Origin of the sequence: Bogoriella caseilytica (assembly GCF_003752405.1) — a bacterium.
Lineage (GTDB): Bacteria > Actinomycetota > Actinomycetes > Actinomycetales > Actinomycetaceae > Allobogoriella > Allobogoriella caseilytica.
In genome coordinates this window covers 1768959-1883474 of the sequence record NZ_RKHK01000001.1, presented here as the reverse complement: position 1 = coordinate 1883474, position 114516 = coordinate 1768959, and the positions used below count along the sequence as shown (strand labels likewise).

Annotated in this window: 104 protein-coding genes and 2 tRNA genes (2 of these 106 running past the window's edge); 31 read left to right on the top strand and 75 right to left on the bottom strand. The window is 68.9% G+C overall.

Annotated elements, in window-relative coordinates:
- A protein-coding gene (locus tag EDD31_RS08390) for an SDR family NAD(P)-dependent oxidoreductase (protein WP_123303748.1) crosses the window boundary here: on the top strand, positions 1–684 show its 3' portion. The gene continues 63 nt to the left of window position 1, outside the view; 684 of the gene's 747 nt are visible here — the last part of the coding sequence; its start codon lies off the left edge, out of view; its stop codon occupies positions 682–684.
- A gap of 36 nt (positions 685–720) precedes the next feature.
- On the opposite strand, the gene EDD31_RS08385 is transcribed toward EDD31_RS08390, so the two are convergent.
- From EDD31_RS08385 to EDD31_RS08370, 4 genes are read right to left on the bottom strand one after another with little or no spacing between them, the layout of a single operon-like run.
- Positions 721–1704 (bottom strand): zinc-binding dehydrogenase, encoded by a 984-nt coding sequence (locus EDD31_RS08385; protein WP_123303747.1) that lies wholly within the window; start codon positions 1702–1704, stop codon positions 721–723.
- 33 nt (positions 1705–1737) lie between these two features.
- Entirely contained in the window at positions 1738–3399 is a 1662-nt protein-coding gene (locus EDD31_RS08380) for a thiamine pyrophosphate-binding protein (protein WP_123303746.1), read from the bottom strand.
- On the bottom strand, positions 3396–4721 hold the full coding sequence (gene gabT, locus EDD31_RS08375) for a 4-aminobutyrate--2-oxoglutarate transaminase (RefSeq protein ID WP_123303745.1): 1326 nt from the start codon (positions 4719–4721) through the stop codon (positions 3396–3398). The genes EDD31_RS08380 and gabT overlap by 4 nt, the downstream gene beginning before the upstream one ends.
- Positions 4721–6223: an aldehyde dehydrogenase family protein gene (locus EDD31_RS08370; protein ID WP_123303744.1), complete on the bottom strand. Its 1503-nt coding sequence runs from the start codon at positions 6221–6223 to the stop codon at positions 4721–4723. Before EDD31_RS08370 ends, gabT begins: the two co-directional genes overlap by 1 nt.
- 167 nt (positions 6224–6390) lie before the next feature.
- On the opposite strand from EDD31_RS08370, the gene EDD31_RS08365 reads away from it, so the two are divergent.
- Positions 6391–7881, top strand: coding sequence for a helix-turn-helix domain-containing protein (locus EDD31_RS08365; RefSeq protein ID WP_123303743.1), 1491 nt, complete (start codon positions 6391–6393; stop codon positions 7879–7881).
- A gap of 129 nt (positions 7882–8010) precedes the next feature.
- Here the strand turns inward: EDD31_RS08365 and EDD31_RS08360 are convergent, their stop codons facing one another.
- From EDD31_RS08360 to EDD31_RS08315, 9 genes are all read right to left on the bottom strand, one after another.
- Positions 8011–9006, bottom strand: coding sequence for a D-2-hydroxyacid dehydrogenase (locus EDD31_RS08360; protein WP_123303742.1), 996 nt, complete (start codon positions 9004–9006; stop codon positions 8011–8013).
- Positions 9003–9230 carry a tautomerase family protein gene (locus tag EDD31_RS14770; protein WP_170163247.1) on the bottom strand — a complete coding sequence of 76 codons (228 nt, stop codon included), beginning with the start codon at positions 9228–9230 and terminating at the stop codon, positions 9003–9005. Before EDD31_RS14770 ends, EDD31_RS08360 begins: the two co-directional genes overlap by 4 nt.
- Before the next feature lie 28 nt (positions 9231–9258).
- Positions 9259–10122: a tetratricopeptide repeat protein gene (locus tag EDD31_RS08350; protein WP_123303740.1), complete on the bottom strand. Its 864-nt coding sequence runs from the start codon at positions 10120–10122 to the stop codon at positions 9259–9261.
- Between the two features lie 68 nt (positions 10123–10190).
- Complete coding sequence (locus tag EDD31_RS08345; protein ID WP_123303739.1) at positions 10191–11705, bottom strand: ABC transporter substrate-binding protein; 1515 nt, start codon at positions 11703–11705, stop codon at positions 10191–10193.
- A 111-nt stretch (positions 11706–11816) separates the two neighbouring features.
- Positions 11817–13472 carry an ABC transporter substrate-binding protein gene (locus EDD31_RS08340; RefSeq protein ID WP_123303738.1) on the bottom strand — a complete coding sequence of 552 codons (1656 nt, stop codon included), beginning with the start codon at positions 13470–13472 and terminating at the stop codon, positions 11817–11819.
- Between the two features lie 171 nt (positions 13473–13643).
- On the bottom strand, positions 13644–14534 hold the full coding sequence (locus EDD31_RS14640; protein ID WP_148058909.1) for a tetratricopeptide repeat protein: 891 nt from the start codon (positions 14532–14534) through the stop codon (positions 13644–13646).
- Between the two features lie 16 nt (positions 14535–14550).
- Positions 14551–15630 (bottom strand): GntR family transcriptional regulator, encoded by a 1080-nt coding sequence (locus EDD31_RS08325; protein ID WP_170163246.1) that lies wholly within the window; start codon positions 15628–15630, stop codon positions 14551–14553.
- Between the two features lie 174 nt (positions 15631–15804).
- Entirely contained in the window at positions 15805–16812 is a 1008-nt protein-coding gene (locus EDD31_RS08320; RefSeq protein ID WP_123303734.1) for an oligopeptide/dipeptide ABC transporter ATP-binding protein, read from the bottom strand.
- A gap of 16 nt (positions 16813–16828) precedes the next feature.
- The gene (locus tag EDD31_RS08315) at positions 16829–17887 is read right to left on the bottom strand and encodes an ABC transporter ATP-binding protein (protein ID WP_245991071.1); all 1059 of its coding nucleotides are present in this window, start codon (positions 17885–17887) and stop codon (positions 16829–16831) included.
- Positions 17888–18036: 149 nt separating this feature from the next.
- Between EDD31_RS08315 and EDD31_RS08310 the strand changes: the two genes are divergently transcribed.
- The 5 genes from EDD31_RS08310 (at position 18037) to EDD31_RS08290 (ending at position 22738) form a co-directional block, all read left to right on the top strand.
- The gene (locus EDD31_RS08310) at positions 18037–18531 is read left to right on the top strand and encodes an Lrp/AsnC family transcriptional regulator (RefSeq protein ID WP_148058907.1); all 495 of its coding nucleotides are present in this window, start codon (positions 18037–18039) and stop codon (positions 18529–18531) included.
- Entirely contained in the window at positions 18528–19475 is a 948-nt protein-coding gene (locus EDD31_RS08305; RefSeq protein WP_123303731.1) for an ABC transporter permease, read from the top strand. Before EDD31_RS08310 ends, EDD31_RS08305 begins: the two co-directional genes overlap by 4 nt.
- Positions 19468–20379: an ABC transporter permease gene (locus tag EDD31_RS08300; RefSeq protein ID WP_211336089.1), complete on the top strand. Its 912-nt coding sequence runs from the start codon at positions 19468–19470 to the stop codon at positions 20377–20379. Before EDD31_RS08305 ends, EDD31_RS08300 begins: the two co-directional genes overlap by 8 nt.
- Positions 20380–20525: 146 nt before the next feature.
- The gene (locus EDD31_RS08295) at positions 20526–20897 is read left to right on the top strand and encodes a rhodanese-like domain-containing protein (RefSeq protein ID WP_123303729.1); all 372 of its coding nucleotides are present in this window, start codon (positions 20526–20528) and stop codon (positions 20895–20897) included.
- Positions 20894–22738 carry an FAD-dependent oxidoreductase gene (locus EDD31_RS08290; RefSeq protein ID WP_123303728.1) on the top strand — a complete coding sequence of 615 codons (1845 nt, stop codon included), beginning with the start codon at positions 20894–20896 and terminating at the stop codon, positions 22736–22738. The genes EDD31_RS08295 and EDD31_RS08290 overlap by 4 nt, the downstream gene beginning before the upstream one ends.
- On the opposite strand, the gene EDD31_RS08285 is transcribed toward EDD31_RS08290, so the two are convergent.
- Together EDD31_RS08285 and EDD31_RS08280 are read right to left on the bottom strand one after the other, a co-directional pair.
- Positions 22692–23993, bottom strand: a complete 1302-nt coding sequence (locus EDD31_RS08285) for an MFS transporter (protein WP_123303727.1) — start codon at positions 23991–23993, stop codon at positions 22692–22694. The genes EDD31_RS08290 and EDD31_RS08285 overlap by 47 nt on opposite strands.
- Positions 23974–24837 carry a helix-turn-helix domain-containing protein gene (locus EDD31_RS08280; protein ID WP_123303726.1) on the bottom strand — a complete coding sequence of 288 codons (864 nt, stop codon included), beginning with the start codon at positions 24835–24837 and terminating at the stop codon, positions 23974–23976. The genes EDD31_RS08285 and EDD31_RS08280 overlap by 20 nt, the downstream gene beginning before the upstream one ends.
- A gap of 92 nt (positions 24838–24929) precedes the next feature.
- Between EDD31_RS08280 and melA the strand changes: the two genes are divergently transcribed.
- From melA to EDD31_RS08255, 5 genes are all read left to right on the top strand, one after another.
- Positions 24930–26351 carry an alpha-galactosidase gene (melA, locus tag EDD31_RS08275; RefSeq protein ID WP_123303725.1) on the top strand — a complete coding sequence of 474 codons (1422 nt, stop codon included), beginning with the start codon at positions 24930–24932 and terminating at the stop codon, positions 26349–26351.
- A gap of 32 nt (positions 26352–26383) precedes the next feature.
- Positions 26384–27580, top strand: a complete 1197-nt coding sequence (locus tag EDD31_RS08270) for a Gfo/Idh/MocA family protein (RefSeq protein ID WP_123303724.1) — start codon at positions 26384–26386, stop codon at positions 27578–27580.
- A 67-nt stretch (positions 27581–27647) separates the two neighbouring features.
- Positions 27648–28571, top strand: a complete 924-nt coding sequence (locus EDD31_RS08265) for a carbohydrate ABC transporter permease (protein WP_123303723.1) — start codon at positions 27648–27650, stop codon at positions 28569–28571.
- Positions 28572–28581: 10 nt separating this feature from the next.
- The gene (locus EDD31_RS08260; RefSeq protein ID WP_123303722.1) at positions 28582–29547 is read left to right on the top strand and encodes a carbohydrate ABC transporter permease; all 966 of its coding nucleotides are present in this window, start codon (positions 28582–28584) and stop codon (positions 29545–29547) included.
- Between the two features lie 10 nt (positions 29548–29557).
- Positions 29558–30943 (top strand): ABC transporter substrate-binding protein, encoded by a 1386-nt coding sequence (locus tag EDD31_RS08255; RefSeq protein ID WP_245991066.1) that lies wholly within the window; start codon positions 29558–29560, stop codon positions 30941–30943.
- Between the two features lie 24 nt (positions 30944–30967).
- Here EDD31_RS08255 and EDD31_RS08250 read toward each other — a convergent pair whose 3' ends face one another.
- From EDD31_RS08250 to EDD31_RS08235, 4 genes are all read right to left on the bottom strand, one after another.
- A complete protein-coding gene (locus tag EDD31_RS08250; protein ID WP_483964264.1) occupies positions 30968–31681 on the bottom strand; it encodes an Abi family protein in 714 nt (237 codons plus the stop codon).
- Positions 31682–31789: 108 nt separating this feature from the next.
- Positions 31790–32788 (bottom strand): IS481 family transposase, encoded by a 999-nt coding sequence (locus EDD31_RS08245; RefSeq protein WP_123303721.1) that lies wholly within the window; start codon positions 32786–32788, stop codon positions 31790–31792.
- 114 nt (positions 32789–32902) lie between these two features.
- Entirely contained in the window at positions 32903–34078 is a 1176-nt protein-coding gene (locus EDD31_RS08240; RefSeq protein ID WP_148058906.1) for a C45 family autoproteolytic acyltransferase/hydrolase, read from the bottom strand.
- Positions 34079–34090: 12 nt separating this feature from the next.
- Positions 34091–35050, bottom strand: coding sequence for an NADP-dependent oxidoreductase (locus EDD31_RS08235; RefSeq protein ID WP_123303719.1), 960 nt, complete (start codon positions 35048–35050; stop codon positions 34091–34093).
- Between the two features lie 128 nt (positions 35051–35178).
- Here EDD31_RS08235 and EDD31_RS08230 point away from each other — a divergent pair, with 128 nt between their 5' ends.
- Positions 35179–35955 (top strand): enoyl-CoA hydratase-related protein, encoded by a 777-nt coding sequence (locus EDD31_RS08230; RefSeq protein ID WP_123303718.1) that lies wholly within the window; start codon positions 35179–35181, stop codon positions 35953–35955.
- 26 nt (positions 35956–35981) lie between these two features.
- Positions 35982–36779 (top strand): carbon-nitrogen hydrolase family protein, encoded by a 798-nt coding sequence (locus EDD31_RS08225; protein WP_123303717.1) that lies wholly within the window; start codon positions 35982–35984, stop codon positions 36777–36779.
- A 60-nt stretch (positions 36780–36839) separates the two neighbouring features.
- On the opposite strand, the gene EDD31_RS08220 is transcribed toward EDD31_RS08225, so the two are convergent.
- The 3 genes from EDD31_RS08220 to EDD31_RS08210 form a co-directional block, all read right to left on the bottom strand.
- On the bottom strand, positions 36840–38060 hold the full coding sequence (locus EDD31_RS08220) for an aminotransferase class I/II-fold pyridoxal phosphate-dependent enzyme (RefSeq protein WP_123303716.1): 1221 nt from the start codon (positions 38058–38060) through the stop codon (positions 36840–36842).
- 65 nt (positions 38061–38125) lie between these two features.
- Entirely contained in the window at positions 38126–39313 is a 1188-nt protein-coding gene (locus EDD31_RS08215; protein ID WP_123303715.1) for an acetyl-CoA C-acyltransferase, read from the bottom strand.
- Positions 39310–40167 (bottom strand): 3-hydroxyacyl-CoA dehydrogenase family protein, encoded by an 858-nt coding sequence (locus EDD31_RS08210; protein WP_123303714.1) that lies wholly within the window; start codon positions 40165–40167, stop codon positions 39310–39312. The genes EDD31_RS08215 and EDD31_RS08210 overlap by 4 nt, the downstream gene beginning before the upstream one ends.
- 161 nt (positions 40168–40328) lie before the next feature.
- Here EDD31_RS08210 and EDD31_RS08205 point away from each other — a divergent pair, with 161 nt between their 5' ends.
- From EDD31_RS08205 to EDD31_RS08195, 3 genes are read left to right on the top strand one after another with little or no spacing between them, the layout of a single operon-like run.
- Positions 40329–41513 (top strand): acyl-CoA dehydrogenase family protein, encoded by a 1185-nt coding sequence (locus EDD31_RS08205; RefSeq protein WP_245991062.1) that lies wholly within the window; start codon positions 40329–40331, stop codon positions 41511–41513.
- Complete coding sequence (locus tag EDD31_RS08200) at positions 41513–42700, top strand: CaiB/BaiF CoA transferase family protein (protein WP_123303712.1); 1188 nt, start codon at positions 41513–41515, stop codon at positions 42698–42700. Before EDD31_RS08205 ends, EDD31_RS08200 begins: the two co-directional genes overlap by 1 nt.
- Positions 42701–42709: 9 nt before the next feature.
- Complete coding sequence (locus EDD31_RS08195) at positions 42710–43693, top strand: DMT family transporter (protein ID WP_245991060.1); 984 nt, start codon at positions 42710–42712, stop codon at positions 43691–43693.
- A 36-nt stretch (positions 43694–43729) separates the two neighbouring features.
- Here the strand turns inward: EDD31_RS08195 and EDD31_RS08190 are convergent, their stop codons facing one another.
- The 5 genes from EDD31_RS08190 to EDD31_RS08170 are packed head-to-tail and all read right to left on the bottom strand — an operon-like array spanning position 43730 to position 50269.
- The gene (locus EDD31_RS08190) at positions 43730–44602 is read right to left on the bottom strand and encodes a LysR family transcriptional regulator (RefSeq protein ID WP_123303711.1); all 873 of its coding nucleotides are present in this window, start codon (positions 44600–44602) and stop codon (positions 43730–43732) included.
- A gap of 6 nt (positions 44603–44608) precedes the next feature.
- Positions 44609–46315, bottom strand: a complete 1707-nt coding sequence (locus tag EDD31_RS08185) for an FAD-binding oxidoreductase (protein WP_342768038.1) — start codon at positions 46313–46315, stop codon at positions 44609–44611.
- On the bottom strand, positions 46312–47124 hold the full coding sequence (locus EDD31_RS08180) for a lysophospholipid acyltransferase family protein (RefSeq protein WP_123303710.1): 813 nt from the start codon (positions 47122–47124) through the stop codon (positions 46312–46314). The genes EDD31_RS08185 and EDD31_RS08180 overlap by 4 nt, the downstream gene beginning before the upstream one ends.
- Positions 47121–48008 (bottom strand): SDR family NAD(P)-dependent oxidoreductase, encoded by an 888-nt coding sequence (locus EDD31_RS08175; RefSeq protein ID WP_245991057.1) that lies wholly within the window; start codon positions 48006–48008, stop codon positions 47121–47123. Before EDD31_RS08175 ends, EDD31_RS08180 begins: the two co-directional genes overlap by 4 nt.
- Positions 48008–50269, bottom strand: a complete 2262-nt coding sequence (locus EDD31_RS08170) for an HAD-IB family hydrolase (protein WP_123305330.1) — start codon at positions 50267–50269, stop codon at positions 48008–48010. Before EDD31_RS08170 ends, EDD31_RS08175 begins: the two co-directional genes overlap by 1 nt.
- Before the next feature lie 189 nt (positions 50270–50458).
- Here EDD31_RS08170 and EDD31_RS08165 point away from each other — a divergent pair, with 189 nt between their 5' ends.
- Entirely contained in the window at positions 50459–50749 is a 291-nt protein-coding gene (locus tag EDD31_RS08165) for a WXG100 family type VII secretion target (protein ID WP_123303709.1), read from the top strand.
- A 228-nt stretch (positions 50750–50977) separates the two neighbouring features.
- On the opposite strand, the gene groL is transcribed toward EDD31_RS08165, so the two are convergent.
- From groL to EDD31_RS08125, 8 genes are all read right to left on the bottom strand, one after another.
- On the bottom strand, positions 50978–52606 hold the full coding sequence (gene groL / locus EDD31_RS08160; RefSeq protein ID WP_123303708.1) for a chaperonin GroEL: 1629 nt from the start codon (positions 52604–52606) through the stop codon (positions 50978–50980).
- A 274-nt stretch (positions 52607–52880) separates the two neighbouring features.
- Positions 52881–54386, bottom strand: coding sequence for a phytoene desaturase family protein (locus EDD31_RS08155; RefSeq protein WP_123303707.1), 1506 nt, complete (start codon positions 54384–54386; stop codon positions 52881–52883).
- 97 nt (positions 54387–54483) lie between these two features.
- Positions 54484–55563 (bottom strand): HTTM domain-containing protein, encoded by a 1080-nt coding sequence (locus EDD31_RS08150; protein ID WP_123303706.1) that lies wholly within the window; start codon positions 55561–55563, stop codon positions 54484–54486.
- Positions 55560–56315 (bottom strand): DUF5819 family protein, encoded by a 756-nt coding sequence (locus tag EDD31_RS08145; protein WP_123303705.1) that lies wholly within the window; start codon positions 56313–56315, stop codon positions 55560–55562. Before EDD31_RS08145 ends, EDD31_RS08150 begins: the two co-directional genes overlap by 4 nt.
- A gap of 186 nt (positions 56316–56501) precedes the next feature.
- Positions 56502–60071 carry a choice-of-anchor G family protein gene (locus tag EDD31_RS14990; RefSeq protein WP_148058905.1) on the bottom strand — a complete coding sequence of 1190 codons (3570 nt, stop codon included), beginning with the start codon at positions 60069–60071 and terminating at the stop codon, positions 56502–56504.
- A 393-nt stretch (positions 60072–60464) separates the two neighbouring features.
- Complete coding sequence (locus EDD31_RS08135; RefSeq protein ID WP_123303704.1) at positions 60465–61157, bottom strand: LytR C-terminal domain-containing protein; 693 nt, start codon at positions 61155–61157, stop codon at positions 60465–60467.
- A 64-nt stretch (positions 61158–61221) separates the two neighbouring features.
- Positions 61222–61509, bottom strand: a complete 288-nt coding sequence (locus EDD31_RS08130; RefSeq protein WP_123303703.1) for a DUF3263 domain-containing protein — start codon at positions 61507–61509, stop codon at positions 61222–61224.
- A 63-nt stretch (positions 61510–61572) separates the two neighbouring features.
- On the bottom strand, positions 61573–62247 hold the full coding sequence (locus EDD31_RS08125) for a uracil-DNA glycosylase (RefSeq protein WP_211336087.1): 675 nt from the start codon (positions 62245–62247) through the stop codon (positions 61573–61575).
- 164 nt (positions 62248–62411) lie between these two features.
- On the opposite strand from EDD31_RS08125, the gene EDD31_RS08120 reads away from it, so the two are divergent.
- Together EDD31_RS08120 and EDD31_RS08115 are read left to right on the top strand one after the other, a co-directional pair.
- A complete protein-coding gene (locus EDD31_RS08120) occupies positions 62412–62651 on the top strand; it encodes a hypothetical protein (protein ID WP_123303702.1) in 240 nt (79 codons plus the stop codon).
- Positions 62652–62882: 231 nt separating this feature from the next.
- Positions 62883–63734 (top strand): hypothetical protein, encoded by an 852-nt coding sequence (locus tag EDD31_RS08115; RefSeq protein ID WP_123303701.1) that lies wholly within the window; start codon positions 62883–62885, stop codon positions 63732–63734.
- Here the strand turns inward: EDD31_RS08115 and EDD31_RS08110 are convergent.
- The 3 genes from EDD31_RS08110 to EDD31_RS08100 all read right to left on the bottom strand — a co-directional run bounded on the left by EDD31_RS08110 (position 63734) and on the right by EDD31_RS08100 (position 66657).
- Positions 63734–63806: transfer RNA gene (locus tag EDD31_RS08110), tRNA-Thr, on the bottom strand. The two genes, EDD31_RS08115 and EDD31_RS08110, sit on opposite strands and share 1 nt — an antisense overlap.
- Before the next feature lie 146 nt (positions 63807–63952).
- Entirely contained in the window at positions 63953–64801 is an 849-nt protein-coding gene (locus tag EDD31_RS08105; protein WP_170163245.1) for a DsbA family protein, read from the bottom strand.
- Positions 64798–66657 (bottom strand): serine/threonine-protein kinase, encoded by a 1860-nt coding sequence (locus EDD31_RS08100; protein WP_123303699.1) that lies wholly within the window; start codon positions 66655–66657, stop codon positions 64798–64800. Before EDD31_RS08100 ends, EDD31_RS08105 begins: the two co-directional genes overlap by 4 nt.
- A 149-nt stretch (positions 66658–66806) precedes the next feature.
- On the opposite strand from EDD31_RS08100, the gene EDD31_RS08095 reads away from it, so the two are divergent.
- The 3 genes from EDD31_RS08095 to EDD31_RS08085 all read left to right on the top strand — a co-directional run bounded on the left by EDD31_RS08095 (position 66807) and on the right by EDD31_RS08085 (position 70535).
- Complete coding sequence (locus EDD31_RS08095) at positions 66807–68321, top strand: alpha,alpha-trehalose-phosphate synthase (UDP-forming) (protein ID WP_123303698.1); 1515 nt, start codon at positions 66807–66809, stop codon at positions 68319–68321.
- Complete coding sequence (otsB, locus tag EDD31_RS08090; RefSeq protein WP_123303697.1) at positions 68318–69145, top strand: trehalose-phosphatase; 828 nt, start codon at positions 68318–68320, stop codon at positions 69143–69145. The genes EDD31_RS08095 and otsB overlap by 4 nt, the downstream gene beginning before the upstream one ends.
- A gap of 268 nt (positions 69146–69413) precedes the next feature.
- On the top strand, positions 69414–70535 hold the full coding sequence (locus tag EDD31_RS08085) for an ABC transporter ATP-binding protein (RefSeq protein WP_123303696.1): 1122 nt from the start codon (positions 69414–69416) through the stop codon (positions 70533–70535).
- A 76-nt stretch (positions 70536–70611) separates the two neighbouring features.
- On the opposite strand, the gene EDD31_RS08080 is transcribed toward EDD31_RS08085, so the two are convergent.
- A complete protein-coding gene (locus tag EDD31_RS08080) occupies positions 70612–70929 on the bottom strand; it encodes a DUF4333 domain-containing protein (RefSeq protein ID WP_148058903.1) in 318 nt (105 codons plus the stop codon).
- Positions 70930–71126: 197 nt separating this feature from the next.
- Here EDD31_RS08080 and EDD31_RS08075 point away from each other — a divergent pair, with 197 nt between their 5' ends.
- Genes EDD31_RS08075 through rlmB form a run of 3 tightly spaced genes read left to right on the top strand, consistent with a single transcriptional unit; the run spans position 71127 to position 74911 of the window.
- Positions 71127–72371 carry a DUF4032 domain-containing protein gene (locus EDD31_RS08075; protein WP_123303694.1) on the top strand — a complete coding sequence of 415 codons (1245 nt, stop codon included), beginning with the start codon at positions 71127–71129 and terminating at the stop codon, positions 72369–72371.
- A 22-nt stretch (positions 72372–72393) separates the two neighbouring features.
- On the top strand, positions 72394–73845 hold the full coding sequence (gene cysS / locus EDD31_RS08070) for a cysteine--tRNA ligase (protein WP_123303693.1): 1452 nt from the start codon (positions 72394–72396) through the stop codon (positions 73843–73845).
- A 19-nt stretch (positions 73846–73864) separates the two neighbouring features.
- A complete protein-coding gene (rlmB, locus tag EDD31_RS08065; protein ID WP_123303692.1) occupies positions 73865–74911 on the top strand; it encodes a 23S rRNA (guanosine(2251)-2'-O)-methyltransferase RlmB in 1047 nt (348 codons plus the stop codon).
- A gap of 46 nt (positions 74912–74957) precedes the next feature.
- On the opposite strand, the gene EDD31_RS08060 is transcribed toward rlmB, so the two are convergent.
- From EDD31_RS08060 to EDD31_RS08025, 8 genes are all read right to left on the bottom strand, one after another.
- Positions 74958–75851, bottom strand: a complete 894-nt coding sequence (locus EDD31_RS08060; RefSeq protein WP_245991055.1) for a type II secretion system F family protein — start codon at positions 75849–75851, stop codon at positions 74958–74960.
- Positions 75852–75882: 31 nt separating this feature from the next.
- Positions 75883–76815, bottom strand: coding sequence for a type II secretion system F family protein (locus tag EDD31_RS08055; protein WP_123303691.1), 933 nt, complete (start codon positions 76813–76815; stop codon positions 75883–75885).
- 5 nt (positions 76816–76820) lie between these two features.
- A complete protein-coding gene (locus EDD31_RS08050) occupies positions 76821–78371 on the bottom strand; it encodes a TadA family conjugal transfer-associated ATPase (protein WP_245991050.1) in 1551 nt (516 codons plus the stop codon).
- A complete protein-coding gene (locus EDD31_RS08045) occupies positions 78368–79591 on the bottom strand; it encodes a CpaE/TadZ family protein (protein ID WP_123303690.1) in 1224 nt (407 codons plus the stop codon). Before EDD31_RS08045 ends, EDD31_RS08050 begins: the two co-directional genes overlap by 4 nt.
- Entirely contained in the window at positions 79588–80322 is a 735-nt protein-coding gene (cpaB, locus tag EDD31_RS08040; protein WP_123303689.1) for a Flp pilus assembly protein CpaB, read from the bottom strand. The genes EDD31_RS08045 and cpaB overlap by 4 nt, the downstream gene beginning before the upstream one ends.
- 7 nt (positions 80323–80329) lie before the next feature.
- Positions 80330–81274, bottom strand: a complete 945-nt coding sequence (locus tag EDD31_RS08035; protein WP_123303688.1) for a pilus assembly protein TadG-related protein — start codon at positions 81272–81274, stop codon at positions 80330–80332.
- Entirely contained in the window at positions 81262–81654 is a 393-nt protein-coding gene (locus tag EDD31_RS08030) for a TadE/TadG family type IV pilus assembly protein (protein ID WP_123303687.1), read from the bottom strand. The genes EDD31_RS08035 and EDD31_RS08030 overlap by 13 nt, the downstream gene beginning before the upstream one ends.
- A gap of 104 nt (positions 81655–81758) precedes the next feature.
- The gene (locus EDD31_RS08025) at positions 81759–81980 is read right to left on the bottom strand and encodes a Flp family type IVb pilin (RefSeq protein WP_123303686.1); all 222 of its coding nucleotides are present in this window, start codon (positions 81978–81980) and stop codon (positions 81759–81761) included.
- 255 nt (positions 81981–82235) lie between these two features.
- On the opposite strand from EDD31_RS08025, the gene EDD31_RS08020 reads away from it, so the two are divergent.
- Positions 82236–82850: a TetR/AcrR family transcriptional regulator gene (locus tag EDD31_RS08020; protein WP_148058902.1), complete on the top strand. Its 615-nt coding sequence runs from the start codon at positions 82236–82238 to the stop codon at positions 82848–82850.
- On the opposite strand, the gene EDD31_RS08015 is transcribed toward EDD31_RS08020, so the two are convergent.
- The 5 genes from EDD31_RS08015 to EDD31_RS07995 all read right to left on the bottom strand — a co-directional run bounded on the left by EDD31_RS08015 (position 82819) and on the right by EDD31_RS07995 (position 87965).
- Complete coding sequence (locus EDD31_RS08015) at positions 82819–83919, bottom strand: MerR family transcriptional regulator (RefSeq protein ID WP_123303684.1); 1101 nt, start codon at positions 83917–83919, stop codon at positions 82819–82821. The genes EDD31_RS08020 and EDD31_RS08015 overlap by 32 nt on opposite strands.
- Before the next feature lie 47 nt (positions 83920–83966).
- Positions 83967–85244: an MFS transporter gene (locus tag EDD31_RS08010; protein ID WP_123303683.1), complete on the bottom strand. Its 1278-nt coding sequence runs from the start codon at positions 85242–85244 to the stop codon at positions 83967–83969.
- 87 nt (positions 85245–85331) lie between these two features.
- Positions 85332–86162: an ABC transporter permease gene (locus tag EDD31_RS08005; RefSeq protein ID WP_123303682.1), complete on the bottom strand. Its 831-nt coding sequence runs from the start codon at positions 86160–86162 to the stop codon at positions 85332–85334.
- Positions 86155–86967 carry an ABC transporter permease gene (locus EDD31_RS08000; protein ID WP_123303681.1) on the bottom strand — a complete coding sequence of 271 codons (813 nt, stop codon included), beginning with the start codon at positions 86965–86967 and terminating at the stop codon, positions 86155–86157. The genes EDD31_RS08005 and EDD31_RS08000 overlap by 8 nt, the downstream gene beginning before the upstream one ends.
- Positions 86968–86984: 17 nt before the next feature.
- The gene (locus EDD31_RS07995; RefSeq protein ID WP_170163243.1) at positions 86985–87965 is read right to left on the bottom strand and encodes an ABC transporter ATP-binding protein; all 981 of its coding nucleotides are present in this window, start codon (positions 87963–87965) and stop codon (positions 86985–86987) included.
- Between the two features lie 61 nt (positions 87966–88026).
- Between EDD31_RS07995 and EDD31_RS07990 the strand changes: the two genes are divergently transcribed.
- Positions 88027–89514, top strand: a complete 1488-nt coding sequence (locus EDD31_RS07990; RefSeq protein WP_170163242.1) for a helix-turn-helix domain-containing protein — start codon at positions 88027–88029, stop codon at positions 89512–89514.
- Positions 89515–89619: 105 nt separating this feature from the next.
- On the top strand, positions 89620–91029 hold the full coding sequence (locus EDD31_RS07985) for an MFS transporter (RefSeq protein WP_123303680.1): 1410 nt from the start codon (positions 89620–89622) through the stop codon (positions 91027–91029).
- A gap of 66 nt (positions 91030–91095) precedes the next feature.
- Here EDD31_RS07985 and ispF read toward each other — a convergent pair whose 3' ends face one another.
- Genes ispF through EDD31_RS07970 form a run of 3 tightly spaced genes read right to left on the bottom strand, consistent with a single transcriptional unit; the run spans position 91096 to position 92975 of the window.
- Positions 91096–91596: a 2-C-methyl-D-erythritol 2,4-cyclodiphosphate synthase gene (gene ispF / locus EDD31_RS07980; protein ID WP_123303679.1), complete on the bottom strand. Its 501-nt coding sequence runs from the start codon at positions 91594–91596 to the stop codon at positions 91096–91098.
- Positions 91596–92378: an IspD/TarI family cytidylyltransferase gene (locus EDD31_RS07975; protein ID WP_123303678.1), complete on the bottom strand. Its 783-nt coding sequence runs from the start codon at positions 92376–92378 to the stop codon at positions 91596–91598. The genes ispF and EDD31_RS07975 overlap by 1 nt, the downstream gene beginning before the upstream one ends.
- A 60-nt stretch (positions 92379–92438) precedes the next feature.
- Positions 92439–92975 (bottom strand): CarD family transcriptional regulator, encoded by a 537-nt coding sequence (locus tag EDD31_RS07970; RefSeq protein WP_123303677.1) that lies wholly within the window; start codon positions 92973–92975, stop codon positions 92439–92441.
- Between the two features lie 113 nt (positions 92976–93088).
- On the opposite strand from EDD31_RS07970, the gene EDD31_RS07965 reads away from it, so the two are divergent.
- Positions 93089–93592 carry a hypothetical protein gene (locus EDD31_RS07965; protein ID WP_123303676.1) on the top strand — a complete coding sequence of 168 codons (504 nt, stop codon included), beginning with the start codon at positions 93089–93091 and terminating at the stop codon, positions 93590–93592.
- A gap of 19 nt (positions 93593–93611) precedes the next feature.
- Here EDD31_RS07965 and EDD31_RS07960 read toward each other — a convergent pair whose 3' ends face one another.
- Together EDD31_RS07960 and EDD31_RS07955 are read right to left on the bottom strand one after the other, a co-directional pair.
- Complete coding sequence (locus EDD31_RS07960) at positions 93612–94304, bottom strand: response regulator transcription factor (RefSeq protein WP_123303675.1); 693 nt, start codon at positions 94302–94304, stop codon at positions 93612–93614.
- Complete coding sequence (locus EDD31_RS07955) at positions 94301–95536, bottom strand: sensor histidine kinase (protein WP_123303674.1); 1236 nt, start codon at positions 95534–95536, stop codon at positions 94301–94303. The genes EDD31_RS07960 and EDD31_RS07955 overlap by 4 nt, the downstream gene beginning before the upstream one ends.
- 199 nt (positions 95537–95735) lie before the next feature.
- Between EDD31_RS07955 and phoU the strand changes: the two genes are divergently transcribed.
- Positions 95736–96404 (top strand): phosphate signaling complex protein PhoU, encoded by a 669-nt coding sequence (gene phoU / locus EDD31_RS07950; RefSeq protein ID WP_123305316.1) that lies wholly within the window; start codon positions 95736–95738, stop codon positions 96402–96404.
- Between the two features lie 255 nt (positions 96405–96659).
- On the opposite strand, the gene EDD31_RS07945 is transcribed toward phoU, so the two are convergent.
- The 18 genes from EDD31_RS07945 to EDD31_RS07865 form a co-directional block, all read right to left on the bottom strand.
- On the bottom strand, positions 96660–97397 hold the full coding sequence (locus EDD31_RS07945; RefSeq protein WP_123303673.1) for a phosphoglyceromutase: 738 nt from the start codon (positions 97395–97397) through the stop codon (positions 96660–96662).
- 122 nt (positions 97398–97519) lie between these two features.
- Entirely contained in the window at positions 97520–97855 is a 336-nt protein-coding gene (locus EDD31_RS07940) for a histone-like nucleoid-structuring protein Lsr2 (RefSeq protein WP_123303672.1), read from the bottom strand.
- Positions 97856–97938: 83 nt separating this feature from the next.
- Entirely contained in the window at positions 97939–98109 is a 171-nt protein-coding gene (locus EDD31_RS14750; RefSeq protein WP_170163241.1) for a hypothetical protein, read from the bottom strand.
- A gap of 95 nt (positions 98110–98204) precedes the next feature.
- Positions 98205–98280, bottom strand: a tRNA-Thr gene (locus EDD31_RS07935).
- 108 nt (positions 98281–98388) lie between these two features.
- Positions 98389–100005 (bottom strand): alpha/beta hydrolase, encoded by a 1617-nt coding sequence (locus EDD31_RS07930; RefSeq protein WP_148058901.1) that lies wholly within the window; start codon positions 100003–100005, stop codon positions 98389–98391.
- Positions 100006–100010: 5 nt separating this feature from the next.
- A complete protein-coding gene (locus EDD31_RS07925) occupies positions 100011–101180 on the bottom strand; it encodes a DNA polymerase III subunit delta' (protein WP_123303670.1) in 1170 nt (389 codons plus the stop codon).
- Complete coding sequence (gene tmk / locus EDD31_RS07920; protein ID WP_123303669.1) at positions 101177–101857, bottom strand: dTMP kinase; 681 nt, start codon at positions 101855–101857, stop codon at positions 101177–101179. Before tmk ends, EDD31_RS07925 begins: the two co-directional genes overlap by 4 nt.
- 30 nt (positions 101858–101887) lie before the next feature.
- On the bottom strand, positions 101888–102910 hold the full coding sequence (locus EDD31_RS07915) for a Gfo/Idh/MocA family protein (protein ID WP_123303668.1): 1023 nt from the start codon (positions 102908–102910) through the stop codon (positions 101888–101890).
- Between the two features lie 35 nt (positions 102911–102945).
- Positions 102946–105777 (bottom strand): type I DNA topoisomerase, encoded by a 2832-nt coding sequence (topA, locus tag EDD31_RS07910; protein WP_211336086.1) that lies wholly within the window; start codon positions 105775–105777, stop codon positions 102946–102948.
- Positions 105778–105966: 189 nt separating this feature from the next.
- The gene (locus tag EDD31_RS07905) at positions 105967–106863 is read right to left on the bottom strand and encodes a phosphatase PAP2 family protein (protein WP_123303666.1); all 897 of its coding nucleotides are present in this window, start codon (positions 106861–106863) and stop codon (positions 105967–105969) included.
- A gap of 210 nt (positions 106864–107073) precedes the next feature.
- Positions 107074–107946: an SDR family oxidoreductase gene (locus EDD31_RS07900; protein WP_123303665.1), complete on the bottom strand. Its 873-nt coding sequence runs from the start codon at positions 107944–107946 to the stop codon at positions 107074–107076.
- A gap of 230 nt (positions 107947–108176) precedes the next feature.
- A complete protein-coding gene (locus EDD31_RS07895; protein ID WP_123303664.1) occupies positions 108177–109025 on the bottom strand; it encodes a serine hydrolase in 849 nt (282 codons plus the stop codon).
- A complete protein-coding gene (locus EDD31_RS07890) occupies positions 109022–109741 on the bottom strand; it encodes a type 1 glutamine amidotransferase (RefSeq protein ID WP_123303663.1) in 720 nt (239 codons plus the stop codon). Before EDD31_RS07890 ends, EDD31_RS07895 begins: the two co-directional genes overlap by 4 nt.
- A gap of 90 nt (positions 109742–109831) precedes the next feature.
- Positions 109832–110917 carry an ABC transporter ATP-binding protein gene (locus tag EDD31_RS07885; protein ID WP_123303662.1) on the bottom strand — a complete coding sequence of 362 codons (1086 nt, stop codon included), beginning with the start codon at positions 110915–110917 and terminating at the stop codon, positions 109832–109834.
- Entirely contained in the window at positions 110848–111867 is a 1020-nt protein-coding gene (locus EDD31_RS07880) for an ABC transporter ATP-binding protein (protein WP_123303661.1), read from the bottom strand. The genes EDD31_RS07885 and EDD31_RS07880 overlap by 70 nt, the downstream gene beginning before the upstream one ends.
- 5 nt (positions 111868–111872) lie before the next feature.
- Complete coding sequence (locus tag EDD31_RS07875; RefSeq protein ID WP_123303660.1) at positions 111873–112790, bottom strand: ABC transporter permease; 918 nt, start codon at positions 112788–112790, stop codon at positions 111873–111875.
- Positions 112787–113845, bottom strand: coding sequence for an ABC transporter permease (locus EDD31_RS07870; RefSeq protein ID WP_123303659.1), 1059 nt, complete (start codon positions 113843–113845; stop codon positions 112787–112789). Before EDD31_RS07870 ends, EDD31_RS07875 begins: the two co-directional genes overlap by 4 nt.
- 7 nt (positions 113846–113852) lie before the next feature.
- Positions 113853–114516 carry the 3' end of an ABC transporter substrate-binding protein gene (locus tag EDD31_RS07865; protein WP_123303658.1) on the bottom strand. 1184 nt of this gene lie beyond the right edge of the window, so 664 of the gene's 1848 nt are visible here — the last part of the coding sequence; its start codon lies beyond the right edge, outside the window — the gene reads right to left on this strand; it ends in the stop codon at positions 113853–113855.

Below are 114516 nucleotides of genomic sequence, written 5' to 3'. Positions count from 1 at the left end.
GCCGCCACCGCCCGCGCCCTGGCCGCCGCCGGATACGAGGTGGTGGTCGGTGCGCGGCGCGTCGAGCGCATCACCGCCCTGGCCGAGGAGATCGGTGGGCGCGGCTATGCCCTGGACGTGGCCGACGCCGAGTCCGTGGCCGCTTTCGTGGCGCAGATCGACCGCTGCGACGTGCTGGTCAACAACGCCGGTGGTGCGCTCGGCGCGCACTCGGTGGCCGAGGCCGACCTCGAGGCCTGGCGCAGCATGTACGAGGTCAACGTGCTGGGCCTGGTCGCCATGACCAAGGCGCTGCTGCCCGCGCTGCTCGACTCCGGGCTCGGGCACGTCATCAACATCGGTTCCGTGGCCGGCCGGGAGGTCTACGAGGGCGGTGGCGGTTACAACGCGGCCAAGCACGCCGTCTCCGCGCTCACCCGGGTCATGCGCCTGGAGCTGCTGGGCCAACCGGTGCGGATCACCCAGCTCGACCCGGGCATGGTCGAGACCGAGTTCGCCCTCACCCGCTTCGGGGGCGACGAGGAGAAGGCCGCCGCCGTCTACGAGGGCATGGAGCCCATGCAGGCCGCGGACATCGCCGAGGCTGTGGTGTGGGTGGTCTCCCGACCGCGCCGCGTCAATGTCGACTCGATGCTGATCATGGCCACCGACCAGTCCACCGCCAAGACGGTCCACCGGAGGTAGCAGGGCACCCCCCGCATAGGTCGGCGCTGGCCTCGCTCAGAAGTCGACGGCGATCTTGACCGCGCCGCGCCCGCCCTCACGTGCCATCTGCAGCGCCTCGGCGATCTCCTCCAGTGCCATGACCGGCCCCAAGCAGTGGTCCACCACGATGCGGCCGGCATGGATGTCGGCCACGGCGTCACGGAAGGCCACCAGGCCCGGTTCGGATTGCGCGCCGACCACCCACTGCAGGCGCAGCGCCTTGCGGAAAGCCTCGCGCATGGGCACGGGCGCATCGCCGAGGACCTCCGGGTAGCCGAAAAGCCCGACCGTGCCCCGGCGGGCACAGGCAAGGATCGCCTCGGCCCGGGTGGCGTCGTAGCCCGCAGCTTCCACCACGATCTCCGCCCCCGCGCCGTCGGTCGCCTCCAACACCGCCCCCACGAAGGATTCCTGGGGCACCTGGACGACCTGCGCCCCGAGGTTCCGCGCCACCGCGGCTCGCGCCGGTTCCTTCTCGGACACGATCACCTGCTCGAAACCGGCCCGCTGCGCCAGTTGCAGGAAGAACAGGCCTGCGGATCCGGCGCCGATGATGGCTGCCGTGGACCCGGGCGCCACCTCCCGGCCTTCCGGCCAGAAGGATCGCCAGGCGTAAAGCACGGTGCCGTACTGCTGCGCCATGAGCAGACGCTCGGGATCGCCGTCGGCGGGCAGCGGCACCACGAAATCCTCGCTGAGGAGCTGAAGCTCGGCGAAGCATGAGCCGGCCGTACCCGTGGGCACGGTCAGAACCAGCTGCCCCTCGGTGAACTTCTCGGACGTCGATTGCACGACGACGCCAACGCCTTCGTGGCCCGGATAGCCGGGCATGCCCAGGCGTGCCTCCACGTGGAAGCCGTCGAAGATCGCGTGGATATCCGAGCCGCAGATGGAGGCGCGATGCATCCGCATGACCACTTCTCCGGGCTCGGTGGCGACTGGATCGGGGAAGTCGCGGACCTCCACGAGGCCGGGTGAGATGAGGGTGGCGGCGCGCATGGGCTCCTCCAGGGGTCGGGATCCGCGTGCGGATCAGGCCAGGAGCGGCCAGGGCGTGGGGAAGGTCGGCACCGGCAGGTGAATGAGGCGCGGCTCCCGGGCGGCGATCCCCGCCGCGACCTGCTCCCCGAGCTCCTCGGGCGATGCGGCCCGGCTGGCCGCGATCCCGAAGGCCCCAGCCAGCGCCACGAAGTCGGGGTTACGCAGCTGCGAGCCGTATGCCCGACCCTCGAACTGCGCTTTCTGGTCCCGCTGCACGTTGCCGTAGGCGCCGTCGTCGGCCACGATCGCCACCACGGGAATGTCGTACTGCCGTGCGGTGGCGAGTTCGGCGAGGGTCCAGCCGAAACCGCCGTCGCCGTTGACTGAGACGACGGCGCGACCGGGTTGCCCCACCGCAGCTCCGAGTGCCGTGGCGTACCCGTAGCCGAGCGTGCCCTGGTAGCCGGGGGTGATGGTCCCCGAGCCGGTGAAGAAGTCGAAGCCGAGCTGAGCGGCGTAGGAAAGCTGGGTGTACTCCCCCACCACCACCGCGTCACGCGGGATGGCCTGCTGCAGCGCGCGCAGGTACTCCAGTTGTGGGGCGATTCCTGCTTCGATGCGGGACTGCGCCTCGGCCCGCCAGGTGGCGCAGCGTTGGACCAGCTCCTCGTGCGCACCGTCCTGCGGCCAGGACGGAGCCGCCGGTGCCGAGAAGCTCTCCAGCAGTGCCTCGGCGGCCACGGTGGCATCGGCCTTGATGGCCAGATCCGGCACTCGCGGCTCCCGGAAGGCGGCGGTCTCGGTATTGATGAGGGCCACGCGAGCCCCGTGCTCCGCTCCGCTGCCGCCGAAGGGGCCACTGCGGCCGATGAAACGGGTGCCGATCCCGATGAGTAGATCCGCCTGAGCGATCGCCATCTTGCCGGCCAGGGTGCCCAGCGCCAGCGGATGGTCAGCGGGCACTGAGCCCAGTCCATTGGCGGTGAGCGCGATGGGGGCGCCAATGCGGGTCGCGAGCCCGGCGATCGCTTCTCCGGCTCGCCCGTTGCGGCAGCCGCCACCGACGACGAGCACGGGGCGCTGCGCGGCGTCGATTTCGCTGCGCAGGGCCGCGAGTTCGCCCGGCAGGGGCGCTGGAGTGCGGCGCTCCGGCTGGTCGAGGACCGGCACGAGGCACACCTCCGCCTCCTGGGCCAGGATATCCGGCGGGATCTCCAGGGCCACCGGGCGCGGAGTCCCGGTGCTGAGCTGGACCATGGCCTCACGCACCAGGGCAGGGATCTCCTCGGCCGCGCGAGCAATGGCGTGCCACTTGGTCACGGTCTTGAGGGTGTCGCTCTGCCTATTGATCTCGTGCAGGGCGCCGTTGTCTCGCCCGATGGCGCTGGTGGCCAGCTGCCCGCAGATGGCCAGCACCGGGGAGCTGCAGGCATAGGCGGTGGACAGCGCCGCGAGAATGTTCAGCACGCCGGGCCCGGGCACCACCAGACACACCCCGGGCTTGCCCGAGGCGCGGGCGTAGCCGTCGGCCATATAGGCAGTGGCCTGCTCGTGGCGAGTGGTGATGAAGTCGATGCCGGGGGCGTGCGTGCCCAGACCATCGACGGCGTGGTAAATCTGCAGGCCTGGTATGCCGAAGACGGTGTCCACGCACTCGAGGGCGAGCTGGGCGGCGAGGGCCTGTCCGCCGGTCATGGTGCTGCGGGCGCTCATGCGCCGACCTTGCGCAGCGCGCCGGCGATAATGTCCAGCCCGGTGGCCAGCCCTTCGTCCGAGAGCGTCAGCGGTGGCAACAGGCGCAGCACGTTGCCGTAAGTGCCGCAGGTGAGCGCGATGAGCCCTTCGGCCCGGCAGGCCTCGAGCGCGGCCTTGGCGAGTTCGGGTGCCGGTTCCAGCGAGTTCTGGGCCTCGGGGCGCACGAACTCCACGGCCTGCATCGCGCCGCGGCCGCGCACCTCGGCCACGTGTGGCAGCTCCTGGGCCAGTGGGGCGAGCACCCGGGTGAACTCGGCGCCGATCGCAGCGGCGCGCTGCTCCAGGTTCTCGGCCCGCATGGCCTCGATGGTGGCAAGCGCCGCGGCGCAGGAAAGCGGGTTCCCGGCGAAGGTGCCGCCCAGACCGCCGGGGTGGACGGCGTCCATCAGCTCTGCGCGGCCAGTCACTGCGGCGAGCGGCATGCCAGAGGCGATGCCCTTGGCGGTGGTGATCAGGTCGGGCACCACGCCCTCGTGCTCGGAGGCGAACCAGGCACCAGTGCGGCAGAAGCCGGTCTGGATCTCGTCGGCCACCAGCACCGCGCCGGCCTCGTCGGCCAGGGCCCGCAGTCCGGCCAGATAGCCCGGCGCCGGCACGATGAAGCCACCCTCGCCCACGATCGGCTCGACCACGATCGCGGCCACGTTCTCGGCGCCGACCTGCGTCATCACCACGTCGCGGGCAGCCTGGAGCGCCTGATCGGCCGCCACCTCGGGCCCGCCGGGCCAGCGCAGCGGGTAGGCCATGGGAATGCGGTACACCTCGGGCGCGAAGGGCCCGAAGCTCTTCTTGTACGGCAGGTTCTTAGCCGTCATGGTCATGGTGAGGTTGGTGCGCCCGTGGAAGGCGTGGTCGGCCACCACCACGGCGTGCCGTCCGGTGGCGGCGCGCGCGATCTTGACCGCGTTCTCCACCGCCTCGGCGCCGGTGGAGAAGATCGCTGACTTCTTGGCGTGATCGCCCGGGGTGAGCTCGTTCAGCGCCTCGGCCACCGCGATATAGCTCTCGTAAGGGCTGAGCAGGAAGCAGGTGTGCAGCAGCTTCTGCGCCTGCGCGGTGATCGCCTCGGTCACCTCGGGGCGACCGTGCCCCAGGGAGGTCACGGCGATCCCGGAGCCGAAGTCCAGCCAGCGCTTGCCCTCGGTGTCCACCAAGTACTCAGCCTCGCCGTGGTCCATGTAGCGATCCATCACGGAGGCGAGACCAGTGGGCAGCGCGGTGCGGCGGCGCGCGTCGAGCTGCTCGGTGGTGGAGGCCGGGGCGATCGGTGTGGTGGTCATCAGTTCTCCGGGGTCAGGCGGCCGTCGATGCGGCGCGGAAGGTGCCAGGGGTTGCCGTCGTGCAGGGCCGGCGGCAGCACGGCGGGCGGCAGCGACTGGTAGGCCACGGGCCGCACGAAACGCCGCAGGGCGGCGGCGCCCACGGAACTCGCGGTGGGCACGGTGGTGGCGGGGAAGGGCCCGCCGTGGTGCTGGGCCCACCCGGTACTCACCCCGGAGGTCCAGGCATTCAGGCTGAGCCGGCCGACCATGGCCGACAGCGCCTTGACCAGGTCCGGCAGCACGGGCGAGTCCTCGGCCGCGAAGATCGAGGCGGTCAGCGCGCCCTGCAGGCCGGCGATGACATCGATGACGTCTTCGATGTCCTCGTACTCGCAGATCAGGCCCACCGGGCCGAAGCACTCGGCGAGCAGGCGGGAGCCGGGCTGGAGCTGCGCCAGGGAGACGGTCATCAGCGCCGGGTCCACCGACCAGCCCTGGCCCGGGCCGCTCACGCGGGCCAGCGGCTGTGCACCGGCCTGCTCCAGCTCGGTCAGGCCCGCGCGGTAGGACTGCGCGATCTGCTCGGTCAGCGCCCAGCCCTGGTGGTGCTGGGCCTGCAGCTCGGCGGCGGCCTCCTCGGCGAAGGCCGAGCCGCGCGGGGCGAAGACCAGCCCGGGCTTGGTGCAGACCTGCCCGGTGCCGAAGGCCAGTGCCCGGATCCACTGCTGGGCGAGCTCGGCCATCGAGGACGCGGAGTCGGTGAGCACCACGGGGTTGATGGTGCCCATCTCGGCGAAGACCGGGATGGGGATCTCGCGGCGCTGGGCCGCGGCCTGCAGCGCTAGGCCGCCACGCTCGGAGCCGGTGAAGCCGACGGCGGTGATCGCTGGGTGCTCGACCACGGCCACGCCGGCGTCGAAGCCGTAGACCATGGCGAAAGCGCCCTCAGGGGCACCGGCCTCGGCGAGTGCCTCGGTGACCAGCTCCTCCAGCGCGGCGCTCAGCCGCGGGTGCGCGGGATGGGCCTTGACCACGATCGGTGCGCCGGCAGCGAAGGCCGAGGCGGCGTCGTGCCCGAGGGCGCCGTAGGCGAAGGGAAAGTTGCTGGCGCCGAAGACCGCCACCGGACCCGCCGCCTCGCTGACTCGGCGGATCTCCGGTGCGGTTTCGGTAGCGTGCTCGATGACGACGTCGAGGTAGGAGCCCTCCTCGGCGACGGTGGCATAGAAGTCCCACTGCGCTTCGGAACGCCCGGCCTCGCCACGCATCCGCTCCTCGCCCAGCCCTGTCTCCTCGTGGGCGATCTCGCCCAGGCGCTCGGCCTGCGCGCTGATGGCGCTGCCGACGGCGCGCATCCAGTTGGCGCGCAAGGCCGGAGCAGCCCCGCGCATGGCGGACGTGGCCAGCGCGGCACGGGCCACCTTGGCCTCGACCTCGCTGAGCGGTGTGGCGGGGACGTCACCGAGGTGCTCTCCCGTCTGCGGGGAATAGCTGGGCGTGGATGCAGAGTCGTAGATCATGGCGCTCCCCTGGTCGAAGGGCCGAGCGACCGCGCGTACGGCGGACGGCAAGGCCCGTGGTGGCCTTTCCTTTCCATGCTAGAAGGGAGCGCGACCCGAACCACTGGTCACTTCATCCCAAGCGGGAACCGTCTTGTACATTCCAACCCATTAGCTCATGATGAGGCATGGCCATCCCCACGCTCGCCGTCCTCGTCGGCAAGCTCGGCGGAGGGATGGTGCCGGTCTATCCCGCGCGTGGCGACCTGCCGAACGCTCCGATCACCGGCGTGCACGTCAGCGAGCTACCCGACCCCACCCCGTTCGTGGACGCGGGCGAACTGCTGTTGACTACCGGCCTGACACTCGGCGCATCACCCGGGGAATGCGAGGTCTACGTCGAGCGCCTGACCCGAGCTGGCGTCGCTGCGCTGGGATTCGGTATCGGACCGGTGCACGGCTCGATCCCGCCGGCCTTGATCGAAGCCTGCACTGCCACGGGGCCAGCCCTGCTCGAGGTCCCCGAGCCCATGCCGTTTCAGGAGATCTCCCGCGCCTACTGGCACGAGGTTGGCCGCGCCGACCAGCGGGCGCTCGCCGAAGCGCTGACCGTACAGGGCCAGCTGGTACGGGCGGCCGCCTCCGACCAGCCCCGGGATTCACTGCTCCGCAATCTCGCCCGCGGCGTCGGCGGATGGGCTGCACACCATGGTCCGGACGACACGATTCGCGCGGTCTGGCCGGAGTCCGCTCGCGAGCGCGCGGAAGAGGCCCGGCTCGGCGCCCGAAGAGTGATGTCCGGGCGGCACTCCGCGGCCGCCTTGCACGTCGCCGAGGACGCCGTCATGGTCCAGAGCGTGCCGAGCGGCGCACGCTCGGCAGGCCTGCTCTCGGCAGGCTCCACGTCGCCATTCACCGCGGCGCAACGCACACTGTTCTCCACGACCTCGGTTCTCTTGGGCCTGCTGGCGGTGCGAGCCCGGACCGGGCGGGAGCGGGGCCGCGCCCGCTCGGAGGTGCTCGCGCGACTGGTGGAAGCCGGCGAGACGCCTGCCGCGCTGCGGATGGCCGCCGAGTGGGGTTTCCGCCTGAACCGAGGCCCAATGCGGGTTCTGGCGGTGACCGGCGCCCCACCCGAGGATGTCCTGGAGTTGGTCGAGCGCGCCCTCGGTGACGAGACACCCGCCGGGCGTCTGATCGGGCATGCCACGGAAGCAGGCGCGTGGTTCCTGCTTCCCGACCTCGAGATCGAGGAAGGGCTCGCTGAGCTGTCCACGGCTGTGCGCTCGGCTGAGGGCGAATACCGGGCACTGGCGGGCCGTCCGGTTGAGGCGGCCCGCCTCCCTCAGGCCATTCAGGGCCTCTTGCATGACGCCACACAGCTACCCGCCGGCACGGTCCGTGCGGCGGATGCCACGCCAGCGCCGATTCTTCCTGCCCGCACCGACGCCGAGGCGTGGCTGGCACCGGTCCGTGGACACCCGGAACTCATCGATGCCCTCGCGCAGTACTTGCGACATCGGGGCCGATGGGAGGCCGCGGCCCAGGCCCTGGGGCTCCACCGCAACTCCCTCCGGCATCGGATCAACCGCGCCGCACGCCTGCTGGAGGCCGACCTGGAGGATCCCGATGTCGGCGCCCGCCTCTGGTTGAGCCTGCGGTCGCTCGGGTTGGCTTAGTGCCTCTCGATCAATCGGGCCTGCTGCGCCGATGGGTGATTGTGGGTAGTCACACCGCCAGGTCGGTCGGCGTGGTCATGATGGCCTGGAGTCCCGCCGCCCCCACCCGCTCTGTCGGTGGATCGAGGACTAATAGCCGAGGGTCGGCTCCTTCATCGTCCCGACCAGAGGTTCGCCCTTCAAGTAGTAGTCGAGGTTCTCGCAGAAATCGGCGCAAAGTCGATCTGTGTTTCCATCACTGCGGAACGAGGTGTGGGGGGTGATCACCGCGTTCTTGGTCGACCACAGCGGACTGTCGGCTGGGAGAGGCTCGGTGACGAAGGCATCAAGCACCGCGCCGGCAATCTGCTCGGACTCCAGCGCCTCGATGAGCGCATCGTCGTCCAACAGCGCCCCACGTCCGACGTTGACGATCACGGCGGACGACTTCATCCGGGCGAACTGCTCCGCGCCGAACATGTGCCGGGTCTCGGTGGTCAGCGGCATGGCCAGAACCACGTAGTCGCAGCGCGGCAAAACCCCTGCGACCTCTGCACTGGTGACGACCTCCTCGAAGCCCTCCACCGCCACGCCGGAGCGACTCACGCCCACGACCTGCGCGCCCAGGCTGCGCGAGCGCCACGCGACCTCACGCCCGATCGCACCGGTACCGAAGACCCCCACCGTCGAGCCGGCAAAGTCCCGGGCGGTCGTGCGTACCCATTCGTGATCCTCCTGCGCACGCAGCAGCGTGGGCAAGTGCCGCGCCATGGAGAGCATCATTCCCATCACGTACTCCGCGATCGGCACGTTGTAGGAGTTCGCGGATCGGGTGACCTGCATCCCCTCGGCGATCCGCTTGCGCAGAATCGGCCCACCCATCCAGTCGAATCCGGCCGCCGAGATCTGCACGAACGCCAGGTCGGGCGCACCGAGCAGGATCTCGTCGAACAGCTCCGCACTCATCGCGGACCGGAACATCACGTGGGCATCCCGGTACTCCGAGCGCATCTCACCACCCTCCATGGGAACGGTGAGGAAGCGGACCTGCGGATAGCGATCAGCGAGGTAGGGCATGCGCTCCGCGAGATTCTCGCTGACCAGCACGGTGAACGGCTGCACGGGCTCAGCCTCGGCCTGAGTCACGAGGCGTCATTCTCCTGATGGGCCGCGGCGGCCGCTGCATTCTTCTTGCGCTTCGAGTAGGGCAGACCGCCCTTGGCCCACACGTCATAGGACACTTCGTAGAGAATGACGTGGGTGTTCTCCCGGGGCGATCCGAAGTCCACCATCACATCGGTGAGCTTGGCGATGATCTCCTCGCGCTCGGACTGCGGGCGTGCGCCCATTTCCACTCGAATGATAGCCATGTGATTGTGCCTTTCTGTGTGCAGATTCTCAGTTGTTGTGCAATGGACTGTTCGCGAGCTCACCGAGGCCGGCCCGTTCGGATTCGACCGCGATGTAGGCAAAAGCTCCCGATGCGCCCGTATCGAGGACGCCTTGGAACGTCTCCTTGGCCTTTTCGACATCCCCGTTGTAGAGGTACCAGTTGCCCAGTCCGTAACCGACGGTGGCGATCAGCAGGGTGTTGTCCGAGATGGTGGCGGCCAGCTGCTCCGGGGTGATCTTCCCGGTGTAGAGCTCCATCCGGTCGTGGTATCCGACGCCCTGGGGGTCGTACTCCTCGACCAGTGTCACGAATTCTGGCAGTACCTGCTCTGCCTCCTCGGTACGCCCGAGACGGCGCAAGGCCATGTACTTCCAGTCCAGGCTGGCGACCTTGCCCTCGTAGTGATGCGCCGTCCGGTAGGCGTTACTGAAGGCCTCAACGGCCTCGGTCAGCCGGCCGCTGACATAGAGCGCCACTGCGAGGTGGTACCACACCGCGGTATGCAGGGTGGTCATGTACTTCTCCGCTTCGGGCGTGCCCGCCAGCGAGGAGATCGTGGGGTGGTGATCGTTGACGTCGTCATCCCCGACTACGAGCTTGATCGCGTCGGGCTGGACATCCTTTTGGTAGAGCTCGTATTCATCCTCGGAGCCAGGCAGGAGAGCGGCCGCAGCCTGCAGGTCGCTGATCGCGCCGTCAAAGTCTCTCGTGGTGATCCGGCGGTGGCCCCGGAATCGGAGCAGGCGAATGTTCTCCGGATCGTTCTCGAGCGCCTTGGTCAGGAGCGCGACTGCCTTCTCGGGCTCGTTCAGGTATCCGAGAAGCCGCGCGGCGATGATGTAGCGGTCGTTCGTCTTCGGTGCGGGCATGACTGTGCCTTTCTGACGGAGTGCGAATGGGTATGGCGGTCTATTGCGGCCGCCGCGTCACCCAGTGGTCACGCGGTGTGTGCGCCGGATCGGGCGATCCGATGGGCGTACTGAGGGAACTCGTAGAAGGAGTCCACCTCGAAGTCCTCGAAGCCACTGAGGTCCCGGCGTGCGGCGAAGAGGTACTGCGGGTTGGCCAGGGGCGCCATGATCGAGTCCTCGACGGTGATCCTCGAGATCCGGCGGTACAACTCCACGGCCGTGGGGCGGTCCGGTGCATTGACGGCCTCATCGAGGAGCCTGTCGAGTTCCGGATTGGAGTACCCGTCGCGGTTGTATGCGCCGTTCGTCGAGTACCGGATCGCGAGGTTCTCGTGAGGGTCCACTCCGCCACTCCAGCCCACGACGATGCCGTCGTAGCCGGAGTCGCGCAGCCCGGTGGCGTCCATGGCCTGGTACTGCCGCCACGTGATGGGTGTGAGGCTGACCGGGACGCCGGCGCGGGCGAACTGCGCGGCGATGACCTCGCTGGCCACCGCCCGGAAGGTCTCCGTGGCGAGGTAGGCGAAAGTGAGCTCAAGCGGAACCCCGTCGCGTTCCCAGATGCCGGCCTCATTCAGTTCGCAACCGGCCTCGAGCAGCTGCTGCCGGGCGAGTTCCGGTCCTGTGGCCGGCGGAGCAGGTGGGCTCGCCCACGAGCTGGGCGGGGTGGGGTAGTACTGCGGCAACCCGTAGCCGCCGAGTGCCGTGGACACCACCTCCTCCCGGTCGATCAGGGTGGACAGTGCCCGCCGAATCGAGGGGTCGCGGAGCAAGGGGTGGGTCAGACTGAAGGTCAGCGCCCGCCAGACCCGCGTGGCGATGGGATGCACCACCACGTCGGGCACCTCGGTCAGTGTGTCGACGTGCTGCGCTTTGATCTGCGCCAGGTCGATCTCTCCGGCAGCAAGTGCAGCGGCGCGATCACGGTCCTCGGCGATCTGCACCATCTCGATCCTCTTGAGCGCGGCGCTGCCGTGATGAAAGCGATCGTGACGTACAAACCGGCAGGCCTGATCAGATCGCTCCACGACGCGATACGGGCCGGAGCCGATGGGGTCGCGATCGAGCGCGCCCTGGCTGAGTTCATCGGAGGAGAACCGATGCGAGGGGACGATGCAGGTTTTCGAGAGAGTGTGGAGCAATGCCGGCATGCGGCGACTGAGCGTGACCACCACGTGCGGACCGTCGACCCGGACATCGGTGACCTCGGCGATGTGCTGCTTGACCTCACCGCGAAGGCGAGGATCACTGACGAGTCGCAACGACAGCGCCAGATCCTCCACTGTCACCGGCTCGCCGTCGTGCCAGGTCACCCCTTCGCGCACCCCGAAGGCCCAGTGCAGACCATCGGGAGCGGTCTCAAGGAGCACGGCCACGTCAGGTTCCAGGACGCCGTGCTCGTTCACGGCGAACGGCCGGGAGAACACCAGTGAGCTGGCTTCGTTCCACAGGCCGCAGAGCGGGTCGATTCTACTGATGGGCAGTGTCGCGCCGTAGCGCAACAGGTCCGGTGTCGGCGGGGTGGACTCATGCTGAGGCATGGGAGGTCGTTCCTCTGGGAGCCGTAGGGGCAAGCGGTCTGCGCTGAAGACGAGCGGGCTGGGCGCGGGCGCCCGGTGGATCGCCGGGCGCCCGCGCTCATGCAGGTCCGGTCAGTTCTCCATCCACAGGTGCTTGTAGATCGAGAAGCTCGGAGTGGGGTCGCCGCGGTAGCCCATCACGTTCTCCCACACCACGTCGTAGCTGGCGGTCAGAATCGTGAAGGCCGCCGGTCCGCGTTCGGCCAGCACGCGATCAGCCTGCTCGTACAGCTCTGCGCGTTCTTCTTGACTGGAGACGCCGCGAGCTTCCTCGATGAGGGAGTCAAACTCCTCATCGCTCCAGTTGGCATAGTTCAGACCACCATCAGTGGTGAAGGCCGCCGTGAAACGTTCGTCCGGGTCAGCCCGCAGGCCGAAGCCGCTCTGGTACATGTCGAAGTCACCCGAGGCTGTGATCTCGCGCGATACTGCGGCATCTACCGGGTTCAACGTGATGTCGATGCCGATCTCGGCCAGCTGAGCTTGCTCGACCTCGGCCTGCCGGACCTGGAAGGCCGAACTACCGATCACAGTCAACTCGGCTTCGAAGCCGTCCTCGTACCCGGCTTCGGCCATGAGCTCCCGAGCACGGTCGATGTCCGGCTCCCCGTAGACCGGTTCCGTGATCGCACCCCAACGGTCCGGCGGAAGGTAGCCGCCGTTGAGCGGCATTCCCAGGCCCTGGTTGGCGACATCGAGCAGTTCTTGACGATCGAGGGCCAGGAAGATCGCCTGTCGTACCCGCTCGTCATCGAAGGGCTCACGCGACGCGTTGAGCAGTAGGTGAAGCGACAGGGAACCAGAGCCTCCATACCACTTGAGGTTCTCGTCCTCCATCAGGCTGTCGATGAACTCCGGCGCTGGGGAGAACAGCAGATCCACACTGTTGCTCCGGATCGCAGCAGCCCGAGCATTGTCGTCCGGGTTGAAGGTGAAGTCGATCCCGTCGAGGTAGGGAAGCTCCGGGTGCCAGTAGTCCTCATGCGCAGTCAGAAGGAGATTGCGGCCCACGTTGTGCTCCTCGTACATGAACGGGCCGGTGCCCCCGCCCGGAGGCGCGTCCAGGCCGGTCGACTCCACGACCTCGCGGTCAACCACCGAAGAGGACAATGCTGACAGGAGGAACAGCAGCGGAGAGTGTGGCCTCTCGAGCACGATGTCGACCGTGTGCTCATCGACCGCCTCGACCGCAGAGATCGAGGCGTAGCTGCTCGAGTTCGGAGCCAGCGTCTCTGGATCCATGACCCGCTCCAGCGAATAGACGACGTCCTCGGCCGTGAAGTCACGGCCGCTGTGGAAGACCACGTCGTCACGAAGGTTGAAGGTGTACGTCAGGAGATCGTCCGAGATCTCCCACGATTCGGCCAGCAGAGGCTGCACCTCGCCACGCACGTTCTCGACCAGCCCTTCATAGACCAGTGCGCCGGAGATGATGCCGGTGGTGTCGGTAGCCACGTGCGGATCGATCTGGTCGGCATCCAGCCGCGCCAAGAAGCGCAGGGTGCCGCCGTACTCGGGCTCTAGATCGTCGACGTCCGGATCTTCGAGGTACACGTCATCGACGGCCTCGTCGTCGGCCTCGTCGACAACCTCGTCGGCCGTGGTTTCGCCATTCTCGGGTTCGGTGGGCTCGCCCGCAGGCGGTGCACCGCCGGTCGAGCAAGCAGCGAGGACCGTGGCCAGAAGGCCGGATCCCAAGAGGGCAAAGCGGGTGTGACGTCGCGTCATGTCACCACTCCTTATCAGAATTGAATTGCCCAGACCGCCGAGAATTAGTCTCAGGACGTCGGCAGCAGAAGGCGCGCAGAAATATGTATCATTTCTGCATTGAATTGGTGAGGTCCAACAGCAAGAGCGTACGACCAATACGGGACCTTGCCAAGGCCCGTTGCCGCTTCGTTATGGCGAACTAACAAAACTACGAGATTCGCAGTTCTGATCTTCGAACTCGGCAGCCAAATATCCGAGAGTGGTGGGGTCGCCTAACTCAAGAACACGATCGAACGAACGCCGGGCTGCGGCCGTGAAACCGTGACTGAGGTACCAGTTACCTACGCCGTACCCGAGAGTGGCCAGGGCGAGCGAATCTTCAGTATCCCTGCGTAGGAGATCCTCCGGCTTGAGCTCTCCCCTGTACATCCTCAGTCGCTGGACATAGCAGCCCTTCAACGAATTCGGCACACAGGGGGAATCCAGTTGCTCAGGATCGTAGGACACGGCATCGAGATGACTCAGTAGCCAGACCGCTTCGTCGCCCATTCCTGCCCGTTGCCAGGACATGAACTGCCAGTCGAGCGCGGCGACGATCTGATGGTCGTCGAGAGCAGCGCTACGCGAGACCTCAAAGGCCTCACCAGCGCTCACGAAGTCGCGAACAAGGTACCGGGCAACGCCGAGGTGAAACCAGGTACTGGCGTGCAAGGTTCCCCGGGAGAGGTGCTTCGTCGCCGCCGCCGAAGCCTCGTCAACCACTGGATGTTGCGCTTCGATTCGCCCGAGGCGACCGAGAAGTATATTGATCACGTCGCGTTCGATGACCGTCCGATAGAACTCGATTTCGTCCGGCACGCCGGCCAGTCCGGCGGCGGCTTGATCGAGATCTTCGAGCGCTCCGCGCACGTCGCGTGCGATCAGTCGTTTGACTCCTCGCAATTGAAGGAGCCTGACATCTCCGGGCGTGTGATTCAACCCTTCGGTCAGGATTTGAACCGCTTCCCGGTTATGCCCTAGATAACCCTCAAGCCTCGCGGCAAGAAGGAACCGGTCCGCTTCGGTCAGTACGTTCGTCATGCCACTCCCTTGTGCGTCATGAGAGTCCAGTCGGATTCTGCGACCTGGCCGGGACGCCGGGCACGGGCCCCCACCGCCGATCAAGTTCGACCCACGTCGCATCAGTGAATTCGAACTTGAGTTCCAGAAGGCGTTCTCTGGGGAGGTTCAGGGCGGCGACCTGTTCGCGCACTCCGAACGAATAGATGATGATCTTTTCGCTGTCGACGACGTCACCGACCTGGCGAGGGTCGAGATCCTCCTGATCGCCCGAGGCCACCACCTCGACCGGGTTTCGGTCAATACCGCCGTGCGCGTCGATCAGCGCCATGATGGTTGGCACCGCCCGCTTCTCGGTGAACAGTACGTACGAGCGGTCGTCGCTCATAGCCGCGAGGTCTCGCCGTGAACCTACCGACAACTCAGCGCGCACACCGATGATCTCGGCGGCCACCCCGCAGGTGTCGAGTGTTCGCTCCACCTCCGGGACGCGCGGTGCGAAGGTCACCACGGTGTAGGCGGTCTTGAACTCGGCGAGCAAGGACTCGTCCCTGTGCTGCAGATCGGCCACCGAATACGGCACGAAGCGCACAGCACGCGCGGCATAGCGATCGTTGAGCTCTCGGGTGTAGCGGGCCGCATGCGCAGCGGTCACTCCCAGGAAGACGATGCGGACAGGACTGCTGTCGTGCAGTAACGCAGCGTTCAGCCGTTGCTGAACCTCGACCGGCTCGAAACCTAGGGCACGCCCCCTACTCACCAGTCGCCGCACCGCGGCGTCGAGGAGTCGCTCGCGCGCCATCGCATCGGCGCTGCGCCCACTGAGCGTCCGCACCACGGAGCCTCGCCCGCGAATCGATGCCGTCAGGCCCTCTTGCGATAGCTCCCGGTAGGCCTGCATCACGGTCCCCGGGTTGACGCCGAGATGTAACGCCAGTGATCGCACGGCGGGCAACTGGACACTGTCAGCCAGCTCGCCGGTCATGATCAACTGCTTGAGCTGGTGGGCGATTTGCAGGTACAGCGGCATCGCATCGCTGGGGGCGATCCGCAGGCGCAGATCACCCGCGCCGACGGTGACCTGCCCCGTACCCTGACCCCGACTGCGCTCGCTCACACGGACCACCGGCGCGAACCTGAGGTCACGGCAGGCAGGGCGCGGCTCGCGCGGGCGAATGGTGAAGCGCTGCCCATCCGGACGCTCCCTCCGTAGGAGTGTATCGGCGTATCGATTGACCGACACACTAACAGCCGACGAATGCACATGACAGACCTCTATGAAACAAACGTGTTACGAAGTCTCCGGGAAGTGGCAGGCGACTTCATGCCCGGGCTGGATCTGCACCAACGGAGGCTCGATCTCGCCACAGACCTCCTCAGCCTTCCAGCATCGCGTCCGAAATCTGCATCCGGAGGGAGGGCTGAGCGGACTGGGAATGTCCCCCCGCAGGATGATCCGTTCGCGCTCCACCTCGGCAACCGGATCAGGAATCGGCACTGCCGAGAGCAAGGAATGCGTGTACGGGTGGGCCGGATTGACGTACAGGTCGTCACGATCGGCCAGTTCCACGATCTTGCCCAGGTACATGACCGCGATGCGGTCCGAGAGGTGACGGACCACGGCCAGATCGTGGGCGATGAAGAGGAAGGTGATGCCGAACTCGTCTTGCAGGGACTCCAGCAGGTTGATCGTCTGGGCCTGGACCGAGACATCGAGGGCCGACACCGGCTCATCAGCCACTACGAAGTCGGGGTTGACCGCGAGCGCCCGTGCGATTCCGGTGCGTTGCCGCTGCCCACCGGAGAACTCGTGCGGATAACGCTCCGCCCAGTCCGGGTTGAGACCAACCGTGCGGAGGATCTCCGCGATTCGATCGCGGCGATCGCGCGACGTACCAATCCGGTGGACCATCAGCGAGTCGGAGATCGTCTGCCCGATCGTCATCCTCGGATTGAGGGAGGCATAGGGATCCTGGAAGATCATCTGCATCCGGCGCCGCTTGGCGCGCATCTGGGCACCGGACAGGTCAGTCAGTTCCACGCCGTCGAAGCGCACCGATCCGCTAGCCGGGCGGTCCAACTGCAGCAGCCCCCTGCCCGTCGTCGACTTGCCGCTGCCGGACTCACCGACCATTCCGAGCGTTTCGCCGCGGCGGATACCGAAGCTGATGTCATCGACCGCAGTGAGTGTGCGACCGAAGAGCCCACCGCTGCCCCGCAGTCGGAACTGCACCTTGAGGTCCCGCGCCTCAACGAGATAGGAGGGCGCAGAGCTTTGATCTGCCCGGTCGGCGTTCATGGTCCCTACCGCCCCGTCACTCATGGCCCGCCATCCCCTCTGCCCCGACCCGCTGTGCCTCACGCCAGTCCACGTCACGCAACCAGCCGCCTTCGGGAACATCACTAGCCCCCCAGCAGCGCGCAAGATGGTCGGCACCATTCGCCGAGCCGACCGGCAGCAACTCCGGAATGCGCTCGCTGCAGATCTGCCGCGCGAACGGGCATCTTGGCTGATAGCGGCACCCCGGTGGCGGATCCGCCATGTCCGGCGGCGCACCAGTGATCGGGATGAGCTTCTCGGCACGCTCTTGATCCAGGCGCGGAATAGAAGCCAGAAGGCCCCAGGAGTAGGGCATCTTCGGCTGAGCGAAGAGATCCACCGTCGCAGCGGATTCGACGACCTGGCCGCCGTACATCACGTTCACCCGTTCAGACATGCCCGCCACGATCCCGAGGTCGTGGGTAATGAGGATGACTGCAGTGCCGAGCTCCTCGGTCAGCTTCCGCAGCAGCTCGAGGATCTGCGCCTGAATCGTCACATCGAGTGCAGTAGTGATCTCGTCGGCCACGATCAGCCGGGGGTCACAGGCCAGGGCGATCGCGATCATCACACGCTGTCGCATACCGCCGGAGAACTGATGCGGATAGGCGCTCAAGCGACTCTCCGGCTCGGAGATGCCCACGAGTTCGAGGAGCTCGACCGCACGGCGTCGCGCAGCCTTCCTGTTCATCCCCAGATGCAAGCGGAGCGACTCCGTGATCTGACGTCCGACCGTCAGAGACGGATTGAGCGAGGTCATCGGATCCTGGAAGATCATCGCCACACCGGTCCCGCGCAGCGCGCGGACCGCGCGTGGGCTCATCTTCAGCAGATCCTGGCCGGCAAAGACCACTTCACCACCGGCCACCCGAGCCACCGGCCCCTTGATCAGCCCCATGATCGACAAGGCGGTGACCGATTTGCCCGAGCCGGACTCCCCGACCACGGCCAAGGTCTGCCCGGCGTCGACCTCAAGGCTCACGTCATCGACAGCCCGCACGACGCTGGAGCGGTTCCGGAACTCGGTCCGCAGGTTCTTCACTTCGAGAAGCACGAGGCATCTCCATCCTGGCTGGTACGCAACGATCTTCGGAAGCATGCGTGTTTCGTAGTTTAACAGTCTTGCAGATGCGAGTCTCGTAGTCTAGCCTTCGACTCGTTAACGCTATTCGCATCTGCCTACGAGGATCGGAGGTGTCACGAGTGTCTGAACGGTCTAGAGAGATGGATCGGCGGATCATCACCGAACTCCAGCGGGATGCGCGCCAGAGCAACGTTGCGCTCGGGCGTACGGTCGGACTCTCCGAGGGAGCGGTGCGCCGACGGATCGACATCCTCGTCTCGACCGGCGAGCTGCGATTCTCGGTGGAAGCCGAACCGGAGCTCCTCGGCATGAACTCACAAGCATTGATCCGAATTCGCTGCGCACCGCACCTGATCGACGAGGTCATCGAGACGCTCTCGACCATGCCCGAGCTGCAACGCGTCTTCCACTGCACCGGGCAGTTCGACCTCACCGCCGTCGCACACTTCCCCTCCACTCAGGCGCTCCGCGAGTTCACCACCACTCGCCTCGGCGCCATCGCCGGTGTCGTGGAAATGCAGTCCGAAATCATCATGAACGTCATCGAACCGGCAAGGAACCTGCGCGGCTCCTCCGCTGATACCGCCGCCGAACCCCTCGGAGATTCCGCATGATCAAGGCGATCGGGCTGCGACTCCTAGCGGCCATCCCGGTACTGATCGGCATCTCGGTCATTTCGTTCATCATCGTCCGGCTGGTGCCGGGTGACGTCGTCGACACGATCCTGGGTGTCGAGTACGCCAACCCTGAGGTCGAAGCCGAGATGCGGCGCTACTTCGGGCTGGACAAATCCATGCCTGAGCAGTTCGTGGACTGGTTCGGTTCTCTGCTACAGGGAGACCTCGGCTTCTCCTACCGCACCGGCCGGCCTGTGCTGGAGGAGATCCTGACACGGTTCCCCGCCACCGCCGAGCTGGCGATCAGCGCGCTGGTGATCTCCGTGGTCATCGCGATCCCATTCGGCGTTCTCGCCGCAACTCGACGAAACGGCCCGCTCGATGCAGCCACTCGCTTCACCTCACTACTCGGTCTGTCCGTCCCGAACTTCTGGCTCGGGATCCTGATGATCTCGTTGTTCTCGGTACACCTGCGGTGGTTCCCCTCAGGTGGATCGATACCATTCGAGTTCAGCTGGAACTACTTCCAGTACCTGGTTCTCCCCGCCACTGCCCTGGGCACCAGCCTCGCGGCGGTGACAGTACGAATGACGCGTTCGTCGATGCTGGAGGTGCTTGGCCAGGACTACATCCGCACCGCCGACTCCAAGGGCCTGAGGCCGCTCTCAGTCATCGGTGTCCATGGGCTACGGAACGCCCTCATCCCCGTCGTGACCGTGGTCGGCATCCAGGCCGGGGCCTTGCTCGGCGGAACGGTCGTCATCGAGCAGGTCTTCTCCTGGCCGGGTCTGGGCACATTGGTGATCCAAGCGATCGGCAACCGGGATTACGCCGTGGTCCAAGGCACCGTGCTCTTCCTGGCCGCCTTCTTCGTCCTCGTCAGTCTCATCGTGGACATCCTCTACCTCTACCTGGATCCGAGGTTGCGTCATCGTGGTTAATCAGACCGAAGCCATCGCCCCGCCCCCACCCCTGACACGACGGGCTCGCACGAAGCGACTGTTCGGCCAGTTGAGGCTCCTCGACACCTTGCGTCGGGACAAGATCGGTGCGATCGGCGCCGTGCTCGTGGTCGTGATGACCTCCCTGGCTCTCTTCGCGCCGTGGGTGGCCCCATTCGATCCCTTGGCGATGTCCTCAGGCAACCGCCTGGTCTCCCCCAGTACCACCTTCCTCCTCGGATCGGATGAAGCGGGGCGTGACCTGCTGAGCCGAGCGCTGTACGGCGCGCGAACCTCCTTGGTCGTGAGCTTGACGGTTGTGATCATCGCGGGATTGGTCGGTGTGACTCTGGGGCTGATATCCGGCTACTTCCGGGGCATCATCGACGGCGTCACCATGCGATTCATGGACATCATCTTCGCCTTCCCCACGCTGCTCCTCGCACTGGCGGTGGTGGCAACGCTCGGCCCCGAGGTCCGGAACCTGGTCATCGCGCTGTCGATCGTGTTCGTCCCGAGCTTCGCGAGAGTCACGCGCGGGGCTGCCCTGGCCATCAGCGCCGAACCATACGTAGAGGCGGCGCGGTCCGTAGGCGTGGCAAACCACCGAGTCATCAGTCGCTACGTGCTCCCGAACGTGATGGCACCCATCGCCGTACAGTTCACGATCAGCCTTGCCAATGTCATTCTCGTCGAGGCATCGCTCGGCTACCTGGGCCTGGGTGTTCCCCCGCCGACCCCCTCCTGGGGGGCCATGCTCGCCTCGGGAAAGTCCTTCATCGAACTCTCCATGTGGCCGTCGGTAGTGCCCGGGCTGTTCATCATGGTGACCGTGCTCGGCTTCAATCTGCTGGGTGACTCGCTGCGGGATTCTCTGGACCCGAGGCTGCGCCTGCGCAACTGACCTGCCTGTCGAGCCACCGTTGCTGTCGCGTGGGGGGCGGAAGGTTCGTGACATCCGCGCGCTCAACTGCCCTGTGGCGCCGCCTGTACAGATCAGCACCGCCACCGACGTGACTCCCATATACCCCTGGGGGTATTGTTGCGCGCATGACGACACCTTCGATCGGCGCCCGCGTACGCGCCCTGTTCCGCCGCCAGCAGGGCGGCAGCACTCTCGGTTCCTCGGTCAGCGCCACGCAGGCCATGGAGCTGGTCCGCGACGGAGCCGCACTCATCGACGTCCGCGAGAGCCACGAGTGGCGCGCCGGGCACGCACCACAGGCGATCCACATCCCCTTGGCTAAGCTCGACACCGCCCACCGGCGCCTGCCTGCCGACTCCCCCGTGCTCGTGGTGTGCGCGAGCGGGATGCGGTCGCGCACGGGCGCGAAGAAGCTGCGCTTCGCCGGTTTCGAGGCAGCCAGCGTCAGCGGCGGGATGATGGCGTGGGAGCGCTCCGGAGGGGCGGTGCGGCGATGACCGCCACCGCGGCGGCAACGTCACGCCCACGCAAGCGCATCGTCATCGTCGGTGGTGTGGCCGGCGGCATGAGCGCCGCCGCACGCGCGCGGCGCCTGGACGAGCACGCCAAGATCGTGGTTCTCGAACAGGGCGAGTACGTGAGCTTCGCCAACTGTGGCCTGCCATACTCCCTTTCCGGTGAGATCAGCTCCCGCGAGGACTTGCTCCTGCACACCCCGAGCTCGCTCAGCCGCACGCTCAACCTCGATGTGCGAACCGGCCACCGCGTGACCTCCATCGACCGGGAACGCTGCGAGGTCACCGCCAACCGTGCCGGTGGCACGGAGCGGTTCTCCTACGACGCCCTGATCCTTGCTCCGGGGGCGGTAGCCGTGCGCCCGCCGATCGACGGGCTCGACCACCCAGCCGTGCACACCCTGCGCACCATCCCCGATCTCGACGCCGTCCAGGAAGCAGTGGCCGCAGCGCTCCGCGACCGCGAACCGGGAGCTGGTGCGCCGCAGGCCGTGGTCATCGGGGCCGGCTTCATCGGTCTCGAGGCCGTCGAGGCGCTGGTGGGGCGCGGCCTGCACGTCCATCTCGTCGAGCTCGCCGACCACGTCCTGCCTCCGCTGGATGCCGAGCTCGCCGCGCTGCTCGCCCAGGAACTCACCGCACACGGCGTCACCCTGCACCTCGGCGTCTCCGCCCAGGCGGTCACGGACGCCGCGGACGGCACCACCACGGTGGCGCTGTCCGACGGCACGGACCTGCCGGCTGACCTCGTCGTGGTCAACGTCGGCGTCCGGCCCGCCAGCACACTGGCCGAGGAGGCCGGCCTGGAGCTCAGCGCCCGCGGCGCGATCCGGGTGGACGGCGATCAGCGCACCTCGGATCCGCACATCTGGGCCGTCGGAGACGCCGTGGAGGTCCGCCACGCCGTGACCGGCGCCCTGGGGAGTGTGCCGCTGGCCGGGCCCGCCAACCGCCAGGGACGGCGCGCCGCCGACTCCCTCAGCGGGCACCGCACGACGCCGCAGCAACGCGTGCTCGGCACAGCCATTGTGCGAGTCTTCGGGATGACGGCCGCGGTGACCGGGGCGAACCAGTCCACCCTGCGCTCGGCCGGCATCGAATACGAGGTGGTGCGAGTCCACGCCGGCCACCACGCGGGCTACTTCCCGGGCGCCGAACAGCTTCACCTCGTGGCGAGCTTCGCCCCGGACGGCCGACTGCTCGGCGCGCAGGGCGTGGGCCGGGACGGTGTGGACAAACGGATCGACGTCCTCGCCACCGCCCTGCGCGCGGAGATGACGGCCGACGATCTCGCCGAACTCGAGCTCGCCTACGCCCCGCCCTACGGTTCAGCGAAGGACGCGGTGAACATGCTCGGTTTTGTCGCCCAGAACGCGCTGGACGGGACCATGCCGCAGTGGCACCCCGAGGAGCTTGAGCAAGTCCGCGCACACTCCCTCGTGCTGGATGTCCGCTCAGCCGAGGAGTACGCCGCCGGCCACCTCGACGGCGCGCTGCACCTGCCACACACCGAACTGCGTGACCGCCTCGACGAGGTGCGTGCCGCGGCCCGGGGACGTTCGGTGGCCGTGCTCTGCGCGAGCGGCGTGCGCTCCTACCTCGCCGTGCGCATCCTGCGCGGAGCGGGCATCGATGCCCGCAGCCTCTCCGGCGGCTGGAACACCCTGCGCTCCCTCCAGACCGCCCCTGCACCGTCACTCGCGCCCAGAGTGGTTCAACGACCACGTCGCCCTGCGGAACTGCCAGACCTGAGCAACCGAGCAGCCGCCCCGCCGCTCACACCCCAGCCGGACGGCGCCGCGCCCAGAGCAGCACCGGAATGAGCAGCAGGGCCAGCACGCCGCCCGCCAGCGAGAGGGTGCCGTAGCTGGTCGCGGACATCACGGCCCCCGAGGCCACGCCTCCGCCCGCTCCGGCGAGCGCGATCAGCACGTCGATACTGCCCTGGGTGCGGGCGCGATTGGCGGGCACCGTGCCGTCCACGACCAGCGCGGTGCCGGCGATGACGCCGAAGTTCCATCCGATGCCCAGCAGTGCCAGCGCCAGGATCAGCAGGCCGAGGGAGTCACCGGGCGCCACCGCCGCCACGACGCCGGCCAGCAAGAGGGTGACGCCGGAGGCGAGCGCCACAGCCGTGCGGCCGATCTTGTCCACCAGCACGCCGGTGAGCAGGGAGGGCAGGTACATCGCGCCCACGTGGATGCCGATCACCAGGCCTACCTCACCCAGGTCGTGGTGGTGGGCGCGCATGTGCACCGGCGTCATCGTCATGATCGCCACCATCGAGATCTGCGCGAGCACCATGACCGCGGCGCCCACGTAGGCCCCCGTGGCGGGCGGCGGCGACTCTTCGGGCGGCTGGCCCGCCACCGGCGGGCCAGCCGCGATGACCTCCAGCTCGCGCGCCACCAGGAAGGGGTCCGGGCGCAACAGGGCCAGGAGTGCCAGGCCGGCCGCGAGGTACGCCACCCCGGCCAGCAGGAAGGGCCCAGCCAGCGCCGGGATGCCCAGGCCGGTGGCGAGCGTGCCCAGCGGCTCCACGAGGTTCGGGCCCGCGACGGCGCCGAGCGTGGTCGAGACCAGCGCCACGCTCACCGCGGTGCCGCGCTGGGCCGGGAGCGCCAGGTCGGTTCCGGCGTAGCGGGCCTGCAGATTGGCCGCCGTCCCGGCCCCGTAGATGAACAGCGCCAGGAACAGCAGCGGCGCACTGCCGAGCACCGCGGCCACCACCACGCCCGCGGCGCCGAGCGCCCCGGCCGTGAAGCCCAGGCCCAGCCCGAGGCGCCGGCCCAGGCGCTGAGTGAAGCGCCCGATGAGGAAGGCGGACGCAGCCGAGCCCACGGTGAACAGCGCCGTGGGAAGCCCGGTGAGCCCATCCGAGCCGAGCATGTCCTGCGCCAGCAGCGCACCCACGGTGATGCCGGCCGCCAAGCCGGCACCACCGAGCACCTGGCTGAGGACGACCACGGCCAGGGTGCGCCGATGCAGGCGCTGCTGCGCCGCCTCATCGACGGCGAGCGCCTGGGCGATCTGCTGTGTGCCAGAGCCCTGGCTCGGGCTATCCACGGGAGCGCGCATCGTGCTGCATGGCGGCCCGGTAGGCGCCGGGGGCCCGTCCGCAGGTGCGGGTGAAATGGGAGTAGAACGTGCTCTGCGAGCCGAAGCCGGCCGCGTGTGCCACGTCCACGGTGGTCATGGACGTCCCGATGAGCAGGCGCTGTGCCTCGGCCACCCGGCACCGGGTGAGATAGGTGCCGATGGTGCAGCCCACCGTCTGCCGGAAGAGAGTCATGGCGTAGGTGGGATTGAGGTGCGTGGCAGCCGCGACGTCGGCGGCGGAGATCGGCTCGCGGAAGTGCTCGGCGACGTACCGGGCGATGGCCACCGCCGTGCTCATCTGCTCCGGACCGCCCCCGCTGACGTCCTCACCGGTGGACGCCGCATCAGCGTGATGCAGCACCCGCCGCACCAGGGCCTGCACCTCCAGCAGCGCTGCGGTGGCGTCCTCCTCGAGCAGATCGGCCTGCCAGGTGGCGAACTGGGCCGCCAGGTCACACCTGACCACCTCGGCGTCCAGCACCAGCGGCGTCGAGCGCAGCAGCACGGCCAGACCCTCCGCCGGTAGAGACCAGCTCAGCGCGGTGGCCAGGGGGATGTGCACCCAGCTCACCTCGCCGTCGTGCGCCACCGGCTCGGTCAACCGGTGCGGGGTGGCGCCCCAGAACACCGCGATCTCCCCGGGGCCCACGCGCACGTGCGTGCCACCGAAGAGGTACTCCAGCTGCCCGGACTCGACGAAGTTGAGTTCGATGTCGTCGTGGCGGTGCGGGCGTTGCATAGGCAACGGCGCCCCGTGCCGCGCCCACAGGGCAGGGGGCACCGTGACGACGTCGTCGTCGACCGTTCCCATGCCCCCACGCATGGGGCGAGCCTACGGCAGCACCTGAGGATCCTGGAAGATCGCCCACAGAATCCGGAAGGACTGCCCTCTGGCTCATCCCTAGTGTGAGTCGCATGACACATTCGAGGATGAATGGGGTCAAAGTCGCCCTCATCGGTGCTGGCGGCTTCGTGTTCCCCTTCCGGCTCATCGGAGACCTGCTGAGCTTCCCTGCCCTGCGCGACGCCCAGCTGTGCCTGATGGATATCGACAGTGAGCGGCTGGCCAATGTGGCCGGTGCTACCCGCGAGCTCGTGGCTCACCACGGCTTCCCCACCCAGGTGCAGGAGACCACCGACCAGCGCGAGGCGCTACGCGACGCCGACATCGTGATCATCACCTTCCAGGTCGGTGGCGTGGAGGCCTACCGCCACGACGTGGACATCCCGCGCCGCTACGGGGTGGATCAGACCGTGGGCGACACGGTCGGGCCCGGCGGGGTGTTCCGCTTCCTGCGCTCGGTCCCCGCCTACCGGGCCCTGGCCGAGGATGCCCGCGAACTCTGTCCGGAGGCGCAGTTCATCAACTACGCCAACCCGATGGCGATGGCCACCGCGTACCTGAACGCCCAGGGCCTGCGCACCGTGGGCCTGTGCCACAGCGTGCAGGGCACCACCCGGATGCTGGCCCGCACCCTCGACGTCCCCTACGACGAGGTGAGCTACCGCTGCGCCGGCATCAACCACCAGGCCTGGATCCTGGAGTTCCGGCGCGGCACGGAAGATCTGTACCCGCGCCTGCGCGAGACCATGCTCGCCCGGCACCAGCCGGGCCGCGGCGCGCAGGATCTCGTCGCCGACGACGGCGACCATAGCGGGGCCGCCGACGCCGCGAGCACCTACGAGGGCGGGAACGAACAGGTCCGGACCGCGATCATGGACGCCTTCGGCTACTTCCAGACCGAGTCCAGCCACCACGCCTCGGAGTACCTGCCCTACTTCCGCAAGAACCCCGCTCTGGTCGAGGAGTTCATCCCCCAGCGGTGGGACTACTACGAGATCTGCGCCGCCCACGACGTCACCGGGGATCTCAGCGAGCAGCTCACTGCCCTGAAGGACCACCTCGCCCCCTCGGTGGAGTACGGCGCGAGCATCGTCAACTCGATCGTCACCGGGACCCCGAGCGTGGTCTACGGCAACGTGCCCAACCACGGCGCAATCATCGAGAACCTCCCCGCCGATGCCTGCGTGGAGGTGCCGTGCCTGGTCGACGCGAACGGGGTCCAGCCCACCGCCCAGGGCGAGCTGCCACCGCAGCTGGCGGCGCTGAACCGCACCAACGTCAACGTCCAGACCCTGGCCGTGCGCGCCGCGCTCACCGGCGAGGTCGAGCACGTCCACCACGCCGTCGCCCTCGATCCGCTCACCGGCGCGCAGTGCACGCTCCAGCAGATCCGCGCGATGACCGAGGAACTTCTCGAGGCCCACGCCGCCGCCCTGAGCGAGGTCTTCCCCCGCCAGCACGCTGCCCCGGCCGCCGGGCCGGCCCGACCCTGATCTTCTCCAGGCCACTCTCCGAAAGGACACACATGACCATCTCCATCGGTTTCGCCGGCGCCGGGCAGTTCGCCGGGACCTTCATGAACCTCTTCGATCTGCACCCTGACGTCCACGCCGTCTACGCCACCGACGTGCTCCCCGGGCGCGCCGAGGAACACGTGGAGCGCTACGGCCTGGCCGGGACCTTCCCCGACTTCGAGGCCATGCTTGCCTCCGACGTCGATGCGGTGGCCATCTTCACCCAGCGCTGGACGCACGGGCCGCTGGTGCTGCAGGCCCTCGAGGCCGGCAAGCACGTCTACTCCGCGGTGCCCATGGCACTCACCGCGCAGGAGATCGAGGACATCATCGCCAAGGTCGGTGAGACCGGCCTGACCTACATGATGGGCGAGACCAGCTACTACAACCCCGCCGTGGTCTACGCGCGCCAGAAGATCGTCTCCGGCGAGTGGGGCCGGGTCTTCTACTCCGAGGGCGACTACGTCCACGACATGGACAACGGCTTCTACGCCGCCTACCAGTTCAGCGGCGGTGAGGACTGGAAGGCGACCGCCAGCTACCCGCCGATGCTCTACCCCACGCACGCCGTGGGCGGTGTGCTCGGCGCCGTGCCCACCCACGCGGTGAGCGTGAGCTGCATCGGGATCCCGGACGACCGCGGCGACGGCGTCTTCGACCGGCAGGTCTCCATGTTCGACAACGACTACTCGAACATGTCCGCGCTCTTCGAACTCGCCGATGGCGGCGTCATGCGCACCAACGAGTTCCGCCGCGTGGGCCACCCGGCCGCCGCTCACGAGTCCCGGTTCCGCTTCTACGGCACCGACGGCGTCATGGAGCAGACCTCGACCTCCGCGAGTGAGAGCGACCGGAACACCATCAGCGACATCGGCGACCTGTTCCGCACCAGGATCGACGTCGACGCCGATTCCGCGGAGTACCAGAACCTCGACCCCGCCCTGCTGAACAGCTTCCGCAGCGGCACCGCGCCGGTCCACGACCGCAGCCGGCTCCCGCAGTCCTACGAGGGCGCCAGCAACGGGCACGAGGGCTCGCACCACTTCCTGGCCGATGACTTCGTCCGTGCGGTCACCACCGGCACGATGCCGCCGGTGAACGCCTGGGTCGCGGCCCGCTTCACCCTGCCGGGCATCGTCGCCTTCGAGTCCGCGCGCCGCAACGGCGAGCGCCTGCCCATCCCCGACTTCGGGAACGCCCCCGAGTAGGGAGCACCATCCAGCATCCGGTCGTCCGCAGTGTCAGGACGCCGCCGTCGTTGACAAGGGAGTCACCGTGGCCACCACTACCGAAGACGCCGTCCCCCGGTCCGTGCCCGAGGGGGTGAAGAAAAGACGCGACGATTCCCGGCTGGCCTGGCTGTTCATCCTACCCGCGCTGATCGGCCTGCTGCTGTTCTACTTCTGGCCCCTGGTGCGCGGGATCGCGCTCAGCTTCACCTCCTGGGATCTGCTCTCTCCAGCGCAGTTCATCGGAGCAGAGAACTACGTACGGATGGTCCAGGACCCGGTGTTCTGGAACGCCGTGCGCGTGACGCTGTACTACGTGGTGCTGAACATCGGCATCCAGACGGTGGTCGCGCTCGTCATCGCGGTGCTGATGCAACGACTCACGCGCTCGGCGATGCTGCGCTCGCTCATCCTGGCCCCCTACCTGGTCTCGAACGTGGTGGCCGCCCTGGTGTTCTTCTGGATCCTCGACTTCCAGCTCGGCATCGGCAACCAGCTGCTCGAATGGATCGGGCTCAGCCGCATCGGCTTCTTCACCACCGAAGCCTGGGCGATCCCCACCATCGCCGGCGTGAATGTCTGGCGACACATGGGCTACACGGCCCTGCTCATCTTCGCCGGGCTCCAGGCGATCCCCAGCAACCTGTACGAGGCCGGCCGCGTGGACGGGGCCTCGGAGGTACGCATGTTCCGCTCCATCACCGTGCCGCTGCTGCGACCCATCCTCGGCCTAGTGCTGATCATCTCGGTGATCGGCTCCTTCCAGGTCTTCGACACGGTCTCGGTCACCACCGGCGGCGGCCCGGTCAACGCCAGCCGGGTGCTGCAGCTGTACATCTACGAGAACGCCTTCGCCGAATTCAACTTCGGCTACGCCGCGGCCCTGAGCGTGGCAATGCTCGCCATCTTGATCGTGGTGACCTTCGCCCAGTACCGCGTCACCCGCGCCGGCCAGACCGACCTGAACTGAGGGGGCAGACATGACTCAACTTCATGGCACCGCCGGCCTGGGCGCCGAAGCCGTCGCCCGGCGCGAACCCGAGAATCCCGCGGAGCAGAAGCGCCCGCGCCGCCGCCTGAGCCTGGGCCGCGTGGCCGCCTGGGCGGTGATGATCGCGATGCTGCTGATCACGATCTTCCCCTTCTACTGGATGCTCCGCACCGCACTGTCCAGCAACAGCGCCCTGTACGCCAACGCCACCTCGCTGCTGCCCGTCGACTTCAGCTGGGGCGGCTTCGAGCGGGTCTTCGGCCTGCAGACCGTGGACGAGGCCATCGCCCAGGGCGGTTCGGGAGCGCAGCTGAACTTCTGGCTGTACCTGCGGAACTCGGTGATCGTGGCCACCGGCATCACGGTGTGCCAGGTGTTCTTCTCCGCCATGGCGGCCTACGCCTTCTCCCGGCTCCGCTGGAGGGGCCGGAACCTGGTCTTCAGCGCCTTCCTGCTCTCGCTGATGGTGCCGATCATCTTCACCCTGCTCCCGAACTTCCTGCTCATCCGGGATCTCGGCCTGATCGACACCCTGTTCGGCATCATGTTGCCGGGGTTGTTCATGGCCCCCTTCGCGATCTTCTTCCTCCGGCAGTTCTTCATGAACGTGCCGCTGGAGATCGAGGAGGCGGCGCTGATCGACGGGGCCTCCAAGGTGCGGGTGTTCTTCGCCCTGATCATCCCGATGTCGGCCGCCCCGATCGCGACGATCTCGATCCTGACCTACATCACCGCCTGGAACGACTACTTCTGGCCGCTGATGGTCTCCTACACCGACGACTCCCGCGTGCTGACCGTCGCCCTGGGCGCCTTCAGCGCACAGAGCCCGCAGTCGGGGCCGGACTGGTCCGGTCTGATGGCCGCCACGCTGGTGGCCGCCCTGCCGATGATCGTCCTGTTCTCCCTGTTCGCGAAGCGGATCGTCAACTCCATCGGCTTCACCGGAATCAAGTGAGGTTTCAGCCATGAGCTCTACGCGACACTCCCCCGCACGCCGCCCGCGCCGGCTCCGGCGCCACCTGGCGGGTGCCGCCCTCAGCGCCGCAGCTCTCGGGCTCGCCGGTTGCGCCGGCGCCGCCGTTCCCGGCGGCGAGGGCGACGTGGCCATCGACTACTGGCTCTGGGAATCCGTGCAACTGCCCGGCTACCAAGCCTGTGCGGACGCTTTCGAGGCGGAGAACCCGGACATCAACATCCGGATCACGCAGTACGGCTGGGGCGACTACTGGGAGAAGCTCACCGCGAGCATGGTGGCGGGGGCGGGCCCGGATGTGTTCGCCGACCACCTCACTATGTACCCGGAGTTCGTCAGCCGCGGAGTGCTGCTGCCCTTCGACGAGATGGAGGCCACCAGCGACTTCGACGGCGGCGACTTCCAGGAGGGCCTGGCCGAGCTCTGGGAGGGGCCGGACGGCCGGCAGTACGGGATGCCGAAGGACTTCGACACCATCGCGATCTTCTTCAACCACGACGTGCTCGAGGAAGCCGGCATGACGGCGGAGGACCTGGAGGGCCTGGACTGGAACCCGGAGGACGGCGGCACCTTCGAGGAGGTCATCGCCCACCTCTCCATCGATGCCGAGGGCGTGCGCGGGAGCGAGGAGGGCTTCGACCCGGACAATGTGGTCACCTACGGCCTCGCCTCCGGTGGTGCGGGCGGGGACGGCCACGGTCAGACCCAATGGTCCTGGCTGGCTGCGTCCACCGGCTGGGTCTACACCGACGAGCCGGTGTGGGCCGAGGAGTACAACTACGACGACGAGCGTGTGCACGAATCTCTCGAGTGGCTCTTCGGGCTGGTGGACAAGGGCTTCATGCCGTCTTTCGCCGAGGTCGGAACCTCACCGAACCCGACCCAGCAGCTGGGTTCCGGAGCGGCGGCGCTGTCACCGAACGGCTCGTGGACGATCAGCAGCTACACGCTGCTCGAGGGGATTGATCTGGGTGTCGCCCCGCTGCCCGCCGGACCGGTGGGCCATCCGGTCTCCATGTACAACGGGCTGGGCGACTCCATCAGCGCGCAGACCGATCACCCCGAGGAGGCCGCAGAGTGGGTGGCCTTCCTCGGCTCCGAGGAGTGTCAGGTGCTGGTCGGGGAGCAGGGCGTGGTCTTCCCCGCCCATCCGGCCGGCACCGAGGCGGCGATCGAGGCCTTCGGCGAGAAGGGCATCGACGTCGAGCCCTTCACTGACCTGGTCGAGGAGCAGCACACCGTGCTGTTCCCGGTGACCAACTACGGCTCGGAGATCGGTTCGATCCTCAGCCCGGTCCTGGACGCGATGTACATCGGCAGCGCGGACTCCTCGGACCTGACGGAGGCGAATGAGCGGATCGCGCGCCTGTTCGACTAGGCGGCCGATGCGCGTAGTGGGCGGTCATGGTCTTGCGGCGAGCATCTGCGGGACCTTGGATTGGGCTTGCAGGAAGGAATGGAGATCGCGGTCAAGCATGGCAGCGAGCCTCATCGTGTCCTCATGCGCTTCCTGGGCTGTCCGCCGGATGCCCTGGCCCGGTAAGGGGAAGCCGTTGACCAGTGGTTCGTGGTGCGCCACCCGATTGCGAAGCTCGTTCAGCCTGGACACGACGGCCAGCGCGTACTCCCTGTTCCACCGTTCACCATCGGCCTTGGCCTGGGCGCGCCCACCAGGGAAAGCCTTGTCGAGGACGCCCCTCCACAAGACCTCGTAGTCGCATCGGATCCGGCGGGGATGCTTGCCCGCGTGGTCGCCCTTGTCCAGGAGTCCGCGCCAGAATCCGAACATGCACTGGGCCACCAGCTTGCCTGGCGTCTTCGGGCCCCTGATCTGTCCCCACGCCTTGGCCAGAGTGTTCATGGAGCGGTCATCGAGTGGCATGTCGAGGTTCGCGTACCAGCGGGTGCCCCACTTGGCTTCGAGCTGAGAAACCATCGCATTGCGCAGAGCAACTTCGAGGATCGCCAGATCGCTCAAGAATGCCACCGCGAGCTCGCGGTCCCACAAGTAGAGGTCTCGCGCTCGATCTGGATCTCCGGCGACAGCGGCGAGGTACGTCTGCATCCGCGTCGGTGTGATCGAGCGGTCCAACGCGGTGACGTGGTGGGCGGGCATCGACAATGGACGGCGCCTCCTGGTCGTTGTATGCTGAGAGAGAAGTCCCCGGCACACGCCTCTGTCGAACACGAGTCGGCATGCAGCCGGGGTTTTTCTTTGCCCATTCTAGGTGTGATGTTCAGGGAGGTTGGTCAGTCGGGTGACTGGTGGTCGTCCTCCGGTTGAGGAGTGGGGACGGTGGTGATTGTAGAAGTGCAACCACTGCGGCAGGGCGTCGCGGCGCTGGGTCTCTGAGGTGTAGAAGCGGGCGTAGGCCCATTCCTCGGCCAGAGTGCGGTGGAAGCGTTCGATTTTTCCGTTGGTCTGGGGCCGATATGGCCGGATTCTCTTGGCCTTGATGCCAAGCTCGGCGCAGGCGTGAGCCCACAGCCGCGAGCGGTAGGCAGAGCCGTTGTCGGAAAGGACCCGCTCGACGGCGATCCCGCGCTCGGCGAACCAGGCCACTGCCCGGCGCAGCACGGCTGTGGCGGTGGTGGCCTTCTCATCGGCGTGGATCTCGGCGTAGGCGATCCGGGAGTGGTCATCGATGACCGTGTGCACGTAGCCCCGGCCCAGGCGTGGTGAGCGGTGGAGGGTTCGCTGCCCGGTGCGCTGAGCGGTGGATCGGCGGTTCTTCCCTCCCTGTTCACGCCCGAGGTAGCGGTGTCCGCCGCCGTCGGGGATGTTGCCGAACTTGGTGACATCGACGTGGATCAACGAGCCGGGGTGGTCGTGTTCGTAGCGGCGGATCGCTTCCCCGGTGACCCGGTCGATTCGGGAGAGCCGGTTCAGCCGGCAGCGCACCAGCACAGCGTGAACGGTGCTGGCCGGCACGCCCAGACGCCCAGCGATCTGGACCGGTCCCAGGCGGTGACGCAGCCGCAGCGAGACGATCCGGCGCACCACCTTCTGCGGGGTCTTTGAAGGGCACTGACGCGGGCGCGAGGACCGGTCAGCCATCCCGGCCACCCCTTCGGCGCGGTAGCGCTCAGCCCACTTCCTCGCAGTGTTGGGCGAGACCATGAACATCCGCGCTGCCGTCGTGGGGCTCCAGCCATCGTCAACGATCAGACGCGCCAGGCGCGCCCGGGCACGAGGGGTCAAAGCAGCGTTAGCGTGGGACACGAAGGCCTCCTGGTTGTGAAGCGGTTACTCGACATCTCCACTTCACAACCGGAGGCCTTCACCTCTCAGCAGGCCACGCCGCCCCAGCCCGAACAACCTCCCTGAACATCACATCTAGGCCGCCATCACGCGCCACTCGCCGCCCGCGGCTACGCGAGCGGTGGAGCCGCGAGCGAACTCCAGCCGGCCACCGGCGAGGTCCAGCACGAGGGTCGCCTTGGTCTCGGAGCGATCCTGCGGCGGCTTCGCCGGATCGGCGACCACGTTGATCGGGGCGGCGGGCAGCCGGCCGAAGGCCTCGGCCCGCTCGCGGCCCTGCTCGATCGCGGCGAGCTCGAGGGCCCCGCTCAGGCAGTCCAGGCGCTTCCAGGAGGTCGAGGTCGACTCCGCTCGCTCGCCGACGGCCAGCTCCGCGTCCAGGAAGTGGTTGGTGTGCGTCAGGGTCTGCCCCGGCGTCACAGCGATCACTGCCACCCCGGCCGGGCTGATCTCGATGGAAGCGGCCTCCGGCACGCGCCGGCCGGTGCCCGGCTCGGTGCCGTTGGTGGTGGCCACGGTGATGACCGTGGAGGCGCTCACCGGCAGTGACCGGGCAATCTGCGCGGCCTCGGCCACGGTGGCGGCCTGCTCGAGGATCAGGCGGGCGATGACGTGCACCGGCACCCCTCCCCCGCTCACGACGAGGCCGTCCCGGCCGGTCTGGCCGTCGCGCTCGTGCAGCAGGATGTTGAAGTGCACGCCCAGACCGCGGGTGTTCACCCCGATCTTGGCGGGCTGGCCGAACTCGCAGAAGCTCACCACTCGCACGCCGTCTGCGGTGCTGTGCCGCCGCACCAGCATCTCCTGCGAGGTCGACTCCAACCAGTCCCAGGTTTGCAGGGTGCGCGGCGCTGCGTGCTCATCGTCGGGCAGGTGCACGATGGTGGAGCACTCGGCCGCCGGGCGCTGCTTGTGCGCCAGGATCTCGGTGCGGGAGGTGAGCATCCACAGGTCCTCGAGCGCCAGCGGCGCACCGTCGATCCCGGTGGCGCCGGCGGCCGCCGCCCCGGTGGCCATGGCGTCGAGTTCCTCGGCCAGATCTGGGGCGTGCTCCAGGGTGGCTGCCCGGCAGGCGGCAGTGACCTGGGAGACGACGTCGGCGCCGATGCTGTTCAGCTCGTAGAGCCCGCGGTACTCGGCCACCGCGGTGGTGAGCCGACCGGCCCAGGCGCGGCCGTACTCCTCGCCGAGGCGGGCGGGTGAGAGTGGCTGGTCAGCATCGGCGGGCGCGGTCCATTCGTGGATGGTCATGCCGCCCATTGTCTACCGGCTGAAATCGATGACCAGCCGGCCCCGCACGCCACCGGCTTCGAGCCGGGCATGGGCCTGCCCGGCCTCGGCCGGTGCCACCGCATCCGCCACCCGCAGGGTCAGCGTGCCGTCGGCGGCGAGCGCACTGAGGCCGGCGAGCATCTCGCGTTCCTCAGCGATACCGAAGACCCACACCGGATGGACCTGCAGTCCACGCTGGCCGTCTCCGCGATAGCCGCGCACGGTGGCCACCGCGCCGCCGTCCTTGACCGCGGGCAGGACGTGCTCGTCGAGCACGGCGCCGTCGGCCAGGCCGTCCACGCCCTCGGGGAACCGTTCCCGGATCCGGGCGGCGACGTCGGTGCCGCGCCGCACGATCTCGTCGGCGCCCAGGGAGCGGATCAGCTCCTCGTCCGCCTCGGCGGCGTCGGCGATCACGTGCAGGCCCTCGTGCTTGGCCAGCTGGATGACATAGCCGCCGTAGGCTCCGGCCGAGCCGGTCACCGCGAGCACCTGGCCGGGCTCGAGCGCCAGGAGGTCGAGGGTCTTCCGCGCGGTCATCGCGTTCATGGGCAGCGTCGCGGCGGCGATGTCGTCGTGGCCGGCCGGGGCCGCGACCACCGATCCCTGCGGCAGCACCACGTCCTCGCGGTAGGCGCCGTGCTCGTCCTTTGGGACCACCACCGCCACCACCCGGTCGTCGACCTGCAGGCCGGTGTCGACTCCGGGCCCGATCTCGGTAAGGACGCCGGCCACATCCATGCCGGGGACGTCTGCGATCCCCGCCGGGGTGCCGGTATTCGAGCGCGCCCCGTTGCGGACGAAGGTGTCCGTCGGGTTGATCGCCGCGGCGGCGACCTGCACCCGCACCTGGCCTGGTCCGCATTCCGTGGTGGGGAGGTCGAGAACCTGCAGGGCATCGGGGCCGCCGTACTCGGTGACGCCGACGGCGCGGGTCATGCGTGTGCTCATCGTGCTCCGTCCATCGCGGTGCTGGTGCTCCTCCACCGTAGACCGCACTCCCGGCGCTCGCGATACCGTCACAGGAACGCTCGCGCCGGCGAGCGTCAGGGATCGCGCCCCCACGAACGGAGTCAGCTGTGAGCGAGTACGAGACGATCGAGGTCCGCACCGAGAACCGGGTGGGCTATCTGACCCTGAACCGCCCGAAGGCGCTGAACGCGCTGAACGAACAGCTGGTGCGCGAGCTCGCCGCCGCTGCGATCGCCCTCGATGGCGACGAGAACATCGGCGCGATCGTGATCACCGGCTCGGAGAAGGCCTTCGCCGCGGGCGCTGATATCAAGGAGATGGCCCGCAAGGACTACACCGACATCGCCGCGAACGGCCTGTTCGAGGACATCCGCGCCCTGGACCGCCTGCGCACCCCCACCATCGCCGCCGTCTCCGGCTACGCACTCGGCGGTGGCTGCGAGCTCGCCATGGCCTGCGACCTGATCATCGCCGCGGATTCGGCCACCTTCGGGCAGCCCGAGATCAACCTCAGCATCATCCCCGGGCTCGGCGGCACCCAGCGCCTGCCCCGGGCCATCGGCGCCTACAAGGCGGCCGATCTGGTACTCACGGCGCGCACCATGGACGCCGCCGAAGCCGAGCGTGCAGGCCTGGTCTCTCGGGTGGTGCCGGCCGCGGAGCTGTTGAGCACCGCTACCGAGGTGGCCGAGACGATCGCCGCGAAGTCGCTGCCCGCCGTCTATGCGGCCAAGGCTGCCCTGAAGGCCGCCCAGGAGGGCTCCCTCGCCGGTGGGCTGAGCTTCGAGTCCCAAGCCGCAGCGGGCACCTTCGCCCTGGAGGATCAGACCGAGGGGATGACGGCCTTCGCGGAGAAGCGCAAGCCCCACTTCCAGCACCGCTGACCGGGGTGGCGGCACAGGGAGGAACGATGACGCTGACCGTGGCGGTGGCACAGTACGCACCCGGTGAGGACAAGGCCGTCAATCTCTCGACCATCGCGGAGCTCCTCGCCCAGGCGGTGGAACGCGGTGCGGAGCTGGTGATCCTGCCCGAATTCGCCGTATTCGCGGCGTCAGCCATGGACGACCGCTTCGTCGACAGCGCCGAGCCGCTCCAGGGCCCCACCGTCGCGAGGTTGGCCGCACTCTCCGCCGAGCACGGCCTCACCCTGGTGGCCGGCGTCAACGAGGCCGCCGGACGGGGGCGCATCCACAATGCGCTGGTCGCACTGCAGGGCGGTCAACTGGTGGCCGTCTACCGCAAGGCCCACCTGTACGATGCCTTCGGGTACCGCGAATCCGACCGGGTGCTCGCTGCGGACCCGCAGGCCACGGTGCTGGACGTTAACGGGTACGGCGTGGGGCTGCAGACCTGTTACGACCTGCGCTTCCCGGAGAGCTCCCGGGCACTGGTCGATGCCGGCGCGGAGCTCCTCGCCGTCCCTGCGGCCTGGGCGCCCGGCCCGCTGAAGGAGTTCCACTGGAACACCCTGTTGCGGGCCCGGGCCATCGAGAACACCGTCTACGTCCTCGCAGCGGATCAGACCCCGCCCGCCGGCATCGGCAACAGCATCATCCTCGACCCCATGGGGGTGGCCCTGGCCGCGGCCGGCGAGGCCCCCGGGCTGGCGGTGGCAAGACTCGAGCGTGCCCGTCTCGCGCAGGTGCGGGAGATCAACCCGGCGCTGAAGGCGCGCCGCTACCGGGTGGTCCCGCGCAGTGAGTAGGCACGCCGCAGGAGCGGCTCCAGGCTCGGGCTTGGGGTTCCCGGGCTTCGGGAGTGAGCGCTAAGCCCGCAGGCTCGCCAGCGCCTCCGCGCCCTGGCGCAGCACGCTCTCCTGCTTGACGAAGGTGAACCGCACCCACGAGCGCAGCAGCTCATGGGTCGGTGAGCCGGCCGCGCAGAACGCGCTCAGCGGCACGGCGACCACGCCGGCCAGTTCGGGCAGTCGCCGGCACAGCTCGGCGGCGTCGGTGAACCCCAGCGGCGCGGCGTCGGCGGCCACGAAATAGGTTCCCTCCGGGCGCACCGCAGCGAAACCGGCGGCGTCGAGGGCCCCCAGGAGCAGGTCCCGCCGGGACTGCAGAGAGGCGGCGAGCGCGCCGACGTACTCCCGCGTCGCGCCGTCGTCATCCGCGAGCGCGACGGCGACCGCGTGCTGGAAGGGGCCGGAGGTCGCGTAGGTGAGGAACTGCTTGACCGTGCGCACCGCGGTGACCAGTTCCGCGGGGCCGTGCAGCCACCCCACCTTCCACCCAGTGAAGGACAGGGTCTTGCCCGCCGAGGAAATGGTCAGGGTGCGCCCGGCTGCGGCAGGAAGGGTGGCGATGGGGACATGGGCCACGCCGTCGTAGGTGAGGTGCTCGTAGACCTCGTCGGTGACGATGACGGCGTCGTGCGCCGCGGCCTGCTCGGCCAGCAGGGTGAGGTCCTCGGTGCGCAGGACGGCACCGGTGGGGTTGTGCGGGGTGTTGATCAGCACCAGGCGCGTGCAGTCGGTGAAGGCGGCGCGCACCTGCTCGGCTTCGAGGGTGAAGCCCTGCGGCCCGGGGCGCATCGGGATGGTGCGGTGAGTGGCGCCGGCCATCGCGATCGAGGCCGCGTAGGAGTCGTAGAAGGGCTCGAGGGTGAGCACCTCGTCGCCGGGCCCGGCGAGCGCCAGGATCGTGGCCGCGAGCGCCTCGGTGGCCCCAGCGGTGACCAGCACCTCGGTCTCCGGATCGACGGTGAGCCCGTAATGGCGTTCCTGGTGTGCGGCCACGGCGTGGCGCAGCTGCGGGATCCCGGCTCCGGGCGGGTACTGGTTGTGGCCCTCGCGGATCGCGGCGATCGCGGCCTCGCAGAGATGCACGGGGCCGTCGACGTCCGGGAAGCCCTGGCCGAGATTGACCGCACCGGTGCGTATGGCCAGCTCGGACATCTCCGCAAAGATCGTCGAGGCCACGGCGCCGGAGGGCGCGAGCAGGCCGGCTCCGCGGGCGACGTCGAGCCACCGGTCACTGCGCATGCGGCATCCTCCCACGCCGGCTCCGCCCGGCCACGGATCCTTCGGGCCGGGGCGCTGCCGAGGGCTCAGGCCTCCAGCAACAGGGCCTCGCCCTGGCCGCCGCCACCGCACAGGGCCACGGCGGCGCGACCTCCCCGCGCGTGCAGCTGGTGCGCGGCGTGCACGGCCAGGCGGGCGCCGGAGGCCCCGATGGGGTGGCCGAGCGAGATGCCGCCGCCGTGGATGTTCACCTTCTCGTGCGACAGGCCCAGTTCGCGCGCGGAGACGGCGACCACCGCGGCGAAGGCCTCGTTGATCTCCACGACGTCGAGGTCCTCCGGCCGCCATCCCTCCTTGCCCAGTGCCGCGGAGATGGCGCGGGAGGGCTGGGACTGCAGGGAGGTGTCCGGGCCGGCCACCTGGCCCCAGGCGCGCACGGTAGCCAGCACGGTGGACCCTGCGGCCTCCGCTCGTTCCCGGGTGGTCAGGACCAGCGCGGCGGCGCCGTCGGTGATCTGCGAGGCGTTGCCCGCGGTGATCGTGCCGTGCTCGGCGAAGGCGGGACGCAGTCGCCCGAGGGCTTCGGCAGTGCTGTCGGCGCGGATGCCCTCGTCGGCGCCGACCACCACCGGCTCGCCGCGGCGCTGCGGGATGCGCACCTCGGCCAGCTCGTCGTCGAAAGCCCCCGCGGCGGTGGCGGCCGCGGCGCGCTGGTGGGAGCGGGCGGCGATCTCGTCCTGTTCCTGGCGGGAGACGAATGCGGCGCCGTCGTTGTGCTCCTCGGTCAGCAGCCCCATGGCACGCCCGTCGAGGGCATCGGAGAGCCCGTCGCGCGCGACGGTGTCGATCAGGGTCGCGTCGCCGTACCCCAGGCCCAGACGCGCCCCGGGCAGCACGTGGGGCGCGTTGGTCATGGATTCCTGGCCGCCGGCGAGCACCGCGGTGGCCTCACCGGAGCGGATCAGGCGGGCGCCGTCGATGATGGCGGTCAGGCCGGAGAGGCACACCTTGTTCACGGTCACTGCCGGCGTGGCCAGGGGGACCCCGGCCTGGACGGCGGTCTGCCGGGCCGGGTTCTGCCCGGCGCCGGCCTGGAGGACCTGCCCAAGGATCGCGGCGTCGATCTCCTCCGCGGCGAGGCCCGAGCGTTCGATGGCGGTCCGGGCCGCCACTACCCCGAGGTCGACGGCCGACTGGGTAGCCAGCGCGCCACGGAAGCGGCCGAGCGGCGTGCGCGCGGCCGAGACGATGACGACGTCGTGCGGCGTGGTCATGAGTGGTCGTACCAGCCCTTCCCGGACTTCTGGCCGTAGTGGCCGGCATCGTAGAGCCGCTGCACATCGGGGTGGGGGGCCGGGTCGTCGCCGTCAGTCATGTCATGCATGGCCACCTGGATGTCGTGGACGACGTCCAGGCCGACCAGGTCCATCAGTTCGAAGGGGCCCATCGGGTGGGCGAGGCCAAGCTTGGCAGCGGCGTCGATGTCCTCGATGCTCGCCAGGCCCTGGGCCTGCAGGGCCACGGCCTCGTTGAGCAGCGCCATCATCAGACGGTTGGCCACGAAGCCGGGCACCTCGGCGTGCAGGCGGACCGCATGCTTGCCGATGCCCTCGGTCAGGCGCAGCACCGTCTCGATGGTGGCCTCCGAGGTCTGGTCGTTCGGGACGACCTCCACCGCCTGCATCACCAGCGCCGGGTTGAAGAAGTGCATGTTGCACAGCCGGTCCGCGCGGCCGGAGGCCTCGGCGAGCAACGAGGAAGGGATCGAGGACGAGTTCGTGGCCAGGATGGTGTGCTCCGGCGCCGCGGCGCCCAGGCGGGCGAAGACCTCCCGCTTGATGTCGAGGCGCTCCGAGGCCGCCTCGACCACCAGATCGGCGGTGGCGGCAGCGTCCTCGAGATTTGCGGTCCAGCTCATCCTCCCAATAGCGGCCTCGGCGTCGACAGCCTCAATCGCCCCCTTCTCCGCCAGGCGGCCCACACGCTTGCGCACCACGGCCTGCGAACGCTCCAGCGCGTCCTCACTGATGTCCTGCACGGTCACCGGATGGCCCGCCAGGGCGAAGACCGCCCCGATCTGCGTACCCATGGCCCCGGCTCCGACGACGAGTACTCGCTCTTGTCCCATGCGACCAGGATGCTTGCTCGCGCGCGACGGCGCAGGGGAACCGGCGATTGATACCTTGCGGGTATCTCAGGGCACCCGACTTCGGTATGCACGGTCTGAAAGCTCTGCCTCCGGAGCAGAAGTTGGCGAGACTACGAGCAGTCGAATCCCAGGAGGATCCCGTGGCGCACGCCAACCCGAGCGACCTGCTCCATCTCGACTCCGAGTTCTCGGAGTCGGAACTGCACACCCGTGACCGCGTGCGCAGCTTCGTCGATGAGCGCATCCGCCCGCACATTGCCGGCTGGTTCGCCGACGCCGTCTTTCCCCGTGAGCTGATCGGGGAGTTCGCAGACCTGGGTCTGCTGGGCATGCACCTGCAGGGCTATGGCTGCGCGGGACGCTCAGCGGTGGAGTACGGGCTGGCCGTGCAGGAGCTCGAGGCCGGCGACTCCGGTCTGCGCACCTTCGTCTCGGTGCAGGGCTCCCTGGCGATGTCCGGGATCCACAAGTGGGGCAGCGAGGAACAGAAGCAGGAGTGGCTGCCGAAGATGTCGGCCGGGCAGGCCGTGGGCTGTTTCGGGCTGACTGAGCCCGGCGCCGGCTCCGACCCGGGCGGCATGACCACGCGCGCCGTCAAGGACGGCGACTCCTGGGTGCTCACCGGCGAGAAGCGCTGGATCGGGCTGGCCTCGATCGCCGATGTCGCGGTGATCTGGGCCAAGGTAGAAGACGCGGAGACCGGTACCGACCGGGTGCACGGCTTCCTGGTGCCGACGGCCACCGAAGGCTTCCACGCAGTGGACATCGAGCCGAAGCTGTCCATGCGCGCCTCCATCCAGTGCGACATTCACCTGGACGCTGTGCGCCTGCCCGCCGAGGCGATCTTGCCGGGCGGGTCCGGCCTTCGTGCGCCGTTCTCGTGCTTGAACGAGGCCCGCTACGGCATCGTGTGGGGGGCCATGGGTGCTGCTCGGGACAGCTTCCAGGCTGCGCTGGAGTACTCCCAGCAGCGCGAGCAGTTCGGCAAACCGCTGGCCTCCTTTCAGCTCACCCAGCAGAAGCTCGCGAACATGGCCCTGGAGATCACCAAGGGCCAGCTTCTCGCCCTGCGCATCGGCCGCCTGAAGGACGCCGGCGCACTCGAGCACCAGATGATCTCTGCGGGCAAACTGAACAACTGCCGCGTGGCCATCGACATCGCCCGTGAGGCTCGCACGATCCTGGGCGGCAATGGTGTGACGCTGGACCACTCGCCCTTCCGGCACGCGAACAACCTCGAATCGGTGCGCACCTACGAGGGCACCGACGAGGTACACACCCTGGTGCTCGGCCAGCAGATCACCGGCCACGCGGCCTACCGCTGATGGCAGCCGACCTCACCGACCTCGACGCTCTCGCCGCGCAGGCCACCGGGCCACTGGCCGGGGTGGTGGTTGCCGATCTCTCCCGGGTGCTGGCGGGACCGTACTGCACGATGATGCTCGCCGACCTCGGTGCGCTGGTGATCAAGGTCGAGAGCCCGCGCGGTGATGACACCCGCACCTGGGTGCCGCCCGAGCGGGACGGCGAGGGCACGTACTTCCTCTCGGTGAACCGCAATAAGCACTCCATCGCGCTGGACTTCTCCGACGAGGGCGATCTCGCCCTCGCCCACCGGATCGTGCGCCGCGCCGATGTGCTGGTGGAGAACTTCAAACCCGGGGGCCTGGCCCGCTTCGGGTTGGACTACGCCACGCTGAGTGCCGAGCGCGCGGACCTCGTCTACGCCTCGATCACCGGCTTCGGCACCGCCGAGGGAGTGGATCTGCCCGGATACGACCTGGTCGCCCAGGCGGTCTCCGGCCTGATGGATCTGACCGGCCAACCCGACGGCGAGCCCACCAAGGTGGGGGTCGCGCTGGTGGATGTGATCACCGGGCTGCACTGCCTGACCGGGATCCTCGCCGCCCTGCACCGGCGCAGCGCCACCGGGCTCGGTGACCATCTACAGGTGGACTTGCTCTCCTCCGCGCTGTCCGGGTTGGTCAACCAGTCCGCCGCGGCGGTGATGGCTGGGGTGACGCCCTCGCGGATGGGCAACGCCCACCCGAGCCTGTACCCGTATGAGCCCTTCCCGACGGCGGACAAGGACCTGATCATCGCGGTGGGCAACGACCGGCAGTTCGTGCGGCTCTGCGAGCTGCTCGAGGTGCCCGAGCTGGCTACGGATGAGCGCTTCGCCACCATGGGGGCGCGGAATCGGCACCGAGACACGCTGCGACCGCTGCTGGCTGCACGCCTGGCCGCTCGCGGGGCCATGGACTGGTTCGATCGGTTCCGTGCGGCCGGGGTGCCCTCGGCGCCGATCCTGACCGTGGCCGAGGGCGTGGACTTCGCTGCGGATCTCGGCCTGGAGCCGGTGGCGGTGGCCGGAAACGGCGAACGCCGCATCCCCACGGTGCGCCATCCCGTGCGCTTCGACAGCTCCGAGGTGGACTACCACCAGGCACCCCCGCGCCTCGACGCCGACCGGGACCGCGTGCTGCGCTGGCTGGGAGCTGAGACACACTAGGTTTTCCCTGTGCGACAGCAGAGCGAGCAGCCCGACCGATCCCTCCCGATCTGGGCGCTCCTCATCCTCGTGATGGTCCTGGTGGGCATGGCCATGCCGATCCAGAGCCGGGTGAACACTGCACTTGCCGCCGAGATCGGCTCCGCCACGCTCGCAGCGACTATCAGCTTCCTCACCGGACTGCTGGTGATGATCGTGGTCACGACCACCACGTCCACTGGCCGCCGGGCGGTGCGGCGGGTCCGTCCCGCACTGCGTTCGGGTCAGGTGCGTTGGTGGTACCTGCTCGCCGGATGCGTGGGAGCCTACTTCGTCCTGACCCAGACGCTGACGGTCGGCTTCATCGGCGTCGCCGTCTTCTCGGTGGCCGTCATCACCGGCCAGACCGTCGGTGGTCTGCTGTGGGACCGGATCGGCCTGGGACCCGCCGGCAGGAAGATGATCAGCCCGTTCCGCGTACTGGGCGCCATACTCACCCTCGTGGCGGTCGCCTGGACCGTCTCACCCCATCTCACCGCGGCTGGGCGCGGCGTCGACTGGCTCATCCTGGTGCTTCTCCCGGCCGCAGCCGGTTTCCTCAACTCCGGCCAGCAGGCGCTCAACGGCCGCCAGGCCGCCGCCTACGGCCCGGTACCGACCACGTTGATCAACTTCCTGACCGGCAGCACCGTGCTGTTGGCCGTGTGGGGCATCCAAGCCGTCGCCACCGGCATCGGTCCGGCCCTCTCGCCGGTGTGGTGGCATTACCTCGGCGGGCCGCTGGGGATCGTCTTCATCGGTGCCGGTGCGGTGCTTGTCGCCAAGGTGGGAGTGCTGGTGACGGCCATGGGCATGATCGCGGGGCAACTCGTCGGGTCGCTGGTTCTCGAGGTCGTCGTCCCCACCGCCGGCTCCATCGTCGCCTTCGCCACCGTGGCGGGCACGGGACTAACCCTGGTGGCCGTCGTCCTGGCCTCGTTGCCAGACATCCGCCGCTCGCGCGCTCAACCCTGACTACGCTCGCGGCGCCTCGCCGCCGGGCTCGACCGCCTAGGCCAGCTCAGCCACCGCGGCCAGGGCGGGGTTCTCGTCCCCCTGGCGCCAGGCGAGCCGCACCTTCACCTCCCCGGGCTCCGGACCCAGCCGGCGGAAGACCACGTTCTCGGCCGGCACACGGTCGCGCACCCCGGAGAAGGTCAGCGCGATGCCCATCTCGGCACCGACGAGCAGCATGAGCGTGGCGGAGTCCGGAGCTACCTGCACCACCCGCGGGAGGAACCCCCCGGCGACGCCGAGCAGGTTCAGCCGGTTCGGCAAGGTGGCGGCGCTGCGCCCGGGCAGTACGATCCAGGGCTCCTCAGCGAGCTCCGTCACCGGCACGATCTCGAACGTGGCCAGGCGGTGGCCCGCCGGCACGGCGAGCAGCAACTCCTCACGGGCCAGCACACGGGAGTCGACCTCAGCGGGAAGGAAGTCCCATCGACCGATCACCAGGTCCAGTGAGCCGTCGGTGACCTTCTCCAGACCACGGTGGGAGAACTGGGAGCTGAACAGCTCCAGCGCGATGCCGGGGCGCTCCTGGCGCACCCGCCGCGCCAGCGGCCCCACGAGATGGCCCACCGACGGGCCGGCGTAGCCCAGGCGTACGCGCCCGATCATGCCGCCCTGGGTGCGTTGCACGATCTCCTTGATGCGCTGGGACTGCATGACGAGCTCCCGCGCCGGCTCGACCAGCGCCTCGCCCTGCGGCGTCAGGGCGACGCCGCGGGTGCTGCGGTCGAAAAGGGCGGCGCCCAACTCGGCTTCGATCTTGCGGATGAGCCGGCTCAGTGGCGGCTGGGCCATGTGCAGGCGCTGCGCAGCGCGGCCGAAGTGCAGCTCCTGGGCCAGGGTCAGGAAGGCCTGGGCCTGGTGGACGTCCAGGCCCGCTCACCACTCGCGGTGGGTGGGGATGACCTTGCCGGGGTTGAGGTTGCGGCTGGGGTCCACACCGCGTAGCAGCGCGACCATGGTCTCCACACCGGCCTCGGAGATGTCCTCTTCGATCCAGTGCGCGTGCTCCGTACCCACACCGTGGTGGTGAGAGATCGTGCCCTTCAGATCGACGAAGGACTGCTGGATGGCGCTCTTGACCTTCCAGTACTGCTCGATCTGCTCCTCCCACTTCTCGGTGGCCGGGGGGAAGGCGAAGGTGAAATAGAGACACGCACCGGAGTGATAGCTGTGCGAGAGGTGGCACATGATGTAGCCGCGAACGCCCAGAGCTGCATAGGCGTCCTTGGCGGCGCGCACCGTGCCGTTGTAGATGTCGAGCAGGTTCGACCACGGCGTCGCCGTCTCCGAGACGTCAGCCACCGCACCGATGTCGAGCAGGTAGTCACGGATGTAGGGAGTGTCGAACTTCTTCTGGTCGTAGAGCTCACCCGGCCCGGAGCCGAGCTTGATGCCGCCGTGACGGCGCACGATCTTGCCCACGATCGCCTTCTCCGCCTTGACCCGGGCGGAGCCGCCCTCGTACCCCACGTAGGACAGGCACACCGCATCCATGTCCCACCCGCGGCGCTCCAGCAGGTCGAACAGGCCCTTCTGCACCGTGGACTTCAGGCCCTTCTTCGCCTTCTGCGTGGAGAAGGAGAAGGCGGTCTCGCGGTCATCGGACACACGCGTGACCGACGGCGAGGCGTCGGAGGTAGAGATCTCCTGCATCGCGGCCAGCGCCGCAGCCCAGCTCGGGTAGAGGTAGGCGATGATCTCGCGGTTCTCCGGCAGCCGGTGCACCTGCACCCAGGCCTCGGTGATCACACCGAGACGGCCTTCGGATCCCAGGATCATCTCCCGCACGCTCGGACCGGTCGAGGTCGAGGGCAGGGGGCGCAGCACCAGCATCCGGCCGGGCTGGACGGCGCGCAGACCACGGGTGATGTCGGCGATGTCGCCGTACTTGTCGGACTGCATCCCCGAGGAGCGAGTGGCGATCCACCCGCCGAGAGTGGAGTGGCGGAAGGAGTCGGGCTGGTGACCCATGGTCCAGCCTCGGGCCGTGAGCTGCTCTTCCATGTCCGGGCCCAGCACGCCGGCCTGGATCCGCGCCAGGCCGGCCGTCTCGTCGATCTCGAGCACCCGGTTCATCCGCCCGAGATCCAGGGAGACCACGGGACGTTCCTCGGACTCCGGCGGGGTGAGCGAGCCGGAGATGTTCGAGCCGCCACCGAAGGGGATCAGCACGGCGTCGGCGGCCACCACGGCGTCGAGCACGGCCTGGACGTCGCTCTCGTTGCCGGGGTAGACCACGACGTCGACGGCACGGGGCAGGTGCCCGGCGCGGACCTTGATCAGGTCCGGCAAGCCCTTGCCGTAGGTGTGGACGACACGGTCGAAGTCCTCGGTGTAGACGTTCTCCTCGCCGACCGCCTCAGCCAGCTCGGCCAGCAGTTCCTCGCCGATGCGGGGGGCGGGAACATCGATCTCCTCGAAGGCAGGCGGGGGCGTGCCGGGGACGTCGACGTCGACGCCGACCTGGTCGAGCACGAAGGGCCGGAAGTTCGGCTTGTCCCGGTGGTTGAAGGCGACGCCCTCGACGCCCCAGCCCCACCACTTCATGTGCGGGACGGTGTTCTTGTGTGACTGTGTGGTCACGAGGCTTCCTCCTGTGCCCGGCCGGGCCCTTGTGCGTCTCGGGGTCGAGACCTCTTGCCCTGGCGTGTCTCGCCGTCCTCCGCGGCGCTCTCGCGCGCGGCAGGCTTATCGGCAAGCACGTACGGCGTCTGCATGTCGATCATGGTCCGCACCCGTGCGGAGAGTCGTTCGTTGAAGTCCCCCACCGCCTCGCCGCGGCGCGGACGCATCGGGCGGCCCACCAGCACCCGCACCCGAGGGCGGCCGGGCATCGGCCAGCTCCGCCCGGGGGGCATGGCATCGAAGGTGCCCAGGAGCGCCACCGGCACGCATGGGATCTGCTGCTCGGCGCAGATGGCCGCCACACCCGGTTTGAAGGCCGCCATCTTGCCGTCCCGGCTGCGGGTGCCCTCGGGGAAGAGCAGCACAGGAATCTGCTCCTCGACCAATTTGCGCGTCATGCCCTTGCTGCGCTTAGCCGAGCGGCCCTTTGACCCAGGACGATGCACCGGATAGGTGTTGAAGAACGCCGAAGCCGCCATGGAGCGGTACATATGGTTGTAGAAGTAATCCGAAGCCGCGCCCACCGCCAGGTGGGAGGTGACTCGCCACGGCAGGGCAGTCAGCAGCACCGTGGTGTCCAGATGGCTGGAGTGGTTAGCCGCCACGATGAAAGGCCGCTCCAGAGACTCCAGGTTGTCCAGGCCTTCGGCCTTCACCTGCACGGTTGAACCCACCACCGCGCGCATGATGAGGCGCTGAGTGACGTAGCGCAGGCTCCGATGCCATGCCGAGTGGTAGCGCTGTGTGCGCGGCTTCTTTGCCGTCATGATCGCCCCCCTTTGATCTTGGCTGTCGCCCAGCGCACCAGTGGCCGCGGCGCATGGGCCGCTGCCGCTGCGAGGACCTTGAAGCGAAGGGTGGAGGTGGAGTGGATCTTCCCGCGGTCAAGATCGGCCAGCGCGTCCTCGACCACGCGCTCGGCATCGAGCCAGAGGAAGTCCGGGATGGAGGTGGTGCGGATCCCAGCCCGCTCATGGAACTCGGTGCGCACCCACCCGGGCCGCACGCTGAGCACCTGCACGCCATCTCCCCCGAGTTCCATGGCCAAGGACTCGCTGTAAGTATCCACCCAGGACTTGATGGCGGAGTAGGCACCCATGGGGATCAAGCCGGCCACTGAGGCCACGTTGATGATGGCTCCGTGACCGCGTGCACGCATGGCACCTCCGGCCGCGGCGCCGAGGATGAGGACGCTGCGGATCATGAGGTCGATGGAGGCTTCGTGCTCGCTGGTGTCCTCCGCAGCGAGCGGCACGTGCACGCCCTTGCCGGCGTTGTTGACCAGCACCTCGATGGGCCGGTCCGGATCGGCGAGGCGCTCAGCCGCAGCTGCGGCACCCTCGCGTGTGGCGAGATCGGCCTCGAGGGTCTCCACGGTGATGCCGTATCGCCAGGAGAGCTGGCCGGCGGTCTTCTTCAGACGTTCACCGTGGCGGGCCACCAGCACCAGGTCACAGCCGCGCTCGGCCAGTGCCCGGGCGAAAGCCAGACCGATGCCCGAGGTGCCGCCGGTCACCATGGCCTGGCCGTGCAGGACGGGCCGCGCGGGAGCAACCTCCACGGTCGGTCGCGCCCACCGTGCCGCCGCCACCGCAGCGGCGGTAGCTCCAGCGGCACCAGCGACCCCGATCGTCCATGCGGCCCGCGTCATCACGATCCTCCCCGGAGGCTGCGGAGAACCGGGACCACCCGGCTCTCGGCGGTCTCCGTCCAGGTCAGGACCGGCCACCGCCGGGCGTGAGCATACCGGTAGAGCGAGGCGTCGGGGTTGACCGCGTGAGGATTGCCGACCACGTCGAGCCAGGGCCGATCCGCGTAGGCATCGCCGTAGGCGAAGGAGCCCTCGAGGTCCATGTCGTGCTCGCGGGCGTAGCGGCGCAACCAGGCGGCGCGGGCCTCCCCCACCAGCGGGGAGGTCTCGAGGTGGCCGGTCCACAAGCCGTCCTCGCCGACCTCCATGCTCCCGGCCACGACGTCGTCGAAGAGCGGGGCGAAGGGTTCCACGAAGACGTCGATCTCACCGGAGACGAGCACCGTGCGGTGCCCGGCAGCGCGGTGGGCCTGCACGCGCCTCATGGCGTCGAGGAACACGTCGCGGCGCATGGAGGGAGTGACCTCGCGGGCGATGACTTCGCGCAGCACCTCGGGGTCCACGCCGGCGTAGCGGCGCATGAAGGTGCGGATGAAGTCGGCGCGATCGCGGCGCTCGGCCTGCAGGAAGCGGGGCGCGGAGGCCACCAGGCCGGCCAGGGAGCGCGGCCAGCGCGACGGCGGATGGGCGGCCAGCTCCACCCACAGGTACTGCTCCACCAGCGTGGCCGAGGCCAGCGTGCGCTGCAGGTCGAATACGGCCAGCACGTCGGTGCGTTCGGGGAGCGCCGCCGGGGCTGGGGCCTTGCTGGGGCCCCCGCTCTGCCGCAACAGGCCCGGCACGTTGGGGATGTGCACCGACTGCAAGTAGTGCCGCCAGTCGATGTCGGTGACGTCGAAGCCGCGATCGGCGCGCTCTTCCTCGGAAAGAGCGAAGTGCAGCTCGCGCACCCGGGCGTCGTCGAAGGTCACCTCGGTCTGGGTGTAGGGCTGGTAGAGCGAGGTGAACTTCCGCAGGCGGACGAGATCCTTCCGGGTGCGGTCCAGGCCCTTGATCCAGCCGCGCGTGCGCGCCGTGGCCGGCAGCTTGCTCAGGGCTTTGTCTGCCACGGAGACCGCCGACTCGCGGCGGCGCAGGGCGCGCTCGACGGCGCGCGGGTGCGGGAACGACCAGGCCGGCACTGAGACGCGGGAGCCGTCATGATCGGTGAGGGGGTTCTCGGAGAAGTACTCCCGCACGGTGGAAACGAGCTGACCGATGCGCAGGGGGTTCGTGACCGAGGAGGAGACCTGGTAGTACGCGGGTTCCTCCACCGGTGGCGGGGTGGCCGCGGCTTCCAGCGTGGCGTTGACGACGAAGTCGACCGGGATGATGTCCAACACCGTGTCGGCCAGGGCGGGGAACTCGGGGAGCATCCCGCGCCCGTAGGCCGCGATGAGCGGGTCGGCCACCTTGAATCCGTCGATCCAGCCCGGGAAGGGGTGGCGGAGCGCAGACTCGATGATGGTGGGCCGCAGGACGGAGAGGCGGTGGCCGGCGCCGGCCCACATGCCCTCGGCCACGCGCTCACCCATGGCCTTGGTGAAGGTGTACACGTCCGGCCAGCCCAGGGACTGGGCCCTGATTCGCCCGGCGTCAACGAGGCGTTCGGTGACCCATTCCTGGCGCAGAGCCTCAGTAGCAGCGGCGACGGCGCGCGGACCGGCGCGGCGGTGCTCGGCCACGGCCTGCTGGTTCAGGTCGCCGAGGATGGCGGGGGTGCGGGAGTCGTTCTCCGCGGCAGCGCGTGCCGCGACGGCGAAGTCGAGCTCACGGAGATGGTCGATCTCGTGGTCGAGGGAACGCTCCTCGGCCACGCCCTTGCGGGCTCCGGCCACGTAGGCGGTGGACACGTGCACCACGTGCGGATCGCCGCCGGCGGCCTGGAGCGCCTCATAGAGCGACGCCGGGCCGGCGACGTTGGCCACGAAGGCCTCATCGATCGGCAGGTCGAAGGAGACGGTGGAGGCGGAGTGGATGACGACGTCGAGATCACCGGGGAGTTCGGGCACGGCACCGAGATCGCCCTCGATCACGGAAATGCGATCCCGCAGGGCAGCCTCGGCGCCCTCGTTGCCCACCGTTTCACGCCACGGCCGGAAGACCGGCTTGCGCAAGAGCTTGGCCACTCGCTGGGCGGCAGTGATGTCGCCGCGGGGCCGGACGAGCAGGGTGACGTGGGCGTCGGGGTGCCCGGACAGGAGCCGTTCGAGCACGGCTTGTCCTACGAATCCGGTGGCGCCGGTGAGCAGCACGTGCGCCTTATCCAATGGGTGTGGCATTCCGCGCATGTTACCGCGCAACGGCGGCCATGGCTTACCGGCGACTCATGCACAGCTCCTCCCTGACGCGCGGAACCGTCCACATCCGGCCGGCCGGTGGCATCCATTCGAGGTGAGCCGTCCCTAGCGTGCGCAGTACTCGCCAACCACGGCGGGAGCACCCACCGACGCAGACGAGGAGCACCACCGATGACGCAGTTCACCGTAGACAGCGGCGAGATCCTGATCGCCGCAGACCGCACCCGGGCCACGGCCACGGCCATCCGCGGAGAGGTTGCCGCCATGATGGGGCATCTGACCGCCCTGCAGGCGAGCTGGCGGGGTACGGCCTCGCAGACCTTCGACGCCTGTGCTGCCCAATGGCAGGCCACGCAGGCCACCGTGGACACCTCTCTGGAGCAGATCAGCCACGCGCTCGACAACGCCGCGCGGATGTACGAGGAGACTGAGACTGCAGCACGCTCGATGTTCGGCACCTGAGCCTGGGGCCCGAGTGCCTGTACCCGCCGTGGGCACACAGAAAGGGAGGTACCCGCTGCCCTCCGCAGCGGGTACCTCCCTCTTCTCAGGTGCGCTCGGGCCGGGCGTCGCCGCCCGGCCCGAGCAAGCTCCCAGGGCTTCGTCGGAAGCCCCTGTTCATGGGGCCTCTTCCTCAGCTCCGTCTCGGCAGGCCTTCGTACCTCAGGCCTACGCTCGACTTCGCAATCGTCAGAAGCCCATGCCGCCCATGTCGGGCTCGCCACCACCAGCAGCCGGGGCCACGGGCTCCGGCTTGTCGGCCACGACCGCCTCGGTGGTCAGGAACAGACCAGCGATCGAAGCAGCGTTCTGCAGCGCGGAACGGGTCACCTTGACCGGGTCCGCCACGCCGGCGGCGAGGAGGTCCTCGTACTCGCCGGTTGCCGCGTTCAGGCCCTGGCCGGCGGGCAGGTGGCGGACCTTCTCGGCCACCACTCCACCTTCGAGACCAGCGTTGATCGCGATCTGCTTCAGCGGTGCATCCACGGCGACCTTGACGATCATGGAGCCGGTCGCCTCGTCACCCTTCAGCTCGAGGGACTCGAAGGCCTCCTTGGCGGCCTGGATCAGTGCCACGCCACCACCGGCGACGATGCCCTCTTCCACAGCGGCCTTGGCGTTGCGCACGGCGTCCTCGATGCGGTGCTTGCGCTCCTTGAGCTCCACCTCGGTGGCCGCGCCAGCCTTGATGACGGCCACGCCGCCGGCCAGCTTGGCGAGGCGCTCCTGCAGCTTCTCGCGGTCGTAGTCGCTGTCGGAGTTCTCGATCTCCGCCTTGATCTGAGCCACGCGGCCCTCGATCTGGTCGGAGGCGCCAGCACCCTCGACGATGGTGGTCTCGTCCTTGGTCATGACCACCTTGCGGGCCTGGCCCAGCAAGTCCAGGTCAGCCGTCTCCAGCTTCAGGCCCACGGTCTCGGAGATGACCGTGCCACCGGTGAGGATGGCCATGTCCTGCAGCATCGCCTTACGGCGGTCGCCGAAGCCCGGAGCCTTGACGGCAGCGGACTTGAAGGTGCCACGAATCTTGTTGACCACGAGGGTAGCCAGGGCCTCGCCCTCGACGTCCTCGGCGATGATCACCAGCGGCTTGCCGGACTGGATGACCTTCTCCAGCAGCGGCAGCAGGTCCTTGACGTTCGTGATCTTGGACTCGACCAGCAGGACATAGGCGTCCTCGAGGACGACTTCCTGGCGGTCGCTGTCGGTCACGAAGTACGGCGAGAGGTAGCCCTTGTCGAAGCGCATGCCTTCGGTGAGCTCGAGCTCGAGGCCGAAGGTCTGCGACTCCTCAACGGTGACCACGCCTTCCTTGCCGACCTTGTCCAGCGCTTCGGCGATGAGCTCGCCGATGGCCGGGTCTCCGGCAGAGATGGCTGCGGTCGAGGCGATCTGAGCCTTGGTCTCGACGTCCTTGGCCTGGGCGAAGAGCTTCTCGGTCACGGCCTGGACGGCGACGTCAATGCCACGCTTCAGAGCGATGGGGTTGGCGCCGGCGGCCACGTTGCGCAGGCCTTCCTTGACCAGGGCCTGGGCGAGCACCGTGGCGGTGGTGGTGCCGTCACCAGCGATGTCGTCGGTCTTCTTGGCGACCTCCTTGACGAGCTCGGCGCCGATCTTCTCGTACGGCTCCTCGAGCTCGATCTCCTTGGCGATCGAGACGCCGTCGTTGGTGATCGTGGGGGCACCCCACTTCTTCTCCAGCACGACGTTGCGGCCCTTGGGGCCCAGGGTCACCTTGACGGTGTTGGCGAGGGTGTTGAGACCCCGCTCCATACCGCGGCGGGCTTCCTCGTTGAAAGCGATGGTCTTGGCCATGCTCGGTTTCCTCCACTCGGGTGGTGGTGCTGGCTGGACAGTGCCCGCGACGGACGACCCGGACTCCCGGCGGTCACGTCCCGCCGTCGTCCGGGCCTCACTGGCCAACCTGACGAACTTGTCACTCTCGGTTCGAGAGTGCTAACTCGATATTGGCACTCTCTGCCCGAGAGTGCAAGCACGGGCGGCGGCCGGCCGAGGGCACTCCGGACGGTATTCGCTCCCGCGCCGCTGGCCACTCACCACGGTGGCTGAGCAGTTCCCACCTCTCGCCTCAGTTGAGGGAGCGGGACGGCGCCAGCGGCGGGACGTCCGCGAGGCCGAAGCGTTCGCGCAGGGCGTGACGTGCGGCGAAATAGCCGGTCATGCCGTGCACTCCAGGGCCAGGGGGCACCGACTGCGAGCAGAGGTAGACGCCCGGGATCCCGGTGGCGTAGGGATTCCACGCCCACCGCGGACCCGTGGCCAGGCGGGGCACGGTGACGGCACCGGCAGCGAAGTCCCCGCCGAGGTAGTTCGCATTGTGCTTATCGAGCCGTGAGGCAGGTGTGCAGCGCGAGGTGACGACGACGTCGCGGAAGCCGGGCGCGAAGCGTTCGATCTGGGCGGTGACGGTCTCTGTGACGTCCCCGTCGTAGCCGTGGGGAACATGGGCGTAGGTCCACAGCGGGCGCTTCCCCGCGCTGATTCGCCCGGGATCACCGACCGCGGGATCGGAGAGCAGCACCACGGGCCGCTCGGGCATCCGGCCGGCCGAGACCTGCGCCTCGGCCCGGGCCATGTCCTCCCGGGTTCCGCCGATGTGCGCCGTGGCAGCTCCCCCGACCCGTTCGTCGCGCCAGGGCACGGGCCCGGAGAGAACGTAGTCGACCTTGGCGGCGGCATCGCCGCGCGTGAAGCGCCGATAGGCCCGCCGCGTGGCCCCTGGCAACCGGTCACTCCAGATGCTCTCGGCAACCTCCGGTGCGACGTCGAGGAGGTAACTGCGGGCACGAGGCAGCTGCCGCCAGCTGGCCACTCGCTCCCCGGCGTGGATCCTGCCGCCGTGCGCGCGCAGGTCGGCGATCATCGCATCGGCGATGGCCTGACTCCCGCCGCGCGGAAGGGCCCAGCCCACCGAGTGGCCCAGGGAGCCGAGCAACATGGCGGTGCCGCTGGCCGCGAGCGCCGGCAGTGTCGCCACGGTATGGGCGGCAACTCCGGTGAGCAGCGCTCGCGCCTGCTCGGTGGCGAGCGGGTAGTTCCAGGCCCGCGTGCCTTGCAGGAGCACGGAGGCGCCCATCATGGCCGCGGCGTGGAGGCCGGAGATGCTGCGTGCCTCCCGGGGCAAGCCCCGATGATCTCCCAGGGCGAGGGCCACCACTGCCTCGGCGTTCTCCACCAGCGGGCCCATCATGCGCTGCCAGGCCGGGCCATCCCGGCCGAGGCCATCGGCGGTCCGTTCAAGACTGTGCCAGGCCAGGGCTGCCTCGGGCCCATCCAGAGGCTGAGCGTAGGCGAGCTCGGGCACGGCGAACTCGACTCCGCGGGCTTCGAGGTCGAACTCGCGGAAGAAGGGACTGGCCAGGGCCATGGGGTGCACCGCGGAGCACACGTCGTGGCGCACACCCGCCGCAAGGCCGAGATCAAGGGTGCGCGAACCACCACCGAGCGTGTGCTCGGCTTCATAGAGCACCACCTCGAGACCGGCGCGGGCCATGCTCACCGCGGCGGCCAGGCCGCCAGGGCCGGATCCGATCACGACCACGTCGGTCGTCTCGCGAGGCTGGGAGTGGCTCATAAGCTCCTCGTCGGGGCTGGGCGGGTCCGCTTCACACTAACGCCGGCGCCAGGCCCCCACCCGCTGAGCGGGCTGGCCCACGAGAGCGCCACGGAGGTCATCGCGCCGGCTGAGCGGCCACTGGCTCGGCGGGCACCTCTTCGGGCGCCCCACGCCACGCCTCAGGCATCCGGGTACGCCACCGGGCCAGTGCCGGACCGAAGCGCCGCCGGAGCAGAGCCTCGAGAGCCACGAAGGTCGCCGTGGTCACGAAGATCGCGTCGAAGGCGATCATCGAGAGCGAGAACCATGGCAGGCCCATCAGAATCGCAATCCCGATATGCATCGCGATCACACCGACGAGGGCAAGCCGCCGCGTGAGCGGATGGAGCAGGCCGACGGCGAAGAAAAGCTGGACGTAGACCGCGAAGTACGTCGCTGCGGTCAGGATGACCGCATTGCTCGCCATGAGGCTGTTCAGCGTAGGGAAGACGGAGAACTCCGCGGAGGCCAGCGGATAGTACAGCGCAGTACCCGTCTGCCAGATCTCCCCCTGGACCTTGAAGAGCGCTGAGGCGGTATAGAGGATGAAGACCTGCAGCGCCAACGCCATCAGTGCCAGGTTGTGCACCGCGTTGGTCAGCCAGCCGGGGAGGACCGGCAGCCCGAGAAGCAGCCGCCGCGACAAGGACGGCGGTGCCTGCGCTCCGGCGCGCCGTCTGCGCCGGGCATCGATTGACCAGTACTCGGCGGTGCTCATAAAGACCATGAGCAGCAGGCCGATGCGGGCGATGTTGTCGCCGGCATCGCCCACCAGGGTGTTGCGCTCGACAAGCGCGGTCACTCCGATGACCAGGAGCAAGGTGTTCATCCTGGTGCGCCAGCCGACGATGACGGCGACCGCGATGGCCATCAGGAGCAGGTACTTCAGGGTGAAAGTCCAGGCCTGGGAGTCTCCGAAGAGCTCGGGCAGTCTCCCGAAGTTGGTGTCGTCACGGAAGGGCTCGATCCACGTCGAGGCCGGGCCCCAGAGCGCATGCCGCACGGTGAAGTTCGACAGCAGGATGCCCAGCATTGCTGAGCCGATGAGGATCCGGCTTGCTGCCAGACCCCGTTCAGCGTTCTTACGGAGGAAGAACCACTGCTCTACCCACTCGCGGTGGCTCCGCACCCACGCCCGCGCGCCGACCGTGCTCACGACTGCTCCCGTTCGTAGCGAACATAGGGCGCGAACAGATTCTCGAGGTCTTCGTCCACCTCGTGTGCGGGGCGCCACCCGAAGGTGCGGTAGGTGGGTTCGACGTCCTCGATGCGCTGTCCATGCCGGTCATCGAAGGGCGGAATCGCCCGCGTCGCAATCCGGTACTGGACATGGGCGACCTCGCCGTCCCAGACGTTCGCAGCAAAGGACGACGCCAGGATCGTGGCTGCCTCGTCGAAGGTCAGGTACGCCTCCACCGTGTGCTGCCCGGCAGGGGCATCGCCCCCGGCGTTCAGCAGTGCCGGGCCCAGGCCGGACACGGGGTTCGAGATGTAGTTCGCCTGGGCTTGTTCCAGCTGCTCGGCGCTCATGGCGCCACTGGCGGCATTGATCCGATTGGCCACGCGTCGCGCTGCGAGATACATCCTGGGTGGGAACGGATTGTGGCGGATCATCTGGTTCTCGAGACCCACGAGGTCCACCCACTCGGTGAGTTCCGCGTCCCCGTGCTCGTCGATGAGGTTCACGCGGATCTCCAGCGAGTGTTCCCGACGGCGAATGTCCGGAGCGAAGAGTCGCCAGTTCTGTTCGAAGACGGGCACCACGTAGCTGCGCAGCGATTCGGCTCCTATGCCTTGGCGGATCGGCGTCGCAGGGCCCACCCACGTGGCGATGATGAAGGTGTGCGCGAGCACGGCCGCCACGAGCGGCCAGACCAGGAGACGAGCCCACCCAGGCACCCGGCGCATCGCCGTATGGGGCGAATCGGTCGCGTGAGAGTGCTGGCCGGGCACACCCTCGCGCGGAGATACGGCTCTGCTCCGTGGACCACCGCGGTTCGCGCTCACATTCTTCCTTCTCTTGATCGCGTACGCACGCAGTGGCCGACATACGCCCGAAGGCGTATGCGGCCACTGCGTGGGTAGACCGGCCTACTAGACCTCGCTGATCGAACGGCGGCGATTGACGGCCACCACCGCGCCGACTCCGAGGAGTAGGACGATACCGGCGGCGATCGCGAGCCCCGTCACACCCGCCACACCAGTGGGCGGAATGCTCGGCCCAGGCGAGGGCCCCGGTCCGGCACCCGGAGGCGCAGGCGCGGGCGGCGGATCGGTCGGGTCAGTCGTCTCCGAGATCACTCGGAACTGGATCGACTGATCCGCGTAGTCCTCAGCACTCAGCGAGAAGGTATGGATATCCAACTCCGCATCGGCTGGGATCTGCCAGGCGAAGACGACCATTCCATCCTCGTCAGCCACCTCGGTCCCCAGGTCGAGCTCAGGCGAGGAGTTCATGCGTCCATGCACCTCGGTGCCGGGCTCGTATCCCCATCCGTAGCCGACCTGCGTCTCAAGACGCTGGATCACCGGATGCTCGATGTCGATACCGAGCTCGGCGGGGCCGGCGACAACCTGCACGGTGTCTTCGGCCTCACCGTTCTCGCCCGTGGCGACTATGGTCAGCGGACCCAACGGCGTACCCACCGGGACGATGAGCGTGTCCTGGAAGTTGCCGTCGCCGTCGGTCTCGGCCTCGTTCACCGCGATCACGTCGCCATCGCTATCGGTGTAGACCACCGTCACGGTCTCGTTGGGCTCGTACCCCTCACCGTCCACGGTGATGGTGTCGCCCTCCTCGACCTCCTCAGGCGTCGCCTCGATAGCCGGTTCCGTGGGCTCCGTGGGTTCCGTCGGTTCCGTGGGCTCCGTCGGTTCCGTCGGTTCCGTGGGCTCCGTCGGCTCCGTCGGTTCCGTCGGTTCCGTCGGCTCAGTCGGCTCCGTGGGCTCGGTCGGCTCCGTCGGTTCCGTCGGTTCCGTCGGTTCCGTCGGCTCGGTCGGTTCCGTCGGTTCCGTCGGTTCCGTCGGTTCCGTGGGCTCGGTCGGTTCCGTCGGTTCCGTGGGCTCCGTCGGCTCCGTCGGCTCGGTCGGTTCCGTCGGCTCAGTCGGCTCGGTCGGTTCCGTGGGCTCCGTCGGCTCCGTGGGCTCGGTCGGTTCCGTCGGTTCCGTGGGCTCCGTCGGCTCCGTCGGCTCGGTCGGTTCCGTGGGCTCCGTCGGCTCGGTCGGTTCCGTGGGCTCCGTCGGCTCCGTCGGCTCCGTCGGTTCCGTCGGCTCCGTGGGCTCCGTCGGCTCCGTCGGCTCGGTCGGTTCCGTGGGCTCAGTGGGCTCGGTCGGCTCAGTCGGTTCCGTCGGTTCCGTGGGCTCGGTCGGCTCCGTCGGCTCGGTCGGCTCGGTCGGCTCCGTCGGCTCCGTCGGTTCCGTCGGTTCCGTCGGCTCAGTCGGCTCCGTGGGCTCGGTCGGCTCCGTCGGTTCCGTGGGCTCCGTCGGCTCCGTCGGCTCGGTCGGCTCCGTGGGCTCAGTCGGCTCGGTCGGCTCGGTCGGCTCCGTGGGCTCAGTCGGCTCAGTCGGCTCGGTCGGCTCAGTCGGTTCCGTGGGCTCGGTCGGCTCCGTGGGCTCAGTCGGCTCAGTCGGCTCGGTCGGCTCAGTCGGTTCCGTGGGCTCGGTCGGCTCCGTGGGCTCAGTCGGTTCCGTGGGCTCGGTCGGCTCAGTCGGCTCAGTCGGTTCCGTGGGCTCGGTCGGCTCAGTCGGTTCGCCGCCGTCCTCAGTGACCGTCGTCGTGCCTGAGGCGGTCAACAGCGGCTCTTCGTCATCGGTGGCGACGACCGTCAGCGTTCCGAGTGCGGTACCTTCCGGCACCGTGATGGTGTCCGTGAACTCGCCGTCCTCGTCAACAGGTACGCCGGGAGTCACCTCGACGTCTTCATCCTCGCTGTCGGTGTAGGTCACCGTCACCGTCGAGCCCGGCAGATATCCGGAGCCATCAGCGGTGAGCTCGTCGCCGATCTCGACGACCTCCGGTGTGACGACCAGGCCAGGCTCAAGCTGACTCACCCGCACACTGGAGCTCGCCAAGTTCAGGTCAACGCCGCTGACGCCGGGGAGAACATCCACAGATAGTGCCCGTACCGTGAAGGAGTCCGCTCCGAGATCACCCACGCCGTTGACCGGCGGCTCTGTGGGCTGGGCGTTGATCGTGATGCCCACCAGGCCCGGCAAGGCGTCGAAGAGCGGGTCAAGGGCGCTCAGGGTCTCTCCCACGACTCCGCCGACCAGATCGGTGACGATGCCCCCGGCCTCGGTGACCACAGTGGCGACCGGTCCGAGGACCGCGGGAAGGACCGAGGAGACCAACGGCGTCAGGACGCTGGTGATCTCACCCAGGGGAATAGTGGTGACGAGAACCGACACGTTCCCATCGATGTCCACGACAGGGTCGTCGTCAGTCAGCCCGGCAAAGTCGCCCAGGCTCCCGGATATTTCGACATCGAGGTCCCCACTCACCAGGCCACCGATACCGTCCAGTTCCGGATCGAAGGTGATGGTCACCTCCGTTGTCAGCAACGCTTCGTTGACCGCGTCCGTCACGATGTCGACGATGTCGCCGAGGAGCAGCGCCACTGTGTCGCTGATCTGCGTCAGCTCGGCGGAGGTCAGCAGCGAGGTGTTCGCAGGCAGGTTGTTCAGGTCACCGCCGTGCAACTGGGCGAGATCGACCAGAATCTCCCCGGTGTTCAGATCGATGGTGACCAGGCCGGTCTCATCAACGAGCGGCTCCTCCAACAAGCCAGTGGTCACACCATCGAGGTCGACACTCGCATTGAGCGTCGGCGTGCCCAGGTCAATCGTAAGTAGTCCGATCACGGTCACCGGATCGAAACTCAGCCCATCGAGCACCTCCTGGATCGGCCCCTCAGGTCCGAGCAACTCATTGACCGTGCCCTCTGCGGTGTCGACTGCATCGTCCACCAGGGCGGTCACGTCCCCGACAGCGGGGCTGGAGATGCGGAGCTCGGCGCCGGCAACCACGTAGTCACTCTCGGCCGCCACCGGTGCCACCGGGGCTGTCTGGGTGGCACTCGATGCCAAAGCACCCAGTCCCAGGCTGAGCTCGTCAGCGGCATAGTCGAGTCCGTCGAGCCCGAGCTGCGGGAGCAACTCGGTGAGGTCCACCCGCGCAAAGTCGGTATCGGCCGGGTCGCCGTCCACCAGGTCGAGGTCGATCGCGCCGCCATCTCCGACCGCGCCGGAGGCAGCGGTGGAGGTGGCGGGATGCTCGGAGGCCGCGTAGCCGTTCAGCGCTCCCGCTTGGCCCAGGTTCAACAGGCCAGGAGCCGTGCCGTCACTCAGCAGCGGAAGAGTCACTCCACCGATCACGACATTCGCCACGCCCCCCAGCACCTCAAGGTCCACTGGGGCGAAGTTCGGGCCTGGATCCTCCGGAAAACCGGCGGCCGTGCGATTCGCTTCGAGCACCTCAAGACCAAGGGCCTCCAGGTCGACAAGTTCAGCGCGGGACTCGCTGGGCCCTTCCGGATAATCGGCCAGGGCCGGCACGGCGCCGGCGAAAGAAAGGCCTGCGGTCAATCCGAGAGCGGCGGCGGCCGCTAAGGGCCTCGCTGCTCTTCGGCGCGCCGGCGGTGCCGCCGGCTCTGCTGACAGTTTCATTCATGGCTCCCGGGTTTTGGCCGCCCGGAGGGCAGCCTGGTGTGCTGTACCGGCCAGCACCAGACCCATTACCGCTGAGCACGTTGCGCACGCGCGTGTGTCTAGGGTCACAGTGCTGTCCGCCACACCACCTTCCCGAAAGGTTGCCGAATCGGCAACCGGAATAGATCACGATTTGATAACGACATGAACTATTTCGCTCCGCTCCATACATAAGTATGGGAATCAGTTCCCTGCCATCAGACGATTGCCGGAAAAGCCATCGCCGGACACCGACCTGAGTACTCACTCACCGCAGAGGGCCGGGCCCCACCGGGCCTAACACGCAGTACCTCTTACCCCGCCCGCGGGTGATCGCCGAAGAATCCGACGCCGCGAATCCGGAATGCAGCCTCAGCCGGAGAAGTCGTTGCGAAGAACGACCACGACCTCCGCTGAGGCCCCGGGAAGCTCCTGCACGGGACCGATCCCCAGGAGGGACGCGACTTCGGCCGCCGTGGCCTGGAGCGCCGGGTCCCGGTAGTACACAGCCGAGACTGTGGGCTGTGGGCTGGCGTAGTTCCCGGCACTGGCGCCCGTGAAGCCAGCCGTGACCAGATCCTGCGTGGCCTGGGTGGCGAGGCCGCCGACGGTGGTGCCGTTCAGAACTGCGACACCGGCGAAATAGTCGACCTCGGCGGCGGGCAGTTCGTCGCCCTCCGGCGTCTCGTCTGCGTCGGGGTCGGTATCGCCTTCGGGGTCCATGTCCGTGTCGTCCCCGGCGTCGGTGGAGTCGTCCTCGTCACCCCCGGCGTCTGGTGTGGACTCGTCCTGCTCGCCGTCCGCGTCGTCCTCGGTCTCGTCCCCCGGATCCTCGTCGGGGTCGACCACGGTCTCGTTGGCTTCCGGGTCTGGCAGCGGCGAAGGGATGGGCGTGTCCGTGCGGGCTAGCAGCGCAATCGTCGCCCAGGCGAGCAACGGCGCAAGGATGAGCACCGCGATGATCGGGAGCAGCACACGAGCCAGAGACCGGGGACGGCGGTGCACGCCCTGCGGGGCGTTGTCACGCCCGGCGATGTCGAACTCGTCTTCCTCGAGGCTGCTCACGAGTCGAGATTAACGTGATCGACCCGGCCGATGCGCTCGCCGCGACCAGCGCGGCGCGCAGTGCTCAGAGGCCTACGCGGCGCGCAGTGCGTTCGCGCTGACGAGCGGAACGCATGCGACGCAGCCGCTTGACGAGCATGGGGTCCGCCGCGAGAGCCTGTTCGGAGTCGAGGAGACGGTTGAGCACCTGGTAGTACCGCGTGGCGTTCATCCCGAACTGCTCGCGGATGGCGGATTCCTTCGCACCGGCGTACTTCCACCATTGGCGCTCGAAGGCCAGGACACGCTGCTCCAGGTCACTGAGACCATTTGTGGCCGAGTCGAGCGCGGATTCCGGCGTGCTGGCAACCATGGTCCGATGGTACTGCCCGAATCACACCCGTGTCATTAGCTCGCAGCCTGCGGCCCGCATGGCTCAGGCGAGTGACCAATCCACCGGCTCCGCCCCTGCAGCAGACAAGAGCTCATTCGCCTGCGAGAAGGGACGTGAGCCGAAGAACCCCCGCGATGCGGAGAGCGGGCTGGGGTGCGCCGAGGCGAGGATCGGCGTCTCACCCAGCATCGGGCGGAGGGTACCGGCGTCACGGCCCCACAGGATGGCCACCAGAGGCGCCTCACGCTCGACCAGCGCGGCGATGGCCAGGTCGGTGACCGCCTCCCACCCCTTGCCGCGATGCGAGGCAGGCGCGCCGGGCCGCACGGTCAGGCAGCGGTTCAAGAGCATCACGCCGGACTCCGCCCACGCGGAGAGATCCCCGTGCACCGGCGGCTCGACACCGACGTCATCGCGCAACTCCCGGTAGATGTTCTGCAAGGAGCGCGGGATCGGGCGCACCTCACGCTGCACCGAGAAAGACAGGCCCATGGCATGTCCAGGCGTGGGGTAGGGATCCTGCCCCACAATGAGCACGCGAACGTCCTCGAAGGGATAGTTGAAGGCGCGCAGCACGTTCGGGCCCGCCGGCAGATACCCGCGTCCGGCACGATTCTCCTCCCGGAGGAAGTCACCCATGGCACTGATGCGCTCCGCCACCGGCGCCAGCGCGCGTGCCCAACCGGGATCGGGGATCTGCTTCGCCGAACTCGTCACGCCTCGAGACTAGTCGCAGGTGTTTCCGAGACGTGAAACCTGCGAATCCGATCTGTGAAACGAGCCCGGTCAGCCTCGCGCCGTCCCGGCGCGCGAGGCATGATGGGGAGGTCGCCAATGTGGACGGCGGCGTTGCTGTCCGCTCGAGGGGAGATCGACCGACCATGACCCGCCACGATCCTGTCCGTCGACCAGGCCTGGTCACCGAAGCGCTGCGGCACCGCGGCCTCGTGAGCCCGGAGGCGGAGGAGGCGTATGTACGCGATGTGCTCACCGGCGGACGCGCCACCGGCGCTCCTCGTACCGATGCCGAGCGTTTTGCCGCAGATGACGAACTCGTCGGGGCGGGGCCCGAGGAGCAGGAAGACTTCGTCTACGGCCGCGCGGCTTCCCCCGATGCCTGAGCCTGGTCTGCACATCCACCCCTGGCGGCACAGCGGAAGCGACGCCAGCTGAACGACATCCTCCGCGAACGCACCCTGCGCTCCGGTGCCAGGCGGCTCCGTTCGTGGTTCGGCCCCGACATCGATCGGGTCTACGGCTCCACCGACGCCGAGTCGCTTCTCCAGGCCCTCCAGCGATCCCGTCCCGCCAACCCCCCTCGGGAGGCCTGGGAACTCTCGCGCTACCTGGTCATGCATCGCGATGGCCAGCCACTGCGGCGACGGGTGCGCACGCGCCTGGCACTGTCGCTGCTGACCTTGGCCGCTCTGATCGTCTCCGTCGGGCTCATGCTCGTGGTCCACCACGCCGGTGACCAGTTCTCCCACCGCCTGCGCGAGGCGGCCATCGGTGCGGCAGGAGTCTCCTTCGGCGTCATGCTGCTCGCCTCGCTGGCCATACCCATCGTGCTCCACTTCGCGAAGCCTTACGGGTACGAGGAGTGGCAGGCAGCTTTCCGGTGGGCCGCGAACCGTCCAGGCCAAGGGGCCCGCGGGCTCCCGCTCGGCACCCTCACCCCCGCGGGCCGCCACCTCGAGCTGTACAAGCACCTGGTGCGCTACCGGGTCGCCGGTTTCGTCCTGCCGCTCTTCGGCGTGCTGTTCATCGCCGTGGGGATCGCGGCGGAGCAGCGCTGGGCTCTCAGTGGCGCCTTGCTCATTCCGGCGGGCATTGCCCTACACCGATGGGCCACGGGAAGACTCGACGCCCCGGAGGCCGCTCGGTATCTGCTGGAGCAGTATGTCTCCAGCATGCCGCACAATCCCTTCGGTCTCCTCGCGGACGCCGCCACTGACGATCCCGAGATCAGCGAGACACCTGGTCGTCGTCGTGTGGTCTTTCCCCACACGCGGGGACTACACCTCGACGAGCTTGAGCACCGGATCTACCTCGCTCGGCACAACCCGGAGATGGCCGGCACCCTGTGGGGCCGCCCGAGACACATCGGCCGGGGCCGGATCCACTGGGAAGTGACCGGCGACGGCGCGCTGTCCTGCACGGTGGTGGATAGCCGAGGTCGGACCTACCGCCCTGATTCTCACTGAGCCTCCTGCCGGATTCGAACCGGCGACCATTCGCTTACAAGGCGAGCGCTCTACCAACTGAGCTAAGGAGGCAAGGCGCCGACGCTGGCCTCAGCCGCGCATCGGCATTAACTACCAGTGTGCCAGCAATGCTCAGCGCACCGGAGCTGGACCGTTCCAGCCCTGCTGCCGGCATCGCCCCCGCGTGGTGGTGAGCTCGCCCGGCAGCCCGAGGTGGGTCAGTCGTCCTGGGTTTCCTCGGCGCCGTCCTCGCCGCGCACGAGCGACGCGATCGAGCCCGGCTCCGCCCAGCTCCGGCCATCGCCCTCAGGACCGGTGAACACCTGCTCGCCCTCGAAGAAGACGGCCGGCGTTCCGGTGACGTCGTCGTCGTTACGTGCGGACTGTGTGGCGGCGCCCACCCAGGCTTGGAAGGGAGCCTCGCCGATACGGTCGACAACCTCCTGGGGAACCCCGAGGTCGACGGCCACCATGGCGATCTCCGCATCCGAGGGGTTCGGGTTGCCCTCGTGAAGCTCGAAGAGACCTCGCAGGAACTCTTCGGCACGATCCGGGGCGCCGTCGGTGACCACTGCCGTGGCCTGTGCAGCGCGAACCGACCAAGAGCTGGAGTCACCCGCACCGATGAAGGCCACCGGGTAATAGGCGACAGTCATCTCGTCCGCCGCGACGAGGTCGGCGATGTCCTGCCCGTGCATCATCTCGAAGTCGAGGCAGTGCACGCAGGCGAAGTCGAGGTAGATCGCCAGTTCGGAGGCGTCGCTGTCGATCTCTCCGGCCACCAGCTGGGAATCGAAGCGGATCCCTCCGTCGTCACTGACGTTGGCCGGCTTGGCGTTCTCCTCGAGGCGATCGAGCGGGCTGCGTGAGCCCTCCGAGAAGATGAACCACACCAGCACCGCGACGACGAGCAGGACCGCTCCGACCCCACCGATCAGGATGAAGCGGTTGCGCCGTTCGCGCTTTTCCTGGGCCTCGCGCAGCTGCTTGGCCTTCTCCTGCGCGGCCGCACGGCGCTGAGCCTTGGTCATTGCTCCGGACGAGTGGCCGGACGTCGCATTACTCACCGGGTCAGAGTAATCGGAAATGGAGCCCAGGTTGGGGCGCCGAGGCTGTCGCCAAGCACGCCTATGGCCACCACCACAGCGATCAGGAGGAAGATCGCAATGACGAACGCCCGATAGCCGGCGCTCGGGGCGACCACTGCCAACCACACCCGGGCGCCCTCGCGGGCGCTGGTGCTGGTCGGGGTCAGCCAGACCACGGTCAGCGCCACAGCAGCCGCGATCCCCAACACCACCGGCTCCTGCCCCCAGGCGGGCTCCGCGGCGCGGCCGGCGATCTCCGGCGTGACCCACCACAGGGCCGCCGCAGCACCCGCGCCCAGCAGCAAACCGGGCAGTAGGGCCACGAGGCCGCGCAGGAGGGACCAGGGCAGCGCAACGATCATGCGGGCGGTGTCTCCGGGGCGGACTCCGCGGCGCATGCGTGCGGTGCGCCGGGCTCGTGAGGCCCATCCAGTCATGGCGGCGCCGAGCAGCACGACGGCCGCGGTGAGGAGGAACACGCCGGGGAGGATGGGCGCCAGCGCGCTCAGGCCGATGCCCACTGCCAGCACCGTGAAGGGTCGAGGCCGGGGCAGGATCGCCCAGCCGGGCACGGGCTGATGCCCGGGATCGGTGGCGAGAGTCTGGTTCTGCCCGCCGAGTCCGGGCTGCCACGCATTCGGCGCTGCGGGGGCATCGGCGGGCATCCGCCGGGTCGCGTCCGTGCCCGGCTCGATGGGATAGCGCGGGGGCGGCGGAGCCTCATGAGCCGGGTAGCCGACGGCCGGCAGGATCGCCGTGCGCCCTCCGGCCTCGGGCCCGGCATCGGGAGCCGAGTCCGGTGGCGGTGGCGGGCTCGTTGATGGGCCGGGCACCAGCGGTGAGGTGGCAGCGGCATCATCGCTCAGATAGGAGTCGGGATCGGCGGCGACGGCGTCGAGGACCGACATCACCTCCTCGGCCGCCGCGCGCCGGGAGGGGTCCGGGTCCAGGGCTCGCCGCAGCACCCCGGAGACCACTCCGGGCAGGCCGTCGCTGTCGCAGCGACCGGTGGAGACCCGGGCGAGCACGGCCTGGCTGGAGCCGCGACCGAAGGGTGGGCGGGCCGTGGCCGCGTGCAGGATGACGGCGGCCCACGCCCACCAGTCCCCGGCGGGGCCCGGGTCCGCACCCGAGATCACTTCAGGATCCAGGTACCCCGGCGTGCCGGTGACCAGGCCGGTCTGGGTCAGCCGCACATCATCGGCCACCTGGGCGATCCCGAAGTCGATGAGCACCGGACCTTCCGGGGAGAGCATGACGTTGCTGGGCTTGAGGTCGCGGTGCACCACTCCGGAGGCGTGGATCGCCTCGAGTGCCTCGGCGAGCCCATGCGCCAATCCGGCCATCTCGGCGGCGCTGAAGGGGCCACCGGCGGTCAGGTCCTCCTCCAGTGTGGGCCCCTCGATCAGTTCGGTGACGACGAAGGCCTCGACGTCCTCGACCTCGGCGTCGAGCACCTGGGCCACCCCCGTGCCCGAGACGCGATGCATCAGAGCGACCTCGCGGGCCAGCCGGCGTCGCGCCTGGGGGTCGGCGGCGATGTGCGGGTGGAGCATCTTCAGCGCCACCGGGCGGCCCCCGCCGTCGAGCGCTTCGTAGACCGTGCCCATGCCGCCCGATCCGAGGCGGCGCACCAGGCGGTACCCGCCCACCTCGCGCTCCCAGTGTTGCGCGCGCGAGGGCGCGTCCAGAGTCACCGCCTCCCCCGCACTCTCCGGAAAGTCTGGCCCGGCGACGCTCTCGCCCGCGCCGTCGATTCGCCGGGTGGTCTCCGGGCCCGCGCCGTCGCCGCCAGCGCCCTCATGGGCGTGATCCTCGCGCGCGAAGTGGCTCATGTCAGCAAGGTACCTGCCCCGTTCATCCGTCCGCCGCCCGCACCCGGGGCTCAAGTGGGCGCCAGCTGGCTGGCGCCAGTACCGTTACGAGAGCTGAAGACCCCGCCTACCTCCGCGCGGGAGCCTGAATCGAGGAGCTGATCGCTGCTGTGTCTGCAGGTACCCACGATGTCGTCGTCGTCGCCAATCGCCTGCCGGTGGACGTCACCATCGGTGAAGGCGGTTCGCTGAGCTTCGAACGCTCCCCCGGCGGCCTGGTGACCGCCCTGGCACCGGTGATGGAGAGCCAGGGTGGCGCCTGGGTGGGCTGGACCGGCAAACCCGACATCGACGTCGCGCCCTTCGAGGACGAGACGATGACCCTCTGGCCGGTGCGCCTGAGCGAGCAGGAGGTGGCGGGCTTCTACGAGGGCTTCTCCAATGCGACGCTCTGGCCGCTCTACCACGACGTCATCGTCCCCCCGGAGTTCCATCGCGCCTGGTGGAACACCTACTCCGCCATCAACCGGCGCTTCGCCACCGCTGCCGCTCAGGCGGTCGCCCCCGGCGGCACCGTATGGGTGCACGACTATCAGCTCCAGCTGGTGCCCGCCGCTCTGCGCGCGCTGCGGCCGGACGTCAAGATCGGCTTCTTCAACCACATCCCCTTCCCGCCGCTGGAGATCTTCACCCAGCTTCCGTGGCGCCGCCAGATCATCGAAGGGCTGCTCGGAGCAGACCTGGTGGGCTTCCAGCGCCCGGGCGACGCCTCGAACTTCCTGCGCTCGGTGCGCCGCCTGACCGGCCTGCAGGTCCGCGGGCCCCAGGTGACCGTGCCCGGTCACTGGTCGCGCCCCGATCGCACCGTGCGGGCACAGGCCTTCCCCATCTCCATCGACTCCGCCGCCTTCGACCGCCTCGCCCGCACCCCCGAGGTCCAGGAGCGGGCCAAGCAGATCCGCCTCGAACTCGGCAGCCCGGAGGTGGTGCTGCTGGGGGTGGACCGGCTGGATTACACCAAGGGGATCAGTCATCGCCTCAAGACCTTCGGCGAGCTCCTCGAGGACGGCCAGCTCCGGCCACCGGAGGCCTGCATGGTGCAGGTGGCGAGCCCCTCACGGGAGCGGGTCGAGCAGTACCGGCAGCTGCGTGACGAGGTCGAGGTGACCGTGGGCCGCATCAACGGTGACTACGGCACCCTGGGCCGCGCGGCGGTCCACTACATGCACCACTCCTATCCCATGGAAGAGATGGCGGCCCTCTACAGCGCGGCCGACGTCATGCTGGTGACCTCGCTCCGCGATGGTATGAACCTGGTGGCCAAGGAGTACGTGGCCGCCCGTTCCGATCTGGGCGGGGCGCTGGTGCTCTCCGAGTTCACCGGCGCCGCCGACGAGCTCACCCAGGCACTGATGATCAACCCGCACGACATCAACGGCACGAAGGCCAAGATCATGCAGGCCGTCACGATGTCCACGCAGGAGAAGCGGCGCCGGATGCGGTCGCTACGCCGCCGGGTGCTGACCCACGACGTGCAACGCTGGGCGGACGACTTCCTGGGCTACCTGGCCATGTCGGTTCCGACGCCGCCCAGCGACCTGCGCCCAGGACGTCACCATGGCGAGACGACCCAGGGCGATGAGCCGTCGCAGGCCAGGACGACCCGCGAGGAGGACGCGCGATGAACGATGTACAGCCGAGGTTCCTGGCCGCGGTGCACCACCAGCTGGATCGCGCACTGGTGGACTTCAGTAGCCACCGGCCCGTGCTGGTCGCTCTCGACTTCGACGGCGTGCTCGCCCCCCTGATCGATGACCCCACCGCCTCGGCGCCGCTGCCGGACTCGGTGGCCGCGCTCGCGCAGATCGCGACGGTCGAGGGCGTGGAGGTGGTGCTGGTCTCCGGGCGGGACGCCGAGGACCTTGCCGGCCGGTCCGGGGTGCCCGCCGGCACCCGCATCATCGGGTCGCACGGTGCGCAGTGGGCGCGAGTCTCGGAGGAGGGATCGCCCGAGGCGGCCGTCATCGACCCGCTGGAGCTCGACGAGGATCAGCGCGTGCTGCTCGCCGAGTTGAGCCGCCGGACCGAGGAGATCGCCGACGGCGTCGAGGGCGCATGGGTGCAGCGCAAGCCCGCTGCGGTGGTGCTGCACACCCGAACCGCCGGCACCCGCGGCGTGGAGGTCACCGAGGCCACGACCGCCGGTCCCGCCGCCCTGGACGGGGTGCACACCGTGGTGGGCAAGGACGTGGTGGAGATGTCCGTCCTCCACGTGACGAAGGGAGATGCGCTCCTGCGCCTGCGCGAGCAGCTCGGGGCCGAGGCCGTGCTCTACGCGGGCGACGACACCACCGATGAGTACGCCTTCGCAACCCTGGATTCCGGGCGCGGTGACGTCTCCATCAAGGTCGGTGACGGCGACACAGGCGCCGCCTACCGGGTGGACACCCCCGCGGAGATCACCGTAGTGCTCCACCGGCTGCTCGAGCTGCTGCGCGCCGGGTCGTAGCAGGCACCCGCTCCTCACCATGGGCACCACACCTTGGGTTCAAGCCGCAGTAAACTCGAGCAAGGATCCGGTCAGGGCGCCCGCGATACCCGAGCCGCCGAAAGTGTGGCACTATTCTCACGGCAGCTAGTAGCGGGCCCGTTCCACACCGTGGATCACGGTACGGAATGAACTCGTCGCAAGCGGCTGTGTCAGTGCGGACACGCCCCTGGCACCTTTCACAACGGATCGTCCGGCACGTACCTGCCGGTGAAGGGATTGCAGAACCATGGCATCAGTAACTTTCGACGCCGCTACACGCGTCTACCCGGGGCAGGAACGCCCCGCGGTGAACGAACTCAACCTGGACGTCGCCGACGGCGAGTTTCTCGTGCTCGTCGGCCCCTCCGGTTGCGGTAAGTCCACCTCGCTGCGGATGCTCGCCGGCCTGGAGGACGTCAACGCCGGCCGCATCCTGATCGGTGACCGCGACGTCACCGACGTCCAGCCCAAGGACCGGGACATCGCGATGGTGTTCCAGAACTACGCCCTCTACCCGCACATGTCGGTGGCCGACAACATGGGCTTCGCCCTGAAGATCGCCGGCACTCCGAAGTCCGAGATCCGTCAGCGGGTCGAAGAGGCAGCGAAGATCCTCGACCTCACCGAGTACCTCGACCGCAAGCCCAAGGCACTCTCGGGTGGTCAGCGTCAGCGCGTGGCCATGGGCCGTGCCATCGTGCGTCAGCCCTCGGTGTTCCTCATGGACGAGCCGCTGTCGAACCTGGACGCCAAGCTGCGTGTGCAGACGCGTACCCAGATCGCGTCGCTGCAGCGCCGCCTGGGCGTCACCACCGTCTACGTGACCCACGACCAGACCGAGGCACTGACCATGGGTGACCGCATCGCGGTGCTCAAGGATGGTCTGCTTCAGCAGGTCGGCACCCCTCGCGAGATGTACGAGACCCCGCAGAACGTCTTCGTCGCCGGCTTCATCGGCTCCCCGGCCATGAACCTCGGCACCTTCAAGCTCGAGGGCGACCAGGCCGTGCTCGGTTCGGCGCGCGTGCCACTCTCCCGGGCCACCATGAATGCCCTGACCGACGAGAACGACAACCAGATCACCCTGGGCTTCCGCCCTGAGGCTCTCGAGCCCACCAGCGAGGGCGGCAACGGCATCCCCGTGAAGGTGAACCTGGTGGAGGAGCTCGGCTCGGACGCCTTCGTCTACGGCAGCCTCGCCGGCGAGGTAGCTGACGCCGACCTCGGCTCCGGTGAGGACGCCGACCAGATCATCGTGCGTGTCGACCCCCGTCGCACCCCGATGAAGGGCGACACCATCCACGTCACGATCCGCGAGGGCGAACAGCACGTGTTCTCCCACACCACCGGAGAGCGACTGCCGTCCTGACCACGGCCACATGAAACAGGGCGGGATCCATCCGGATCCCGCCCTGTTTTGCCTGTGAGGTGAAGCTAGCGACCGATCACATCGGTTCGTCAGCGACCTGGAAGTCCCACGAGGCGACACCGTCCTCGACAGAGGTGACGGTCAGGCTGACCAGATACTCGTCGGGGTGCCCGTCCTCGGAGAGCACGCAATCCATGGTGGCGCCGACCTCGGCCTCGAGATCGCCAGGACAATCGACGTTCGGGCGCTGACCGACCATCTGCTCAAGCTGGTCGGCGACCTGGGCTTCCACCTCACCCTGCTCGACGACCGCGCCACCGCAACCGGCGAGTAGCAGGCCCGCGGCCACAGGAACAACGGCAGCTTTCATGATCTTACTGATTGTCTGATGCATGAATTCATGGTGGCGGAGCGCATGCTCGAGATCCACGTTCCCGAAGAATATGTGGTCAAGGCGACATGCCAGGATGCTCCCTATCCGGAACACCAGCACAACTCTCCGACATTCTTGTTCACGTCACACTGTCGGTCAGGGTTCTGACCCACTCCTTCCCCACCACACCGCGCACCGATTGCTGAGAGACTTCCCGCATGCCTGCCTCCCTTCAGATCACCGCCGCCAAGGTTGACCCGGCGCTGCTGGACCTCCCCTGGGAGGTGCCCCTGGAGGAGTGGCCCGGCGAGGTCCTCGCCGCACTGCCGCGCGGTATCTCCCGCCATATCGTTCGCTTCGTCAAGCTCTCCGGGCGTGTGATCGCCGTCAAGGAGATCGGCGAGTCCGTGGCCTACCGCGAGTACGAGCTGCTGCGATCGCTGCGCCGCCTCGAGGCGCCCTCGGTGACTCCCCTGGCCGTGATCACCGGCCGGCGATCCCCCGACGGCGAGGAACTCAACTCGGTGCTGGTGACTGAGCACCTGCAGTACTCACTGCCCTACCGCGCGCTCTTCTCGCAGTACATGCGCCCCGAGACCGCCTCGCGGCTGATCGACGCGCTGTCGGTCCTGCTGGTGCGCCTGCACCTGCTCGGCTTCTACTGGGGCGATGTCTCGCTGTCGAACACCCTGTTCCGCCGCGACGCCGGGGCCTTCGCCGCCTACCTGGTGGACGCCGAGACCGGCGAGCTCCACCCCACCCTCACCCCGGGGCAGCGCAACTACGACGTCGACCTGGCCCGCACCAACATCATCGGTGAACTCATGGACCTCCAGGCCGGTGAGGTACTGGACGAGGACGTCGACGTCGTCGAGGTCGGCAACACGATCGTGGAGCGCTACGAGTCACTCTGGCGCGAACTCACGGACGTCGAGCTGTTCAAGACCTCCGAGCGCTGGCGGGTGACCGAGCGGATCAACCGGCTCAACGCCCTGGGCTTCGATGTCGGTGAGCTGACCATGACCACCGACATCGGGGGCACCACCGTCTCGCTGCAGCCCAAGGTGGTGGACGCCGGGCACTACCACCGCCAGATCATGCGCTGGACCGGGCTGGACGTCCAGGAGAACCAGGCACGGCGCATGCTCAACGACCTCGAGGCCTACCGCGCCGAGACCGACCGGCAGGAGGACGACCCCGTGCTGGTGGCCCATGACTGGATGGACGAGGTCTTCAACCCGACGGTCAAGGGCGTGCCGCGCGAACTGCGCCGCAAGCTCGAGCCGGCCGAGATCTTCCACGAGGTGCTCGAGCACCGCTGGTTCCTGGCGGAGCAGGAGGAACGCAACGTGCCGATGATGGAGGCCGTGGAGCACTACGTGGAGACCGTGCTCAAGCACCGCCCGGACGAACGCGCCTTCCTCGACCGCGAGACGCTCTCCATGCCGGCGATCGAGGACTGAGGCGCGCCGGTACCCTGACCGGGTGAATCTCCACCTGTACGACTCCGCGACCCGGTCACTGCGGGCCTTCGTGCCACTCGACGCTGGCAAGGTGGGGATCTATCTGTGTGGGGCCACCGTGCAGGGCTCGCCCCACATCGGGCACGTCCGCGCCGCCGTCGCCTTCGACGTGCTGGTGCGCTGGCTCCGCCGCTGCGGGCAGGACGTCACGATGATCCGCAACGTCACGGACATCGACGACAAGATCCTGGCCAAGTCCGCCGAAGCCGGAGCTCCCTGGTGGGCCTGGGCCTACCGCTTCGAGCAGGAGTTCACCGCCGCCTACGACGCCCTCGGGGTGCTGCGCCCCAGCTACGAGCCGCGCGCCACCGGTCACATCCCCGAGATGATCGCCCTGGTGGAACTCCTGGTCGCCCGCGGGCATGCCTACGCCGGACAGTCGGGCAACGTCTACTTCGATGTACGTTCGCTCGACTCCTACGGCTCACTCACCCGCCAGGCGCTGGAGAACATGGCGCCCGAGGACGAAGCCGCAGCCGGGGCGGGCGGTGACAAGCGCGACCCGCGCGACTTCGCGCTCTGGAAGGCGCCCCGTCCCGGTGAGCCGGAGACCGCCTCGTGGCCCACCCCGTGGGGCACGGCCCGGCCAGGGTGGCATCTGGAGTGCTCGGCGATGGCGCGCAGGTACCTGGGCGAGAGCTTCGACATCCACGCCGGAGGGCTGGATCTGCGTTTCCCCCACCACGAGAACGAGCAGGCGCAGTCCCACGCGGCCGGGTACGGCTTCGCCCGGCACTGGCTGCACAACGCCTGGGTGACCACCGGCGGGGAGAAGATGAGCAAGTCGCTCGGCAACTCCCTCCAGGTCGCCCACCTCCTGGGCTCCGTACCCTCACCGGTGCTGCGCTACGCGCTGGGTACCGTGCACTACCGCTCCACCATCGAGTACACCGACACCACCGCCGCCGAGGCCGCCGCCGTCTGGCAACGCCTGAGCGGTTTTGTGCAGCGTGCTGCCGAGCAGGGAGAGGTGGACGCCGCCGAGATCGCGGCGCTCGGCCCCGCAGACCTGCCCGAGGCCTTCGTGGCCGCGATGGACGACGACCTGAACGTCTCGGTCGCCCTCGCGGCCATTCACGAGCAGGTCCGCCTCGGCAACAACGCCCTCGCCGAAGGCGACGGCGCGGCCGTGCGCAGCGCTCAGCTCCAGGTGCGTGCCATGCTCGACGTCCTGGGACTGGATCCCCTCGCCGAGCCATGGCGTGAGACCGTGGGGGGTAGCGGCACAGGCAGCGGCCGGGAACGTCAGGCCCTGGATGCCCTGGTGCAGGCAGCGCTCGCCGAGCGTGCCGAAGCACGCGCCGCCAAGGACTTTGCCCGCGCGGACGCTCTGCGCGACCGGCTGACCACAGCCGGAATCGTCGTCGAGGACTCCCCCGCCGGCGCACGCTGGAGCCTGGGAGGGCCCAGCTGATGGAAGAAGGAGCAGGCTGATGGCCGGGAACTCACAGCGCCGCGGAGCGGTGCGCAAACCAGGATCGAAGAAGGGCATGCAGGTGGGCTCGGGTGGCCAGCGCCGCCGCGGGCTCGAGGGCAAGGGCCCCACACCCAAGGCCGAGGAGCGTGACTACCACCCGGCAGCCAAGAAGAAGGCGGCCGCCGAGAAGCGCAAGGCTGCGGGTGGGCGCACTGCTGCCGAGACCGGGCCACGGGCAGGGAGCGGGGCACGCAGCTCGGGCGCGCCGATCTCCGAGGCGAAGGTGCGCCGCATTCGCGCCGCCGCCGGGATCGAAGCCGGCTCGGACCTGATCGCCGGGCGCAATCCGGTCACCGAAGCCGTGCGCGCGGGCGTCCCGCTGCGCCGGGTGCTGCTCTCGGGGGGCAAGCCCACCGACGAGCGCCTCTCCGAGGTGGTACGTACCGCCACCGCGCTGGGTGCGCCGCTGATCGAGATCTCACGCACCGACCTGGACGTGCTCACCGAGAACGCCGTCCACCAGGGTGTGGCCATCGAGGTCCCGCCCTACGACTACCGCGACATCGAAGACCTGCTCGAGGCGGCCGAACGCAGTGGCCGCCCGCCGCTGATCATCGCGCTGGACCAGGTGACCGACCCGCACAACCTCGGCGCGGTACTGCGCAGCGGCGGTGCCTTCGGCGCACACGGCGTCGTCGTACCCGAGCGCCGCTCTGCGGGCGTGGGGGCCACGGCCTGGAAGGTCTCGGCCGGCGCTGCGGCGCGGGTACCGGTGGCGCGGGTGACGAACCTGGTGCGTTCCCTCGAAGCGCTGAAGGAGGCCGGTTGCTTCGTGGTCGGCCTCGACGGCGGCGGCGAAGTGCCGGTCCGCGACCTGCAGGTGGCCACTGAGCCGCTGGTGCTGGTCACCGGCGCGGAGGGCAAGGGGCTCTCCCGGCTCGTGCGCGAGAGCTGTGACGTGATCGCTTCGATCCCGATCGCCTCGGACGTGGAGTCCTTGAACGCCGCAGTGGCCACCGGCATCGCGCTCTACGAGGTGGACCGCCTCCGAGCACAGGCGTAGGGCGGAGGCGGGGCGCGCCGGCACCGGAACCGGTGCCCACGGCGCGCTAACCGAAGGCGTCGATGATGTCCATGACAGCCGGCCCGAGCAACACGATGAACAGCACGGGCAGAATGCACATCATGAGCGGGAAGATGACCTTGACGGGGATCTGCATGGCCTTCTCCTCGGCGCGCTGACGGCGTTTGACGCGCATCTCGGCGGCCTGGGTGCGCAGCACGTCGGCCACGGCAATGCCATAGGCATCGGCTTGGATGAGGGAGCGCACGAACCGGCGGAGATCGGGCACCTCGGTCCGCAGAGCGAGGGATTCATAGGCTTCGCGGCGTGATTGGCCCAGCTGGATGTCCTGCAGAGTGCGGATGAGCTCCTCGGCGAGAGGGCCCGTGCCGTTCTTCCCTGCCCGGGCCATGGCGGAATCGAAGCCGAGACCGGCCTCGACCGCGATCGTCATCTGGTCCAGGGTGTCGGCCAGCCCCAAAGCGATCTCCTGACTGCGCTCCTGCCCGCGGCTGTGCAGCAACAACTCGGGCAAGAAGTAGCACACCACGGTCGCGCCACCACCGACCAGCACCGTGAGCGGTCGGGGCTCGCTGCTGATGAACAACAGGCTCAGCGTGGCGCTCACCCCGGCCCCGAGGAGCTTGGCTGCCGCCAGCCGCTCCACCGGCCAGGCGGGAGGGCGTCCGGCGCGCATGAGCAGGCGCTCCAGTTGGCGGAGGGAGGCGCTGGGCGTCAGGCGGCGCGTGATCGCGGCCAGCACCCCGCTGCCGGAACCCTCAGCAGACGAAGCGCTCTGCTCCGGGCGCTGGTGCAGCCCGCGGTGCAGATTGTCCAGCGTGCGCTCGCGCCCCCGGTCGGGGCCGGCCAGGACGGCCCAGGTCAGCGCACACAGTGCCATCGCGACGAACGCGACGGCGATCATGATCAGCGGTGGCACCGTGACCTCCTTCCGGCCGGGAACGGGAACATCAGAACCTGAAGCTCACGACCTTGCGCAGCCACACCCCACCGGCGATCAGCAGCACGATGGAGAGGGCGATCAAGGCATAGCCGGCCAAGCTCTGCGTGAACCTGGCCAGGTACTGGGGGTTGGCCCAGGAAAGGAAGGCCGTGATCCCGAAGGGCAGGGCCATCAGGACGTAGGCCGAGAGCTTGCCCTCGGCGGCGAGTGCCTTGACCTGGCGGCGAATCTGGTTGCGCTCCCGGATGGTCTCGCCGACGCCGTCGAGAACCTCGGCGAGGTTCCCGCCCACTTCACGGTTGATGGCGATGGCCTGGGTGACCCAGACGAAGTCCTCGCTGCCCATGCGCGCGGCGGTCTCCTCCAGGGCCTCACCGAGTTCCCGGCCCACACGAGTCTCGTTGATCACCCGGGCGAACTCCTCGGAGGTGGGTTCCTCGGCTTCGCGGGAGACCGAGGCCATGGCCTGGAGCAGGCTGTGTCCGGCCCGGAGGCTGCTGGCCATGAGCTGCAGGGAGTCGTCGAGCTGATCGGCGAAAGCGGTCCGGCGGCGGCTGGCCCGGATGACGAGGAGGATCCTCGCTCCCACGGGTACGAGGAGCGCCAGCACGATCGCGAGCAGCGGGCCGGAGACCACCAGGCCGAGGGCACCGGCGGCCAGGGCTGTGACCATCACCAGGAAGACGAAGTCCTGCAACCGCATTCTTATCCCGGCCTGCTCCAAGGCGCTGGCGCCGGGCGCGCCGCGCCACCTCAAGGCACGGCCGACCAGCGCCGTGGCCGCCGTCGCGGTGCTGGCCAGCACCGTGGGGCCGGCCTCATGTGCAGGACGACGCCGATCACGCGGCACCCGCACCGGGCCTGGGCTCAGGAGCAGGTAGCCGCCGATGAACAGGGCCAGCGCACAGGCCGTGATCCCCATGGCGGCCGCGGACGCCATCGGGGTCACCGGAACCCCCCGGGTGAGTGGTCGGTACCGAAGACCCGGGGGGAGAGGCTGATGCCGAGCTCGGCGAAGCGGTCGGTGAAGCGCGGGCGGACCCCGGTGGGGAGCGGCCTGCCCAGGAACCGCCCGGCGGCGTCCACGCCTGCCGAATAGTCGAAGAGGAAGGCGTCCTGCAAGGTCACGGTCTGGCCCTCCATGCCCTGGACCTCGGTGACGGCGGTGACTCGCCGGGTGCCGTCGCGCAGGCGGGTGAGCTGGACGACGACGTCGACGGCCGAGGCGATCTGTTCCCGGATCGCGCGCAGGGGCAGGTCCATCCCTGCCATGAGCACCAGCGTCTCCAGGCGCGCGATGGCATCGCGGGGTGAGTTGGCGTGCACGGTGGACAGAGAGCCGTCATGGCCGGTGTTCATCGCCTGGAGCATGTCCAGCGTCTCGCCGCCCCGGACTTCCCCGACCACGATCCGATCAGGCCGCATGCGCAGGGAGTTGCGCACCAGGTCACGGATGCCGATCTCGCCCTTGCCCTCGACGTTGGGCGGGCGGGACTCCAGGCGCACCACGTGCTCCTGCTGCAGTTGCAGCTCGACCGCATCCTCGATGGTCACGATGCGCTCGCCTTCGGGGATGAAAGAGGACAACACGTTCAGCAGAGTCGTTTTCCCGCTGCCGGTGCCGCCGGAGACGATGATGTTCAGCCGCGCCTGCACGCAGGCCCGCAGCAGCTCGGCCATCTCTGGAGAGAGCGTGCCGAAGTGAATGAGATCGTCGACCTGAAAGGGATCCTTGGAGAACTTGCGGATCGTCAGTGAGGAACCGTTGAAGGCCAGGGGCGGGACCACAGCGTTCACGCGCGACCCGTCGGCCAGGCGGGCATCCACCAGTGGGGAGGACTCGTCGATCCGGCGGCCCACACGCGAGACGATTCGTTCGATCACGCGCCGCAGGTGATCCTCGGAGGCGAAGCGTGCTGCGCTGCGGGTGAGCTTCCCGCTGTGCTCGATGTAGATCATGTCCGGGCCGTTGACCATGATCTCGGTGACGCTGGGATCGGCCAGGAGCCGTTCCAGCGGCCCGTGGCCCAGCACGTCGTCCTGCACCTCGCTGATGAGGCGCTGGCGCTGCTCGGGAGTCAGCGGCACCTTCTCCCCTTCCACCACGTGGTTGAGCTCGCTGCGCACCAGATCGTGGAGCTGCTCCTCGCTCAGGGAGGGGTCGTTCAGGCGCGCCCCCATCCGCTCGAACAGGGCCTTCGCTGCGCGATCCTTGAGCCGGGTCAGCGCATCGGCCCCCGCTGTCGGCGTAGCCGTGGCCTGCACCGTGGCCGGTGGCGAGGTGGCGGGTGCGCTCTGGCGGGCAGTCAGGGTCCGGCGGCCCGTGACCGGTTCCGGCGGAGCCGGTGGTGGCGGACCCAGCACCGGGGCAGGGCTCGCTTCGGCCACTGGGCTCAGGTCGGCCGCGGCGCCGGCCTCGATGTCCGGGCCGATTCCGGCCGATGGGGGCTGGTCGCCCGGGGCACGTGCTGCCTGCAATCGCTGGGAGAGGTTCATCGTCTGCCTTTCCGGGTGGCGCGATGCCGACCGCGCGGACGCCCCGCCCGGCGATCGGGTTGCGCGGTACGCGACGCCGCCGGGGAGAAAAGCCCCACGAGTTCGCGCAGCCTTTTGGTCACCGGGTCACGCGCGTCACTCTGCAGGAGCGGAATGCCTTGATTGACCGAGGTCGCTGCGCCCTTGGACCGCGGCAGCATCAGATCTACCGCGGTCCCCAGGGTGGCCTCGACGTCGCTCCGCGAGAGGCCGGCGCGGGTATCCGCGAGGTTCACGAGGATGTGCCGGGTCTCGGTGGACAGGTTCAGGGCGGCCAACGTGTCCAGTTCCTTGCGCAGACCCCGGATGCCGGGGACGTCCATGCTGGTCACCAGCACCAGATCACTGGTCTGGTCCATCACTGTGAGGGTGTGCTCCGACAGACCGGGGGCGGTGTCGACCACCACGTAGCGGAACTCCGAGGCCAGCATCTGCAGCAGGCGTTCGACATCCTCGGTAGTGACGGCGTCCGCAGCAGCCGGCGTCGGAGGCCCGCACAGGACATAGAGCCCGGTTTCGTGCTGGGTGAGGAAGGTCTTGAGGGCCATGGTGTCGCGCACCGCCGGGCCTCGCACCGCATCAGGCAGGCTGAACTCAGGATCCAGGTTCAGGGCGCTCGCGGCGTCGCCGAACTGCAGGTCCAGGTCGACGAGCACCGTGGCATGAGGGGCTACCCGGGCCAGGCCGACGGCAAGATTGGTGGCCACGGTGGTCTTACCGACCCCGCCCTTGGCCGAGACCACGCTGATGATCCGGCCCGTGGGCGCCGGACCATCAGCGCCGTCCTGGCTCGCGCGATAGGCCTGCGCGTATTGGTAGGCCCGGCTGAGCACCCGCCGGATCTCGAGCGAATCCTCCACAACGGGCAGGATGTCCCGCACACCGGCACGCATCGCCGCCAGGCTGATCTCTGCGGCCTGATCGCTGACCAGCACCACGGCGATGCCCGGGTGCTGCTGCTCGAAGCGCGCGGCGAGACTGAGCACCTCCTCGCTGCCCGAGAGCGCTGTGTCGAGCACGACGACGTCGGGGCTGCCCGCGTCGCCGAGCTGCTCGAGGAGGCGGGCGGGGGTGGCCGGTAGCGGCCCGGGCAGCAGCGACAGAAGCCGCACGCCCTCGACGGCGTCCTGGACCCGCCCGCTGAGGTCCGCTGAGGCACTGGCCAGGACGATGTGGCTCATTCGTGCACGGTGTCTCGGGCGACGATGCGAGTACCGGACTCTGGTGCCTCCGGGCCCTCCAGGGAGAGCCATACCCTCTCGAACTCGGCGGCGAAGACGAGCTTCTCCGCCTCATCCGGGCTGAGCGCCAAGGTCACCATCACGCTGCCTTCCGGCATCGGCGCCGGAGCCGGAGGAGCCGAACCGTCCTCTGCCTCCGGGGAGGCGGAGGTGATGCCGCCTTGCACCCTGGTGACCAGCACCTGGTGCAGGGTCAGGTGTGTCCGTGGGTCTTCGCCATCCACGGAGATGATGACCCCCACGGCGGCGCCGGGGGCCAGCTGCCCGCCCAGCACGCGTTGCGGCTCCAGCAGGATGGAGACCTGGTGCAGATCGTCGGGGACCTCGACCTCGGCGGTCTCAGCCAGCTCCTCCGGGAGGATGAAGCGGCCGGCGAGCACCTGTTCGCCCGGTTCAAGAGCGGTGGCCGTCACCTGTCCGCCGAGCTCATCCAGGCTGGACAGCGCCCCGGGGCCCACCGCGGTCGCGGGAACGAGCTCACTGGAGACCGACTCGGCGAGGTCCTCGGCCGGGGTTCCTTCGGCGATGGCTTCCGTGGTGACCAGCACCCGGACGGGCTCGAGGCCGGCCACGGCCCGTTGATCAGCAGCGGAGACGTACTGGAGAAGCACGAACGAGCCCACTGCGGCCAGCAGAAGGGCCACGACGGCGGCCAGGACACGACGATTCATGGCGCACTCACTCGGGGCCGGGGAGCAGGGAGACGATCGCCGCGCCCAGCTCCGGGGCGGCCGGACTGTAGTCGAAGGCGTCGGAGAGGTCCACAAGTTCTGTGAAGTACCCCCGGACGCAGCGCGCATCACCGGAGCACGGGTTGTTCCAGCGGTACTGACCGCCGAAGCTGTAGCCGGTGATGGTCAGGGCAGCGTAGCCGTACACGCGATATCGAGCGCCGGAGCCCGTTCCCTCGGTGCGGTCGAAGATCGGGAGAAGCACCGTGGAGTTCTGCAGCGCGACGAAGTCCGCCGGGGTACATCCCGACGAGACCGAGACGCCGGTGTCCGTGGGCAGGGTCTGCATGATCGCAGTGGTGACGTTGCAGGTACCCGGGTCGGTCCGGAGCCAGCCAAAGCCCCCAGGCACAGTGCCCGAAGGGCCGGGGCATCCCGGGGTGGGGCCGGTGCCGGCGAGGTAGATGGTCCGGGCGGTGCTCCCGGACGGTGTGCCGCCGCCGGTCTGGTTCCACCATTCGCAGTACGACAGGGCCAGCGGCAGCATCGAGGTTCCGCCGGACGGCGCTCCCCAGCCGGCGCTGGCTGAGGCGGTGATCGCGGTCTCGTCAAAGCCGAGGACGGGAGCGAACCAGTGCCCACGCAGCCCGGAGTTCTGCACCGTCACCTGTCCTGAGGCCGGCGTGGGGACCGGATCCACGGTGGCGGTGGCCTCACTGTTGGTATTGGCGGTCGCGAACTCCTGCGCCGTGTGGCCCGGATCCTCGCAGGCATCGCGGGCGCAGTCCTGGGCGATAGCGAGCGCAGCGGCGTCCGCACCGGTCTGGAGCTGCTGCCGCTCGGCATGCATGGCCGCGATGTCGATGGCGATGGCCGCGAAGGCGATCAGCGGCACGATCAACAGCGCGACCGTGACGCTGACCGCGCCGCGTTCCTGCCTCAGCCGTTGCATCGCATGGTCCCCTGACCTGTCACTGTGAAATCGTCGATCGGCAGGAAGCCGCCGATGAGCCGGAAGGGATAGGTCACGGTGACCGTGGCCGTCCCGGCCGAGGTGGTGCCGATGGCGGCACAGCTGGCCGGTGTGACACTGATCTGCTCATCGCTGAGGGTCAGCGGGCTGGCCGAGGCCCGTGCGGCCACACGGGCAGCTACCGGATCGTTCTGCAGGGCCATCACCCGGACGCCGTCCCGAGCGGCATTGGAGAGCGTGGTCTGGACGTGGTACGCCCGGCCCAGCTCCGCAATCCCGAGGACCAGGGCCACCAGCAGCGGCAGCACCAGCGCGAACTCCACGGCAGCGGCGCCGCGATCGCGATGCTGTTCCCGCATGGTCGCCCTTTGCTCTGGTCGCGCTCGGTCACGCTGGTGGTCAGGCCCGGCTTCGGCGCAGCGCCCCAGGGTGCTGCGCCGAAGCCAGACTCACGGGGGGAAGGTCAGCCCTCCGTGCCCTCGCCGGTGAGCGCGGTGTTCACATCGGTGAACATGTCCAGGAGGTTCTCACCGAGGGCGATGACGGCCACGATGATGACCACGGCAATGAGGCCAACCATCAGGCCGTACTCCACGGCGGTGGCGCCGCGCTCATCACGGCGGTCTCCGAGGCGGTCGCCCACGAGGGTGAGGAGGGTGGCGAAGTACGCGGCTGCACGGCTCATGGGGATCAGTTCCTTCACTGGGGGCTTGGGGGCAGGTGCCCCGGGGGCGACCCGATTCGGGGTGAACCGCGTCGTACGGTTCAGTATTGGCTATTTTTGCACGGTCCGCAAGGTTCTTGATTCGGACTTCACTGCGTCCGCAATTCACCCGATTCGCACTTTTAAGACACGCGCACGTGTCGGAAGGGCAGGTCGCTGCGCAGAGCCCGCCCTGAGGGCCTGTCCCGCCTGGCAGAACGCGGTAATCTCAACGATGTGACGGAACCTGAGATGGGGCTGCGGGAGCTCAAGAAGCAGATGACCCGCCAGGCGATCACGAACGCCGCCCTTCGGCTGACCCGCGAGAAGGGGCTCGATTCCGTCACCGTCGACGAGATCGCACGCGAGGCCTTCGTCTCACCCCGCACGGTCTCGAATTACTTCACTTCCAAGGAAGAGGCCGTCCTCTCGGCCGGGGCCCTCGACTGGCGGAGCGTCATCGAGGAGTTCGCCAGAGATCCACGCACCGAGCGCCCGCTCGAGGTGATGTGCGAGCTCATGTGCCAGTTCATCCGTGCCCGGCCACGCGACGAGCTGGAACTGCTCCGCCAGAGCATCGAGCTCGTTGATGCCAATCCCTCCCTGCGGTCTTACCAGTCCGCGGCGATCACCCGGCTCGAGGACGTCGTCCGGGATCTCATGGCAACCCGGACCGGCATCGACCCGGCCACCCATATGTATCCCTGGCTGGTGGCCGCCGCCGCCGGCTCGGCGGTCAGATCCGCCCTGCGCCTGTGGGAGCACTCGGGGGCGGACGCCGATCGGCTGCCTGAGCTCATCGAGGAGGCCTTCGGCCAGATCAGTGCCGGCCTTCCCGCTCCTCAGGAGTGATGGGGAGCAGCACGGAGAAGGAGCCCGGGTCTTCCGCGCGCCGCAACGCCAGCGGCTGGGCTGGGCCGTCGAAATCGAGCCGTACTGCCTGCTCCTCCAAGGCTTGGAGGGCATCCGCCAGGTAGTCGCGATTCACCAGTGCCGCGTCCTCGGGCACTGCCGATCCGGCCGGCGTGAGGGCTCCGCCCGGCGCGAGCCACCAGGTCTGCACTTCGGGCGTGGTGGCCAGGGCGCGGGCCAGTGCTGCGCCATCGACCATGGCGGATTGCCGTGCCTTGGGGATGGCATGGCTGAGATCCGGGAAGGCCGCCTCGGGTAGGTCTTCCTCAAGGACGGTCTCGATCCCGGCCCGCATGCTCAGCCGCGGTTTCCGCCACCTCAGCAACAGCTCGGCCTGCCCGCGCATGTCGGCGAGCCGCGCCACGAGGGCATCGACTGCCGCGGTGGGCAACAGGGCTCGGAACCGCCCGGTGACCGCTCCGGGCACCTCGGCGAAGGCGGCGCGCGTGCGATCGGTGGCGGCGAGGCGCAGGGCGCCGGTGATCGCGACCAAGAGGACGCCGTGGATGGCCGGCATGTCCGGGTCGTCGCCGACAGCGTGCCGGACGGTGCGGAGACCATCGGCGAGCGCCGAGGCGGTCACGAGGAGCGTGGTGGGCTCACCGGAGTCAGGGGTCCGGCGGTTGTTGCCGCCTGCCGCACCCCCCGCGCCGGTGCGGGTCGCGCCCCACCGCCGTCCGATCGAGCTGACCTGCTCCCGGGCGCCGGTCAGCTCCTCCTCGAGGCGATCCAGGTGCGCGGCTAGCAGTGAGGCGGACTCGCCGGGGCGGGCCAGCACCGCGGCCATCTCCGCAAGTGGCAGGCCGAGCGTGCGCAGCGCGGCCAGGAGCTGCGCCTCCTCGATCTGGGCGGCGGCATACCAGCGGTAGCCGGAGTGAGCGGAGACTTCCGCCGGGCGGAGCAGGCCCTGACGGTCGTAGAAGCGCAGCGCGCTGATGCTCAGGCCCGAGGCGCGCGCCAGCTCCCCGATGCTGAGCAGCGCCAGGTCTCCTGCGCCATCGCGTGCCATGCCGCCGATCTTCCACCCTGGAGTGGGTCGAGGGTCAACCTGGGCCGTCACTGCGGGCGTCGCATGCGCCGCAGGGCCGTGCTGGTCAGCGCCAGCACGCCGACAACCACCGCGAGGCCGCCCCACACCGCCACGACCACCCCCGGCGGGAGTCGCTCGGCTGCCACGCCCAGGCCCGGATTGACCGCCAGCAACGGCAGTGACTGCGCCATGAGGAGCACCGCCGACACCCGCGACATCGCCTCCGGCGGTGCGGCGGCCACGAAAATCGGGCCCAGGTGCGTCACGAAGAGACCGGTGCCTACGCCCACCAGGAGGCCCGCGGCCAGCCCCGCCTCAACCGCCGGGGCGAAGGCGAAGGCGACCATGCCGATCCCGGCGAGGCCCATCCCGCCGATGACGGCCAACCCGGCGCGCGCGAAGCCACGGCGCCACATCACCAGCACCGCCACGAGGGCTACACCGCCGCCGTAGGTGCCCGCGATGGTTCCCGCCGCTGCGGCGTCCCATTCCCGCGCCCGGGCGAGGACCGGCACCAGCAGGGCCGCGAAGGGAATCACGAAGGCCGCGAAGGCCGCGACCAGAACGGAGATCCCGCGCAGCACTGGAGTGCGGAGCACCACGGCCAGGCCCGCGCGCATCCGCGACCACAGGCCGGGCTCGCCGGCCCCGCCGTCGGGACTGTGCGGTGCGCGCATGGGCATCCGGCGCCTCAGGGCCAGCAGGATGACGGCCATCCCCGCGAAGCCCGCCGCGCCCAGGGCGAAGGCCAGGGGCAGCCCAGCGAGGCCGACCGCGAGTCCGCCGAGCACCGGGCCCACCAGCTGTGATCCATGCGCCACGAGCTGGCGGGCCGAGATCGCACGCGGCAGGGCAGCCGGGGGGACGAGGAACTTCGGGATGGCGCCGGCCGCCGGCTCGTAGAAGGCGAAGGTCACCGCTAGGGCCGCGGCCGCGAGGACGAGCAGGGCCGGTGAGGCGTCGCGCCCCAGGAGGAAAACCGCCACCGCAGCCATGACGGCGGTCATGAGCACATCCGAGCCGAGCATGATCCGTGCCGGCCCGTACCGGTCGGCGACGGCGCCGCCGAGGAGGCTGAGGGTCACCCGGGGGATCGTGCTGATCAGGAGCAGCGGTCCGGCCAGTGCCGCGCTGTGGTCGGTAGCCGCCCAGACCAGGCCGAAGGAGAGCAGATTGACGCCCACCGAGGTCCAGGCCACGCCGGCCAGCCAGGCCCAGTAGGTGCGGGATAGCTGCGCTGAGGCGGCCGCAGGGCCACCGGACTCTGGTGCCGGCCGCTCGTGTCCGGGGAGCTTGGTGGTCATGCCGCGACTCTCGGACCTCACCTGGGTCGAGGGTCAAGTAGCACCCGGCACGGGCACCGGCGGCGATCGCGGAAGCTCGCGGCCGGCCTACTCCTGGAAGGCGATACTCCCGGCCCGCCGGCCCCGCTCCGCGAAGATGGTGAAGAGTCCCGCGGCCGCCGCCAGCCATAGCGCGCCCAGGCCCAGGGTCACGCCGGTGCCCGTGAGGACCGAGGCGGTGCTCGCGACGCCGGCCTCGAGGTCGCGGATGGCCTGCAGCCCATGGGTCAGCGGAAGCGACTGACCGACGGCCTGCAGCCAGCCCGGCCAGATCGCGGTGGGCACTGTGACTCCGGCGATCAACATGATCAGCGTGTGCCCCACATTGGACACCACATTCCGCCATCTCGGTCCCTGCAGCACGAGGGCCGCGAGGGTGAGCGCCACCGGGTACATCGCCATCCCTGTGACCGCCAGCACCGCCCATGCGGCCGTACCCGAGCCCAGGCTCCAGGTGAGGCCGAACAGTGGACCGAGGGCGAACAAGGCCACCGTCGAGGTCGCCAAGCCACTGGGTAGCCACTGCAGGGATCGCCCGACGAAGACCGGCCAGAGAGCCGCCGGTGCCGCCACGAGCAGCGGCAGCGTGCCGCTCCCCCGCTCCCACGTGGTGGAGGGCACGGCGAAGAACAGCTCGGCGACGAGCACCATCACCGCCTGGCCCAGGAACAAGTACTGCACCGCGCCGGCGTCTTCGAGCAGCACCCCGATCACCGCGAAGAACACCACTTGCACCAGCACCCGGCTGAGCCAGCCGAGGCTCCACGTGAACACGGTGTGGGTGGCGCGCATATCGGCGGCAGCGACCAGGCCGGCAGCGCGGATCGTGGTGAGTGCGCGTGGCCGGCGCACGGTCTCGGTGTGCAGAGTGTCAGGCATGGGTCAGCCTCCCGGTGGCACGCACGCGGCGCAGCGTGCGACTCAGTAGCACCGCCGTCAGCGCGTATCCGGCCCCCGCAAGGACGGCGAGCGCGGCCAGTCGCAACGGCAGGTCCAGTACCGGCTCGGCGGTCAGGGCATCGCGCAGCAGGTCGGAGGACCAAGACAGGAAGACCAGGCGGGACGGCACCTCAGCCCAGGCGGGCAGGAGTGCCACCGGCACCAGCACGCCGCCGAGCAGGTAGAAGGGGTACGACAGCGAGTTCTGGAAGGTGCGGGCCGAACGGGCCAGCACGAACACGCAAGACATCACCCCGGCCCACCCGGTCATGGCGACCGCCGTGAGCGCGACCGTGACGGCGAAGACTTCCGGGTGGGCGATCGGTACCGGGGTGCCGGTGAGCACCCAGCCCACCAGCCAGGACTCGGCGAAGCCGACCATCGAGATCGCCGTGACCGCGGCGATGCGTCCCATGAGCAGTGCCGCAAAGGGTACCGGGGCGGCCAGCAGCGCCTCCAGCGAGCCGTTCTCCCGCTCACGGGAGATCAGCTCACCGGCGGTCTGCAGCGACATCTGGAACAGGCAGATCAGTGCCGGGGCCAGCACGCCGTAGGCGGTGAGGTCGCCCCGGTCGGCGGCGAGGAAGATCGTCACGAAGACCGCCGTGAGCAGTGGCGCGGTGAACATTGCCAGGAACCAATCCGGATTTCCCCGCATTTGGCGCACCTGACTCGAGGCACCGACGGCGAAGGCTCGCACCACTTCAGCGAAAGTCGGATTCCAGCCGGCGTCCGCTCCCCTCATGCGACCGGCACTCGCCCTCACAGCTGCATCCCGCGATCGCCGGCGCCAAGTAGCCCGAGGTACACCTCTTCGAGCGAGAGCGGTGCGGCGGTGATCGCGGTATGCCCCGCCTGCACGATCGCCATGAGCACCTGAGCGACGGTCTCCTCCCCGCCGGTGACCGTCAGGAGGACGGACCCCGCGCCCTCCTCGTACTCCAGGCTCACGGCATCCTCGGGCGCCGCTCCCACCAGCGCCTCCTCCAGTACGGCGAGCGCCGAGGCGTCGATCCCGTACACCCGGATCCGCTGCCCGCGCTCGAGCAGGCGCCGCACATCTGACGGGGTGCCGGCGCCCACGATGCGACCGCGGTCGACAAAGGTGACTGTGTCGCACACTGCCTCGGCTTCGGCCATGTCATGTGTGGTGAGCAGGATGGTGCGCCCTTCGGAGCGCAACTGTCCGATGAGCCCGCGGAAGTCGTGGGCCGAGACCGGATCCATGCCCACCGTCGGCTCGTCGAGCAGAAGCACGCTCGGGTCCGCCACCAAGCCGCGGGCGAGATGGAGACGCTGCTTCATCCCGCGTGAGAAGGTCTCCACCCGCTCCCGGGCCCGGCCGGCCAGCCCCAGGCGTTCGAGCAGTTCCGCGCTCCGCCGTCGGGCCGCCCGGCCGCGCAGGCCGTGCATCGCGGACCAGAAGTGGAGGTTCTCCTCGGCCGTGAGCCGCTCGTAGAGGCCACGGTCACCGCCGAAGACGATGCCGATCTCCCGGCGGACCCAGGCGGCGTCGGCGACAACATCATGACCGAGGACGGCGGCGCGGCCGGCACTCGGCAACAGCACGGTGGACACAGTCCGGCACAGCGTCGTCTTGCCGGCCCCGTTCGGGCCGAGCAGGCCATGGACCCCACCGGCGGGGAGCACCAGATCGATGGCGTCGAGCGCCGTGCGTGGGGCGGAACGCCGGCGGGTGAAGGTCCGGGTCAGCCCTTCGAGGGCCAGGGCGGGAGTGCTCACACCGGGTAGTCTGCCGCGGCGAGATCTTGCTTCGAGTAGTCATTTATGCGTAGATCACAGCATGCACACCGTCGACGAGCAGGGCGACGTCGGGCCCGCGGAACAGTGCCGTGCCCTGATCGCAGAAGCCCACGACGCGTGGCTACGCGGCGACGGCGCCGGCACGTGGCGGGCCCTCGACGCCGCCGAGCGAGCGGCGGCACACACCACCCGGCCGTCACGGCTACGCGCCGAGGTCGCCGCGGCGCGTTCGGCCGCCTTCTTACGCGCCGAGCGCACGACGGAGGCTCTGGCCGCGGCCCGTGAGTGCTTGCATCTGGCCGGCCGGGCCACTCACGGGCATCGCCTGCGGCATGCGGTCAGTCACGCTCGTATCACCTTGGCTACCTACGAACCGCCCGACGACGGCAGTGGCCAGGCGCCCGCGGCCGCACTGGCTGTCCTCGACGAGATCGCCGAGCTTCGCGACCCAGGCCTGGAAGACGTCCGCTCGCGCGCCATCACCAACGGGCTCAACCGCAGGCTGGTGGCGGCACATCGCCATCTCGACGATCCCGAGGCGCAGACGGCGGCATGGATCCAGGTCTCCCGGGCCCGAACCCTCAGCGAACAGCTACGCGCCCAGGGCAGCGTGGTGCGGCAGGCGATCGACCTCGCCGAACGCACCGGTCAATGGGAACGCGGCTGGGACTATGCCAACCTGCCGCTGCCCAGCGGTCTCGAACGCAACGAGCGTGTCGCCATTCTGGCCAAGGCCGCTCGACTCGCCTGGCATCGCGGACTGACCTCCGAGGCCCGTGAACTCGGCACTCGGGCTCGCCAGGCCTCAGTGGCCATCGATCACCCCTGGGTGCGGGTGTACGCCTATCTGGGTGGCGTGATCGCCGCCGCTGCGGGCACCGGATCGATCCGCGCCGCTCTGCTGGCCTACCAGCGATGCACCACCAGAGCCGGTCACGACAGCCGCAGTCACCGGGCCTGGGAAGTGGCCCAAGTGGCGCTCGAGTTCGGCCTGTCCGCCAATGCGGCACGTTCCTTCCTCGCGGCCACCGTGCCGGGCGTGTGGGCCGAGCGCCCTTGGGCGCCCTTCGCTCGGGTCGTCCTGAGTGACGCCGCGGGTGAGGAGCCACGCACCGAGGACCTCGCCGCCATCGACCTCAGAGAGCACGGGGCCGCCGACCAAGCCCGTGTTCATCTGGCGAGGGCGAGAGTCGCAGCCCGGAGTGGGCACCGGGTCTCCGCAGTACTCAGCCTGCAGCGTGCGCGCCTGCTACTGCGCTCCTGGCCCGGGCGGGTGGCCGAGCAGGTGGAGCGGGAGGCAGCAACGCTCACCGGCACTCTCCCGGCCACCGCGGCGCAACGGCGCGTGCTGGACCTCGTCATCGAGGGCCACACCAACCGGGAGATCGGGCGGGCGCTGGGATGTGCGGAGCGTACGGTGGCGGTCCACGTGGCGGCGCTGCTGCGCTCGTCCAGCACCACCTCGCGCGCCGCTCTCGCCGCACAGGAGGTGGCTCGGCGTGCCCTGATGGTCGCCCCGGAGCTCTGAGGTCTGCCTCAGGGCTCGCCGCGCAGGGTCACGGTCACGCTCTCAGGTGACGCGATCGGCGCCGCGTTCGCCCACCGTTCACCCGGGGCGGTCTAGGCTCCGCGTGTGACAAGTGACGCGCAGCACGGGGACGACCACCAGGCCCCCCGCCCACCAGCTCCGGTGATCGGCGGGCTCCCCGAAGAGGCCTCGCCACGGCGCACGGTGCGCTCGTGGATCCTGTGGGACCTGGGCTCGAACGCCTTCAACACCACGATCCTGTCCTTCGTCTACACCGTCTACCTCGTGGACCAGGTGGCGGCGACGCCGGCCGAGGGGCAGCTCGTGTACTCCCGGGCACAGCTCATCGCCGGCATCCTGGTTGCCCTCCTCGCCCCGCTCATGGGCGCCTGGGCCGATCGAGTGGCCAACCGGCGCAGGCTGCTGACCCTGACCTCACTCCTGGCGGTGGTCTGCATGGCCGCCATGTACTTCGTGCCCCCGGAGCCGAACTACCTGATCCTTGGCGTCACCCTGGTGGCGGTCTGTTCGCTCATCACCGAGATCGCCGGCGTCTTCTACCACGGCATGCTGCATCAGATCTCCACGGCCAAGACCGTGGGCCGGATCTCCGGGATCGGCTGGGCCTCGGGCTACGTCGGCGGCATGCTCACCCTGGTGATCGCGGTGGTCTTCGTGCAGTTCGGCGGCCAACTCGGCCTCCCCACCGACAACCTCGAGAACGTCCGCATGGTCGGCTTCATCTGCGCCGGGTGGATGCTGCTCTTCTCGCTCCCCATCATGTTCTGGGGGCCGACCACCGTGCGCAGTGAAGCGCTGGAACGCAAGCCTCTGCGCCTCCTGGGCACCTATCGCGACATCGGCCGCACCATCGCGGGCCTGTGGCGCTCGGACCGCCCGCGCCTGCACTTCCTCATCGCCGCGGCCATCTACCGCGATGGGCTCTCCGCCGTGTTCGCTTTCGCCGGCGTCATCGCCTCGGCCTCCTACGGCATGGACCAGACCCAGATCATCATGTTCGCGATCGGCGCGAACATCGCCGCCGCGCTAGGCGCCTTCTTGCTTGGCGGGCTCGATGACCGCTTCGGCCCCAAGCCGGTCATCGTGGGCGCTCTGGCCGCGATCATCGTCTTCGGCGCGATCATCGTGGGATACACGGTGACCATGGTGGAGGTGGAGGAGCCTCCCATTCCCTTGACGTGGGTCTTCGTGATGTGCGGGCTGGGACTCTCCAGCTTCGTCGGTGCGGCACAGTCCGCCTCCCGCACCCTGCTGACCCGGATGACTCCGGCCAAGGACATCAACGAAATGTTCGGCCTGTACGCCACGGTGGGCCGGGGGGTCTCTTTCATCTCCCCCGCCCTGATCGCCGCCTTCACCTCACTGGGGATCGCGGTCTACGGCACCGAATCCCGTGGGCAGTTCCTGGGCATGCTCGGCATCGTGCTCACCTTGGTGCTGGGGTTGCTGGCCTTCCTGCCGCTGAAGGCACGGGACACCCCGCCGGCCCCGTAGTGGACGGGGCCACGTCCGCCGGCACGCCGTGCTCACACACCCCCAGGGGCCCCGGACCTGCCACTCTTAGGACTCGCGGGCCAGCAAGGCGGTGGCGATCGCGGCCACGCCCTCACCGCGGCCGGTCAGTCCGAGGCCATCGGTCGTGGTCGCGGAGACCGAGACGGGAGCACCCACCGCGGCGCTCATCGCCGCCTCGGCCTCGGCGCGGCGCGGCCCGATCTTCGGCCGGTTGCCGATGACCTGTACCGCCACGCTGACCACGTGCCAGTCCTGCGCCACCACCCGCCGCACAGTCTCCGCGAGGAAAGCCTCACCCGAGGCACCGCTCCAGGCCGGGTCGTCCGTGCCGAACTGGGAGCCGAGGTCACCGAGGCCGGCGGCAGACAGCAACGCATCACAGGCGGCATGGGCGGCCACATCAGCATCGGAGTGCCCGTCCAGGCCCGGCTCACCGGGCCAGCTCAGGCAGGCCATGCGCATCGGACGCGGGGCAGTGGCGTCACCGGCAGGTGCGAAGGCGTGCACATCGGTGGCGATGCCGGTGCGCAACTGCGGGACTGCCATCAGGCGCCTTCTTCCGTGGAGAGGAGCAACTCGGCGAGCGCGAGGTCCACGGGGGTGGTGATCTTCAGTGCGCGCTCATGCCCGGGGACGACGTAGACCTGCTCGCCCATCGCTTCGACCAGCCCGGCATCATCGGACAGGGCAGTCGCTTCATCACCGCCGTGCTCAGCGCCCGCGGCGTGGGCGTCCTCCAGCAGCAGACCGGCAAAGCCTTGCGGCGTCTGGACGGCGCGCAGGGCCGCACGGTGCAGAGTGGCCGTCACCGCCGCGGCGCCGTCGGCCTCAGTCGGGCCGGTCTGCTTGATCGTGTCGGTCACGGCCACGGCCGGCACGACAGCCCGGCGCCCGGCGCGCACCGCGGCGTCGACGGCGCGGATCACCTCGGGTGGGGTCAGGCAGCGGGCGGCGTCGTGCACCAGCACCACGTCCGCGCAGGCCCCGGACTCGGACGTGCTTCCGGTACTGGCCAGCAAGGGGCGGATGCCGCGCAGGCCGGCGGCCACCGACGCCTGACGAGTGGCTCCCCCCACGACCACAGCGACGGGGAGCGCGGACCCGGGCACGACGTCGCCTGGGAAGAGCGCTCGGAACTCCGCCAGCGAGCCGGCCGGCACCGTGACCACCACGCCATCGAGACAACCGGCCGCAGCCAGGCCACGCGCGGCGCGCAAGACCAGCGGCTCCCCGGCAAGCGGGACGAGGCCCTTGGGCAGCCCGGCACCGGCCGGGCCCAGACGCGTGCCGGAGCCGGCGGCGGTCAGCACGGCGACCGAACTCACCATGGGTGGCTCGCGCTCACCGCACTGCGCCGCACAGGTCGATCGCTCCGTCAGATCGCTCGGTCAGGAAGCCTCGGAAGCCTCGGACGCCTCAGCGGCCTCGGGAGCTTCCGGCACCTCGGTTGCCAGGACCTCATCGAGAATGCCCTCGGCCGCTTCCTCGTCGGTCTTCTTGGCCAGAGCCAGCTCCGAGACGAGGATCTGCCGCGCCTTGGCGAGCATGCGCTTCTCGCCGGCGGACAGGCCACGGTCCGTGTCGCGGCGGGAGAGGTCGCGCACGACCTCGGCCACCTTGATGACGTCACCGGAGGCGATCTTCTCCACGTTGGCCTTGTAGCGGCGCGACCAGTTCGTGGGCTCCTCGGTGTAGGGAGCGCGCAGGACGTCGAAGACCTCTTCCAGGCCTTCACCATCGACAACGTCGCGAACGCCGACAAGGTCGACGTTCTCCGCCGGCACCTGGATGGTCAGATCCCCCTGCGCGACCCGGAGGTGGAGGTAGGTCTTCTCTTCACCGCGGATCTTGCGGGTGGAGATGTCCTCGATCAGTGCAGCCCCGTGGTGGGGGTAGACGACGGTCTCGCCAACGGCGAAGGTCATTGTGGTGTTCTCCTCGGGTCGTGAACACACCTATTCTAGCGCGTCTCGGGTAACCTCCTGCTGGGCGGCCTATGCGCCCCCGCTGTGCCAGAGAAACCGAGGAGACCACCGCCGTGACCCCCCGCCGTTCCCAGCTCGCCGCCGTTGCCCTGACCGCGAGCGCAGCCCTGGCCCTGGGTGGCTGTTCCTTCACCAACCCGGTGATGACGCTGCAGCCCTATTCCGGCGGGGACGGCGTGCGCGCCGAGCTGCGCGAGGGCGCGGTGATCGTGGAGAACCTCATGCTGCTGACCGAGGCGGAGGGCGAGGCCGGCTTCGTCCTCGGATCCCTGGTGAACCGCACCTCCTCGGACGTCGAGATCACCCTGGATCTGGACGGCCTGGTCGAGAGCTTCGAGGTGCCGGCGGCCGGCACCGTGAATCTCATGGAGGAGAACCTCACCATCGCAGAGATCACCGTGGCGCCGGGCGGGAAGCTGACCGGGACCTTGTCGACGCCCGAGGACGGATCGATCCAGGTGCAGGCCCCGGTCCTTGATGGCACCGTCCCGCCCTACGACGAGTACCTCGACGCAGTGACCACGGGCGAGACCTGGGTGCCCCGCAGCCAGAACTGAGCGGAGCTCGACCCGGGCGTCAGCTCTCCGGGCTGACCAGTTTGTAACCCAGTCCGCGCACGGTCTGCAGCAACTGGGGGCGGGCGGGATCCGCCTCGATCTTGGCGCGCACGCGCTTGACGTGCACATCCAGGGTCTTGGTGTCACCCACGTAGTTCGAACCCCAGATCCGGTCGATGAGCTGACCGCGAGTGAGCACCCGGTCAGGATTGCGCAGGAAGAGCTCGAGGAGCTCGAACTCCCGCAAGGGCATCGGCACCGGAACGCCGTCCACGGCCAGTTCGTGGCGCTCCACGTCCATGCGCACGTTCCCCACGGTGAGCACCGCGGGCTCGTCGAGGTCATCCTGAGAGCTGCCCCGCCGGAGCACCGCATGCACCCGCGCGACGAGCTCACGGTAGGAGTAGGGCTTGGTGAGGTAGTCGTCGGCGCCGATCTCCAGGCCCACCACCTTGTCGATTTCGGAGTCCTTGGCGGTCAGCATGATCACCGGCACCTTGCTGCGCTGGCGGAGCTGGCGGCACACCTCCGTGCCAGACAGGCGCGGCAGCATGAGGTCGAGGAGCACGATGTCCACACCGCCGCGGTCGAAGGCGGTCAGCGCCGCCTGCCCGTCGGCCACCGGCACCACCTCGAATCCGTCACGGCGAAGCTTGAACGTCAGTGGCTCTCGGTAGGAGGCCTCGTCCTCCACGAGAAGAATGGTCGTCATCGGTGTGTGTCCTCCATAGGTGCATGCTCGATCGGAGCTCGGCGCCCCGCGGCGGCAGGCCGGGACGCTCCGCCGGTGTGGTGGTGGGTCTCGACGTCGGCCATGGGAGCGACGTCGGTGATCTGCGCCTCCGGGAGCACGATCGTGAACGTGGAGCCGGTACCGGCAGTGGACCACAGCTCCACCCGGCCACCGTGGTCGGCCACCACGTGCTTCACAATGGCCAGTCCCAGGCCGGAGCCGCCCGTCTCCCGCGACCGTGCCTCATCGCCGCGGTAGAAGCGTTCGAAGACCCGGTCCTGATGTTCGCGTGCAATGCCCGAGCCCTGGTCGACGACCGCGATGCGCACCTCATGTGACTCGGCCGCGTAGGAGACCCCGACCGCGACCCTGCTGTACGGCCGGGAGTAGCGAACGGCGTTGTCCAGCAGGTTCCGCACTGCGGCGGTGAGCATCGTCGGATCCCCGAAGACCTCAAGGCCCGTGGTGCCACCGAGCACAAGCTGGACATTGCGGGACATGGCCTCGACCTGCATGCGATCGATGGCCTCGTCGACCACCTGATCGACGGAGATCAGCTCAGGCGCCATGAGGGCGTTCGCGCGCTGCAAGCGGGACAGCTCGATCAGGTCCTGCACCAGCTCGCCCAGCCGCCGGGCTTCGCGCCCCATCTGCGAGGCGAAGTGCCGCACCGTCTCCGGCTCGTCCGCCGCTTCGGTGACCGTCTCGGCGAGCAGCGACAGCGCGCCGATCGGCGTCTTGAGTTCGTGGGAGACGTTCGCGGTGAAGTCCCGGCGAATCTCCTCGAGGCGCCGGGCTTCGGTGCGATCCTCGGCCAGCACCAGCACGCGCCCTTCACGCAGCGGTGCCACGCGCACACCCAGACGCAGCTCATTCCCCGCTCCGCGGGCGACGCTCACCTCCTGATCGTGGATCTCACCATCAGCGCGATGGGCGCTCAGCATCTCGAGGATCTCCTGATGCACCAACGTGTCGTTACGGACCAGGCCGAGCGCATGCGCTCCGGCCGAGGCGAGCTGGACCTCGTCATCGGACTCGAGCACCATCACCGCTTGGGGCAGCACCGACAGCACCGCGATGTCGTCCTGACCGGAGGTGGTCGTGGCCGCCGAGGCCTGCTGGCGGCGTTGCGAGCGAGCACCGAGGAGGTAGGCAATCACGCCGACGACGGGTGCGACACCCAGGGCGAGAAGGGCCAACCAGTGCTCCATGGCGGCCAGCCTAAGCGGCTTCCGGGGCGTTCACCGTCCCTACCTCGACATGTCACCGGGTAGACGCCCGGAAGCCACCGTTCGTACACTCTGCCGCACTTGGCTACGGTTGGCAGTTCAGACCTTGGCGCTCCTGCGCCTGGGCATCGCCCGTGATACCGCCTCGCGGCGGACCCCGAGACCGAGGAGACGTGTGGCCATGCGCACCATCTTCAAGCAAGAGATCGAACAGCTGGGCAACGATCTGATCGCCATGGCCAAGGACACGTCGACTGCCATCTCCGCCGCCGCCACGGCGCTGGAGCAGGCCGACCTGGACCTGGCCCAGCGAGTGATCGACGCCGACAAGCGTATCGATGAGAGCCAGCGCAGTGTGGACGAACAGGCTGTCTCGCTCCTGGCTCGCCAGGCACCGGTGGCCTCCGACCTGCGCGTGGTGGTCACCGCGCTGCGCTTGTCCTCCACCATCGAGCGAATGGGTGACCTGGCCCGGCATGTGGCCGACGTCGCCCGCGGACGCTACCCGGAGACCGCGCTGTCCGGCCGCTCCCACGAGGTGGTGCTCAAGATGGCGCAGCAGGCCGCGAAGGTGGCCGAGCAGGTGGTACGCCTGCTCGAGGACAACGACCTGGACCTGGCCGCCTCGATCGAGCACGACGACGAGATCATCGACGCCATGCACCGTCAGACCTTTGAGCTCGTGCTGGACGAGAACGAGCCACTGACCCGGCAGGAGGTCGTCGACCTGGTGCTGCTGGGCCGCTACCTCGAGCGATTCGGCGACCACGGCGTCTCCGTGGCGCGACGCATCTCCTACCTGGTGACAGGCGACCTGACCAACGCGGTCGTGGAGGTCCCCGAGGTCTGAGCCTCACCACACGCAACGACCAAGGGAGGCTCCCCCACTGCGGGGGAGCCTCCCTTCAGTCTGTTGGCGCTGAGCGCTCCCTCAGCGACCCTGCTCGATGTCGCCGCGTACCGCGCCCCAGCTCGGCAGAACCTCGCCCCTCGGCCCCACGCTCACCGACGCGCTCCCTCAGCGACCCTGCTCGATGTCGCCGCGTACCGCGCCCCAGCTCGGCAGAACCTCGCCCCTCGGCCCCACGCTCACCTACGCGCTCCCTCAGCGACCCTGATTGGCGACTGCGGCGATGGCCTCGGCTGCGGCGTCGGGGTCGAGATAGGTGCCACCGGGCTTGGTGGGCTTGAAGTTCTCGTCCAGCTCGTAGACGAGGGGAATGCCGGTGGGCACGTTCAGACCGGAGATCGTCTCGTCGTCGATGCCGTCGAGGTGCTTGATGAGGGCGCGCAGCGAGTTCCCGTGCGCGGCGACCAGCACCACCTTGCCATCCTGGAGATCGGGCACGATGGCCTCGTCCCAGTAGGGCAGCGAGCGCTCGAGAACCTGCAACAGGGCTTCGGTTCGCGGAATCGGCTCCCCGGCGTAGCGCGGATCGGCATCCTGGGAGTAGGTCGAGCCCAGCTCGATCTCCGGCGGCGGAACGTCGTAGGAGCGGCGCCAGGTCATGAACTGCTCCTCGCCGTACTCGTCACGGACCTCCTTCTTGTTCTTGCCCTGCAGCGCACCGTAGTGGCGCTCGTTGAGGCGCCAGGAGCGCTTGACGGGGATCCAGTGCCGCTCAGCCGCATCGAGCGCCAGGTTGGCCGTGGAGATCGCGCGGCGCAGCAAGGACGTGTGCACCACATCGGGCAGGAGGCCGTTCTCGGTGAGCAGCCTGCCGCCGCGAGAGGCTTCCTCAATGCCCTTCTCCGACAGGGGCACATCCACCCAGCCGGTGAAGAGGTTCTTCGCGTTCCATTCGCTCTCGCCGTGGCGAAGCAGGATGAGGGTGTAAGTCATAGTCCCATTCCATCATGGGCCGCCCCGGAGAACGAGCCCGGAGCAGGTGTCCGCGCACAGACCACTGGCCCGACACCTTCGCAGGTGCCGGGCCAGTCAATCAGGAAAGCGCTACAGGCCTATCAGCCGTTCGCCTTCGCGTACGCCTCGCGGATGTCCGCAGGGATGCGTCCGCGCTCGGAGACCTTGTAGCCGTTGCTCTTTGCCCAGTCGCGGATCTTTCCGGCGTCCGACGCGGAACCGCCAGCGGCGCGCGCCCCACGACGTCCGGTGGTGCGCCGGCCGCCGGAGCGACGGGCGTGTCCCACCCAGGTGGACAGCGCTTCGCGCAGTTCGCCGGCGTGCTTTTCGTTCACATCGATCTCATAGCTCACGCCATCGAGGCCGAAAGTGATCGTTTCCACAGCGGGAGTGCCATCGACATCGTCGATGAGCTGGATCTGAACCTTCTGTGCCATGTTTGTTGCTCCCCGGTCTTTCGTAGTCGGAGTCCTGTCACTGCCGCGCAGAGTCTCAAAGGCGGCTCAGCACTCTCGCCACATTAATCTTCCGGAAACGTTTTGTCACCTCGAGCGGATTTCTCGGCGCGTTCCTCATCGAAGCGTTGTTGCGCGGCCCGCTCGTGGCGATCCGCATTGATGATCCCGCGGAGCACGATCCAGAGGAGGATTCCAACGCCGATCGACGGGACCAGAGCGATCAGATGATCCATGACACATCCTGTCCGAAGCCCGCGGTGCGGGCTGATCACGAGGAGATAACGCTCCGAGATGGCAGGCGGTTCCATGCTGGTTCCGCACTCCCTCATGGAGCCGCCTGTGGGAATCGAACCCACGACCTATTCATTACGAGTGAATCGCTCTGCCGACTGAGCTAAGGCGGCCTGCTCGCAGCAGCGGCAAGCATCGGCCAGTCTAGTCATCCTCAGGCGGCCCCTCAAAGGCGGGCACCGTGAGCCGTGACACGCCACGCCGGCGCACCACCACGCCGGCTAGCAGACCAGACCGTCTTCAGGGATCTCCCCGCGGATCAGGAAGTCATCGACACGCTCGTTCACGCACGAGTTCGAGCGGCCATACGCGCCATGCCCCTCACCGTCGTAGGTCAGGAGCACACCGGATTCCAGTTGCTGAGCCAGGGACTCGCTCCAGTGATAGGGCGTGGCCGGATCACCGGTGGTCCCCACCACCAGGATGGGCGCCGCGCCGGCGGCCGTGATCTCCCCCTGAGTGCCCTCGGAGTCGGCCGGCCACTGGGCGCACAACTCCTCCCCATAGGCCAGAGCCGGTCCGAAGGTCGGTGCAGCGTCGATCATGGCCTCGGCGCGCTGGTCCCAGTCGCCCGGGTCGCCGGTCACTGGTCGGTCAAGGCAGTTGATGGCCCAGTTCGCCTCGGTCTGATTGTCGCGATAACTGCCGTCCTCCTCCCGGCCGGCGAAGAGGTCGGCCACGAAGAGGAGGTAGCTGCCGTCGCCGTTCAGGGCGAGTTCCAGCGATTCGGTGAGCACAGGCCAGTCGCCCTGGTTGTAGAGCGGACCGATGATCCCTGAATACGCCAGCTCGCGCGTGAGCACCCGATCACCGTCTCCCGTGGGAAGCGGAGCGGCCTCAGCCTCGTCGAGAAGAGCACGAATCTGCTCGAATGCTGTGTCGAGATCGCCGGCGAGCGGGCATTCGGTCCAGGCGAGGCAGTCCTCGATGTACGCCGTCATGGCGCTTTCGAAACCCAAAGCTTGGTCATGCGCCACCTCATGGCGCTCCAAACTCGGGTCCATGCCGCCGTCAAGAACGAAACGGCCGACACGTTCCGGAAAAAGTTCCGCATAGTGGGCGCCCAGGTAGGTGCCGTAGGAATACCCGAGGTAATCCAGCTCCGGCACCTCCAGCAATACGCGCAGGACTTCCATGTCGCGGGCAGCGCTGATCGTGTCCACGTAGGGGAGGAGATCAACGCTGCGCTCCTGACATCCCTGGACAATCAGCTCGATATCCTCCGCCGCCGCGGTCTCGCCCTCCGGGCCCTCCTGGTAACCAGCGGCCCGCAGTTGATCAAGGTCCGCGTCATCCACGCAATCGATGGCGCTCGATTGACCCACACCGCGGGGGTCGACGCCGATGATGTCGTATGCCTCGATCAGATCCTCGGTGAACATGTCTGCCGCGGCCTCGGCCATCTCGATTCCCGAGCCTCCCGGCCCGCCGGGGTTCACCACCAGCGGGGACTCGCCGTCGGCCAGGAGACGTGCCGCAGCGATCTCCAGGCGCGCACCTCCGGGGTCGTCGTAGTCGGCGGGCACCTCGAAGGTCGTGCACTCCATCGTCCCGCATTCCACCCACTCCAGCTCCTGGGCGTAGAAGTCTGCGAGTGGCCCGTCGGCTTCCTCCGGCTCTCGCTCACCAGGGCCGGCTCCCGGGTCTGAGCCCTCCTGCATGCCGTCCTCGGCATCGGACTCCTCCGAGTCAGAGAACAGGGCGCAGGATCCGAGCGTCAGCGCGGCCGTCAGGAGCGCAGCAACAGGGGCGGTTCTCCGCCGTCCGGACGAGGATCGGCGACTCTGGCGCGCCGTGACCGGGCGGCCCCAGACGGGGCGGGTGGTAGCGGTGTGCACCCCACTTACGCTACCGGCTGCGGGCGGAGAGCGACCATCATGGCCTCGACCGCCAGCAGGGGGGCGACATTGCCGGCCAGACGCTGGCGTGCCTCCCCGACGGCGTCCATGCGCCGCACCGTCTGCTCCGTGCTCGACTCCTGGGCCAGGCGACGGATCTGCGCGTCGAGATCGGCGTTGATCAGAGCCACCCCGGCGCCGTTCTGGACGACGAGGACATCGCGGTAGAGCGAGAGCAGATCGACCATGGCACGGTCGAGCACGTCACGCTGAGCTCGCGTGGCGCGGCGCTTCTGGTCTTCTTCGAGTTGACGCACCTGAGCCCGCAGCGCAGGCGGGAGGCGCTTGGCGTCCTCCTCGGCACCCAGCGTGCGCAAGAGGTCCGCGCGCTCAGCTGCGGCGCGCTCGGCGGTGGCCGCCGCGGCGTCCTGTGCCGCGAGGTCGACCAGCTCGGCCGCGGCGAGCACCGCGTCGCCCACGCCGCGGATGGTCGCTCCGGCGGTGAGCAGACGGCGGCGGCGATCGCGGGCGGCGGGGTCGTGCGCCAGGCGGCGTGCCATACCCACGTGCGACTGCGCAGCCCGGGCCGCCACGATCGCCTCCTCGGGGTCCACGCCGTCGCGGCGCACCAGCAACTCGGCCACGGCGTGAGCGTCCGGCACGCGCAAGTGGACCGGACGGCAGCGGGAGCGGATCGTGGTGAGCACATCCTCGGGGCTGGGAGCGCACAGTAGCCACACGGTCCGCGGCGGAGGCTCCTCGATGGCCTTGAGCAGGACGTTGGAGGTGCGTTCGACCATCCGGTCGGCATCCTCCATGAGCATGATGCGCCAGCGACCCCCGGCCGGGGCGCGCTGCGCCTCCGACACCAGCGGCCGGATCTCCTCGATGGAGAATATGACCTTCTCGGTGGTCACCAACGAGACGTCGGCGTGCGAGCCGTTCATCGTCGTGGTGCAGGCATGGCACCGACCGCAGCCGGGCTCGTTGGCACCTGGCCCGCCGCCCTCGGTGCACTGCAGGGCTGCAGCGAAGGCCCGGGCGGCCACCGAGCGCCCCGAACCGGGCGGCCCGGTGATCAGCCAGGCGTGGGACATTGCCTGCGGATCCCGGGCGGCTCCCTGCAGGACGGAGACGGCGGACTCCTGCCCGATCACGTCATCCCAGACGCTCACGAAGGCTCCTGCAAGGCACGGCGCGCGGGCACAGCGCATGGATTGCGCGGACGGCGGCGCTCCGGCAGCAGAGGCTCAACCCGGGCGCGGATCTGCTCGTGCACCGCCTCGGGCGAGGCTGCGGCGTCCACCACGACGAAGCGCCCCGCCTCGGCGCGGGCCAGGGCGAGGAACTGCTCGCGTACCGCCAGATGGAAGGCGTCGGGCTCGCGCTCGAGGCGATCGGGGTCCTCTGACCGGCGCGCGGCTCCCACGGCCGGATCAATGTCGAGGAGCACGGTGAGTTCCGGGAGCAGACCGTCGGTGGCCCACAGGCTCAGGTCGCGGATCTCCTGCGGGCCGAGGGATCGGGCCGCTCCCTGGTAGGCCACGGAGGAGTCCAGGTAGCGGTCGGTGATCACCACAGCGCCGCGACGCAGCGCCGGGAGCACCAAAGAGGCCACGTGGTGGGCGCGGTCCGCGGCATACAACAGCGCCTCGGTCCGCGCGTCGATGTCCTCGCCGTGCAGCAGCGCCTGACGCAGGGTGTGCCCCAGCGCGGTGCCACCGGGCTCGCGCGTGAGCACCACCTCATGGCCCAGGCTCTCCAGCCACTGCCCGAGCAGAGCACGCTGGGTGGTCTTGCCCGCCCCTTCACCGCCCTCGAGGGAGAGGAAGAGTCCTGGGTGTGCGCTCACCGGTTCAGCCTAGCTGCGGCCACCGACGCGCTACTCACCCGGTAGGACCACGCCCAGCTGGCGACGCACCTCATCCATGATCTCCATGACCTCGATGGTGGCCGTCCAGGGCAACGTCTCCGACTGCTGCCGGCCGGCGCTCACACAGCGAGCCACCTCGGCCGCCTGGTACTGGAACCCACCGGTGATGCTGCGCTGCGGGAAGGTCCAAGGCTCCCCCTCGCGAGGCACCACCGTGCAGATCCCCGGAGCATAGAAGCCCGAGGCCAGTTCCACCCGGGCCTCGGTGCCCACCACGATGCCGTCGGTGGCCGAGCGCGCCAGCATGCTGGCGGTCGCCACCCCGACGGCGCGACCGTAGGAGAGCGTGACGGCCTCCTGACCGTCGACGCCCTTCTCGGTGAGGGTGCCGATCGCATGCACTGCCTGCGGCACGCCGAGCAGGGAGTGGATGAAGGAGAGCGGGTAGACGGCCAGGTCCAGCACGGCGCCCCCGGCGAGCTCCGGCTCGGTCAGGCGCGGAACGTGCGGGAGGTACTGGCCGTGGTCCCCGCGCACATGCAGGACCTCACCGAGCGCGCCGGAGTCGACCAGCCCACGTAGGGCCACCATGTGCGGCAGGAACCTGCTCCACATCGCCTCCATGGCGAACAGGCCCCGCTGCTCAGCGAGGTCGAAGACCGAGCGCGCCTCGGCAGCGTTACGGGTGAAGGCCTTCTCCACCAGCACGTGCTTACCGGCCTCGAGCGCGAGACGAGCGTGCTCGGCATGGTGGCTGTGCGGTGAGGCGACGTAGACGACGTCCACCTCGGGATCCGCCACGAGTTCCTCGTAAGAGCCGTGCGCAACAGGAACGCCGTGCTCCGCGGCGAAGGCCGCAGCTTTCTCCGCGCTGCGCGACCCGATGGCCACGATGCGTTGCGCGCTGTGCGCGGGCACCTCGGTGGCGAAGCGTCCGGCGATTCCGCCGGCGCCGATGATGCCCCACCGCAGCGGCGGGGCGTCATGCGGATCGAGAGGCTGAGGAAGCGTGTCAACGACGGCAGTGTCCATGCCGTCAATCTACGTCAGCGCGCGACCGGGGAGCCTCAGCGTGACTTTTTGGCGGCCGGCTTGCGTGCCGCGGGCTTCTTCGCGGTGCTGCGTGCACTCGAGGAACGGGACTTGCCCTTGGCCGGGCCCTTGGCACGCTTCTCCGCGAGCAGCTCATGGGCGCGCGCGTCGGTGAGCTGCTCCACCGAGTCGTCTCGTCGCAGCGTCGCGTTCGTCTCGCCGTCGGTGACGTAGGGGCCGAAACGCCCGTCCTTGACCACGACCGGCTTACCGGAAACCGGATCCGCTGCCAGCTCCTTCAGAGGCGGCCGCGCCGTCTGCCCGCGGCGCTGCTTCGGCTGGGCGTAGATGGCCAGCGCCTCCTCCAGGGTGATGGAGAAGATCTGCTCCTCGGACTCCAGCGAGCGCGAGTCGGTGCCCTTCTTCAGGTACGGGCCGAAGCGGCCGTTCTGGGCGGTGATCTCCTGCCCCTCGGCGTCGGTTCCCACCACCCGGGGTAGCGAGAGCAGCTTCAGGGCGTCCTCGAGCGTGACTGATTCCAGGGCCATGGACTGCAGGAGTGATCCGGTGCGCGGTTTGGGCTGCTTGGGCTTCTTCTTCGGCTTGGGCTTGCCGTTCTTGTAATACTCCGTGGGTTGAGCATCCAGATGGGCCTGGATCTCCTCCTCGGTCATCTCCGGCACGACCTCGGTGACGTAGGCGCCGTAGCGGCCGTTCTTGGCGATGATCGTCCGGCCGGTCTCCGGATCGGTGCCGAGTTCGCGCCCGTCGTCGGCCTGCTTGGCCAGGAGTTCGCGGGCTACCTCCACGGTGAGCTCGTCCGGGGCGATGTCATCGGGCACCGAGGCGCGGCGGGACGTGCGCTTCTCGCCGTCGGAGTCGGTAGCGTCCTCGTCCTCTCCTGCGGGCTCCTCGATATAGGGCCCGTAGCGACCCACGCGCAGGGTGAGACCTTCGCCGAGGTCGATGCTGTTCACGGCCCGGGCGTCGATATCGCCCAGATCCTCCACGAGGGCCTTCAGGCCCTGTCGCTGGTCGTCTCCGCGGTAGAAGCTCGCGAGCCAATGGGTGCGCTGCTCGTCTCCGGCAGCGATGCGGTCGAGATCGGCCTCCATGGCGGCGGTGAAGTCGTAATCCACGAGCTTGGGGAGGTTCTCCTCCAGCAGCCGCACCACCGAGAAGGCCAGCCAGGTGGGCACCAGCGCTTGGCCGCGGCGTTCCACATAACCACGGTCAGTGATCACCGAGATCGTGGCGGCGTAGGTGGAGGGCCGGCCGATGCCGCGCTCCTCCATGGCCTTGACCAGCGAGGCCTCGGTGTACCGCGGCGGCGGGCTGGTCTCGTGCCCTTCGGCAGTGACCTCCTGGGTGCTCACCGCATCACCCTCGGCGAGCTGGGGCAGCCGGGTCTCCTTACTGTCCTTGCCGGCGTTGTCCTCGTAGCGCTCGGCGTCGCGGCCTTCCTCGTAGGCGGCCAGGAAGCCCCGGAAGGTGATCACGGTGCCGGAGGCGCTCAGCTCGGCACGCCGGTCGCCACTGCCCGGCAGGGAGGCCACCTGCGCCTCAGGCAGGTCTGCGCCCAAGCGCACCGTGGCGGTCTGGCCGCGCGCGTCCGCCATCTGGGAGGCGACTGTGCGCTTCCAGATGAGGTCGTAGAGCTTCAGCTCTTGCGGGCTGAGGGAGGAGGCCACCTGCCCAGGGGTGCGGAAGGCATCGCCGGCGGGGCGGATGGCCTCGTGCGCCTCCTGTGCCCCCTTGGACTTGCCGTACGTGCGTGCCTTGTCGTGCACGTACTCCGCGCCGTACAGCTCGGCGGCCTGGCTGCGGGCCGCCGCGATGGCCTGGGCGGAGAGCACCGGCGAGTCGGTACGCATGTAGGTGATGTAGCCGTTCTCGTACAGGCCCTGCGCGGTGCGCATGGTCTCCCGAGCGCTCCAGCGCAGCTTGCGCGAGGCCTCCTGCTGCAGCGTGGAGGTGGTGAACGGCGCCGCCGGACGGCGGGTGTAGGGCTTGGTCTCCATGGAGACCACCTGCGCAGCGGCCTGCTCCAGAGCGATGGCCACCTCGCGGGCGTTCGTCTCCGCGAGGTGCAGCACCTCGGCCTTGGTGGCGGCGGGCTTGAGTTCGCCGTCGTCGGCGAAGTCGCGGCCAGTGGCCACACGCCGGCCGTCCAGGCTGACGAGGCGGGCGGTGAACTGCCGATCCTGCTCGGTGTCGGTGGAGTCTGCGCCGCTGAAGAGGCCGCGCACATCCCAGTAGGAGGCCGAGCGGAAGCTCATCCGCTCCCGTTCGCGTTCGACCACCAGGCGGGTGGCCACGGACTGCACTCGACCGGCGGAGATGCCGGGCTTGATCTTGCGCCACAGCAGCGGTGAGACCTCGTAGCCCACCAGGCGGTCGAGGATACGACGGGTCTCCTGGGCGTCGACGAGCCGGTCATCGAGCTCGCGGGTGTTCTCCAGGGCGCGGGTGATGGCTTCGCGGGTGATCTCGTGGAAGACCATGCGCTTGACCGGTACCTTGGGCTTGAGCACATCCAACAGGTGCCAGGCGATGGCCTCGCCCTCGCGGTCCTCATCGGTGGCGAGGTAGAGCTCGTCGGACTCCTTGAGCGCCTTGCGCAGCTCGGCGACCTTCTTCTTCTTGCCCGCGTCCACCACGTAATAGGGATCGAAGTCGCCCTCGACATCGACGGCGAACTTGCCGAACGGGCCCTTCTTCATCTCCTGCGGCAGTTCGGAGGGCTGAGGAAGGTCGCGAATGTGCCCCACCGACGCCTCGACATCGAACTCCGGCCCGAGATAGGCGCCGATGGTGCGCGCCTTGGCAGGAGACTCGACGATCACAAGCTTGCGGGTTGTGGCCACGTGGACCTTCCTTACTGGCCGAACTGGCTGACTGTGGGGGATTGCTGCGCCGTCAGGCGTTGACACACCCATTGTTCTGGGGCATCGCCGCTGACCGTACCTGGTCCTGGACAGCGCTGCAGACCGTTCCCGCCCGGTGGCGCGCTCTCGCGGCACCGGGCGTGCCCGAGAGCCAATGGAAGCCACACCTCACCGTGTGGCGCCAGCGCGTCGCGGATCGCTGCGTGGGGCGGAGAGCACCAGTGCGAGCAAGGTGGTCAGGCAGGTGATGGCGATGATCGCGGCGATCGCGCCGATGTAGGCCACGGGAAGGTCGAAGCGCTCCGGCGGCTCGGCTCCGATGGCGCCGCGCGTGGTGAGCAGGGCAAGGAAGCTGACGAGCGCGGCAACCGCCATCGTCAATCCGAGCAGTGCCCTCGTGGCGACATCGGCACCGCGCGCCCAGGAGGGCATCCTGCCCCCATTCGTCGCCACATCCTCCCGCCGCAACAGCGCCAAAGCGCACAACAACCAGGCGCCCACCACGAGCACTGCCGCCACGACGTCACCGGGCCGGTGCCAGCTCACCACCATCGTGGCGACACCTGTGGCGGCCGCATAGATCGCTCCCGTTCCGGCCACGAGCCAGCGCCATCGCGGGGCCACAGCCAGGAGCCCGGCGGCCAGAGCGCTGACCGCCGCGGTGGTGTGGCCGGAGGGGAGGGAGTTCGCCATGGACCAGGTGACCCCGAGGTCGGGGCGGGAGAACACGTACTCCTTGAGCACCTGGGTAGTGATGTTCGCACCCCCCACCACCAGGGCGATCGCGACGACGTGCACCCACTGGCGGCGTAGCGCGGCGAAGAGACCGGCCACGGCCACCACCACGACGAGGAAGGCCTCCGAGACGATCCCCAGGAGCTGGTGAGCCCTGCCGTACAGGGTGCTCTGGCCCAGTGCTGAGCCCTCCAGGGCGAGCTGGTCGATCCGCTGCCCAGTGGGGGTGGTGACGAAGAACCACCACACGAGCGCGACTGCGCCAGCACACAGCAGGGCGAAGGCGGCAGCGACGACACGGCGTGCGCCGTCCCTCGGGTGATAGACCACGCAGGAACGTTAGAACACCTGCGCGGTCTCGGGTGGTCAGAAGACCGGGCTTAACAGGTTTACTTCCTCACCTCCGCCTCGGCTGGACCTCGCCCCTCGGCCCGGCACTCGGCTGCGCCTTCGTCAGAAGACCGGGCTTAACAGGTTTACTTCCTCACCTCCGCCTCGGCTGGACCTCGCCCCTCGGCCCGGCACTCGGCTGCGCCTTCGTCAGAAGACCGGCTTCCCGCCGGTGACGCCGAGCACGGTGCCCGAGACGTAGGAGGCCTCGTCCGAGGCGAGGTACACGAAGGCCGAGGCCACCTCGATGGGCTGGCCGGCCCGGCCGAGCGGGGTGTCGGCACCGAAGCCCTCGACCTTCTCGCCGTCGAAGGTGGAAGGGATCAGTGGCGTCCAGATCGGGCCCGGAGCCACAGCGTTCACCCGGATGCCACGCGAGCCCAGCTCGGAGGCCAGGTTCACCGTGAGGTTGTTCAGCGCAGCCTTGGTGGCGGCATAGTCCAACAGCGGTTCCGATGGCGAGTAGGCCTGGATGGAGGTGGTGTTGATGACCGTGGAGCCCTCGCCCAGGTGCGGCGTCGCCGCCTTGGTGGTCCAGAACGTGGCGAAGACATTCGTAGCGAAGGTGCGTTCGATCTGATCGCCGGGGAAGTCCGGGAAGTCCGGCTGGGCCATCTGGAATGCCGCGTTGTTGATCACCACGTCGAGGCCGCCCAGGCCGTCAACCGCCGTCGCGACGGCGTGGGCACAGGCCTCCTCGGTGCGTAGGTCGACCTCGATGACCACGCAGGTGCGGCCGGCCGCCTCCACCGCTTCCTTGACCTCGGCGGCGTCCTTGGATTCGTCGGGCAGGTGCGTGATGGCCACATCCGCCCCCTCCTTGGCGAAGGCGATGGCGACCGCGCGCCCGATCCCGGAGTCCCCACCGGTGATCAGGGCCTTCTTGCCGGTGAGGCGCTCGCGCCCCACCCAGGTGGTCTCGCCATGATCGGCCGCCGGGTTCAGGGCCGCCTCCGTGCCGGGCCACTGCTGGTCCTGCGCGGGGATCTCGGACAGCTTCTCGGTGTTCTTCCACGTGGTCATAGGCCCATGGTGTAACGGGCGTCCTGGCTGCGCATCCCGTAGCCGAGGCGCCCGCCGCCCCTCCCCCGCAGACACGGCCGCCGATCCCCGCGGTCACGGCCGCCCCTCCCCCGCGATGGTGATCAGAAGACGTCGCTCTAGCGGGCCGGATCCCCGCTCAGAGCGACATCCAGTGAGCACAAACGCTGCGGGCGGGCGCCCGGGTGGGGCCGCCCCGAGGGCCGGCAGGGTCAGCGCGCGGCCAGGCGCAGGGCGATGTCGGCGAGCGCCCGGATCGCGGCCACGGCCGAGGGCCAGTCGGGGAAGTCGCGGGTGCACACCCCCAGCACCAGCGCCCGCGGGCCCGGCTCGCCGATGTAGGCGACATCGTGGCGGATACCGTCCACCCAGCCGGACTTCGAACCCCACGGGGTACCGGCCGGGACGACTCCGCCGATGACCTGGTCCTGCTGGCGGGAGAGCAGGTCGGTGACATACCGCGTCCACTGCGCACCGATGAGGTCGCCGCGCACCGTGGCCCCCATGAGCGTCGCGAGATCTCCGGCGGTGCAGTAGCTGACGCGCCCGAAGTGCTGGGCCGCGAGCATGTCGCCGTACTTCCGGCCCAGGGCGGAGTGGGTGCAACCGGCGTCGGCGAAGACGGCGGCCACCGACTCCTTGCCCACCAGGTCGTAGGCCATGTTGGTGGCCTCGTTGGAGGAGACGGTAATCATCCGCTCCAAGATGTCGCCGACCGAGATCGGTGTGCCCTCGGCGGGCCAGGCGTTGTCGACCTCATCAGCGTCGTAGCTGAAGTCGAAGGGAGTGCCGTCGAAGTCGCTCGGCCACGAGCTGACCACGGGCACCTCGTGGTCCAAGCTCAGCGCGCCGCCTTCCAGTGCGCGCGCCACGGCAACCAGGATGGCGAGCTTGAGCGTAGAGGCCGGGATGAAGGTCTCGTCCGGGTGGTTCTCGGCGAGAATCGCCCCCTCAGCGGTGGCAAGCCGGTAGGCCACGAAGGGCGCCGGCCCCTCACCAGAGGTCAATGTGCCATCACGTCCGGCGGCCGCCTTCTCACCGGCAGTGCGCGGATCGCTCATGCGGCCGGCCTCCGCTGGGCCGCCTGCTCGCGCACCACCGCGGCGAAGTTGGCGAGCAACTCGCGGGACTGGCGCACATTCACCGGGGCATCGACCTCGGCAGCAGCCGCGAGTGCGTCGCGATCCACCCCGACCTTGGCCAGAGAAGCCTCGTTCCACTTCTTCAATCGCGAGGCATCCACCTCGGGATGGAACTGCAGCCCCCAGGCCACGCTGCCCACCCGGAAGGCCTGGACCTTGCATGCCTCGTTGGTGCCGAGCAGCACAGCCTCCTCGGGCAGGCGGGTGACGGAGTCCTTGTGGTTCTGGATCATCCGGAGCTGCTCTCCAGCCAGGGAGGAGAACACCCGGTCCTCGGCGGCCGCCTCAGTGAGGTCGATGCCCACCGAGCCGCGCTCGGTCTCGCCCGAGGAGGCGGTGACCTCGCCGCCGGCCACCAGGGCGAGCACCTGCTCCCCCAGGCAGATACCGAGCAGCGGAATCTCCTTGGCGATCGCCTCGCGAGTCAGGGCGCGCTCGCGGTGCAGCCAGGGCGCGTGCTCGTCGTTGTCCGGCATGAACCCGCCGCCGAGGAGGACCACACCATCCACGCCAGCCAGCGTGGGGGGAAGTTCGTCGCCGTCCACCAGATCGACGGAGAGCCCCTCCTCCACGAGCCAGCCGGACAGCCGGCCGGCGCCCGAGGACGGCGAGTTCTGGACGACGAGGATACGCATCTGTGCTCCAGGGAAGGTTGTGGCCCGGATCGGCGGGCCCAGCGGTGATGGCCACGCCCGAAGCGGCATGGCCATCCTCGAACTGATTCCTCAGTTCGAAGCTTGCACGGTATCGCGGACCTCTTCACGGCCGCTCACGTGTGCCACGTGGCAGGCGGCCTGCCACTGGCGGGTCTCACTGCCCAGCACGTTCAGGTCCACGGTGGTGCACTTCTCCGCCACACCCACCTGCTCGGCCACGCCGGAGTTGTAGACCGGGCACCGCGAGTGGAAACGGCAACCACTGGGAATCGCCGAGGCGTCCGGAGCTTCCCCGGTGAGCACCTGGGGCTCCCCCACCGGGGACTCCGGTAGGACGGAGACCAGCGCGCGGGTGTACGGGTGCTGGGGATCGAGCAGCACCTGCTCCACCGGGCCCTGCTCCACAATGCGCCCGAGGTACATCACCGCGATCCGGTCGGCGATGTTCCATGCGAGGCCGAGGTCGTGGGTGACCACCAGCGCGCCGAGACCATAGTCGTCTCGCAACTCCTTGAGCAGTGCGAGGATCTCGCCGCGCACGGAGGCATCGAGAGAGGCCACCGGCTCATCCGCCACGATGATCTTGGGTGCGAGTGCCAGAGCCCCGGCAATGACCACACGCTGCCGCTGACCGCCGGACAGCTCGAAGGAGTACCGCATCAGGTAGCGCTCCGCCGGGCGGAGGCCGGCCTGGGACAGCGCCCGGACCACCCGGCCGTGTTCGTCGTCGTGAATGCCGTGGATACGCAAGCCCTCGGCCACGGCCTCGTAGACCGTCTGACGGGGGTTCAGGGCGCCCGTGGGGTCCTGCAGCACGAGCTGGACCTTCTTGCGGAAAGCACGCAGCTGCTTGGTGGTCGTGCCCAGCGGCTTGCCGCCGAAGGTCACCGCTCCGGCCGTCGGCTTCTCCAGGCCGAGGAGCGTGCGCGCCAGGGTGGTCTTGCCGCAGCCGGACTCCCCGGCCAGGGCCACGATCTCCCCGGGCTTGACCTCGAGGTTGACGCCGTCGACGGCGCGGGCCTCGCGCCCGCCCGGCAGGGAGAAGGCCACGTGGAGGTCGGCGGTGGACAGCAGGTTCTCGTCGCTCACAGCGCAGGCTCCTTCGTGGGATCGCCCGCCGGGACGATCGGGTCGCCGTCTTGCGCCACCAGGCATGCGCTCAGGCGCGCAGGATCGTCGGGGGCGGGGACGGTCAGCAGTTCGGGCTTGACCGTGGAACAGTCCTCGCGGGCCACCGGGCAGCGTGGGTGGAACGGACATCCGGACGGCAAGTCGGAGGGGTCGGGCGGGTCGCCGGCGAGACCACGCGGATTGTTGCGTGCCGACATGTCCCCGATGACCGGGAAGGCCGAGCCGAGTGCGTGCCCGTAGGGGTGGCGCGGAGCGGTGAACAGGGCATGGCCCTTGCCGAGCTCGACCACCTCACCGGCGTACATCACGGCCACCCGGTCGCACATGTCGGCCAGGACCGAGAGGTCGTGGCTGATCATGATCAGTCCGACGTTGCGCTCATAGACCAGGTTACGGAGCAACTGCAGGACCTGAGCCTGCACCATGACATCCAGCGCGGTGGTCGCCTCGTCGGCGATGATCAGATCCGGCTCGCAGGCCAGGGCCATCGCGATCATGACGCGCTGGCGCTGCCCGCCGGAGAGTTCGTGGGGGTAGCTGTCCTTGCGCCAGGCGGGCATGCCGACCTGGTCGAGGAGTTCGACCACCCGCTCCTCCAGCGCGGAGCCGGTGAGCTTCTGGTGCAACTCCAAAGGCTCGGCAATCTGCTGACCCACCCGGTAGACGGGGTTCAGGGCGTGCATGGCGCCCTGGAAGACCATGGACAATCCGGTCCAGCGCACGGCACGCAGGCGGCCCCACTTCATGCTCAGCACGTCCTCGTCGTCGAGCAGGATCTCCCCGCTGACGTCGGTGCCCGGGGGAAGCAGCCGCAGCATCGCCATGGCCAGGGTGGACTTCCCCGAGCCGGACTCCCCGGCGATGCCGAGGGTCTGGCCGGCCTCGAGGGTGAGGTTCACGCCCCGCACGGCAGGCACGGTGCCACGCAACCCGCGGTAGGTGATCGAGACGTCTTTCAGTTCGAGCAGGGGCATGCCACTCACTTCCTCAGGCGCGGGTTGAGGGCGGTCTCCAGGGCGCGGCCACACAGGGTGAAGCACAGCACCACGAGCAGGATCATGAATCCCGGCGGGAGCATGTACCACCACGCCCCGGCGGACATCCCACCCGAGCTCCAGGCGCGGTTGAGCATCATCCCCCAGGAGAGGCTGTCCGGGTCGTACAGGCCGAGGAAGGCCAGGGTGGACTCGGAGAGGATGGCGCCGGCCACCGCCATGATGGTGGAGGCCATGACCAAGGGCATCACATTGGGCAGCACGTGGCGGGACATCTGGTGCCCGTGACCGGCCCCCAACGCGCGAGCCCGCTCGAGGTAGGGGCGGCCCTCCACTGCTCGGGTCTGCGCGCGGATGACCCGGGCTGTTCCCGCCCAGGACGTCACACCGATGGCGATGATCAGCACGAGCATGCCGCGGCCCAGAATGACCACCAGCACCACCGCGAGCACCAGGGTGGGCAGGTTCATGAACCACTCGGTGATGCGCATCAGCACCCACGAGATCTTGCCCTCGAAGTGACCGGCGATGATGCCGACCGTCGTGCCGATGAACATGCCCATGAACGCTGCGGCCACGCCGATGATCAGAGTGACGCGGGCGCCCATGAGCGTCAGCAGGGCCACGGAGCGGCCGAACTCGTCGGTGCCGAGGATGTAGCCGTCGCCTGGCGGGGCCATCCGGCCACCGGTGGCCTGGGTGACGCTCAGGGCGCTGGAGTCCACCAGGGCCGGGCCGAAGATCGCCAGGAGGATGAAGAAGCTCAGCCCGATCAGACCGGCCATGCCGCCCTTCTGCGAGCGGAACTCCTTCCAGGTGGAGCCGGCGGAGCGCTTCCACCGCGCCAGGCGGACGGCGGTCGGGCTCGGCGGGGTGGAGGGTGTGGCTGTCTCGGTACTCATGCCTTACGCGCCCTCGGGTCGATGAACCAGTACATGATGTCCGCTGCCAGATTCGCGAGCACGGTCGAACCGGCGAAGATGACGAACAGGCCTTGCAGCACCGGATAGTCGGGCACGGATATCGCCTGATAGAACGTATAGCCGAGCCCTGGCCAGGAGAAGATCATCTCCGTGATCAGCGAACCGTTGATCAGGTTGCCGATCGACATGAACACCACCGTGGTGGTCGGCAACATCGCGTTGCGCATCGCGTGCTTGCGCTGCACCACGTTGTCGCGCAAGCCCTTGGCCCGCGCGGTGGTCAGGTAGTCGTTCCCCATTTCGTCGAGCATGGCAGCGCGCATGGTGAGCAGATAGCCGGAGTACATCATCAGCGTCAGCGTCACCGTCGGCAGGATCATGTGATAGCCGACGTCGAGGAACTGGGCGAAGAAGTTGTCCCCGGCGCCCGCCGAGCGCATCCGCCCGGTGGGGAAGAGCCGTAGCTCGCGGGAGAAGATGATGATGGCGATCATCGCCACCCAGAACGTGGGGGCGGCGAAGAAGACCAGGGCCGTGTAGACCGTGCGCCGGTCGAAGCCGGTGCCGTGGCGCCAGGCTGCCTGCGCTCCCAGGCCGTAGCCGAGGATGACCGCCAGAATGAGAGCCACGCCGCCCAGGAGCAACGTGGGGAAGAGCCGGTCTGCGAAGAGCTGGTTGACCGGCACGCCGAACTGGATCGAGGTGCCGAGGTTTCCCTGCAGCAGGCCGGTGAGGTAGTTCCAGAACTGCACCGGAAGCGGGTCGTTCAGGCCCCATTCCTCAATGAGTGCGGCCTGGAGTTCCGGGGAAGGGTTCTCGAACTCCGCCATCAGGTTCTCCACGGGGTTACCCGGGAGCACGCGGAAGATGAAGAAGGCGGAGAAGACGATCGCGATCAGCGAGACGATCGTGCCGCTGATCCGGTTGATGAGATAGCGCCCGAAGCCGGAGGAGGAGCGGGGTGCCTTCTCCCCCGGGGCGTTGCCGGCCGACTCAGAGCCGGCCGGCAACGCCGCGGTGGTGTGTGAGGTCATGGACGAATCACTCGCGATCCTCGGCGGTCTTCTTGCGCTTGACCAGGACCGCGACGACAACGCCGGCCGCCACGATGACCACGACACCGGTACCGATCAGGACGCCGGTGGACACGCCGCCGAAGGTCTCGCCGGTGGGCTGGGCGGACCAGTAGGCCCACGGACCCGACTGGCCCATGATCATGCCCTCGTCCTCGGGCTGGGTGGTGACGTCAGTGATCTTGACGTTGTTGTACGCCTCCATCACGTGGGGGTACCACAGGAAGATCATCACGTTGTCGGTGTACAGAGTCTCCTGCAGCTCGTGGAAGAGCTCGACAGAGCGGTCCTCGTCCAGCTCCTGCTGGGACTCGGCGATCAGTGCGTCGAAGTCTTCGTTGCAGTAGTAGGTGTCGGTACCACCATCGCCCGGTTCGACCGGGAGCTGGCCGCAGGACTGACGGTTGAGGTTGTACACCGGGTTGGGCTGGATGCCCCATCCGGTGAAGGACATCTCGACATCACCATTGAGGAACAGGTCCTCGACGTCCTCGGTGATGACGCGCTCGAGGTCGATGCCGATCTCGGCGAGCCACTCCTGGATGAAGAGGGAGGTGTTCTCACGCTCGGTGTTCCCGGCATCCACGGCGATGCGCAGCTCCAGCGGTTCACCGTCGGGGGTGGTGCGGAAG

Bases quoted from the DNA above. Each gene is read 5' to 3' on its own strand.
- EDD31_RS08385 (WP_123303747.1), bottom strand. From the start codon at position 1,704: ATGCGCGCCGCCACCCTCATCTCACCCGGCCTCGTGGAGGTCCGCGAC.
- EDD31_RS08380 (WP_123303746.1), bottom strand. From the start codon at position 3,399: ATGAGCGCCCGCAGCACCATGACCGGCGGACAGGCCCTCGCCGCCCAG.
- gabT (WP_123303745.1), bottom strand. From the start codon at position 4,721: ATGACCACCACACCGATCGCCCCGGCCTCCACCACCGAGCAGCTCGAC.
- EDD31_RS08370 (WP_123303744.1), bottom strand. From the start codon at position 6,223: ATGATCTACGACTCTGCATCCACGCCCAGCTATTCCCCGCAGACGGGA.
- EDD31_RS08365 (WP_123303743.1), top strand. From the start codon at position 6,391: ATGGCCATCCCCACGCTCGCCGTCCTCGTCGGCAAGCTCGGCGGAGGG.
- EDD31_RS14770 (WP_170163247.1), bottom strand. From the start codon at position 9,230: ATGGCTATCATTCGAGTGGAAATGGGCGCACGCCCGCAGTCCGAGCGC.
- EDD31_RS08350 (WP_123303740.1), bottom strand. From the start codon at position 10,122: ATGCCCGCACCGAAGACGAACGACCGCTACATCATCGCCGCGCGGCTT.
- EDD31_RS08345 (WP_123303739.1), bottom strand. From the start codon at position 11,705: ATGCCTCAGCATGAGTCCACCCCGCCGACACCGGACCTGTTGCGCTAC.
- EDD31_RS08340 (WP_123303738.1), bottom strand. From the start codon at position 13,472: ATGACGCGACGTCACACCCGCTTTGCCCTCTTGGGATCCGGCCTTCTG.
- EDD31_RS14640 (WP_148058909.1), bottom strand. From the start codon at position 14,534: ATGACGAACGTACTGACCGAAGCGGACCGGTTCCTTCTTGCCGCGAGG.
- EDD31_RS08320 (WP_123303734.1), bottom strand. From the start codon at position 16,812: ATGAACGCCGACCGGGCAGATCAAAGCTCTGCGCCCTCCTATCTCGTT.
- EDD31_RS08305 (WP_123303731.1), top strand. From the start codon at position 18,528: ATGATCAAGGCGATCGGGCTGCGACTCCTAGCGGCCATCCCGGTACTG.
- EDD31_RS08295 (WP_123303729.1), top strand. From the start codon at position 20,526: ATGACGACACCTTCGATCGGCGCCCGCGTACGCGCCCTGTTCCGCCGC.
- EDD31_RS08290 (WP_123303728.1), top strand. From the start codon at position 20,894: ATGACCGCCACCGCGGCGGCAACGTCACGCCCACGCAAGCGCATCGTC.
- EDD31_RS08285 (WP_123303727.1), bottom strand. From the start codon at position 23,993: ATGCGCGCTCCCGTGGATAGCCCGAGCCAGGGCTCTGGCACACAGCAG.
- EDD31_RS08280 (WP_123303726.1), bottom strand. From the start codon at position 24,837: ATGCGTGGGGGCATGGGAACGGTCGACGACGACGTCGTCACGGTGCCC.
- melA (WP_123303725.1), top strand. From the start codon at position 24,930: ATGACACATTCGAGGATGAATGGGGTCAAAGTCGCCCTCATCGGTGCT.
- EDD31_RS08270 (WP_123303724.1), top strand. From the start codon at position 26,384: ATGACCATCTCCATCGGTTTCGCCGGCGCCGGGCAGTTCGCCGGGACC.
- EDD31_RS08260 (WP_123303722.1), top strand. From the start codon at position 28,582: ATGACTCAACTTCATGGCACCGCCGGCCTGGGCGCCGAAGCCGTCGCC.
- EDD31_RS08255 (WP_245991066.1), top strand. From the start codon at position 29,558: ATGAGCTCTACGCGACACTCCCCCGCACGCCGCCCGCGCCGGCTCCGG.
- EDD31_RS08250 (WP_483964264.1), bottom strand. From the start codon at position 31,681: ATGCCCGCCCACCACGTCACCGCGTTGGACCGCTCGATCACACCGACG.
- EDD31_RS08240 (WP_148058906.1), bottom strand. From the start codon at position 34,078: ATGACCATCCACGAATGGACCGCGCCCGCCGATGCTGACCAGCCACTC.
- EDD31_RS08235 (WP_123303719.1), bottom strand. From the start codon at position 35,050: ATGAGCACACGCATGACCCGCGCCGTCGGCGTCACCGAGTACGGCGGC.
- EDD31_RS08225 (WP_123303717.1), top strand. From the start codon at position 35,982: ATGACGCTGACCGTGGCGGTGGCACAGTACGCACCCGGTGAGGACAAG.
- EDD31_RS08220 (WP_123303716.1), bottom strand. From the start codon at position 38,060: ATGCGCAGTGACCGGTGGCTCGACGTCGCCCGCGGAGCCGGCCTGCTC.
- EDD31_RS08215 (WP_123303715.1), bottom strand. From the start codon at position 39,313: ATGACCACGCCGCACGACGTCGTCATCGTCTCGGCCGCGCGCACGCCG.
- EDD31_RS08210 (WP_123303714.1), bottom strand. From the start codon at position 40,167: ATGGGACAAGAGCGAGTACTCGTCGTCGGAGCCGGGGCCATGGGTACG.
- EDD31_RS08200 (WP_123303712.1), top strand. From the start codon at position 41,513: ATGGCAGCCGACCTCACCGACCTCGACGCTCTCGCCGCGCAGGCCACC.
- EDD31_RS08180 (WP_123303710.1), bottom strand. From the start codon at position 47,124: ATGACGGCAAAGAAGCCGCGCACACAGCGCTACCACTCGGCATGGCAT.
- EDD31_RS08175 (WP_245991057.1), bottom strand. From the start codon at position 48,008: ATGACGCGGGCCGCATGGACGATCGGGGTCGCTGGTGCCGCTGGAGCT.
- EDD31_RS08170 (WP_123305330.1), bottom strand. From the start codon at position 50,269: ATGCCACACCCATTGGATAAGGCGCACGTGCTGCTCACCGGCGCCACC.
- EDD31_RS08165 (WP_123303709.1), top strand. From the start codon at position 50,459: ATGACGCAGTTCACCGTAGACAGCGGCGAGATCCTGATCGCCGCAGAC.
- groL (WP_123303708.1), bottom strand. From the start codon at position 52,606: ATGGCCAAGACCATCGCTTTCAACGAGGAAGCCCGCCGCGGTATGGAG.
- EDD31_RS08155 (WP_123303707.1), bottom strand. From the start codon at position 54,386: ATGAGCCACTCCCAGCCTCGCGAGACGACCGACGTGGTCGTGATCGGA.
- EDD31_RS08145 (WP_123303705.1), bottom strand. From the start codon at position 56,315: ATGCGCCGGGTGCCTGGGTGGGCTCGTCTCCTGGTCTGGCCGCTCGTG.
- EDD31_RS14990 (WP_148058905.1), bottom strand. From the start codon at position 60,071: ATGAAACTGTCAGCAGAGCCGGCGGCACCGCCGGCGCGCCGAAGAGCA.
- EDD31_RS08130 (WP_123303703.1), bottom strand. From the start codon at position 61,509: ATGGTTGCCAGCACGCCGGAATCCGCGCTCGACTCGGCCACAAATGGT.
- EDD31_RS08120 (WP_123303702.1), top strand. From the start codon at position 62,412: ATGACCCGCCACGATCCTGTCCGTCGACCAGGCCTGGTCACCGAAGCG.
- EDD31_RS08115 (WP_123303701.1), top strand. From the start codon at position 62,883: ATGCATCGCGATGGCCAGCCACTGCGGCGACGGGTGCGCACGCGCCTG.
- EDD31_RS08100 (WP_123303699.1), bottom strand. From the start codon at position 66,657: ATGAGCCACTTCGCGCGCGAGGATCACGCCCATGAGGGCGCTGGCGGC.
- otsB (WP_123303697.1), top strand. From the start codon at position 68,318: ATGAACGATGTACAGCCGAGGTTCCTGGCCGCGGTGCACCACCAGCTG.
- EDD31_RS08085 (WP_123303696.1), top strand. From the start codon at position 69,414: ATGGCATCAGTAACTTTCGACGCCGCTACACGCGTCTACCCGGGGCAG.
- EDD31_RS08080 (WP_148058903.1), bottom strand. From the start codon at position 70,929: ATGCATCAGACAATCAGTAAGATCATGAAAGCTGCCGTTGTTCCTGTG.
- EDD31_RS08075 (WP_123303694.1), top strand. From the start codon at position 71,127: ATGCCTGCCTCCCTTCAGATCACCGCCGCCAAGGTTGACCCGGCGCTG.
- rlmB (WP_123303692.1), top strand. From the start codon at position 73,865: ATGGCCGGGAACTCACAGCGCCGCGGAGCGGTGCGCAAACCAGGATCG.
- EDD31_RS08055 (WP_123303691.1), bottom strand. From the start codon at position 76,815: ATGGCGTCCGCGGCCGCCATGGGGATCACGGCCTGTGCGCTGGCCCTG.
- EDD31_RS08050 (WP_245991050.1), bottom strand. From the start codon at position 78,371: ATGAACCTCTCCCAGCGATTGCAGGCAGCACGTGCCCCGGGCGACCAG.
- EDD31_RS08045 (WP_123303690.1), bottom strand. From the start codon at position 79,591: ATGAGCCACATCGTCCTGGCCAGTGCCTCAGCGGACCTCAGCGGGCGG.
- cpaB (WP_123303689.1), bottom strand. From the start codon at position 80,322: ATGAATCGTCGTGTCCTGGCCGCCGTCGTGGCCCTTCTGCTGGCCGCA.
- EDD31_RS08035 (WP_123303688.1), bottom strand. From the start codon at position 81,274: ATGCAACGGCTGAGGCAGGAACGCGGCGCGGTCAGCGTCACGGTCGCG.
- EDD31_RS08030 (WP_123303687.1), bottom strand. From the start codon at position 81,654: ATGCGGGAACAGCATCGCGATCGCGGCGCCGCTGCCGTGGAGTTCGCG.
- EDD31_RS08025 (WP_123303686.1), bottom strand. From the start codon at position 81,980: ATGAGCCGTGCAGCCGCGTACTTCGCCACCCTCCTCACCCTCGTGGGC.
- EDD31_RS08015 (WP_123303684.1), bottom strand. From the start codon at position 83,919: ATGGCACGCGATGGCGCAGGAGACCTGGCGCTGCTCAGCATCGGGGAG.
- EDD31_RS08010 (WP_123303683.1), bottom strand. From the start codon at position 85,244: ATGACCACCAAGCTCCCCGGACACGAGCGGCCGGCACCAGAGTCCGGT.
- EDD31_RS08005 (WP_123303682.1), bottom strand. From the start codon at position 86,162: ATGCCTGACACTCTGCACACCGAGACCGTGCGCCGGCCACGCGCACTC.
- EDD31_RS08000 (WP_123303681.1), bottom strand. From the start codon at position 86,967: ATGAGGGGAGCGGACGCCGGCTGGAATCCGACTTTCGCTGAAGTGGTG.
- EDD31_RS07990 (WP_170163242.1), top strand. From the start codon at position 88,027: ATGCACACCGTCGACGAGCAGGGCGACGTCGGGCCCGCGGAACAGTGC.
- ispF (WP_123303679.1), bottom strand. From the start codon at position 91,596: ATGGCAGTCCCGCAGTTGCGCACCGGCATCGCCACCGATGTGCACGCC.
- EDD31_RS07975 (WP_123303678.1), bottom strand. From the start codon at position 92,378: ATGGTGAGTTCGGTCGCCGTGCTGACCGCCGCCGGCTCCGGCACGCGT.
- EDD31_RS07970 (WP_123303677.1), bottom strand. From the start codon at position 92,975: ATGACCTTCGCCGTTGGCGAGACCGTCGTCTACCCCCACCACGGGGCT.
- EDD31_RS07960 (WP_123303675.1), bottom strand. From the start codon at position 94,304: ATGACGACCATTCTTCTCGTGGAGGACGAGGCCTCCTACCGAGAGCCA.
- EDD31_RS07955 (WP_123303674.1), bottom strand. From the start codon at position 95,536: ATGGAGCACTGGTTGGCCCTTCTCGCCCTGGGTGTCGCACCCGTCGTC.
- phoU (WP_123305316.1), top strand. From the start codon at position 95,736: ATGCGCACCATCTTCAAGCAAGAGATCGAACAGCTGGGCAACGATCTG.
- EDD31_RS07945 (WP_123303673.1), bottom strand. From the start codon at position 97,397: ATGACTTACACCCTCATCCTGCTTCGCCACGGCGAGAGCGAATGGAAC.
- EDD31_RS07940 (WP_123303672.1), bottom strand. From the start codon at position 97,855: ATGGCACAGAAGGTTCAGATCCAGCTCATCGACGATGTCGATGGCACT.
- EDD31_RS14750 (WP_170163241.1), bottom strand. From the start codon at position 98,109: ATGGATCATCTGATCGCTCTGGTCCCGTCGATCGGCGTTGGAATCCTC.
- EDD31_RS07915 (WP_123303668.1), bottom strand. From the start codon at position 102,910: ATGGACACTGCCGTCGTTGACACGCTTCCTCAGCCTCTCGATCCGCAT.
- EDD31_RS07900 (WP_123303665.1), bottom strand. From the start codon at position 107,946: ATGACCACGTGGAAGAACACCGAGAAGCTGTCCGAGATCCCCGCGCAG.
- EDD31_RS07895 (WP_123303664.1), bottom strand. From the start codon at position 109,025: ATGAGCGATCCGCGCACTGCCGGTGAGAAGGCGGCCGCCGGACGTGAT.
- EDD31_RS07890 (WP_123303663.1), bottom strand. From the start codon at position 109,741: ATGCGTATCCTCGTCGTCCAGAACTCGCCGTCCTCGGGCGCCGGCCGG.
- EDD31_RS07885 (WP_123303662.1), bottom strand. From the start codon at position 110,917: ATGCCTGGTGGCGCAAGACGGCGACCCGATCGTCCCGGCGGGCGATCC.
- EDD31_RS07880 (WP_123303661.1), bottom strand. From the start codon at position 111,867: ATGCCCCTGCTCGAACTGAAAGACGTCTCGATCACCTACCGCGGGTTG.
- EDD31_RS07875 (WP_123303660.1), bottom strand. From the start codon at position 112,790: ATGAGTACCGAGACAGCCACACCCTCCACCCCGCCGAGCCCGACCGCC.
- EDD31_RS07870 (WP_123303659.1), bottom strand. From the start codon at position 113,845: ATGACCTCACACACCACCGCGGCGTTGCCGGCCGGCTCTGAGTCGGCC.